The sequence below is a fragment of the Candidatus Competibacter phosphatis genome, from assembly GCF_012939995.1.
In the GTDB taxonomy this organism is placed as follows: domain Bacteria; phylum Pseudomonadota; class Gammaproteobacteria; order Competibacterales; family Competibacteraceae; genus Competibacter; species Competibacter phosphatis.
In genome coordinates this window covers 55,769-169,897 of the sequence record NZ_SPMZ01000016.1, presented here as the reverse complement: position 1 = coordinate 169,897, position 114,129 = coordinate 55,769, and the positions used below count along the sequence as shown (strand labels likewise).

The window sequence follows — 114,129 nt, the reverse complement described above, 5'->3', positions numbered from 1 at the left end:
ATAAAAAATAAGATGCTAGCCCTTCCATTGCCCTAATCAAGTGCGTCTGAATCATTGATCAGCTTCATATTAATGCAAAAAATACAATATCGTGATGATCGTCGATCATATTATCGCAGTGATACCGTTCATCTGCCGTTCAGATAAAAACCCGTAAAGATCGATATACATGATAAGCGCAAACAAACGGTATCGATTGGTCATGTTGAACTAAAAAACAAGTTAATACAGCGAAGAAAAGGCAAAAAAATTTGTCAATAACGCACACGAAAAAATGAGGCGATGGCTAGAATCATATTTTTTCATCATTCAGTCATCAGCCTTAATGGCGCGAGAATTGAATGATTCTTGAGGCCACGATAAAGATTTTTTTCCACCAAGGTAGAGATAAGGAGCAGAACCATCTCGCCATCAAGGATGGCGGTGAATTCGAGGAGAGGCAGTATTTTGGAGAAGTGTCATGAGTACCCGCGTATTCCTGGTTTGTCCTCATTGCCGTTATGAACTGAGGCCCGAGCATCCTGACAATCAGGGACCGACGGCCTACGGTTGGTGCCAGATCTGCGATCGTCATGTGGTCAAAACGCGTTCGGCAATCTGCAACTCCGCACTTCCACAGGGATTTTTTCAACCCGCCGAACACTGCGGTTGGATCGGCTAGCCGGTTGGAAGCGCCTGGTGCGCGTCCAACCCCCACAACCGACCCTTTGAGGATACGAGCCATGTCGAAACTGACCCCTATCATCCAGTGCCTGAGTTGCACCCGGGAATCCGTGCTGGCGCACAGCCAGTGGCCAACCGCCGCCGAGGCGCGCTGCGCGCACTGCGGTTCCTATGGCTGGCGCGCTATCTCGTCGAGCAACGGACCGTTCGCACCGGCATTCAAGGCATTCCGACTGCCGCATGCGTCATTTTGATGCATGAAACTGACAAATAATAACAATCAACGCAACATCAATTGTTCCTGGAATGGTCATTTTTCCATGGTGCAATTTGTGTATGCGATGACTTTTGTAGTACAGACCCATTGAGTTTCATTTGGAAATAGGAGAAATACCATGCCTTATCGCACGCTTCGTAAGATTGTCGAGCACCAGAAAATTCTGACTGCCGCACCGGCCAAAACCACCGTCAGTGAAGCCGCCCGGGTAATGAAACAAACCCGGGTCGGTGCTCTGCTGGTGGTGGAACACGGTCGCTTGGTGGGTATCTTCACCGAGCGCGACGCACTCTTTCGGGTTCTCGCCGAAGGGCTTAATCCCGATGTCACCCCATTGTCCGAGGTGATGACCTCCGACCCATTGACCGTGCATCCGGACAAACCGTTCGCACATGCCCTGCATATGATGTACGAAAACGGTTTCCGTCATGTGCCGGTGGCCGAGAATGGCCGGCCGTTGGGCATGGTGTCGGCTCGCGACGCCTTGGCGCTGGAAGCGGAGGAATTCGAAGTGGCCTTGCACCGCCGCGAACACCTGCGAGAGATTCTGGGTTGATATAGCAGCCGATTTTGTAGGCTTTACGATAGCCCCGGTGGGACGCAACGTCCCACCGGGTTTTTTTGATCGGCGCCGTTCTGAAAAAGACCCGGCAAACAATTCCTTCGTCCGGTCGTGCGAGCTCTTTTCGTCTCTGAGTGCCGATCGGCTCACTTTGAGCCTTGTTGGTTGACTTCGGACCAGAATGGCGCCAGAAGGCTGGCCATGGTGACCCGATCAGTTCGGGCCAGCAGTTGCAACGATCCTTTTAAATTTTTGAAAACAAACGCATGGATATGATGGCATGATTCTTCCTAATGTATTTGGCATTGCCGCGCATCACCTCCGGGAGAATGACCGCCATGACCGCCGCCTACATCCCCCATCGCTTTCTTTCATCGCCATCCTGGTGGCGTACCCTGCCAGCGTTGTTGGGCGGCTTGATGCTGGCGGGCGTCGGATTGACGCCGGTCTCGACCCAGGCGGCGAATACATCGGCCTGCATGGGCATCCGCCCGGCACTCTACGCCGGTTCCGCGCCCACCTTTGTGCGTCCAGGCCAGGAGGTCGTCGTACATGGCATCGGCCTGCGGAACTATCGGGACCCGGTCGTGGTGGTGCGGGACGGGCGGGGGTTGAAGCAGGATCTGCGGATTGCCGCGCGGGTGGAAAGCGACAGTACCTTGGTATTCACTTATCCGGCCGATCTGGCGCCGAACGTGCCGGTCGCCCTACAGGCGCATGTCGAAGACAACACGATCAAAAGTAGTCCGGCTGTGTGTGCCGCACTGCGCGAGGAACGCGGTCGCCAAATCCTCGATCGGCTGTATTCGGTCGCAACCGATGCCGGTTGCCATGACGATCCGGTGGTGTGTCCCGCAGCCGATGATCGTTTGCGGTCGGTGACCGGCATCACCCTGAACCTCGTTCCGTCGGCCATGTCGGCGGGGCGGGTGGCCAGCCTCGAAATCGACAGTCCGCCGGGCATGAGCTCGCCTTTTTGCAACGGGCAACCGATGGTGAGCGATGTGGCCGCCTTTTTCGACACCGGCCCGGACGGTGCGACCAGCGGGTTCTCCAAGGTTGCGATGCACCAGTCTTCTTCCGCCGGGTGGGGACAGCCTCTCGCCAACGAACCAGGCGACGGGACTGCTTCACCCACTGGGGCCAAGCTGGTGGTGGTGGCACGCTTTCAAAGCTGCGCACAGGATGCGCCGCAGTTCGTGGCCGCGCACTTCATGGTGTACGGTTCGGCGGAGGGCTCCATGATCGAACCGGTCAAGCTGATGGCCGGTGATGGTTCCGAAGTCACCGGGTCCGCCAGTGCCCCGCGCCAGGGAGTCGTGCTGAGCGGCGAAATCCAGAACCAGAAGATCCGGCTCGCCAGTGCCGACAGCGTCGAGGGCAGCGTGGCCGGTCTGGTCACCCAAGGCGCGGATTCGACGACTCGCGGCGCCTTGCTACGCTTCAACTTCCGGGTGCCGGTGGAATCGCGCTGAGTGGATCGCGATCTTGCCTCCCTTTCTCCCCAGCGAGAACGAGACTGAGGGTCAGGGGCCTAACCGGCAGTCGAACAACACGTCCTCGCCCATCGCGTAGCGGCGGTGGCGAGGACGCAATCCCTGGGATAAATCCTCGATCGCCGGCAAGGTGATGCCCGGTCGGCCGGAACCGATGATCAATGGCGCCACCGCAATCTGCAAGCGATCCAGCAAACCCGCCTGCAAGAAGGCCGACACGGTCAGGCCGCCGCCTTCGATGAAAATGCCGTACAGGCCACATGCGTGCAGGTACCGCACGATTTCCGAGAGATGCAGGCCCTGGTCAGTGCGAGGCACGCCGATTATCTCGACATGATCCGGTCCTGGTCGATCAGTCAGCGCTTCGTCGCAGACCAGCAGGGTCGGGGCGGCTCGATCTTGGAACAGGCCATGCCCGGCCGCGAGGCGGCGGCGAGGGTCGAGCACCACGCGTACCGGATGCGGGCCGGCAACCCGGCGGGTGGTCAGTTGCGGATCGTCGCATTCCACGGTGCCGGCGCCAACGACGATCGCATCGCACAGCGCGCGCATCCGGTGCAGGTGCGTCAGGTTCTCGGGGCCGTTGATGTGACAGGACGCGCCGTTCGTGGTGGCGATGCGCCCGTCCAGGCTTTGGCCGAGATGCGCCACCGTCAGCGGTCGACTCCGACCCACCAAGGCGACCGGCAGATAAAGATCCAGTAATTCCGCGCCGGTTTCGCTCATCGGCATCCTGGCAATCCAGGAACCGTCAGCGTGCACGATGACCCAGGCGGCGGGATCGTCGGCCGACAAGATGGCTGGCTGTCCGGCATCCAGCCCCAAACCGAAGCAGCCGGGAACCATCGATAGCGTCCGAGCCGTGCGACGCAGTTTCAGCAGCAGCAACCAGACTTGTTCCGGGTCGAGAGGATGTTCGGTACCTTGCCGTTGAGCGATCATGCGTTGTCTGGCTCCCTGTGGTTGCCCGCGACCGGGTCAAGGCGCGCGTAAATATCCCCGGATCGGCCGGTCCGGGCCACGGCGGCGAGCCATTCGAGCAGTGGCGCAGCGTCCAGCCATTCTTCCGACCGCAAGCGCTGCGCCTCTCCGACCGACCCGTTGAATCGGTACGGCCCGAGTCGGGCCAGATAAGTCACGCAATCCCGCGCCAGCTCCAGACAGGCCGGGACGTACTCGAAGGAAAGGGCCGGAATGGGTTGCGACAGCCCCTTCAGTACCTCCAGTTCATATCCCTCGACATCGATCTTGCAGAACGCCGGCAGGCCGTGCTCGGCGATCAGTTGATCCAACGTGGTCACCGTGACCGGAACCCGCTCATCCCAGCGCACGCCAGCAAACCCACGATCCCGCCGGACCGCCGCGATCCAAGCCGGCGACAGGCTGGTCACGGTCGGCGTTCGGGCACTGACCAACAGCTCGGCAACGCCGGGCGCGGCGCCGACTGCCTGCTCGATCAGGGTGATGTGCGCCAAATCGCCGTACCAGCGGCGCAGCAGGGCCATGCACTCCGGTTGCGGTTCCACGGCGAGGATGCGAGCGCCCAGCGGTGTCCAGGCCCGCAATCGGCTGCCGACATGGGCGCCGATGTCGAAGCACAGATCGCCCGACTGGATGAACTGGGCGTAGAACCGGGTCAGCCGGCGCCGGCGCAGCGGGATGGCGTGGTACATCAGCACGGAGCGCCACAGCCCCAGGCGGTGCACGAAACGGATTCTGGAGGTCATGGGTCGGCCGCTAGACGAAGGCGAACAGGAAGGCGACCAGAAAACCGGCGATGGTCGCCAGCCCCACGGCCGGCCCGCCGTCCTCGTAGGCTTCCGGCATCATCACCGACGACACCATGGCCAGAATGCCGCCGCCGGCGATGGCGCCGATCACGGTGAGCAGCACCGGCGACGCCTCGGCGAGAAAGGCGCTGCTCAGTCCTCCCGCCAGCGTTGCCGCCAGCACCAGCAGGCTCCAGAGGGTGAAAATTCGTCGTGTGCCGAAGCCGGCCTGCCGCATGCCCAGCGTGCTGCCGATCGCTTCCGGCACGCTCGACAGGAAAATCGCCACCAGGAAGGTGAAGCGGAAGGCATCCAGCGTTTCGAAGTTGGCGCCGATGACCACCGATGCCGGGATGCCATCCAGCGTGGCGCCGAGAAACAGCGCCAGCGGCGAACCGGTGGCCACCTGTTTGGCCAGCAGCACGTCCTGTTCCTTACGGCTCAGACGCTGCACGTTGGCCAGCGCGATTTTTTGCCAGGCCGCGGCGTCAGGTCGCTCGCGCAGGGTGGCGACGTTTTGCAGCAGGCGTTGCGAGTTCAGGGTTTCGACCGCTTGGCGCAGGCGGGGCGATTCGTCGAGCAGCTCGTCGAAATGCTCCTTGCCGATTTTCAGCAGCGCGACGTCGGTGATGGCGGTAACGGTGGCGGTGCGCGGTTCGCCGGTCAGCAGCGCGGTTTCTCCGAACGACTGGCCGGCCGCCAACCGTGCCAGTGGTACCGCGTTCGGCGCGGTGGATGTATTGGAGGCCGAATCGTTGACCAGCACCGCCACCTCGCCCTGATCGATCAGATACAACGCATCGCCGGTATCGCCCTGCCGAAAGATGGTTTCGCCGGCCGCGACATGCACCGGTTGGACGCACAGCAGCACCTCTTCCATCTCCTCGGGCGGTAGCGAGCACAGCAAATCCACTCGCGCCAACCGGCCCAGCAAATCGGCCGATCGTTCCCGCTTCTGGCGCAGCAGGTACAGCTTGGTCAGCGCCGGATGGCGCAGGGCGGCGCCGTAATCGTCCAGCCAGTGGTTGCCCAGGGAATACAGCACGCCGCCCAGCACGAAGCCGGCCGCGACCCAGCACCAACTGACCAGACCGCTCAGGTGAGCCTCTTCGATCAGGCGCTCCGCGCCCTCGAATGCCAGTTCCAGCGCCAGCGCCTGGATCAGCGCGCCGGTGCCGAAGGCCATGATGATGGCGTTGGTCCGCCGCGACGGCCGGCCGTACAGCCCGATCACCACGCCGATCAGCAACGAGGTCATCGCCAGCGTGGCCAGCAGCGCGGCGCCGAGGATTCTGAACGGATCAAGCAGCATGGGGCGCGCTCACTGGGGCGTGGCTGGAACGGGAGGTTCCGGGTTGGAAGACTCCTGAAGCCAAGCCAGCAGCAGAGTATGGGCGATCGCCACCAGGGTCGGCCCCAGAAATACACCGATCAGGCCAAACGCCAGCAGGCCACCGATCACTCCGGTAAACACGAGGGTCAGCGGCATGCGAATGCCGCGCGTGATGAGTAGGGGACGCAAAATATTGTCCAGCCCACCCACCACCAACAAGCCCCAGCCGGCCATGAACAGCGCCCAACCGGTTTCGCCCTGCCCCCAGTACAACCAGCCCGCCACCACCAGCAATGGCAGCGCCGCGCCGATCTGGGCGATGGCCAGCAGAAAGCAAATGAAGGTGATCAGCACCGCTAGTGGCACACCGATCAGCAACAAGCCCAGCAGCGCCAGGGCTGACTGAATGATGGCGGTCAGTACCACCCCGAGCGCCACCGAGCGAATGGCCTGCCGTGCCTGGTCGCGGGCCTGAAGCGCCTGTGCTCCGCCGATGCGGTGGGCGATCCGTTCGGTGAGCGCATCCAGGGTAGTTCCGTTGACATAGAACACCAGCGAGAACACCACCACCAGCAACAATTGCAGAAACAGCGTGCCTATCGAGCCGATTTGCTGAAGCAGCCAGTGGCTGCCCTTCTGTAGTTTCGGCGCGAGCCGCGTCCGCAGGCTTTGGGTATCGTTGACGGCTTCCCGCCATTGTTTCGCTAGCCCGGAACCGACCAGCGGCAAATCCGCCAACATCGCCGGCGGCTCGTCGGGAATCTTTTCGACGGCGGCCTTAATATCGGTCACCAGCGTTTCGCCATGAGTGACGAGCGCGGTGATGCCGGTCAGCAGCGGCCCGATCAGCACCCCGATCAGCATCGACGCCAACAGCAACGTGCAGGCCAGCCGGTTCCAGCGAAAACGCTGCCGCAACCAAGCCAGCCCCGGCCATACCGAAATCACGATGAACGCGCTCCACAGCAGGCTGGGCAGAAACGGTCGCAGGATGTACAGCACGGCGAGCAGCAGCGAACCGACGATCACCAGCCGCAAGGCGGTTCGCACCGGTTCGGACAGGGCGGGGGACGAATCGACGGTATTCATGCGGCGGGTCTCCGGCGGCAAAACCGGCAAGCACGCGGAGCGGCGGCCGGTTCGCGCGGGTAGCGACGGGTTGGGTGATCGCTTGTAAGTATAAACGCCGTTCCGCGCGACTTCGCCGGTCGGGGTTGTGGCGATGGAGATATCCGTGGCGTGCTGGAGGAGAAACGCCCAAACGCGTTGCCAAGACTCCCAGGCGCTATCGATAGCCTTGCAACTGAGCAGGTTGACCCAAAGGGAGCACGGGGTGGCGCAACGCCTGTTCCAAGAGTTGCTGAAGTGGGCTGGAGAGAAGCAACTCAGGCGTGTCTATCTTGGCACCACGGAGCAGTTCCTTGCCGCACACAGATTCTATGAGAAGAACGGCTTTCTCCAAATCGCGAAATTAGACTTACCTGGCTCGTTCCCGATCATGTCGGTAGACACCAAGTTCTACTGCCTGTCACTGCAAACCGCCGCCTAGATTTTACGCCCTCACAGCTTATCCGCCGCTCCGTTAGGCGCCATGCTTGCGACGTACACTGAGAATTGGCGGTTCACCATGAAGCAGCTTCCCGTGCTCCATCACATGGACAGCCGGAATCTTCGGGTTGTTAATGTCCTTCCCGCCGTCCGCATGCCACTTCTGTTCCCACTTCGTGAAGTAGAACTCAAGGTCAGCCGGTTCGAGCAGGTACACCGCCTGTAACACGATGTGTCGGTAGATGGCAAAAACCCAAGGCACTTGCCGATATTTGGCGATAATGCTCGGGTTCATGTGGTGATGGGTCGAGAATCCTTTGGTCAGTTCGATATTGACCGACTTCAGTTCATACTCTCGCCCGGAGGCGTCCACCGCATCATTACCCTCGCGGCCCGGAAGGATCGTCAGACCCATCAGCAAGAGGACCTGAAGCAGCTTTCCGCCGTTGTCCTGAAAGATGTCATGAATCCCGTGCTTCGTGGCAAGGGCTTGATACTCCTGGACGGCGGGCCAGATTTCGAGAAGGCGCGCGTAATCGTCGTGCGGGGTCAAGGTCACTGCTTCGCTTCCGCCAGTAGGGACGCTGGAGAAACCCCAAGTGCCGCTGCCAACCGCTCAATGTTGTCGATGGAGATATTCCGCTCCCCGCGCTCCACGGAACCCACGTAGGTTCGATGGAGGCCCGCGGCATCGGCCAGCGCCTCTTGAGACAGGCCGAGCCGCTCCCGCGTCTTTCTCAGATTGAGAGCGAAATGCTTTCTTGTGGCTGATGGCTTTAACTTCTTGTTCACGCGCTGGATAATGGGCGCATGATGACAATGAATCTACAGACTTTGAGTAGCACTTTATGCTGATGACGACGAAGACCGCGCCCGCTTACTACACGTCCAAGGGGGCCGCATTTATCGGAGATTCGCGGGAGCTGCTGGAGGAGCTGCCAGACGGAAGCGTGAACCTCGTCATCACCAGTCCGCCCTTCGCCCTACAGCGTCAGAAGGAATACGGGAACCTCGACCAGCACGAGTACATTGACTGGTTCCTGGAGTTTGGGCGGATCGCCCACCGCAAGCTGCGCGATGACGGCAGCTTCGTTGTTGACTTCGGCGGGGCTTACATGAAGGGCCTCCCTACCCGCAGCCTCTACAACTTCCGCGTCCTCATCCGCATGGTCGATGAACTGGGCTTCTTCCTCGCCGAGGATTTTTATTGGTTCAACCCCTCGAAGCTACCAAGCCCGATTGAGTGGGTGAATAAGCGCAAGTTACGCGTGAAGGACTCGATCAACACGGTGTGGTGGTTCGGCAAGACCGAGTGGCCGAAGTCCGATATCACCAAGGTCCTCGCCCCTTACAGCGACCGCATGAAGAAACTAATTGAGGACCCGGACAAGTTCTACACGCCCAAGGTCCGCCCCTCTGGGCACGACATCGGTAAGGGGTTCTCAAAGGACAACGGAGGAGCCATCCCGCCAAACCTGCTCCAGATTTCCAACTCGGAATCCAACGGCCAGTACCTGTCCGGCTGCAAAGCGGTAGGGATCAAGAGCCATCCGGCGCGCTTCCCGGCGAAGTTGCCGGAGTTCTTCATTCGGATGCTCACAGAGCCGGATGACCTCGTTGTGGATATTTTCTGCGGTTCAAACACCACGGGGCAGGTTGCGGAGCAAGAAGGTCGCCGCTGGATGGCATTTGAAGCGTTGCCTGAATATGTCGCCGCTTCGTCATTTCGCCTTCTCAACAAAGACACACCGCTTGATGTGATGAAATCAATCTATGCCAGAATTCTCGCAGGAGAGTCTGTCAATATCGAAGATTATCTTCGGCAGTCACGATTAGATTTGCGCGAGGAGATCGACGCATATGGCTCCTAACAATTCGTTCCAGCGGACGCGCTTCGCGCCCGCGAAACGGGGGCGGCGGATTGCAATCCGCTGGTTGCTTGGCGCGAAGCGCCGCACAACCACGCGGATCAAGCCGACTCCAGGCATCCATCGGCTGACGGAGACGCTGGATTCAGTCAGCGCGACCACTGGCTCAGCGTGAAGACCCGCTAGCGATGGCGCCCGCCGCGCGCGCCCTGCGCCCGCTCTTCGTTCACCTTCAGGCGCTGGCCGCGTAGTTCCTGGCCATTGAGCGCGCTGATCGCGGCGCGCGCCTCGTGGCCTTCCATCTTGACGAAGCCGAAGCCACGGCACAGGCCGGAAAAGACATCCCGCGTCAGCCGAAGTCCGTGAACCCGCCCGTAGGCGGTGAACAGATCAGTGACTTCTTGATCGGTGGTATCCGAGGGTAGATTACCGATGAAGACGGTTTTCATGCACGGTCTCCTGTAGTTGCGACCCTCCGGGTCTGATGGTGAGCTTTATTTCGCCGCCGGGACGCATCGTGCGCCGTCGTTTCCGGGCGGGCGGGCCGGTGAGCGGCCGGCCGTTCTCCGGTCGATGCTCCAGCGGCGCGGTGGGCGTGGTGGTGGCGCGCGCTGGCCGAAGGGGCCGCGACCGGTGCCCGCGCCCGTTTCGCGGGGTTGGGCTCGAATCCTTCGACCACCGACGACGGCAATTTGCGGCCAAGCAGCCGCTGGATAGCGTGCAGACGCGGCATCTCGTCCGCGCTGACCAGCGAGATCGCCAAGCCGGCGCGGCCGGCGCGGCCGGTGCGGCCGATCCGATGGACGTAGTCCTCGGGCACATGCGGCAGTTCGTAATTCACCACCCGTGGCAACTGGACGATATCCAGACCGCGAGCAGCAATATCGGTGGCAACCAGCACCTGAATCCGGCCCTGCTTGAAATCGTCCAGGGCCCGAGTACGGGCCGACTGACTCTTGTTGCCGTGCAGGGCGGCGGTGCGGATGCCTTCGCGTTCGAGCTGGCGGCTCAGCCGGTCGGCACCGTGCTTGGTGCGGGTGAACACCAGGGTCGCATCCCGTTCGCCGGCGCTCAGCAGGCGCCCGAGCAGAGCGGCCTTGTCGGTCTGCTCCACCGGATGCACCTGCTGCTCCACCAGGTCGGCGGGCGCGTTGCGCGGAGCCACGTCGATCACCGCCGGCTCGTGCAGGAAATCGCCGGCCAACTGGCGGATCGGATCGGCGAAGGTGGCCGAGAACAGCAGGGTTTGCCGCCGCCGGGGCAGTAGCGCCAGCAGGCGGCGAATCGCCGGCAGAAAGCCCAGATCCAACATGCGGTCGGCCTCGTCCAGCACCAGAATCTCGACACCGGCCAGGCTGACGGTCTTCTGACTCAGATGGTCCAGCAGACGCCCTGGCGTGGCCACCAGGATATCCACCCCGCGCCGCAGCGCGTCGCACTGCGGCTTCATGCTGACGCCGCCGACCACCAGCGCGGTGCGCGGCGCGACGTGGCGACCGTAGACGCGCACGCTGTCGGCGACCTGGGCGGCCAATTCGCGGGTCGGGGCCAGCACCAGGGCGCGCGGCCGACCGGCCGGCATCCGCGTTTCGGGACGGGTTTGCAGGCGCTGCAACAACGGCAGGGTGAAGGCGGCGGTCTTGCCGGTACCGGTCTGAGCGGCGGCGAGCAGGTCGCGCCCCGCCAGGATGGCGGGAATCGCTTGGGATTGAATGGGGGTTGGCATGGTGTAACCCCGGGCGGCAACGGCGCGCGCCAGGTCATCGACCAGGCCAAGAGAAGCAAACGGCATTGAATACTCCTGAATCCGCCTGCCCATGCGCGGCGCATGGAACCGGTCCAGGCAGAATGATAATGAGATTGAGGGTGATCGAGGCGTACCCAGCCAAGGGGTGGACCACGACAGGTTTGCGGGAGGAACGGGAATCGGAAAACCCGCGGGCGACAATTCCGAGAGGAACGGCTGGAACCTCGGGGCGCGCACCGGACCGCGCCGCGACAAACTTATCTGCGACTTTAACATGATCCACGCGGTTTGACTAATTCGCGCCTCGGTTGGCATTTCCGCCCGCCCTGAGGCATCGTTCAGCCACCCACCAGCACCACATGCAGCCGGAGCGGGCCATGCGCGCCCATCTGCACGGTTTGCTCGATGTCGGCGCTGCGCGAAGGACCGGTAATGAAATTGACCGTGCGCGGCATCCCTAGACCACGCGCGCGCAGCAGGTCCCAGGCATCCTCGTAGGCACCGACGATGCGGTCGGCGCGCAGCACCACGATATGCGTGTCCGGCAGGAAATTCAGCGTGGTCGGACTGTACGGCCCGGACAGCAGCACCAGCGTGCCGGTCTCGGCGATACCGGCAAAGGCGAGCGACACGCTGGTCTGGTCGCCATCCACCGCCGCGCGTCGTTCGATATGCAGGGTTGGCGCCTCCGACCACGGCAGCGCCGCCAATTCCGGGTCCGGCGCCATGACCAGTTCAGCGGGCAAGCCTTCGCAATCCAGGAACGCCGAAACCGCCACCGGCACATCCGCCGGATGGGTCACTGGGTCCACGGTCGCCGCCGCGTTCCGAGCCATCTGTACGAACAAATCCACCTGTTCGAAGTGCGGACGCAAGGCGCGCGCCGGAATCACGTTGCGCGGCGGATGCGCCAGCCGCGCTTCCAACTCCGCCCGCCGCTCGCCCGCCACGGGACCGCGTTGCAAACCCCGCCGAAGCGTATTCAGAATCTGTTCACGCGCGTCGCTCATGACCGTGCTCCCTGGCGTGCCGCCCATTGCTGTTGGAAAGTTCGACCTTGGGGGGCGGGCAGGTCGCGCCAAGCGGTCCAGCCGCCCGCCAGCGGCAGGCGCTCGATCCGTCCCTTTCGGCTGCCCAGTCGCCGCAGCAGCCAAGCACCGACACCGGCGACGATTCGGTAAAGTCTCGGGCGCTTGGCGAAAAAGGCCCATGCGCCCAGACCGAAGCGGACCGCCGCCGGAGACAGATGCCGTTCGAACTCCCGCTCGCGCCAGTGGCGCATCATCTTCGGCAGCGGGATACGCATCGGGCAAACTTCCTCGCAGCGACCGCAGAACGTGGAGGCGTTCGGCAACTGGCCAGCGGCGTCGATGCCGACCAATTGCGGGGTCAGCACCGAACCCATCGGTCCCGGATAGACCCAGCCGTAGGCGTGGCCGCCGATGGCGCCGTACACCGGGCAATGGTTCATGCAGGCCGAACAGCGGATGCAGCGCAACATGTCCTGGAACTCGCCGCCCAACATGCCGCTGCGGCCATTGTCCAGCAGCACCACATGAAACTGTTCCGGGCCATCCAGATCCTCCACGCGGCGCGGTCCGCTGGAAAAGGTGGTGTAGACGGTGATCTCCTGGCCGGTGGCGGAACGGGTCAGAAGCCGGGTCAAGGTGCTGACGTCTTCCAGGGTCGGCACCATCTTTTCGATGCTGGCCAGCGCAATATGGACGCGCGGCAGAATCTGGGTCAGATCGCCGTTGCCCTCGTTGGTGACGATGACCGTGGTGCCGGTCTCGGCGATGCAGAAGTTGGCCCCGGTGATGCCGACATCGGCACTCAGGAATTGCTGGCGCAACACCTGGCGGGCCTCGTTCATCAGCGCGCGCGGGTTCTCGTTGCGTTCGGTGAAGCCGTAGGGGCCGTGATGGGCATGAAAAGCGTCGGCCACCTGATCGCGATTGAGGTGGATGGCCGGAGCGATGATGTGGCTGGGATGCTCGTGGCGCAGTTGAATGATGTACTCGCCCAGATCGGTCTCCACCGGCTGGATGCCGTGGGCTTCGAGAAATTCGTTCAGACCGATTTCCTCGCTGATCATGCTCTTGCCCTTGGTCACCCGCCGGGCGGCGACCGAACGGCAAATGTCGAGCACGATTTGCCGGGCCTCGGCGGCGTCGCGCGCCCAGTGAACCTGGCCGCCCTGCTCGATCACCTTGGCCTCGAACCGTTCCAGATAGAAATCCAGATGCTCCAGCACATGGTTCTTCAGATCGCGGCCCGCGTCGCGCAGTTGATCGAACTCGGGCAGCTTGGCGATGGCGGCGGCCCGCTTGCCGGGAAAACCGGCCTTGAGGTTTTTCAAGGCCCGTTGCAAGGCGGCATCGCGCAGGGCGACGCTGGCGTTGCTTTTGAAGGTTTGGCTGGTCACTTGCATTGGCGTATTTCCTCAGTCGGGTTCGCCGATGGCCGGTATGTCGGTCATCCCGGCCAGTACTTCGGCAATGTGACGAACCTTGATCGCCGCGCCTTCGCGTTGCAGTTTGCCGGCCATGTTCAGCAGGCAACCCAGATCGCCGGCCAGCAAGGTACCGGCTTCGCTGGTCTGGATGTGAGCGGCTTTTTCGCTGACCATGCGATTGGACAATTCGGGATATTTGACGCAGAACGTGCCGCCGAAGCCGCAGCACACCTCACTCTCGGCCATTTCCCGCAAGTCGAGATCCGCGACCGTGGCCAGCAAGCGGCGCGGTTGCGATTTGATGCCCAATTCCCGCAACCCGGAACAGGAGTCGTGATAGGTCACGGTATCGGGATAACGTGCAATCACTCGCTCCACACCGAGCACATCGGTCAGAAACGACACCAGTTCGAAGGTCTTGGCGCTCAGACGTTCGGCGCGGGTTTGCCAAGCGGGATCGCCGTCGAACAGATGCGGGTAGTGTCGTTTGATGGTACCGCCGCAGGAACCGGACGGCACGACCACGTAATCGAAGTCCTCGAACGCGGCGATGACCTGCCGCGCCAAGTCACGAGCGTCGGCGCGGTCGCCGGAATTGTAGGCCGGCTGACCGCAGCAGGTCTGGGCGGCCGGAACCTCGACCGTGCAGCCGGCGTCTTCCAGCAATTTCACGGCGGCGAAACCGACCGTCGGGCGAAATACGTCCACCAGACAGGTGACGAACAGGCCGACGCGCGGCTTGTGGGGACAGGATAACGTTGCGCTCATCGCGGTCCCCTATTCCTGAATGCGCAGGGTAACGACGAACCGTTCGGTCACCGAACCCTCACCTTCCCAGATCCGCCAGTGCTTGAGCTTGAGCACAACCTCGCCCGGCTGGCGTGCGGTGAAGGTGAAGGTGCGCATGCCGCGTGCGCCAATGAAACCCTCCGTCGGGTCTTCGAAGCCGGTGCTGTCCAGCGCCAGCCGTTGCCGGTCGGTTTCATCGATGGCCCAGACATAGCCAGTGCCATGTTTTTCCGGCAAGCGCACTCTGATTTGTTCTCCAACCCGGACTTCGGCGGTGCGCTGATCATCGTCGCGGGTAAGCACCAGCACGCCGTTCTCCCGCGAACCGGCGCTGGATTCACTGTCGGGTTTGGAGGCGCAGCCGACCACCAGCAGCGCGGCCAACGCCAGTAGTGCTGAGGCGAGACGCGCAAGGGGGAAAAGACGCGATTCAGGCGCTAAGGGCATACGATTTCACCGGTTCGTTGGCGGGCGGGGGTTGTCGTCAAGAATGGATGTCGCAAATTGTAGGTGAGGCGCAATCTGGTCGGAAAGTTTCGAGCGATGTTCCGGCCCTCGCCGGTCGTTTCATACCCGCGTCGCCGCCCTCCGGCATGACAGCATTCCGATTCAAAGTCATACTTTGGCCTGAACTCGATGCCAGGACTGTCATAATGCTGAATCTTATCGCGCTATTGGTCACCTTGACCGCTCTTTTCAGTTACATCAACCACCGTTTCATCAAACTCCCCACCACTATCGGGGTCATGGTGCTGGCCCTGGTGCTCAGCCTGATCCTGATGAGCCTGGGCGAACTGGGATACGCACCGGTCGAACAACGGGCCGCAGCCATCATCGGCGGCATCGACTTCAACCAGGTACTGATGCAGGGCATGCTCTCTCTGTTGTTGTTCGCCGGCGCCCTGCACGTCAATCTGGAGGAACTGGCCCAGCAAAAATGGCCGATCGGCATCCTGGCGACCGTCGGCGTGGTGGCATCCACCTTCCTGGTGGGCATCGCTTCCTGGCTCGTTCTCAATGTATTGTTCGGCATCTCGATTTCCCTGCTGTACTGCCTGCTGTTCGGCGCCCTGATTTCGCCCACCGATCCGATCGCCGTGCTCGGCATCCTGAAATCCGCCAAGGCACCCAAAAACCTGGAAATCAAGATCGCCGGGGAATCGTTGTTCAACGACGGCATCGCCGTGGTGGTGTTCGCCATCCTGCTCGGCCTGGCCGTGGGCGGCGAAGAGGTGACGCTCGGCAGCGTCGCCCTGTTGTTCACCGAGGAAGCGCTGGGCGGCATCGTGTTCGGCCTGGCGATCGGTTATGTCGCCTATCTGCTGCTGAAAAGTATCGATAGCTACGATGTCGAGATTCTGATCACCTTGGCGCTGGTGCTGGGCGGCTATGCGCTGGCCATTCACCTGCATGTTTCCGGACCCATCGCCATGGTGGTGGCCGGCCTGATGATCGGCAATCACGGCCGCAGGCTGGCCATGTCGGACACCACGCGGGAGCATCTGGACACCTTCTGGGAACTCATCGACGAGATTCTAAACGCTATGTTGTTCGTGTTGATTGGTTTGGAAATGATCATCCTGACCTTCGAACGCGATCATCTACTGGCCTCCCTGCTGGTAATCCCGATCGTGCTGCTGGCCCGACTGGCGTGCGTGGGCGTGCCTGTGCACATCATGCGGAGCAGGTTCGGTTTCGTGTTTTCACCCCACGCCATCAAGATCATGACCTGGGGCGGGTTGCGCGGCGGCATTTCCGTGGCCCTGGCGCTGTCGCTACCGCTGGGACCGGAACGTCAGATCGTGCTGGCGTTGACCTATATCGTGGTGCTGTTCTCGATTCTGGTGCAGGGCTTGACGGTGGGCAGACTGATCAAAGCGACGGTGGCCCCCGCCGGCTCCGGCGCGGGTGATTCGTAAACCGGCCGGGTTGCCGCCGTACTGTCGTCGGGAGGGTCGAGCATGATGAAACCCACGCTGACGCTCGCCATGGTGCTGGCGCTGGTCCTACCGGCTCGGGCGCAGGTCTATAAGTGGACCGACGCCGACGGGCAGGTCCATTACGGCGGGACTCCGCCCGCCGCGGATCGACCCTCGCAGACCCTGGATATTCAGTCTCAACCCACGCCGGACGGCGAGGTGGATAACGTCAGTTCGATGCGACGGGCCACTCGGGAGCTGCGCGAACTGCGCGCGGTGAATCGGGGCGTCCCGGTGCGCGAACTCGACCGCCCCCGTTCCTCGCGCCGCAAGAAGAACACGCCCACGCATATCGGCTACGAGGATCAAGCCAAGATCGACAATCTCAACAGCGACATTCGGCGTCTGTCTTCCTCGACCCTGGGCAGCGCCAGCAGTCGTGCCCGGGAGATCCGCGCGGCCAAGAGCGAATTGCGGCAGATCTATCGCAAGTACGGCATCAAGCCGCCGTAAATCAAAGCCGGGGGCGATGCATGCGGATCAGCCGCCGCGCCGCCAACCTTGGGTCCGTCGGTGCAACCAGTGGCTCAAGGCCGTGTGCAGCAACCGCACCGCTCCGGCAGTGAGAACGATCAACATCGCCATGGCCGCCGCCGGCGCGGTGTCGCCCGCATCGTCCATGTTCAGCACCGCCACCGAAGCCAGCGTGGTGTTCGGCGAGTAGAGGAAGACCACCGCCGAGACCGTGGTCATGGCGTTGATGAAAAAGTAGATCGCGATATCCAGAATCGCCGGTAGGCACATCGGCGTGGTCACCCGCCACAGGGTCCGATAGAACGGGGTCTTGAGCGAGGCCGACACCGATTCGAACTCCGGGTCGAGCTGCTTGAGCGCGGTTAGCGCGGTGAGATGACTGACCGTGTAGAAATGCGCGATGGTGGCCAGCACCAGGATGGCCATGCTGCCGTACAGAAAATTCAATGGATTGCCGGGTGCATTGAAAAAGAAGATATAGGCCAACCCCAGCACCATGCCCGGCACCGCCATGGGAATCAGCGCCAGCAGATGGGTGGCCGTCCGCAACGGTTGCGCTACCCGAGCCTTCTCCACCAGATAGGCCCCGGCAAAAACAATCATGCTCCCGAAGAACGCCGTATACAGCGCCAGACGGATCGAGTTGCCATAAGATGCCCAACTGCCGCCGTCAGCGGCGCTGAAGTCATAGTGACTCAGGGTCAAACTGAGATTGTAGGGCCACAACTTGGCCAGCGAGGCAAAGGCCGCCATGCCTAGAATGCCCAGGATCATCGCCGCCACAACGCTCACCAGCCCGAGCAGCACCAGGTCACGGGCTGACCGGGGCTTGGGACGATAAGGCACCGCACGGCTGGATACGGCGGAACTCTGCCGGGTCTGCGCCCAGCGTTCCACGAAGAAAGCCACCACCGCCGGCAACAGCAGAACCAAGGAGACGACCGCGCCCATCTGGAAGTTCTGCTGCCCCACCACCTGCTTGTAGATATCGGTGGCCAGCATGTTGAACTGGCCGCCGATCACCTTGGGCACGCCAAAGTCAGTGATGACCAGGGTAAACACCACGAAAGTCGCGCTGATCAGACCATAGCGCGCACCCGGCAGCGTCACGGTGGTGAAGGTCCGCCAGCGACTGGCGCCCAGTGACTCCGATGCTTCGTACAGCCGGGCGTCGGCGGTGGACAGGGCGGTGATCAGGATGATCAGGGCATGGGGAAAGGTCCAGAACACCGAGCCCATGACGATGCCGATCGGTCCATAGATGCTTTCCCCGAACAGCCAGTCTTTCAACGCGCCTTGATTGCCGAACAAATAGATCAGGGCGATGGCCGACAACAAGGACGGGGCCAGCAGCGGGGCCATCGCCACCAGCCGGAAAAAACCCTTGAAGGGAATGCAACCACGGGTCAGGGCATAGGCGTAACCGAAAGCCAGGGCAATGACGATCAGGGTGGCCAGCACCGAGACCCACAGGCTGTTGCCGATGGCGCCGGACAAGGCAGGATTGGTGAAGTAATGGGCAAAGTTGCTCAGACCGACAAACGCGCCTTCGCGATCCTGCACGCTTTTCGCCAGCATGATGACCAGCGGAACCAGCAAGGTGACGGCCAGATACAGCGCCAGCGCCAGCAAGCCGCCGCCCATCAGCCACTCGTCGCGGCCGAGTCGCGGCCGGACGCGCGGCGCGGTCATCACCACCGTGTCAGCCATGGGGATACCCATCGGGGAACAGGCGGATGTGTTCGGCCGGAATGTGAAAGTGCGTGGAATCGCGCGGGTGCAAGTTCAATTCACGCGCCTGCTGACTGGGCAATTGCGCCCGTAGCCGATGCTCGCCCAATTCTCCGCCGCCCAGACTCAACCAGAAGAACGGTCCCATGAACTCAAGATCTTGCACTTCGGCGTGGAAACTGTTGGCGTGGCCATTGGTGCGTCCGGTGCAGACGACATCCTCGGGACGCACGGCGGCCTGTACCGCCGTGCCCGGCGCAAAGCCATTGACCTTGCAGGCCAGTCGCGCTTGCCCCAGTTGAATTTCGCCCTGTTGCACCAGCAGCGCGGGCAATAGATTCATGGCGCCAATGAATTCGGCGACGAACAGGGAAGCCGGTTGGTGATAAATCTCCAAGGGGGTACCGACCTGCTCGATCTTGCCGGCCCGCATGACCACGATGCGATCCGCCATGCTGATGGCTTCTTCCTGATCGTGGGTGATCATGATGGTGGTGATGCCCAGTCGCCGTTGCAGCGCCTTGATCTCATCGCGCAGATAAACTCGCACCTTGGCGTCCAGCGCCGACAGCGGTTCATCCAGCAGCAGCAAACCGGGAGACACGGCCAGCGCTCGGGCCAGCGCCACCCGTTGTTGCTGGCCACCGGAGAGTTGCGAGGGATATTTGTTCCCGCTGTCGGGCAAGCCGATCAGCTCCAGCAATTCCTGGACCCGTTGCCGAATCGCGGCCTTGGGTTGTTTGCGATTCTCCAGGCCATAGGCAATGTTGCGGGCCACCGTGAGGTTCTGGAACAGCGCGTAGGATTGAAACACGATGCCGAAATCGCGTTGCGCCGGCGGCAGCGCGGAAATATCGCGGCCATCCTGTTCCACCGTGCCGTGAGTTTGGATGTCCAACCCGGAAATGGCCCGCAGCAGGGTGGTCTTGCCGCAGCCGGAGGGACCCAGGAAACAGACGAACTCACCCTGGTGAATATCGATACTGACATCGTCCAGCGCGGTGAAATCACCAAAGCGTTTGGTGAGATTGCGGATGCGGAGATAAGGCGTGGTCATGGGCGATATCCTGATGGCATGGATTCCTCTCTCCCGCTGGGAGAGAGGTCAGGAGTGAGGGCGTTCGTGCCGCGAGTCGCGCCCCGACGGTGACGAACCGGCTTATTTCTTCGGCTCCGACTTGCTGTCGTAGCGCTTGCTCCACTCGGCCAGAATCGCCTCACGATGCTTAGCAGCCCACTGGAAGTCGTTCTTGATCATCTTCTTGGCGATATCGGGCGGGAAGTTGGGCACTGGCTTGGCCACGCCGGGCATGGCCACCACCGCGTAGCCTTCGTTGTACATTTCGTTGGCCTTGAGCGTCACCGACCAGTCCGCCAGCTTTTTCGCCGCATCCAGTTTCTTGGTGTTTTTGGTGATGGCGAATGCCTCCAAATCCCAGCCCACGCCTTCGCTGGGGGCGATCACCTCGACCGGCGCGCCTTTGGTTTTCTCCTGGGCGCCGCGATAGGCGAAAGAGATACCGACCGGCACTTCACCGGCGGCGGCCATCTTGCAGGGCTTGGAGCCGGAATGCGTATATTGGGCGATGTTCTCGTGCAGACCATCCATGAACTTCCAACCCTTGTCTTCGCCCCACATTTGCAGCCAGGCCGACACGTCGAGGAAACCGGTACCCGAGGAGTTCGGATTCGGCATGATCACATGGCCCTTGAAGGCCGGTTGGGTCAGATCCTGCCAAGAAGTGGGTTTGGGTAGCTTGAGCTTTTCGGCTTCGACCGTGTTGAAGCACAGGGAGGCGATCCAGGCGCGTTGCCCGACCCAGACCGGTGGCTTGGCGCTATCCACGTACGTGGGATCAAGCTTGTCCACACCCTTCGGTGCATACGGTTGGAAATAGCCTTCGTCGGCCAGCAACTTGAGGCTGGTCGCCGCCAATCCCCAGACCACGTCGGCTTTGGGGTTGGCTTTCTCGGCCAGCAGTTTGGCGGTGATGATGCCGGTGGAATCGCGCACCCATTGGATGTCGAGATCGGGATAGTCGGTTTCGATGGCTTTCTTGAAAGCCGCCAGTTCGTCGGCCTCGACGGCGGTGTAAACCAGTAGTTCGGTCTTGGCTTGGGCCAAGCCGGTCACACCGGCCGCGACGACGGCGCACAACAACAATCGAACGAACTTAGTCTTGTTCACCGGGGCACCTTTGTGTATTGAAATCAAGACAGAAATGACGGACGAGCGTAGACTGGCTCGCATGATTTTTTTCAATTTAACAAGGCGCTATTGCTGTTTGGTGACAAGCCGGATTGGCTGGAGAAACGGTTTGATCGATGCTAACCGGAGGTCTTGCTCGAACGAGCCTGTTCACAGCGCTGACGGAAGGCTGGACTCAACGGATCGACCGGACCGAAACGTTCGATCCGGAACGGCGTCAGATCGAACGGACTGGGGAGTCCGGCGGCCAGCCGGGCCACGCCCAGCCCGACACCGCCAGCGGCGGCGATCCCGGCACCCGAACAGCCGGTGGCGGCCAAAAATCCTTGCAGACCCGATGCGGGTCCCAGCGCGAACAAACCATCCGGGGTATAGGTGGACAAGCCACTGATGTGGCTGGCTATCTTCAGTTGGTCCAGTGCCGGCAGGAACCGGCGCAGTCGCGGCGCTCCTTCTTCCAGCGACGACCAGCCGCCTTCCTCGCCCAGCGCGAAGCCGCTCAATTCGTCGGGCAACTGGCACGGGTCGAAACTGATCGACTGACGTTCCCGCAACCCGAACAACAAACCACCCAGTTCCGGGCGACTGTAGGCGCTGGCGTCCGGCATGATGACCATGGGATGGTCGCGGGGAAACAGCGGATCGGGCGCGGTGATCCAATATTGACTGCGCACTGGCGCCATCGGCAGACCGATGCCGATGCGCGCCGCCAGCACATTGGCCCAGGCACCGGCGGCATCGACCACGCAGCCGGCATAAATCACCCCCTGGTCCGTCACGACCCCGGTAATGCGTTCGCCCTGCTGGCGAAGATCGCGAACGGCGATCCGTTGCCGCAACGACGCCCCATACATCCTGGCGGCACGGGCGTAGGCCATCGCCAAGCGGTATGGATCGACGAAGGCGTCTTCGGCCATGAACGTGGCGGCGGCGACCGCTTCGGGATTCAACCAAGGCACTCGCCGACTCGCTTCGTCCGCTGACACCCACTCCACGCGAAAGCCTGCCTGTTCGGCCACGATAACCAGTTCCCGCAATTCCCGCACGCGCGTTTCGCTGGCCGCCAGATGCAGGCTACCGACCTGGCGCAAGTCCAGCGATTCGCCGAGTTCCATCTCCAGCAAGGCGATATCGGCGTAGGTTTGGGCGATCAGCGGCATCAGCGCGGTCTTGGCGCGAGCCCGTGTCAGCAACGCGGCGGCGCGACTGGTAGCGGCGGTGGCCAAGGCATTGCGTTCCAGCAGCAGCACCCGACCCGCCTCCAGGCGGGCATAGTGATAGGCAATGCTCAGACCGAACACACCGCCGCCGATAATGACCAGATCGGCATGCTGGGTCGGCGGGGAGCTCGTGCTCATGACGGCGGTGGCCAATCCCGCTCGGTTTCGGCGATACAGCTTTCCAGAATATCCAAGGCCGTATCCATCTCGGCGCGGCTAATCACCAGCGGCGGGCTCAAGGTCAACACGTTGCCGAGACTGAGCTTGAAACTCAAGCCGCGCGCCAGCGCCCGATACAGCACCGCTTCGGCGGCCTCGTGGGCGGGCGCCTTGGTGGCGCGATCCGCAACCAGTTCCACACCGAGCAACAAGCCGCGCCCCCGTACGTCGCCGATCGAGGGATGGCGCGTTTGCATGTCCCGCAACCGGTTCAGCGCGTGCTCGCCCTGTCGCCGGGCGTTTTCCACCAGATTTTCTTCTTCGATGATATCCAGCGTGGTCAGCGCCGCCCTGGCCAGCACCGGATTTTTCTCATGGGTATAGTGACCGAAGGCCCAATCCTGTCCCACGTCCAGTTCCGGCCGGCACACGGTCGCGGCCAACGGCAGCACACCGCCGCCCAGCGCCTTGCCCAGCACCAGAATATCCGGCACGACCTCCTCGTGTTCACAGGCGAACAGACGGCCGGTTTTGCCCAACCCGGTGGGAATTTCGTCGAAAATCAGCAGGGTGCCGCAAGCGTCGCAGGCCTCGCGCACGATCCGCCAGAAACCGGGAGGCGGAAGGGTGGGTACGGCGCGGGCCGGTTCGGCGATCACGGCGGCGACATCGCCTTCCCGTTCCAGCACGTAGCGCACCAGCTCGGCGCAGCTCAGCCGACAACGCTCCAGATCGGGTTGTCCCCGCTCGTCGCAGGGATGACCGTAGGGGCAGCGGTAGCAGGTGAATGGCGGCAGATGCTCGGTCCCAGCCAGCAACGGTCCGATCGGGCCGGACCGGAACAGTGCCTCGCCGCCGACGCTGGCCGCGCCGAAACCGGCGCCATGAAAGGCGTCCCAGAATGATAGGGTCTTGAAACGGCCGGTGGCGGCGCGGGCGATCTTCAGGGCAATTTCCACCGCGTCGGAACCGCCGGTGGCGAACAACACTTTTTCCAGGCCCGGCGGGCTGATCTGGCTCAGACGTCGCGCCAGATCGACCGCCGGTTCGCAGGTGAAGCGGCGCGGCGCGAACGAGAGTTCGTCCAGTTGCGCCTTGATGGCCGCCAGCAGGCGGGGATGACCGTAACCGAGGTGGTGAACGCTGTTGCCGTGGAAATCCAGATAACGACGACCGGCGCTGTCTTCGATCCAGCAGCCTTCGGCGCGGCGAATGGCCGTCAGGCAAGGCGTGGATACCGACTGCCGGAGAAAATACCGCGCATCCTCGTCCAGCAAGCGGCGGCCTTCCTCGTCCAGGTAACGTGCTTGCCATGCGGTTCGCTGGGACGTCGTATTGATCTCGCTTTCGCCCGGCGGTGGGGCAACTTGCGAGATTCGTCGGATCACGGTCGCTCGCCGCGCGCCAAGCGCGCTTCGATGATGTCCAGGCAGCTCGGCAGATCGGCGATGGTGTCGATCACGTAATGCGCGCCGCCGCCGAGCAAGCGCTGGCGGGCTCGGGTGCGACGCCGACCCTGCTCAAGCTGCGGTAATGCCCGCCAGTCGGCCAGCGTCAGCCCAATCTCGTTGCCGCTGATGGCGATGCCGACCGTCCACATGCCCGCATTCAAGCCTTCCTCGATACCGGGCACGGTATCATCCACCTTGACGCAGGACTGTACCGCTTCCACGCCCAGCTCGATGACGTTCTTAAGGCTCATGCAGGGATACGGTCGGCCGCGTGGCACTTCGGTGGCGCAGACCGTGCTGTCCGGCATGTACCTCTGTTCGGCGGCGGCGAGCAGCAGCGGTTCCATCATCTCGCGACTGTAACCGGTATTGGCGCCGATGCGGATACCGCGCTCGCGCAGCGCGGCGACGGTTTCGCGGCAACCGGGAATCAACTGCGCATGATCGCGGATGGCGGCCAATTGCAACGGCACGAAGGTTTCGTACAACCGGTCCACGTCGACCGCGTTTGGTTCCCGGCCATGGCGTTCGCGCCAACGAGCCGCGATGGCCGGCGTCTGACACAATTGGCGAATGTGCTCGCGCTTTTCCAAGCCCATCGGTCCGCGCGCCTCGGCGGCGCTGATCGTGACCTCCTGTTCGGCGAACAGGCGCACGAAGGCCGCCACCGGCGCCAAGGAACCATAATCCACCGTGGTGCCGGCCCAATCCAGAATGACGGCCTGAATCGGACCGCGATAGGAGCGCTGATAGTGAAAGTACATGAGGGTGCTTGCTCCGCGATGGCTCAGAATTCCGGCTTATCGAGATCTTCCGGTCGAGGCGCACCGTCCGGGATGTCCAACTCGTCCAACGCGGCGCGCACGGCGGCCAGCACGCCGCGCATCTGCTCTTCGAACAACTGACCGATGCAGCCGATGCGGAAACTATCCACCTGGGTCAGCTTGCCGGGATAGATGATGAAGCCGTGCTGTTTGATCAAGTCATAAAAGCGTCCGAATTCGAAATTCGGATGGCCGGGGGCGTGAAAGGTGACGATGATCGGCGACAGCCAACGGTCGGCCAGCAGGGTATGAAAACCCATCGCGCGCATGCCCGCGACCAGCACCGTTTCGTTATGGACGTAGCGCGCCAGCCGACCGGCGGCCCCGCCTTCGGCCGCATGTTGTTCCAGGGCACTGGCAAAGGCGGCCACCACATGAGTCGGTGGGGTGAAGCGCCACTGGCCGCTGCGCTCCAGGTAGGTCCATTGATCGTACAAATCCAGGCTCAGGGAATGGGCGTTGCCGACACATTGTTCCAGTGCCTTGCGACGCAACAGGGCGAAGCCGAAACCGGGCACGCCCTCGAAGCATTTGTTGGCCGAGGACACCAGCCCGTCGAAGGGCAATTCGCGGGCATCGATCGGTAAGGCGCCGAAGGAACTCATCGCGTCCACGAACAATCGCCGCCCTTGCCGCCAGGTCACTTCGGCGATGGCTTCCAGCGGGTTGAGAATGCCCGAAGAGGTTTCGCAATGCACCGCCGCCACATGGCTGATCTCGGGATCGGCGGCCAGTATCACCTCCACCCGTTCGGGCGGTGGCGGCAGATAGTCGCCCATGTCCAGCGTTTCGAAGTCGCGACCCAGATATTGGAGAATGCGCGCCATGCGCTGACCGTAGGCGCCGTTCATCAACACCAGGGTCTTGCCGTCCCAAGGCAACAGGGTCGCCAAGGCCGCTTCCACCGCGTAAGTGCCGCTACCTTGCAAAGGCACGCAGACGTGGGTTTCCTCGGCGCGCGCCACTTCCAGGAGCCGGCGGCAAACGCCAGCGGTCAGTTCGTTGAAATCGCTGTCCCAGGAGCCCCAATCGCGCAGCATGGCGGACTTGGTGGCCAGTGAGGTGGTCAGTGGACCGGGAGTCAGCAGGTAGGGTTCACGAGATCTGTTCATGGGGATGGGCGTTCGATGGTCGAATCGGTATCATCCCCAATGCCTGTTATGGTTTGATGAAAACCGGCATACCTTTCACGCGAAGGTCCATCCTGCTTCTCAACGCAACCGACAGGGTTTTCACGAACCGCCGGCGGCACGACCCGCCGTGACGATGCCGCGCGCCGCCGCCCATTGAGCGAGATCGCGCCGCGCGACGGCGGCGGCCATCAGATCGGGAAACTGATCCGGCGTACAGGCGAACGCCGGTGCGCCCATTCCGGCCAGCGTGCCGGCAATGCCGTGATCGTAGGCGGGAGCACCCTGGTCGGACAGCGCCAGCAGCACGATCAGATTGACCCCGGCGGCGATCAGACTGGCGGCGCGTTTGAACAGTTGCTGGCGATCCCCACCTTCGTATAGATCGCTGATCAGCACTAGAATGGTGTCGTTGGGCGCGCGCACCAATCCCTGACAGTAACCCAACGCCTGCTGGATATCGGTTCCACCGCCCAATTGGGTGCCGAACAGCACCTCGACCGGATCGGCCAACTGCTCGGTGAGATCCACCACGGCGGTATCGAACACCACCAGCGAAGTGCGTACCGACCGGATCGACGCCATGACCGCCGCCATGATGCCGGCATAAACCACCGAGGCGGCCATCGACCCGCTCTGATCCACACAAAGAATGATGTCGCGCAGGGCGGCGGCACGGCGGCCGAACCCGATCCGGGTAGCGGGGATGACGGTGCGATACGCGGGCTGGTAATGGCGCAGGTTGGCGCGAATGGTGCGATCCCAGTCAATCTCGTTGTGACGGGGCCGGCGGTTGCGGGTGCCGCGGTTGAGGCTACCGGTAATCGCCTGCCGCAAGGGATTGGCCAGCTTGCGCTCCAGCTCGGCGACCACCCGGCGCACCACCAACCGGGCGGTATCGCGGACCTTGGCCGGCATGACGCCGCGCAGCGCCAGCAGGGTGGCGACCAGATGCACGTCCGGCTCGACCGCCGCCAGCATCTCCGGTTCCAGCAGCATGTGTTGTACGCCATGGCGATCCAGGGCGTCTTTCTGCAACACCCGCACCACCGAGCTCGGAAAGTAGCGGCGGATGTCGCCCAGCCAGCGGGCGATCTTGGGCGCGGACCCGCCCAGTCCGCCCGCGCGCTCCTCGTCGTAGAGATTTTCCAGACAGCGATCCATGCCGAGATCGGCCCCCGCCAACGCACAGCCGATGCCATCGGCCGCGCCGCCACCGAGAATCAGCCGCCAGCGGCGCTGGCGCTCGTCACCGGACCCGGATTCACCGGTGGATGAGGCATCGAAAGATAGGGTTTTCATACTGGAAATGGTCAAATAATCTGTTGTCGGAATCAAGAACCCGTTGAGCAAGGAGCCCGTTCCATGAAATTCTGTAGTCAATGCGGCGCCCCGGTCATCCTGCGCGTCCCCTCGGGCGATAACCGGCCCCGGCATATCTGCGATACCTGCGACACCATCCACTATCAGAATCCGAAAATCGTCGCCGGCTGCGTTCCCGAATGGGGCGACCGGATCTTGCTGTGCCGGCGAGCCATCGAACCTCGCTACGGGTTGTGGACCCTGCCGGCGGGGTTCATGGAAAACGGCGAATCGGCGGTGGCGGCGGCGGCGCGCGAGACCTGGGAAGAGGCCAACGCCGTGATCGAAAACCTGACCCTGTACGGTCTATACTCTTTAACTCATGTCAATCAGGTTTATCTGATGTTTCGCGGCCAAATCAAGGACGGCGCGGCCAGTCCCGGCGAGGAAAGTCTGGAGGTCGGATTGTTCGCCGAGGAAGAGATTCCCTGGGAGCAACTCGCTTTTACCGTGGTCCACGAAACCTTGCGTCAGTACTTCACCGAGCGGCGGACCGGCGTGTTTCATTCCCATGTCGGCGACATCATCCGCGAAGCCGACAACCGGTTTCGCGTCCATCGCTACTATTGAATGCCAAGCCCGGAGGAACACTCATGAAACCCTATCTCATCGTCGTGGAAGAACCAAGTTCCGACCAACTGATCGATGTAGCGCTCATCGAGGCCGAGAGCGAACAAGAGGCGGAAACCCAGGCCCAGCGGCTTTTTCCCAACTTGCCCGATCAGGATCTGTGCGTGTACGACGTCCATGAGTTGAACCACGACCATCCCGACGGTTGGACTTATCGGGATTGAACAAGTATCCGCCGCGCCACCGCTCGTTGGTCCGCGCGGTGGATCGAGAAAACCCCTTCGGAGCCCCACCGCGTGGAAACAAGTCGCCCCCCCCCAGCTCGACGAAGCCATGCTCGCCGGCATGTCGCATGTCCTCAAGGAAGAAGATCTGTTGGCGAAAACCTGGAGCGCTCAAGATCGCGCCGAGCATGCACTGAGCGTTCGGGAAAGCGTCGAGCAGACCGGTAACCTGCGCCAACGCCTGGGAAGGCTGCGCGCGCGGACCGACAGCGTCTGGGAGCGGTTCGTCACCCTGACACTGGAGCGGGCGCTGTCCGGGCAACTCCGTCAGTTTCTCGATGAAATCGACCTGGAAACGCAGGAATCGAGCCAGCAATTGGTAGAATTGGATTGCGAGATCGACCGATTGCGGGCTCGCGTGCAGGAACGGCGGCGGTGCTTGGAAGAAAAGATCACGGTGTTGGAACCGCTGGCGCACCGCACGTCCACTCAGAACCATCTCAGCATGATGCTGGCCCGGGTGGAGGGTTTGGAAGCCTATTTATCGGGCAAGCAAGACGCGGCGCCGGAAGCCGGTGAAACCCATGACAAGCGCCAAACCAACGTATCCAGCGATCTGCTGTATCTACGGGTGCGGCTGCTGACGACCCGCATCGCCATTTTCGCGTCCAGCCGCGGCAAGCAGATCAGTGACTGTGATACCGAACTGGTCTCCCTGCTGCCCGAGATCGAACGGCTCAAGGCTGATTTCGCCGTGTTGGCCGCCCGGATCGACAGCATGAACGAGCTGTCCCGTTACTGGCTGGCGTATCTCGATATCGCGGTCCCGGAACGGGAGCCGTAAAACCGGGAGTTCGGGGAACCGGCTGGAAACCCTGTCCCCCGAACCCTGAATCCGCCGAATCCTTTCTACAAGACCCGCACGCTCAACACGCCCTGAACACCGGCGATCTGCGCCATCACCTCGGCCGACACCGTGCTGTCGGTATCCACCAGGGTGCAGGCGATTTCGCCGCGCGACTTGTTGAGCATGTCCATGATGTTGATGCCCGCTCCGGAAATCGCCTTGGAAATGCGCTCGATCATGTGCGGGACGTTGGCATTGACGATCGCCAGGCGTGGGCCGCCGTTGCGCGGCATGGTGACTTCCGGGAAATTCACCGAGTTGTGAATCGTGCCGTTTTCCAGATAGTCGCGCACCTGATCAGCCACCATGATGGCGCAGTTCTCCTCGGCCTCCGCCGTGGAAGCGCCCAGATGGGGCAACATGATGACGCGTGGATGATCCTTCAGTCGGCTGGTGGGGAAATCGCAGACATAGGTCTTGAGCTTGCCGGCTTGCAGCGCCTCGAACAACGCTTCTTCGTCCACCACCCCCTCGCGCGAGAAGTTCAGCACGGTCAATCCCGGCCGGATGTTTTTCAGGAACTGGGCGTTGATCAGGTGGCGGGTGGCATCGTTCAGCGGGACGTGCAGGGTGACGAAATCGGCCTGCGCGGCCATTTCATTGACGCTCAGCACCTGCTCGACCTGCGCGGAGAGCTGCCAGGCGTTGCTAACGGTGATATGTGGGTCGTAACCGATTACCCGCATCCCCAGCGCGCGGGCGGCGTTGGCGACCCTGACGCCGATGGCGCCCAAACCGATCACGCCCAGGGTACGGTTGGGCAGTTCGGTGCCGACGAACTGCTTCTTGCCGGATTCGACCTGCTTGGACAGTTCGGCGTCGTTGCCTTGCAGCTTGCGGGTATAGTCCCAGGCGGTGCAGATGTTGCGCGCCGACAGCAACATACCGGCGATGACCAGTTCCTTGACGGCATTGGCGTTGGCACCGGGCGCATTGAACACGCAAATGCCCTTGGCGGTCATCTGGGGCACGGGGATGTTGTTGACACCGGCGCCGGCCCGGCCCACCGCCTTGAGGCTGGCGGGAATGGTCCAGTCGTGCATCTTGAAGGAACGCAGCAGCACGGCGTCGGGATTTTGGATTTCCGAGGCGATCTCGTAACGGTCGCGCGGGAGGCGTTCCAGGCCGGAAACGCTGATGTTGTTGAGGGTCAGGATTTTGTACATGGACGGGTAACCATTCGCCTGAAAAAAGAACACCCCGGACGCGAGCGTCCGGGGCGGGTTCGCAAAGAAAGTCGTCTAGCCGCGCCGTTTCTGGAAATCGGCCATGAAGTCCACCAGCGCCTTGACGCCTTCCAGCGGCACGGCGTTGTAAATGCTGGCGCGCATTCCGCCGACCGAACGATGGCCAGCCAGGGTCACTAGACCGGCGCTCTTGGCTTCGGCCAGAAATGGTTTGTCCAGCGCTGCGTCGGGCAGGATGAACGGCACGTTCATCCAGGACCGGTAGGCCGGATCGACCGGGTTCCTGTAGAAACCCGATTCGTCGATGGCCTTGTACAGCAACTCGGCCTTGGCCTTATTGCGCTCGCCCATGGCCTTCAGCCCGCCTTGCGCCTTCAGCCACTGGAACACCAGCCCGGCGATGTACCAGGCATAGGTCGGCGGAGTGTTGTACATCGACCCTTCCTTAGCCATCGCGGCGTAGTCGAGCATGGTCGGCGTGCCGGCCACGGTCTGGCCCATCAAATCCTCGCGGACGATGACGATGGTCAGGCCGGCGGGGCCGATGTTCTTCTGCGCGCCTGCGTAGATGACGCCGAATTGGCTCACGTCCAGCGGCCGCGACAGCAGGGTGGAGGAAAAGTCCGCCGCCAGCGGTACGCCGACCTCGGGAACCTGGTGCATCTCGACGCCGCCAATGGTCTCGTTCGGCGTGTAGTGCAGGTAAGCGGCTTCCGGGTCGCACTTCCAGTCGGCGCGGGCCGGAACGGTGGTGAAGTTAACCGCCTCCGAACTGCCGACCACGTTGACCTGACAGAATTTCTTGGCTTCGGAAATCGCCTTCTTCGACCACTGCCCGGTGTTCAGATAGTCGGCCTTGGTCTTGCCGCGCAGCAGGTTCATCGGCACCATGGCGAACTGGCTGGACGCGCCGCCTTGCAGGAACAGCACCTTGTAGCCGGCGGGAATGTTCAACAGCTCGCGCAGATCGGCCTCGGCCTGTTCGGCGATGGAGACGAACTCCTTGCCGCGATGGCTCATTTCCATCACCGACATGCCGGAACCGCGCCAGTCGAGCATTTCGGCCTTGGCCTGTTCCAGAACCGCCTCGGGCAGCATGGCGGGACCTGCGCTAAAGTTGTATGGGCGTGGCATTTTGGACATCCTTCGTGACCGCACTGAAATGTGGCGCATAGTAGCAGAAACGCCCTTTTCGGATAATGGCTAAAGTCGCCACGGCGCAAGCCGCATCGACTCCGGCGCCTTCCAACGACCCGCCACCCGCGAAACCAAAATCTTTCATGAAACGCATCTATCCGTTTCTATTCGTCTTTTTGTGGAGCACCGGCTTTATCGGCGCCCGGTTCGGCTTGCCGTTCTCCGAGCCATTGTCCTTTCTACTGATCCGCTATCTTTGCGTCATCGTCCTGATGACCACGATTGCCGTGCTGAGCCGCGCGCCGTGGCCGCAACAGCCCAGCCAATGGTGGCATATCGGCATATCCGGATTGTTGATTCACGCCATTTATCTGGGGGGCGTATTTCTATCGATCAAGCACGGTTTGCCGGCGGGTATCAGCGCGTTGGTGGTCGGCATGCAGCCGCTGCTGACCGCCGCCAGCGCCGGTTGGCTGCTTGGAGAACGCGTCAACGCGCGGCAGTGGGCCGGGCTGACGCTGGGGTTCATCGGGCTGGCGCTGGTGGTTTCCGGCAAGCTCGGCGTCGGCGCCGAACTCGGGCCGATGCTCATCCCGGCTTTGGTGGCGTTACTGGGGATTACCGCCGGGACGCTGTATCAGAAGCGATTTTGCACCGGCTTCGATCTACGCACCGGCTCGGTCATTCAATTCGGCTCAAGCGCCATCGTCACCGCCGTCGCCATCGCCCTGTTCACGGAATTCCAGATCACTTGGACCGGCCAGTTCGTATTCGCGCTCGGCTGGTTGGTGCTGGTACTGTCCATTGGCGCAATCAGTTTGTTGAACCTGCTCATTCACAGCGGCAGCGCCGTGAATGTCGCCAGCCTGTTTTATCTGACACCTCTGAGTACCGCGCTGATCGCCTGGTTCGCGTTCGGCGAAACGCTCCCCCCACTCTCCCTGGTCGGCATGGTGTTGGCGGTGGGGGGCGTCTATCTGGTCGTCAGGCGGTAGAGAACGCCCATCCATGGATGGGCGGGCGGTCCGCGCCGCGTGGGCATGGGGTTCGAAGCATCGTTCCCCATCACACCATGTTCAGTTCCAGCTTGGCGCGCATGGACATCCGCGCCGGCGTCCACGGCGGCTCCCAGACCAGTTCGACCTTGACCGACTCCAGCCCGGAAGCATGGCGGGCGGCGTTTTCCACCCATTCCGGCATCGAGCCGGCGACCGGACACCCCGGAGCGGTCAGCGTCATCTGAATGTCGGCGTGATTGCCCAGCGGATCGACGTTCAGATCGTAGATCAAACCCAGGTCGTAGACGTTGACCGGAATCTCGGGATCGTAAACGGTCTTCAGCGCCTCGATGATCCGGGCTTCCAGCTCGCCAGCGTCCGGCAGATCCGGGGATGTGGGAATTGCGCTCATGTTCACGCCTCCTGAAAGGGGAAAGGATTACTCGGTCGCCACCGCTTCCTTGCGTTGTTCCAGGGCGGCGCGCACGGCATGCCAAGCGAGGGTGGCGCACTTGACCCGGCTCGGATAGTCGCGCACCCCGGCCAGCACGCCGAGCTTGCCCAACCCGCGCGGACATTCGCAGTCGGTGGTCACCACATTGTGGAAGGCTTCGAACAGATGTTCGATGTCCTTGACCGGCTTGCCCTTGAGCGCTTCGGTCATCAACGAGGCCGAGGCGCTGGAAATGGCGCAGCCGGCACCTTGAAAGGCGATGTCCTTGATCACCCCATCCTCGATATCCAGAAAGACGCTGATCCGATCGCCGCACAAGGGGTTGACGCCGTCGGCCTTATGGGTCGGTTGCGGCAGAACCCGAAAATTGCGAGGCCGCTTGTTGTGATCCAGGATCACTTCCTGGTAGAGATCGCGTAAGTCGCTCATTACTCGAACAACTCCTTGACTTTCCAAAGGGCCGCGACCAGGGCATCCACCTCGTCGCGGGTGTTGTAGACAGCGAACGACGCCCGCGCGGTGGCGGGCACGCCGTAGCGCTGCATGACCGGCTGGGCGCAGTGATGGCCGGCGCGGATGGCGACCCCCTCGCGGTCGAGGATGGTGCCGATATCGTGAGGATGAATCCCCTGCATGGTGAACGCCGCCAACGCCGCCTTGTCGCGGGCCGTGCCCATGATCTTCAGGCCGGGAATCTCGTTCAAACGAGGCGTGGCGTATTCCAGCAGGTCGTGCTCGTGCGCGGCGACCGCGTCCAGGCCAATGGCGTTCAGCCAATCCAGCGCCGCGCCCAGCCCGATCACCCCGGCGATGTTGGGAGTGCCGGCCTCGAACTTGTTGGGCAGATCGGCGTATTCGGTTTTTTCGAAAGTCACCATCTGGATCATGTCGCCGCCACCCTGATACGGCGGCATCGCCTCCAGCAGTGCCTTCTTGCCGTAAAGCACCCCGACCCCGCTCGGCCCGTAGATCTTATGGCTGGAAAAGGCATAGAACTCGCAATCCAGTTCCCGCACGTCCACCGCCAGATGCGGAACCGATTGCGCGCCGTCCACCAGCACCGGGATGCCGCGGGCATGCGCCAATTCGATCAGGGTCTTGACCGGATTGATGGTGCCGAGGGCATTGGACAGGTGCACGAATGCCACCAGCTTGACCCGCCCACTGTCCAGCAGCCGTTCATACTCTTCCAGAATCAACTCGCCGGCATCGGTGAACGGCACGACTTTCAAGGTCGCGCCGCTGCGTTCGCACAGCAGTTGCCAGGGCACGATATTGGAGTGGTGCTCCATGCCGGTGATGACGATTTCGTCGCCGGCCCCGATCCGCTGGCTGCCGAAACTGCTGGCCACCAGGTTGATGCTTTCGGTGGCGTTGCGGGTGAAGATGATCTCTTGGACGCTGGCGGCGTTCAGAAAAGCCCGCACCTTTTCCCGTGCGCCTTCGTAGGCGCTGGTGGAGCGTTCCGACAGCAGATGGACACCGCGATGGATGTTGGCGTAATAGCCGCCGTAACACTCGCCGATGGCGTCGATCACCGCCTTGGGTTTCTGCACCGAAGCGGCGTTGTCCAAATAGACCAGCGGCTTGCCGTGGACCCGTTGGCGCAAAATGGGAAAATCGGCGCGGATGCGGGCAAGATCCAGCTCCGACGCGGCAACCGGGGCGGCGGAAAGCGCGAGCGGGGCATTCATGTCACTGTTCCTCGATGTTGCCCAACGCCAGACAGTCGGCCAGGGAACTGGCCAATCGTTCGCGCAGGGGCGTTAGCTGAATCCGGTTGAGGCTGTCGTTGGCGAAAGCATGCACCAGCAGGGTCCGTGCCTGCTCGGCGGGAATGCCGCGAGCGCGCAGGTAGAACAAGGCATCGGGATTCAGAAAGCCGGTGGTGGAACCATGGCCGCATTTGACATCGTCAGCCAGAATTTCCAAGCGCGGGTTGGCATTGGCCCGAGCCTGCTTGGACAGCAACAGGTTGCGATTGCTCTGGCGGGCATCGGTCTTCTGGGCGTGCGGGCGGACGTGGATCATGCCGTCGAACACCGAACGCGCCTGACCGTCCAGCACGCTCTTGAACAGTTGTTCGCTGCTGCCATGCGGCTGAGCGTGCTCGACCCGGACATGGTAATCGCCCATTTGCCGGTCGTGCGCCAGAATCAGGCCGTTGAGAACGCAACTGGCGCCCTCGCCGTCCAACAACGTATCCAGGTCGGTGCGCGCCAGTTGGCCGCCGAACGACACCAGATGCAGATTTGCCTGACTGTCGCGACCCTGGCGGACCCGGACACCGCCGAGATGAAACGCTTGCGACGCTTCTTCCTGGACCTGGTGGTAGTGCAGCACCGCACCCGCGCCCAGTTGCAATTCGGCGACCGGCGCATTCAGATAGCGGCCCTTGCCGCGATACTCGACCACCACCGTCGCCTGGGCGCCGTCTTCCAGCACCAGCAGCAGACGCGGATAAACGGCGATGTCGTCGCCGGTGGCATGGAAGATCAAATGCAGCGGCGTTTCCGCCACGGTTGTCCGTGGCAGATACACGAACGCGCCGTCTTCCCAGAACGCGGTGTTGAGCGCGGCGAACGGGTGTTGGCTCAGGCCCGGCAGCCGTTCCAAATGCGGCTCGATCCGTTCGGGATGGGTCAGCAGGGCCTGGCCGAGGCTGGCGATCAAGGCTTGGCCGGGCAATTCCCGCAACCGCGACAAACCCGGCGCGAAACGACCGTTGACGAAGGTCAGTCGGTGCACCGGCAGGTCGAGCGTCGGCAAGACTCCGGCATCGACCAGCGCGTCGGCGGGCCGCTGCAAGTCGATCTGGGCGAGCGCGCCCAGATCGGCGAGGCGCCACGCTTCCTGCTGGCGGGTCGGCCAGCCCAGGCTGGCGAACCGGTCGAGCCCCTCGCGGCGCAAGCGGGCGATGGCGTCCGGCTCGCGGCGACCCGCCGCAAACGCGGCGAACTGCTGGCGGAACGGATTCTGAACGACAGGGGCGACGCTACTCATGGCCGACCTCACGCCGCGGCCCGGCGCGCACGGCCGGGTTCTTCGTTGTACAGCGCGTAACCCTGTTCCTCCAATTCCAGCGCCAATTCCTTGCCGCCGGAACGCACGATGCGGCCATTGAACAGCACATGCACATGATCCGGTACGATATAGTCCAACAGGCGCTGATAGTGGGTGATGACCAGGAAACCGCGCTCCGGGCCGCGCAGGGCGTTGACGCCGTCGGCGACGACTCTCAGGGCGTCGATGTCCAAGCCGGAATCGGTTTCGTCCATCACCGCGAAACGGGGTTGCAGAACGGCCATCTGGAATACTTCGTTGCGCTTCTTCTCGCCGCCGGAGAAACCTTCGTTGACCGAGCGCTTGAGCATGGATTCATCCATCTTCACCAGCTCCATGCGCTCCTGCACCAGATCCCAGAAATCCATCGCGTCCACCGACGGTTCGCCGCGATACTTGCGCACCGCGTTGACGGCGGCTTTCAGAAAGTACAGGTTGGCGACGCCGGGGATTTCCACCGGGTATTGGAAGGCCAGGAACAGGCCCTCGCAGGCGCGGACCTCCGGAGCCATTTCCAGCAAATTCTTGCCATCGAACAGGACCTCGCCCTCGGTGACTTCATAGCCTTCGCGGCCAGCGATCACGTTGGCCAAGGTGCTCTTACCGGAGCCGTTCGGCCCCATGATGGCATGGGTCTCACCGGGGTGAATGACAAGGTCGATGCCTTTGAGAATCTCCCGGCCGTCGACGGTGGCGTGCAGGTTGCGAATTTCCAGCATGGTGCGTGTTCTCCTGTAGCCAATAGCCTGTGATGTTTACGTCAGGTAATGATTTTTACCTTGTGAGGAAACTCAGGGATCAAAACTGATGCTTTTAACTGCCCATTTTCATCAAAAAAAGCCATGTTTCCGTTTTCATTGCAAACCCAGAATTCGATGGCACCCGCCGAAATATACAGTGCTCTCTTTTCTTCCATTTCACTACTCGTGTTACTGGAGGAAACCACTTCTATACAAACTTCCGGGGCAATGGAGCACTCCGCTTCTCGTTCGATCCTTGCGAATCTCTCCTCTGAGCACCAGGCAATATCGGCAACCTTGGTTCCTCTTGAAGTCTTGATGGCGCACTCGGCTAGAACGATCCCATGTTTCGGTAATAACCGAGAGATTTTCCCCTGAAAAGCGGAGTGATAGACTTTTACAGGAGACATTAAAATCTGTCCCTTTTCGTTTAGCTCAATCTTAAAGGGCAAATTCCGCAAGCTGGGATGTTCGCAGACCTCTTGCCATTGCATAAGATCATCATTCCTTTCAGATTAAATAGTTAAACTGAAAAGTCGCGGTTGTAGGGTACGCCTTATGCATTTTGCGTCCACCGCACTCAGACGGATATCCCGCTTTTTCATTAACCCACGCTGCCTTCCAGCTTCAGCTCGATCAGTTTCTGCGCCTCGACGGCGAATTCCATCGGCAGTTCCTTGAACACTTCCTTGCAGAAACCGTTGACGATCAGACTAACCGCATCTTCGGCGCTGATCCCGCGCTGTTTGCAGTAAAAAAATCTGATCCTCGCTGATCTTCGAGGTGCTGGCCTCATGTTCCACTTGGGCACTCGGGTTCTGTACTTCGATGTAGGGGAAGGTGTGCGCGCCACATTGATCACCCATCAGCAAGGAATCGCACTGCGAGTAATTGCGGGCGTTCTCGGCGGTCGGCAGCACTTTCACCAATCCTCGGTAGGCGTTCTGGCCGTGGCCGGCGGAAATGCCCTTGGAGACGATGGTGCTGCGGGTGTTCTTGCCGATGTGGATCATCTTGGTGCCGGTGTCGGCCTGCTGCCAGTCGCGGGTCAGGGCCACCGAGTAGAACTCGCCCACCGAATTTTCGCCGCGCAGCACACAGCTTGGATACTTCCAAGTGATGGCCGAACCGGTCTCGACCTGGGTCCAGGAAATCTTGGAATCACGGCCCTTGCACAAGCCGCGCTTGGTCACGAAGTTGTAGATACCGCCCTTGCCCTCGGCATCGCCCGGATACCAGTTCTGCACCGTGGAGTATTTGATGGTGGCGTTGTCCAGCGTCACCAGTTCCACCACCGCCGCGTGCAACTGGTTTTCGTCGCGTTGCGGTGCGGTACAGCCTTCCAGGTAGGAGACGTAAGCCCCCTCGTCGGCAATGATCAGCGTCCGTTCGAACTGGCCGGTGTTGCTGGCGTTGATGCGGAAGTAGGTGGACAGTTCCATCGGGCAGCGCACGCCCGGCGGGATGTAGACGAAGGAACCGTCGGAAAACACCGCCGAATTCAGCGTCGCGTAGTAGTTGTCCCGATATGGCACCACCGTACCCAGATACTTGCGCACCAGCTCGGGATGCTCGCGCACCGCCTCGGAGAACGAGCAGAACACGATGCCCAGTTCGGCCAGCTTGCCCTTGTAGCTGGTCGCCACCGATACCGAATCGAACACCGCGTCCACCGCCACGCCGGCCAGAACGGCTTGTTCCGCCAGCGGAATACCAAGCTTTTCGTAGGTACGAAGCAACTCCGGATCAACTTCATCCAGACTTTTAGGGCCGTCGCCTTTCTGCTTGGGCGCGGCATAGTAGGAAAGCGCCTGATAGTCGATGGGCGGATAATCAACCCGCGCCCACTCGGGCTGTTTCTGGGTCAGCCAATGACGATAAGCCTGTAGCCGCCACTCCAGCAGCCAATCCGGTTCCTGCTTTTTAGCCGAAATCAGCCGGATGACATCCTCGTTCAAGCCCGGCGGCACGGTGTCCTGTTCGATGTCGGTGACGAAACCGTACTTGTAATCACTGGTGGCGAGTCGTTCGAGGGTTTGGGTGCTATCGGTCATGATGGGGATTCCTCTTCCAGAAATGCGGGCAACTCAAACGGGTCGGCCGGCGATACCGGCGATCGCGGTCCGCTGCGACGAATGGAAGTGCAGCGGTCGCGGCGAATCGGGATGACTCATTTCCTCCAGGCTGATGCTCTGCAACGCGGTATAAATGGCTTGATTGATGCGTGGCCAGTGGCTACTGACCTCGCAATGATCCTGACGCGAACAACCGTCGTGCATATCGGTGCTACATTCGGTGATGGCGAGGGGACCCTCCAGCGCACCGATGATGTCAGCCGCGGAAATATGCACCGCGGGCCGCGCCAGGTGATAACCACCCTGCGCGCCGCGCTGCGAGTTCAGCAAACCGGCCCGTGCCAAGGCCTTGAGAATCTTGCTGACCATGGGCAATGGCAACCGGCGTTGCCGCGCCAGGGCGGCGGCGCTGCACGGCTGGCCATCGGCGCGGGCCAGACAGGTCATGAGCACGATGCCGTAATCGGCTTCCCGGGTAATACGAATCATGAACGCTCCGCAAGACTCGTCTAATCAGTACTGTATTGGTTCTATTTGTGGGTAGCATAATTCCAAACGCGGCGCTTGCCAAGAGGAAAGCGCCGCGAGCCGGACAGAGGCTGGGAATTTGAGGTTGGGGGGTGAAAACCGGATGACGAGGGCGCGATCGCGCCTTCGCCGGAGATCTCAGGTCGCGAGCCGGGCCGGCAGCACGCCCTTCAGCTTGGCATGGGCCTCGCGCAGCATGGTTTCCGTGGTCGCCCAATCCACGCAGGCATCGGTGACCGACACACCATATTTGAGCTGGCTCCGATCGGCGGGGATGGACTGGTTGCCCGCGCCCAGATTGCTTTCGATCATCACCCCGACGATGGAACGATTGCCTTCCATGATCTGATGCACGCAATCCCGCATCACCAGCGGTTGCATGGCTGGGTCCTTGAAGGAGTTGGCATGACTGCAATCGACCACGATGTTGACCGGCAATTTCTTGTCGCGCAGCGCTTTCTCGCACAGGGCGATGGACACCGAATCATAATTCGGCCGGTCGCCGCCGCGCAGCACCATGTGGCCGTAGCGGTTGCCCAAGGTGCGGATCACCGCCGATTGGCCGAATTGATTGATGCCGAGAAAACTGTGAGGACTGGCCACCGATTGCAAGGCATTGATCGCCACTTCCAGACTGCCGTTGGTGCCGTTCTTGAAACCGACCGGAGTGGACAGGCCACTGGCGATTTCACGGTGGGTTTGCGATTCGGTGGTGCGGGCGCCGATCGCGGTCCAGGCGATCAAGTCGTGGATGTACTGCGGAATGATCGGGTCCAACGCCTCGGTACCGGCCGGCAGGCCCAGTTCGGCCAGTTCCAGCAGCAAATCGCGAGCGACCTGCAAGCCTTCGTCGATACGGAAGGTGTCGTCCATGCGCGGATCGTTGATCAGTCCCTTCCAACCGACGGTGGTGCGCGGTTTCTCGAAATACACCCGCATGACCAGGAACAAAGTGTCCTGAACCTCATCGGCCAAGGCTTTCAAGCGCCGGGCGTAGTCGCGGGCCGCCACGACATCGTGGATGGAGCAGGGGCCGACCACCGCAAATAGCCGAGGGTCCTGGCGGTCGAGGATGCGCTTGATCGTTTCCCGCGCCTGGAATACGGCATTCGCCGCCGTTTCGCTCAGCGGCAAACGCTGCTTGATCTCCTCCGGCGTGGGCAGAACTTCCAGGGCGGCGACATTGATATTGTATAAGTTGGGCATGGGCATGGCACCGACGGTGATAAATGGAATGGATTGAGTTCAGTCCCGTAGACTGATGATCGGCCAGCCGCGCTCGCGCGCGTGTTGGGCCAGGGTGACGTCCGGGTCCACCGCCACCGGATGGGCGACCCGGCCAAGCAACGGCAGATCGTTGTGCGAGTCGCTGTAAAACCAACTATCGGCGCCATCGTGACCGGTTTCCGCCAGCCAAGCCTCCAGCCGTTCGACCTTGCCGTGCTGGAAACAGGGAATCCCGCTCGGCCGGCCGGTGTAGCGCCCGTCGGCGAACTCGACTTCGGTGGCCAGCAGATGCGGCACGCCCAGCCGTTCGGCGATGGGTTCGGTGACGAAGCGATTGGTGGCGGTGATGATCAGCAGAGTATCGCCGGTCCCACGGTGCCGCTCCAGCAGATCCGCCGCCTTCGGCAACAAAATTGGTTCGATCTTTTCCACCAAAAACCGTTCCCGCCACGCCAGCAACTCGGCCAGCGGCTTTTCCGCCAGCGGCCGCAAGCCGAAGGCCAGAAACTCCTGGATGTCCAGCGTACCGGCTCGATACTCGTCGTAGAAACGCTGGTTCTCGCGTTCGAAGGTTTGATCGTCGACCAGTCCCCGTTCAACCAGGAACCGGCCCCATAGATAATCGCTGTCGCCGTCCAGCAGGGTGTTGTCGAGATCGAAGATCGCTAGGCTGCTCATGTCATCGTCATCCGCCGAAAGCTCAACCCAGACCGTACCGCCGGAGCTTCTTGCGCAGAGTGCCGCGGTTGATGCCGAGCAGATCGGCCGCCTTGGTTTGATTGCCGCGAGTACGCTGCATCACGATCTCCAACAGCGGCGGCTCCACTTCCCGCAACACCAGATCGTACAGATTGCTGGGTTGCTGGTCGCCGAGATTGTGAAAATAAATGCGCAAGGCCTCATAGACCTGATCGCGCAGCGGGGTGGCGGGTAACAGCTCGACGGGGGGTTCAATGTCAGTGATCATGCGGCCAGAGGCTCCTCATTGGCCAAGCGCTCGAAAAAATCGCGGACCAGCAGCAGTTGCGCGCGGCCGCTTTCAGCCGCGTTCGCCCTCGCTCGGAACCCCGCGCTCTCGGGCCAATGCTGGCTGTACCAGATCAAATGTTTGCGGGCGATGCGAACACCGGCGGTTTCGCCGTAAAACTCGTACAGTTGGGTCAGATGCGCCGTAACCCAGCGGCCGATTTGCAGCGGGGACGGCGGCGCCAGCCGCTCGCCGCTCGTCAGAAAGTGAGCGATTTCACGGAAGATCCACGGCCGGCCCTGGGCACCGCGACCGATCATCACTGCGTCCGCGCCGGTGTAATCCAGTACGCGACGGGCTCGTTCCGGGCTGTCGATGTCGCCGTTGGCGATCACCGGAATGGTCACCGCTTGCTTGATGGCGCGGATGGCGGCGTAGTCCACCGGCCCGCTGTAGCCGCAGGCGCGGGTGCGCCCATGCACGGCCAGTGCCTGGATGCCAGCCTGTTCGGCGATGCGAGCGACGGCGATTCCGTTGCGGCGCGTCAGGTCCCAGCCGGTGCGGATTTTCAGGGTGACCGGAACGGCAACCGCCCCGACCACCGCTTCCAGGATACGCCCGACCAGCGTCTCGTCGCGCAGCAGCGCCGCGCCGGCTTGCGCGCCGCAGACCTTTTTGGCCGGACAACCCATGTTGATGTCGATGATGCGGGCACCCCGCTCGACGTTGCAGCGCGCCGCCTCGGCCATGGCGCGCGGGTCGGTGCCGAGAATTTGCACGCTGCGCGGGTCGGGTTCGCCGGTGTGATCCAACCGCAGCCGGGTCTTGCGGCTATCCCACAGTCGTCGGTCGGCGCTGACCATCTCCGAAACCGTCAGCCCCGCGCCCAGCCGCCGGCACAATTGCCGGAACGGCCGATCGCTGACGCCGGCCATCGGCGCCAGCACGACGGGCGGAGAAACCAGATGGGGACCGATATGCATGGATGGGAACTGTATGGGTAAAAAGGGCGGTTATGATACCGGAATGTGGCAGTTGGATGAAGTGCCATGATGATTTGCACGGATTTTAAGGCGAGATGTTTCCGCCTGTTCCGGCCCCGCGGTGCCGTGGATTCGAGCTGGCCCGCGCCGATCCCGCTATTCCGCTGCAAAGACGAGGCGCGACGGGGGGAAATCGTTCAATCCGGTCGGCGCACGCCTTCCAGCAACATCCAGTCTTCTCGCTGCCTGGAAGGCTCGAAGCTGAAGTCGGCACTGAAGGCGGTTTGTACCGCCTCGGCGTGCGGTTCGAGAATGCCGGACAGCACCAGCCGACCGCCGGGTCGGACCCGCCGGCCGAATTCCGGCGCCAACCGCACCAGCACGCCGGCCAGAATGTTGGCCAACACGATATCCACGTTCAGCTCCGTCGGCAGTTCGGCGGGTATGGCCAGTTCGATGCGATCCTCGACGCCGTTTCGATCGGCGTTGTCGTCGCTGGCCAGCAGCGCTTGTGGATCGATATCCACCGCCCAGACTTTACGCGCGCCCAATTTGGCGGCGGCCACCGCCAAAATCCCCGACCCGCAACCGTAGTCCAGCACGGTCCGACCGTTCAGATCCACGCCGTCCAGCCATTCCAGGCACAGCGCCGTGGTCGGGTGGGTGCCGGTGCCGAAGGCCAGCCCCGGGTCCAGGCGGATGTTGACGCCGGCCGGATCGGGTGGGGTCCGCGCGGTCGGACAGACCCACAACCGCTGGCCAAAGCGCATGGGGTGGAAATTCTCCATCCAGGCCCGTACCCAATCGCGCTCTTCCAATTCGGTCAGCCGGCATTCCGGCAGGATGGGCGCGTGCAGGCACCGCCGCAACTGCCCCTTGATCACTTCGATATCGGTCTGGGCGTCGAACAACCCGGTGACGCGGGTATGGACCCACAGCGGGGTTTCGCCGGGCGCCGGCTCCAGCACCGGCTGATCGCCGGCGTCCTCCAGCGTGACCGCCAGCGCGCCGGACAGCAGCAGGGCGTCTTCCAGTTGTTCGGGGCTGTGATCGATAGCTTCCAGGGTCAGTTGCAGCCAGGGAGCGGTCGCGGCGTCGCTCATGGGATGGATGTCCTTGCGCGGTCGGCGGAGATAATTGAACAGCCTAGCGCATCCGCCGCCGGACCGCCAACGACCTGCTGGGATCGCTCGCCGTCAGCGGGTACCAAGCAACTGTTTTTCCAGATAATGAATGTCGGTACCGCCGTCCAGGAAGCGGGCGTCGCCGAGAATGCGCCGGTGCAGGGGCGCATTGGTTTTGATGCCGTCCACCACCAATTCGGCCAGTGCCCCACGCATGCGGGCAATGGCGGCTTCGCGGGTTTCGCCGTGGGCAATCAGCTTGCCGATCATGGAATCGTAGTTGGGAGGCACCCGGTAACCGTTATAGATATGCGAATCCACCCGGATGCCCGGCCCGCCCGGCGCATGATACTGGGTGATAGCACCTGGCGATGGAGCAAAAGTGTCTGGGTCCTCGGCGTTGAGCCGGCATTCCAGGGCGTGTCCTCGAACGTGGATGTCGTCCTGACGGTAGCCCAGCGGCGCGCCGGCAGCGATACGCAACTGTTCCTTGACGATGTCCACTCCGGTGATCAGTTCGGTGATCGGGTGCTCGACCTGGATGCGGGTATTCATCTCGATGAAGTAGAACTCGCCATCCTGATAGAGAAACTCGAAGGTACCGGCGCCGCGATAGCCGATACGCTGGCAAGCGTCCACGCAGGCTTGCCCGATCCGGCGACGCTGCGCCGGCGTGATGCCGGGCGCGGGGGCTTCCTCGATGACTTTCTGGTGGCGGCGCTGCATGGAGCAGTCGCGCTCGCCCAGATGAATGGCGTGGCCGTGGGTATCGGCCAGCACCTGGATCTCGATATGGCGGGGATGATCCAGATACTTTTCCATGTACACCGTCGGATTGCCGAACGCCGCATTCGCCTCGCTGCGAGTCAGATCCAGGGTAGTGAGTAGCGCGGCCTCGCTATGGACCACCCGCATGCCGCGACCGCCGCCACCGCCGGCCGCCTTGATGATGATGGGGTAGCCGATGTCGCGGGCGATTCGCAGGATCTCCGGCTGGTCGTCGCCCAGCGGGCCATCCGAACCGGGCACGCAGGGCACGCCGGCTTCCTTCATCGCCCGGATGGCCGACACCTTGTCGCCCATCAAGCGGATGGTTTCCGGCTTGGGACCGATGAAGATGAACCCGCTCTGCTCGACCCGTTCGGCGAAATCGGCGTTTTCGGACAGGAAGCCATAACCGGGATGGATCGCCACCGCGTCGGTCACCTCGGCGGCGCTGATGATCGCCGGCATGTTCAGGTAGCTTCCGGCGGCGGGCGACGGACCGATGCAAACGGTTTCGTCGGCCAAGCGGACATGCTTGAGGTCGCGGTCCACGGTGGAATGCGCGGCCACGGTGCGGATGCCCAGCTCCCGGCAGGCGCGCAGAATGCGTAGGGCGATTTCCCCGCGATTGGCGATGACGACTTTTTCGAGCATGGCGGGGATTATTCGATGACCAGCAGCGGTTGGTCGAACTCGACCGGTTGACCGTTCTCGACCAGGATGCGGGTAACGGCGCCGGCGTGATCGGCCTCGATCTGATTGAACATCTTCATCGCCTCGATGATGCAGACCGGGTCGCCGGCGTTGACGCGCTGGCCGATCTCGACGAACGGCTTGGAGCCGGGCGCGGCCGAGCGGTAGAAGGTGCCGACCATCGGCGAGCGCAGCACATGGCCCGGCGTTTCCGCCTCGGCGGCGGGCGCGGGCGGCGTGGCGGGTGGCGCGGCGGACATCGGTCCGGCTAACGAGGGACCGTAGCCGGGCGCGGCCCAGATCGGCGGCATGGTCAGCGGCGCGGCGCCGTGCGCGTGGCGGCTGATTCGTACCGAATCCTCGCCTTCCTTGATTTCGATTTCGGCGATGCCCGAGGTTTCGAGCAGCTCGATGAGTTTCTTGATCTTGCGGATGTCCGTGGGCATGACGGTGACTACCGGCGTGGGGTGGCGAGGTGGCGATCGGCGGCGCGCAGCGCCAGTTCGTAGCCCTGTGGTCCCAGTCCGCTGACGACCCCGACGGCAATGTCGGACAGATAGGAATGGTGGCGGAACGGCTCGCGGGCGAACACGTTGGACAGATGCACCTCGATGAACGGAATGCCGACGCCGAGCAGGGCGTCGCGCAGCGCCACGCTGGTGTGGGTGAAGGCGGCGGGATTGATGACGATGAAGGCGACGCCTTCCAGACCGGCGGCATGGATGCGATCGATCAGGGCGTGTTCGGCGTTGCTTTGAAAGCAGGCCAAGTCGTGCGGCCCCAGTTCCATGGCCAGCGCCGCGCAGCGCCGTTCGATGGCGGCCAAGGTGTCGGCGCCGTAGATTCCCGGTTCGCGGGTACCGAGCAGGTTCAGATTCGGTCCGTTGAGTAACAGCAATTTTGCCATGATTCAGGCAGGGTCCTCATAAAGGGCGCGATTTTGCGTGAAGGTCCATCGGTTGTCTAGCCAGAAATACCCTTGTTCTATCACTGATAGGGTGCGTGGACCACGAATTGCGGGTACATCGCGTCAACCCCGTGCGGCCAGCAGCGTCCGCAGATGCGCATCGAAGGCTTCGGCGCTCAGGAATCCCACCAGCCGGTATTCGCGGCGTTCCCGCCCATCCGGGCCGAAAAACAGGATGGCCGGCGGACCGATGATGCCGAATTTTTCCATCAGCGCCCGATCGTCGTCGTCGTTGGCGGTCACATCGGCCCGCAGCGTCACCATCCCGGCCAGCGCCGCCCGCACCGTGGAGTCGGCGAAGGTTTCGCGCTCCAGTTCCTTGCAGCTCACGCACCAGTCGGCGTAAAAATCCAACAGCACCGGCCGCCCGGCCGCCCGACGCAGCGCCTGGTCGACATCGGCCAAGGTCTTGACCGGGCGAAACAGCGGGCTTTGCGCCGCGTTGGCCGACTGAGCGACGAACCCGACCCCACGCAACGGTTGCCAGGGATCGCGACCGCCGGCGGCGACGCCGATCAGCAACAGCACGCCGTAAATCAACAGCACCATGCCCAGGCCCTTGACCAGGGTGCGCCAGGCCGGAGCGCCGTGCGCCACCGCTTGCAGGGCACCCATGTAAGTGGCGGTGACGATGAACAATGTCGCCCACAGCACCATGACGGCCGCCGCCGGTAGAATCCGCTCCAGCAGCCACAGCGCCACCGCCAGCAACAGCACGCCGAACACCGTCTTGATCCGCTCCATCCAATGCCCGGCGCGCGGCAGCCAATGCCCAGTGGAAGCACCGATCACCAGCAGCGGCACACCCATGCCCAGGCTCAGCGCGAACAGCGCCGCAGCGCCCAATACCAGGTCGCCGGTCACGGCGATGAAGGTCAGTGCGCCGATCAGCGGCGGAGCCACGCAGGGTCCGACGATCAGCGCCGACAGGAAGCCCATGATCGCCACCCCAGCGAACTGACCTCCGCGTTGGCGGTTGCTCAACTCCGCCAAGCGGTGTTGCAGGTAGGCGGGCAACTGCAAGTCGTACAGGCCGAACATGGACAAGGCCAGCAGCACGAACATGCCACTGAACACGGCGATGACCCAGGGATTTTGGAACCATGCTTGGATGTTCTGCCCCAGCAGCGCCGCCAGCACGCCGGCCACGGTGTAGGTCAATGCCATCGCCAGCACGTAAACCAGCGACAGCAGGATCGCCCGTCGGCGGGTCAGTTTCGCGCCTTGTCCGGCAATCAGGCTGGACAGAATCGGCACCATCGGGAACACGCAGGGGGTGAATGCCAGCAACAGGCCGAAACCGAAGAAGGCGGGAATCGCCAGAAACCGCTGCTCGCCCAGCAGGCGCGCCAGCCGGTCCTGCTCCGGCTCCGGTTCGTTGAGGGCGGGAACCGGCGTTGCCAGCGTCTCCGAAACCCGCTCTCCAGCCGGGGTCGGCGGAGTGGGCGCGGGCTGGTCGGCGGTCTCCGCAAGCGAGCCCGGCGCCGGCAAAGCGACGGTCACGGTCTGGCTCAGCGGTGGATAGCAGACCCCGACTTCGGCGCAGCCCTGGTAATCAGCCTTGATCCGCAGGGTTTGCGCGCCGCCCGGTTCGCGCCGCAGGTGGGCGACCAGCACCGCTTCGTGGTGAAACACCGCCTGGCGACCGAAATACGGGTCTTCCTTGGGTTCGCCGGGTGGGATGTCGATCCGGGAGATGGTCGTTTCCTCGTCATCCACCAAAACGAGCTTGAATTTATCGCGATAGAGGTAGTAGCCGGGCGCAATGATCCACCGAGCCTCCAGGGTGACCGGATCGACGGCGCTGACGGTCAGTTGGAACGCTTGGTCGGCGTCGAGAATCCGCTCTTGCGAAGCACCGCCGAAGCGATCGAACAGCCCGGCGACGACCGGGCCAGTCAGCAGCGCCAGCAACAATATCAGCCCAAACCCGGCCCATCGGCGCTGCCTCATGCCGATGCTCCCGTGTTGGCCGCGATCCAGTCCAGATATGCCGATGATCCCATTCGCACCGGCAAGGCGATGATTTCCGGCACATCGTAAGGATGCAGCTCGCGGATGCGCGCCTCCAGCAGCGGATAGACCGCACCCTGGGTTTTGGCCAGCAGCAACAGTTCGGTATCCCGTTGTATTTGTTCCCGCCAGCGGTAGACCGACGTCAGCCCCGGCAGCATATTGACGCAGGCGGCCAGCCGCTCCTCGACCACGGTCGCGGCGATGCGCTCGGCGCTGGCTTGATCCGGGCAGGTGCAAAAAACCACCAGCGGTTGGCTATCCATGAGGGCTCCTATTCGAAAAAACGGAAGGCGGGGAAGCTTGCGCCACAAGGGCGATTCGGACCCAGCTTGCTCCAGCGAGCGTAACGATAGACTCCGGTCGCGGCAATTTTCTTCCCGCCGTGCCCTTGAAATTTTCCCACGCCTCCCCACTTCAGCGCCAAGCCCTTGACAGAGTGTTTTCGCTGACTATGATTAGCACTCACTAAAGCCGAGTGCTAACAAACCAGCGTTAGCCTCAAGTCCCCGAACCTCAAAATCCCCAGGAGATTTCATCAATGAACATTCGTCCGCTGCACGATCGGGTGCTGATCAAACGTGTTGAAGAGGAAACCAAGAGTCCGGGCGGCATCGTCCTGCCGGGCAGCGCCGCCGAAAAACCCTCGCGCGGCACGGTGATGGCGGTGGGTCGGGGCAAGCTGCTGGAAAACGGCGATGTACGGCCGCTGGACGTCAAGGCCGGTGATCTGGTCCTGTTCGGCAAGTATTCGGGCAGCGAAGTGAAGGTGGACGGCGAAGATCTGATCGTCATGCGCGAAGACGAAATCATGGCGATCATCGAGAAGTAAGCGTCTCCCTTCCCGAATTTCCGCATTCGAATCTCTCAAAACGGTTTCAGAGGAATTAGAAAATGGCTGCAAAAGAAGTCAAGTTCGGTGACGACGCCCGCTCGCGCATGGTGCGCGGTATCAATGTGCTGGCCAACGCCGTCAAGGTCACCCTGGGTCCCAAGGGCCGCAACGTGCTGCTGGACAAGTCCTTCGGTGCCCCCACCGTCACCAAGGACGGCGTGTCGGTCGCCAAGGAAGTCGAACTGGACGACAAGTTCGAGAACATGGGCGCGCAGATGGTGAAAGAGGTCGCGTCCAAGACTTCCGACGTGGCCGGCGACGGCACCACCACCGCCACCGTGCTGGCCCAGGCCATCGTTCGCGAAGGCATGAAGGCGGTCGCCGCCGGCATGAATCCGATGGATCTCAAGCGCGGCATCGACAAGGCGGTCGGCGCCACGGTCGAGGAACTGAAGAAGTTTTCCAAGCCCTGCACCGACGACAAGGCCATCGCCCAGGTGGGCACCATTTCCGCCAACTCCGACGAAGCCATTGGCCGGATCATCGCCGACGCCATGAAGAAGGTCGGCAAGGAAGGCGTCATTACCGTCGAGGAAGGCAAGAGCCTGGACAACGAACTGGATGTCGTGGAAGGCATGCAGTTCGACCGCGGCTATATCTCCCCCTATTTCATCAATAACCAGCAGAGCATGAGCGCGGAGCTGGAAGCCCCGTACATCCTGCTGTACGACAAGAAGGTTTCCAACGTCCGTGACCTGCTGCCGCTGCTGGAAGGCGTGGCCAAGGCCAGCAAGCCGCTGTTGATCATCGCCGAGGATGTGGAAGGCGAGGCCCTGGCGACCTTGGTGGTCAACACCATTCGCGGCATCGTCAAGGTCGCGGCCGTCAAGGCCCCCGGCTTCGGCGACCGTCGCAAGGCCATGTTGCAGGATATCGCCATCCTGACCGGTGGCCAGGTCATTTCCGAGGAAGTCGGGCTGACTCTGGAGAAAGCCACCCTGTCCGATCTGGGCACGGCCCGCAAGATCGTGGTCGGCAAGGAAAACACCACCATCATCGACGGCGCCGGCAAGGCCGACGAGATCCAGAGCCGAGTCGAGCAGATTCGCCGCCAGATCGAGGAAGCCACTTCCGATTATGACAAGGAGAAGTTGCAGGAGCGGGTGGCCAAGCTGGCTGGCGGTGTGGCGGTGATCAAGGTCGGCGCGGCCACCGAAATCGAAATGAAGGAGAAGAAAGCCCGCGTCGAAGACGCGCTACACGCCACCCGCGCGGCGGTCGAGGAAGGCGTGGTGGCCGGCGGCGGCGTGGCGTTGATTCGCGCCCTGCAGACCATCAAGGGCCTGAAAGGCGACAATGCCGATCAGGACGTGGGCATCTCCATCGCGTTGCGCGCCATGGAAGAACCCGCGCGCCAGATCGTCGGCAATGCCGGCGACGAGCCTTCGGTGGTTCTGGACAAGATCCTGCAACAGTCCGGCAACTACGGCTATAACGCCGCGACCGGCGAATATGGCGACATGGTCGAGATGGGCATTCTGGACCCGACCAAGGTGACCCGCTCGGCGTTGCAGAACGCGGCCTCCGTGGCGGCGCTGCTGATCACCACCGAGGCGATGATCGCCGAACTGCCGAAGAAGGACNNCGGNGGCGGCATGGGCGGCATGGGCGACATGGGCGGCATGGGCGGCATGGGCGGCATGGGCGGCATGATGTAAGTCAGCGTCTCACGCTTCCATCTGCAAAAAAAGCCCCGCTTCGGCGGGGCTTTTTCATGCGCGAACCGGCGACAGGACGACCGTTATCCCTTACGGCCGAAATAGGCGCGAAACAGGTCGAATTCCACATCGCAGCCCGCTTCGGCGAAACCGGCGTCGCGGATGGCCTGGACGATGGTGTCCGGGGGAACGCAATTCTCGATGGTGTCCCAGTAATAGCGCATCAAGGTCTGCATCTCCCGCTGGCCGGTGCTCAAGCGGCCGAGCAGCGGAATCACCCGGCCCAGATAGAATTTGAGGGCCGTGCGCTTCAACGGCGTGGTGGGCTGGGCGATTTCCAGGATGAGCAGCACGCCGCCCGGCTTCAGCACCCGCTGAAATTCGCGAAAGGTGGCATTGAGATCGACGACATGGCGCAGCGCATAGCCCATGCTGACGAAATCGAAACGCTCATCGGCGACCGGCAATTGCTCCATTTGCCCCTGCACCAGCGGAATATCCAGCAGGCGGCGCACCTCGTCCAGCATTCCCGCGCTGACATCGAGCCCGACCACCGCCCGCCGGTCCTGGGTGATCGCCAACGCCTGCCGAGCCACCAGACCGGTGCCAATGGCGACATCCAGCACGCTCATACCGGGCCGCAGACCGGCGCGGACCAGCGCGTGGCGCCGATACCAACTGCCCGATCCCCACGACAGTAAGAGGTTGACCCGATCGTAATAGCCGGCGGTACGGTCGAACAGTCCGCGCACAAAAGCAGGGCGCTGGGCCAAATCCGGATAGTACTCGGGCAGCACCGGATGGGGTTTCAACGGTTGGTCGGATTTCACGAGCAGGCATCCTGAGGGTGATTTTACGAAGCGGAACCAACCGCCAGACCCTCGATTTCGATCAGCAGTTCCCGACGGCAAATGTCGGCTTGCAGGAACAAGGTCGGCGGATCGGCGTCGAGCGCCTGGGCGATCCGCTGTCGCAATGCCGCCAAGTCGAGATCCGACCGGCAGTAGACCTTCAGCAAGGCCGGGCGCAGCGGTTCCGGCATCAGACGGTTGGCCTGGGCAAGCAGCGCCCGCAGATTGAACAGCGTCTCGTCCAGTTGCGCCATCAGATCGACATGTTGGCTGGCGTGGCCGACGATGCTGGCCGTGCCGGATATATAAAGATGGTGATGTCGCTCTCCCCAGGCTTTCAGCACGGCGCGCGAGAACGAGGGACTGCGCGGCCCGTACTGGCGCGGGTAGTGAAAGGCGCTGGTTTGCCGCGGATTTTCAATCTGGATTCCCGCTGTCCGACCGGCCAGCGCGTACAGCCGCAATCCTGGCTCGTCGGTGCCGATGGCGCAAGCGGCCGGCAGGTGCGTCTCGAACTCCGTCAGTTCCGCCACCAACGCCTGATGCCGACCGGCGCAAAACGCCCGATAGCGTTCCAGCCCACCGCATTCCCGGTTGATGGCGGGGAAATAATTCCAGACCCGCAGCAGGTGCGGGTAGCCCAGTTCGCGCGCCGCCGCGAACAAGCGCCGATAGGCCATGGCGGTCAGGGGTTGCAAGGCATCGGGCGCATACTCGTCCAAACGGCACTGGAGAAAAAGCACGGTATCGTTGCCGGCGTGACTCACGCCGTGGGTAACCCCGACGCGCACCGGCTGAGCGCTGAGCCAGACCTCGACGGTCGAACTTCCACCCAGTTCGGGCAAGGGAATGACGCCGGATCGCGGATCTATCAGGGGGGCGGCCGGCTTCCGAAATCGAATCAGCGCCAACAAGCGCTCGTCGTCCAGCGCGCGGGCGGCTTGCGTTTCGTCGCGATAGACGACCTGGAAAGGAAACATGCGCGTCGTCTTACAATCGCTATGAATAGAAAGGATTATCGCTGCTCATGAATGCGAGAGACCGTGCCGGGTTCGAGCCGTTCGGGTTGGGGAATCGTGCTCCCGGGCATTCGATGAGGCCGGGCGATGAGAAGTTTTTCGGATAAGCCATGGTATAGTTTATGCTCGAATTCACAAGCGTCGATAGCGTTGTTGCGCCCACATCCCCCATCCTGACGAGGTCACCCATGGATGTTCTCTCGCCGTTCGAGTTGGAGGTGGCTCGACTGTTGGTCGAGACCCTGCACCTGGAAGATATCAGCCCGGAAGAAATCATTCCCGAAGAACCGTTGTTCGGCGAAGGGCTCGGCCTGGATTCCATCGATGCCCTGGAACTGGCGCTGGCGATTTCGAAAACCTATGGCTTTCAATTGCGTTCCGACGACAAGGAAAACCGGCGCGTGTTCGCCTCGCTGCGCGCCCTGAGCGCGCATATCGCGCAATGCCGTGCCCGTTAGGCATCGATCGCCGCGAGGAATGCTGTTTCCGCGCCCGTGGCCCGAGCCGATGGGCAAGTAAAATCATCCGGTTGTTGCTGATCTGATCGGTACCGATGAGTCGATTTGCGTGGAGTACCACCTGGGTCATGAGCGCGTTTGGCCTGACCCTGGCCTTGGTGGACGCCAGTCCGGGCCGAACCTGGTTGCTGACCGGGTTGGCGGGGTTCTACATCGTGCTGCTGGCAATCGGCGCGTTGGTGCCGCGCCTGGATTTCTATCTGCGGGCGGTATGTCGCGGTCCGGCCGACCAACCCTGGGTGGCATTGACCTTCGACGACGGCCCCGATCCCGCCATCACCCCATTGCTGCTCGAACTGCTGCGACGCGAACGAATCCGCGCCGTATTTTTCTTCGTGGGCGAGGCGGCCCGGCAATATCCGGCCCTGGTGGCGCAAGCCGCCGCCGACGCTCACTTGATCGGCAATCATTCCAACCAGCATGGCCATGGTTGGGCGTTTTCATCCACCCAGGGGATCGTCGCCGAATTCGAGGCGGCCAACCGCACCTTCACCGAAATTCTGGGCCATGCCCCACGCTTCGCGCGGACGCCGGTCGGGGCATCGTGTCCGGGTTTGGCCAAGGCGTTGGCCTGTCTGCGCCTTGGCAACATCGCCTGGGACGTGCGCGGTCTGGAAGGGCTGTACCGCGACCCGACGCGCATTTCGGCTCGTGTCGTCCGCCGGGCGCGCAACGGTTCGATCATTCTGTTGCATGAACTCTATTATGGCGTGGCGCGCTTCGAACCCCAGCAGGTGCTGGAGACCGCGCAACTGACGATCGACGGGCTGCGCGCGCGCGGTTTTCGCTTCGTTCGTCTGGATCGGTTACTGGCGCAACCGGAGAGCGCGCCTTGGCCGGACGGCTGGGAGTCGTCACCCGAAACCGGCGCGCTCCTGGCCAAAGGCCGCACGGGCGAATCGATAATGAGCGACCACATCGCATCCACCACATCGAGAGCAGGTCGTGCATGAGCCAGCAGTGGGCACGGTTGCCGGAGCGAGGCAATCCGCTGGCACTGCGATTGATCTGCTGGATCGCCCTGCATGTCGGCCGACCTGCGGGCCGTGTTCTACTCTATCCCATCACCCTGTATTTTCTGATAACCGCCACGGCGGCACGGCGTAGCTCCCGACGCTATCTGCGGCGGGCACTGGGCCGCGAGCCGGGCTGGCGGGATCTGTTTCGCCATATCCACTGCTTCGCCGCCACCATTCTGGATCGGGTCTATTTTCTGACGGGGCGACTGGAGCAATTCGAGATCGAGATTTTCGGCGGCCAACGTATTCTGGATCAGGCGGCATCCGGTCGAGGCTGCATTCTGTTGGGGTCGCATTTGGGCAGTTTCGACGCCTTGCGGGCGCTCGGCGTGAGCTTGCGCCACCTGCCCATCAAAATCTTGATGAACACCACCCACAATCGGGCCATGACCCAATTGCTGGATGCCTTGAATCCGACACTGGCGCAAACCATCATCCCCATCGGCACGCCAGATACCCTGTTGAAAGTCCAGGAAAGCCTGGAGCAGGGCGACATGATCGGCGCACTGGGGGATCGAGTAGCGCGGGGCGAGAAGGCGGTTCCCTGCCGCTTTCTCGACCAGGAAACCGCCTTGCCGATCGGCCCCATGCTGCTGGCGGCGCTCATGAACTGCCCGGTGATTCTGTGCTTCGGCCTGTACCGAGGCGGCAACCGCTACGACATCCATTTCGAGCCACTGGCCGAGCATATCGTTCTGGACCGGCACCAGCGCCGGGAGCAACTCGGTGTTTGGGTGCAGCGCTACGCCGACCGGCTGGCGCATTACGCGCGTCTCGCACCCTATAACTGGTTCAATTTTTACGACTACTGGGAAGAAGACGGATCATGAAACCGGCCACGACACCCGCCAAGCGCTTCGTCCGCCAGCGCGGCATGGGTTGGGACGGCCTGACCACCTTGCTGCTATCCAATCTGCTGCTGCTGGCAACCTTGGGCCTGAGCGGGCTGTGGTGGTTGCGTCGCGTCTGGCGCATCGCCCGCGACACACCGTACGCCGGCGTCGAAGGCGACTGGGTGGTGGTGCTGGGCGCCCGCCTGCAAGACGACCAAGTGGCGCCCGGCCATGCCCGCCGACTGCGCCGCGCCGCCGCGTTGTACCAGGCCGATCCCCGGCAACGCATCCTACTGGTCGGCGGTCGCACCGGCGGTCGCGTCAGTGAAGCCGAACGCGGCCGGGAATGGCTCCTCGAACTCGGCATTCCCGCCTCCCGCCTGGCGATCGAGGATCAATCCCTGAACACACTCGACAATCTGCGCAACGCTCGGCAATTGCTGGCCGATCTGCGTGAGCGTCCCTTCGTGCTGGTCAGCAGCCGTTATCACCTGGCCCGCGGTCAGGCATTGGCGCGCGGCCTGGGTCTGCAACCGGTATTGTGCGCCGCCGAGGAGCGTTTGCGCCGCGATCCCTGGACCTGTTGGCGACTGGCCTTGGAAGCGTACTACCTGCATTGGTACGCAGTGGGCAAAACCTGGTCGCGCTGGACCGGCAACCGCCACAGTCTGGCCCGAATCACCTGAGGCATCTGGAACCCCCCCGTTGATCGACAAGAACCAAATTCAGGCGCTGATTCCGCACGCCGGCGCCATGTGCCTGCTGGAGGAGGTGACCGCCTGGGACGGGCAATCCATCGCCTGCGTGACCGAAACCCATCGCGATCCCGCCAATCCGCTGCGGCGACAGGGTCGACTGCCGGCCGTGATGGCTTTCGAGTACGGCGGCCAGGCGGCGGCGATTCACGGTGGTTTGCGCGCCCGCGCCGCCGGCCAAACGGCGCCGCCCGGTTATCTGGCCGCGCTGCGCGACGCCCGCTGGTTCGTCACCGATCTGGATGGCATCGCCGAGCCCCTGGAAGTCGCCGCCCAACTGTTGCTGGGCGATCAGGCCCATTGCCTCTACGCGATTCAGGTCAGCGCCGCCGGCCGCCTACTGGCGGAAGCCCGCATCGCCATCGCGCCGCAAGCGACGGCGGAAACAGCATCATGAAGCGTTGGGGCTGGTTGTTGTTGTTACTGGGAGGCTGGCCGCTGGGGCTGTCGGCCGCCGATGAGGCGTTGGATCAGGTCATGCGGGCGCTGGCGGCGGTACCGGCGGTGCAAGCGGCCTTTCGCGAGGAAAAGACGCTCGCCATCTTGCAAGAGCCACTGGTGAGCAGTGGGGTGTTGTACTACCGCGCCCCGGCCTATCTGCGCAAACAGACCTTGCAACCACAGCCGGAGGAATACGAAGCCGACGACCATTGGTTGACGGTCGAAACACCGACCGACGGCCGCCGGCAATTCGATCTGAACGGTTACCCGCAACTGCGGCCCTTCGTCGAAGCGATTCGCGCCACCCAGGCCGGCGACCGGACCACGCTGGAGCGCTACTATCGGCTGGATTTTCAGGGAACGCCCGCCGACTGGAGCCTGCGCCTTATCCCGCGCGAACCGGAATTCGCCCAGTATCTGACCGCCATCGTCATCCGGGGCCACGCGGCCTGGATCGACAGCGTGGAAACGCTGGAAGCCGACGGTGACCGTAGCCTGATGACGGTGAGCCCACGGTGAAGCCTCACTCCCCCGGTTCCATTCCCACGCAGCCAGCGGAGCGCCGCCGCCGCTGGTGGATTCCACTGCTCTGGCTGCTGGCCGCGCTGGGCTGCGGTTGGATCGTGGCGACCACTCCGGTAACCGCCGATCTGAGCGTATTCGTGCCGCGTGGCGATCCGGTCGCGGATCTGCTGCTGGAACAATTGCGCAACGGCCCGACCACCCGCCTGATTCCGATCGGCCTGACGGGCGACTCCGAAGCGGCGCGCGCCACTGTCAGTCGCCGTTTGGCCGAACGGCTGCGGGACAGTGGCCAGTTCGCGCGGGTCGCCAACGGCGCGGATGCGCTACCCGAGGCGGAATTGCAGGCGCTGTTCGAGCATCGCTATCCGCTCAGCCCGACCGTCACGCCGGAACGCTTCACCGCCGAGGGTTTGCACGCCGCGCTGGAACAACGATTACGGGAATTGCAATCGCCGCTGGCGGTACTTCAGAAACGTTGGTTGCCGGCGGACCCGACCGGTGAACTGCTCACCCTGCTGAGGGTGTGGCGGAGCGGGGTCAACGAACCGGCCAAACGGCTGGGCGTGTGGTTCTCGCCCGATGGCGCGCGCGCCCTGTTGCTGGCCGAAACCCACGCCTCCGGCTACGACCTGGCCGGCCAGCACGCGGCGGTGGCGGCGATTCGCGCGGGCTTGGCCGCCGCCGGCGCGGGGACCCATGTGGAATTGGCCATGAGCGGCCCCGGCGTGCTGGCGACACTGGCCAAGGACCAGATTCGCGCCGAGGCGGAACTGCGCAGCACGCTGGCCATGGCGGCGATGATCTTGCTCCTGATCGGAGTTTACCGGTCACCGCGCACGGTCTGGGCCGGCGCGCTGCCGATGCTGGCCGCCCTGCTGGCCGGCGCGGCGGCGGTGGATCTGCTGTTCGGCAAGATGTACATGATCACGCTGGCCTTCAGCATGACCCTGCTGGGCGAAACGCTGGATTATCCCACCTATCTGTTCAGCCACCGAGGCGCTGGGGAAACCGTCGAAGGAACCTTGCGCCAACTGTGGCCGACCCTGCGGCTGTGCGCGGTGACCACTTTGCTCGGCTGTCTGGCGATGATCACCCCGAATTTTCCCGGCCTGAGTCAGTTGGGCGTCTTCACCATCGCCGGCATCGCCGCCGCCGTGGCGACCGCGCGCTGGTTGTTGCCGGCGCTGCTGCCGCCGGACTGGATTCCGCCGCGTCCCGGCGAGGTCGGCGCCTGGGCGGATTGGCTGCTCGAACCGCGCCCGAAACTGGCGCTGGCGTTCGGCGCCGTGGGCTTGCTGCTGCTGGCGGTGTTGATCGTTCGGGCGCCGCCGCTGTGGGAAAACGATATCGCCGCGCTCAGTCCGGTGCCGCGCGCGCTGCTGCGGCTGGATCAGGAATTGCGCGCCGCGCTGGGTGCGCCGGAAGTCGGCCGCCTGATCGTCATCACCGCGCCCGACGCGGAAACAGCGCTGCGCCACGGCGAACGCATCGCCGCCTGGCTCGACGCCCGCCAAGCGGAAGGCGCGCTCGACGGCCATGACGGCCCCATGCGCTATCTACCCAGTCAGCAGACCCAACGGCAACGGCTGGCCCGGTTGCCGACACCGGAAATGCTGGAAGCCAATCTGGCCATCGCCACGGCGGGATTGCCGTTCAGGCCGGGCTTGTTTCAACCCTTTCTCGATGCCGTCGCCGCCGCGCGCGCCGCGCCGCCGTTGCGCCCCGAGGATCTGCGCGGCACCCTGCTGGGCATGCGGCTCGATGCCCTGCTGTTGGCCGGCGAACGCGGCTGGACCGCGCTGCTGCCGCTGAGCAGGGTGCGGGACGCACGCGCCCTGATCGCCGACCTGCCGCAAGCCACCGACAGCCAGGCGCATTACCTGGATCTGCGGATCGAAACCAACCGGCTGGTGGCGGATTTCCGCGATACCGCCCTGATCCGGTTCGGCTGGGGCGCCGCGCTGATCGTGGCGGTGGTCTGGGTCGGGCTACGATCCTGGCGGCGGGTCGCCGCCGCGCTGCTGCCGGTGCTGCTGGCGCTGGTCGTGGTGGTGGCGGCGCTGCTGGCGCTGGGCGAACGGCTGTCGCTGTTCCATCTGGTTTCGCTGCTGCTGGTATTGGGCATCGGCGTCGATTATGGTTTGTTCTTCAGCCGGCCCGGCACCGATCCGGCCGCGCGCCGCCGCACCCTGCACGCGCTGCTGGTGTGCTGCGGTTCGGCCTTGACCGTGTTCATTCTATTGTCCACGTCCACGCTGCCGGCGCTGCATGCCATCGGCCTGACGGTCAGTCTGGGCGTGGTGGCCAGTTTCGTCGCCGCCCTGACGCTGGCGCGACCGTTGCTAACCCGGATGAGTTGAAGTCGAACCATGGCCATCAAGCCGCTGGCGGTCACCGCCTATACCGTGACCAATGCCTTGGGACGAGGCATTGCCGCTTCGCTGACGGCACTACGTCGCGGGGAAAGTGGGTTGCGCCCCTGCGATTTCGAGGACGCCGCCCTGTCCACCTGGATCGGGCGGGTCGCCGGTCTGGAAGAAGACCCGCTGACAGGAGAGTTCGCGCCGTTCGATTGCCGCAACAACCGGCTGGCGCGACTGGGCCTGGAGCAGGACCGGTTCGGCGCGGCGGTGCGCGCGGCCCGCGAACGCCATGGCGCCGACCGGATCGGCGTTTTCATCGGCACCAGCACCTCCGGCATCGGCGCCACCGAACACGCCTACCGCCAGCGCGATCCCGCCACCGGCCGCCTGCCGGCTGGCTTCGACTACCGACACACCCATAATCTGTTTTCGGCGGCGGATTTCACCCGGCGCTGGTTGGCGCTGCGCGGCGTGGTGCTGACGGTCTCCACCGCCTGCTCGTCCAGTGCCAAGGCCTTCGCCTCCGCCTACCGACACATGCAAGTAGGGTTCTGCGACGCGGCTGTGGTCGGTGGGGTGGACAGCCTGTGCCTGACTACACTGTACGGCTTCAACGCTCTGGAATTGGCCTCTTCCCAACCCTGCCGACCGTGGGATGTCGACCGCGACGGCTTGAACATCGGCGAGGCGGCCGGGTTCGCGCTGCTGGAATGGGCCGAGCCGGACGATGCGCGCCCCCTGTTGCTGGGTTATGGAGAAAGCAGCGACGCCCATCACATGAGCGCCGCCCATCCCGAGGGCGCCGGCGCGGTCCTGGCGATGCAACAGGCACTGGCGCGGGCGGAACTCCGCCCTGGGCAGGTGGATTACATCAACCTGCACGGCACCGCCACGCCGTCGAACGACGCCGCCGAGGATCGAGCGGTGCTGCGAGTGTTCGGCCCGGACACGCCGTGCAGTTCCACCAAGGGCTGGACCGGACATACCTTGGGCGCGGCCGGCATCACCGAAGCGGCATTCGTCTGGCTGTGCCTAGAGCACGCGCTGATTCCCGGCATGCTCAACACCCGCCGGATCGATCCGAATCTGGGCGCGGGCGTCGTGCTGGACAATCGAGAACAGCCGCTGCGCGTGGCGCTCAGCAATTCCTTCGGTTTCGGCGGCACCAATTGCAGCCTGTTGTTCGGACGGAGGGCCGCGTGAACACACTTCAAGTGGAAGGCGTGGGCCTGATGGCGCCGGGACTGGCGGGCTGGCCGAACGGTCGGGCGGTGCTGAGCGACGCGCGGCCTTATGTCGCCGAAGCGATGCCCACCGCCATCGCCGCGCTGCTGCCGGCCAACGAACGGCGTCGCACCACCGCCACCGTCAAACTGGCGCTGCAAGTCGCTCAGGAAGCGGCCCTGCATGCGGATATCGATCCAAGCACCACGCCAACGGTGCTGGCCTCCTCGGGCGGCGACAGCGAAGTATTGGACAAGATCTGCGCGGCGCTGACCCTGCCCGACCGGCCGGTCTCGCCGACTCACTTCCACCACTCGGTGCACAACACGCCCGCCGGTTACTGGTCGATCGCCACCCGCTGCGCCGCCGCTTCACTGAGCCTCTCCGCCTACGACGACAGCTTTGCCGCCGGCCTGATGGAAGCGGCGGCGCTGGCCTGGACGGATCGGACGCGGGTACTACTGGTCGCCTACGATCTGCCCCCGCCGTTTCCGTTGTCCGAACGCCGGGAGATCGTTGCCCCGTTCGCCGTGGCGCTGGTGCTGAATCCGACGCCGACCGGGCGGCGACTGGCGACACTGCGTCTGACACGAAACGCGGAACGACCGGCAAGCTGCTTGGACGATCCCCAGCTCGAAGCCTTGCGGCTGGGCAATCCGGCCGCTCGGAGTCTGCCGCTATTGCGGGCCATCGCTCACTCGATCGCAAGCCGGGTGACCTTGTCCACCGGCGAGAGCGGAGGGCTGGAACTGGAGATCGAGCCATGAAACGAGCGCTGGTGACCGGCGGCAGCGGTGATCTCGGTCGGGCGATCTGCCAGCGCCTCGGGCGTGACGGTCTGCACGTCATCGTCCATGCCCACCAACATCCCGAACGGGCGGCGGCGGTGGTCGATGCCATTCGAACGGCGGGCGGTTCGGCGGAAGCGGTCGCCTTCGACGTCGCCGACGAGGATCAGGCCCGCCAGGCGCTGGCGTCGCTGTTGCAGGCTGGGCCGATTCAGGTGCTGGTCAACAACGCCGGCGTGCATGCCGACGCGCCCATGGCCGGCATGTCGGGAACGCAGTGGCGACAACCGATCGAGGTGTGTCTGCACGGCTTCTTCAACGTGACCCAACCGCTGCTGCTGCCAATGCTCGGCACGCGCTGGGGCCGCATCGTCAACATCTCCTCGCTGACCGGCGTCATCGGCAATCGCGGCCAGACCAATTACGCCGCCGCCAAGGCCGGACTGCACGGAGCGACCCGAACGCTGGCGCTGGAGCTGGCCTCGCGCGGGATCACCGTCAACGCCATCGCGCCGGGCATCATCGCAGGTCAGGCCACCGAAACGGTGTTCGACGCGGCGACCATCCGGCGGTTGGTACCGATGCAACGGGCGGGGACGCCGGACGAAGTGGCCGCCCTGGTCGGTTTCCTGGCTTCCGAGGAAGCGGGCTATCTGACCGGGCAAATCATCGGTCTCAACGGCGGGATCGCTTGAGCGCCGATCATGCCGGTCGCCGTTGTCATTCCCGCCTATAACGAAGCCGCCACCATCGCCGGCATCGTCCATCGTGCCCGACGACAAGTGGAGACGGTGATCGTGGTGGACGACGGCTCCGGCGACGATACCGCCGCCCAGGCCGAAGCGGCGGGGGCGCAACTGTTGCGCCAGCCGGCCAACCAGGGCAAGGGTGCGGCGCTGTGGCGCGGGATGGGGGCGGCGCTGGCGCAAGGCGCGGACGCGGTCATTACCCTGGACGCGGACGGCCAGCATTGCCCCGAGGATATGCCGAAGCTACTGACCGCCGCTCGACGCCAGCCCGGACGGCTGATCGTCGCCGCCCGGCTGGAACGCCGCGAGCGTGCGCCCGGCTTGCGTCGTTTCGCCAACGGCATGGCCGACTTCTGGATTTCCTGGGCGGCCGGCTATCCGATCCGCGATACCCAATCCGGATTTCGGCTGTATCCGGCCGCGTTCTTGCGCGCCGCCTCCGCGCCCCACAACGGGCGGCGCGGCTTCGCCTTCGAGAGCGCGCTGCTGATTCAGGCCACCCGGCTGGGCTGCTATCCGGCGACGGTGGCCATCGAGACGATCTATCACCCGCAAGGTCGGCCCAGTCATTACCAACCGTGGCGGGACACCCTGCGCATCGTCGCCACGGTGGCGTGGGAACTGCTCGGACGCGGCCTGTATCCGATAGGTTTACTCCGGTCGCTGCGGCTACTACCCTTACCGGTATCCGATCATGAAGCTTTGGTTAAACAACAAGATACAGGGGGTAAGGCATGATTCCGAGAACATGGGTCCCGTTGGCGTTCCTGCTGGCCTTGGTCTTGGTGGGCTGCCGCAGCAATCCGGTCTACAACATCGAGAACATGCCGGTGACGACCGACACTCGCGGCTATTCGCTGGGCGACGTGCGCGGCGCCATCCTGCGGGCGGGAGCGGCGCAGGGTTGGCAGATGAAAGTCGTCCGGCCCGGCCTGATCATCGGCACGCTCTATCTGCGCAGTCACATGGCTCAGGTCGAAATTCCCTATGACCGGGTGACCTACAGCATCCTGTACCGGGACAGCAACAACCTGGATTACGACGGCGTCAACATTCACAGCAACTACAACGGTTGGGTGCAGCGCCTAAGCGCCGAGATCAATGCGCAACTCAGTAAGCTGTGACGCCGAATGACGCTCCGCGCGGGTCGGGTCGAACGCTGCCCTGGCCCCGCGAAATCCCGAGCCAGGCAACCGCCGTACCGCTATACTCCGCGCGAGTTTTGCTTGCGATCGCGTCGGGCGACCGCAACACTCTTCAGGTAAGCGATTAGTCCGTTTCGATTTCCCAACCGTGTTTATTCGAGGGAACCAACCCCTCGCCAAGGAGAAAAGTATCATGAAAGAACGTATCGTGGCCGTTCTGGGCATGGTGAGTCTGCTAACGACCGTGGCTGCGCCAACATGATGGGCCAGGACAAAAACAAGGCGGCAATGGAAAAAGCGCCCGCTCCCCAGCAGGAAATGGCGCCGGCACCGAAAATCGCCGACAGCGAAACCATTACCGTGACCGCAACGGTGCGGGCGGTCGATCTGAAAAGCCGGACGGTGACACTCAAGCAGAAAGGCGGCCAGCCCTTTACCGTTCATGTCGGCGACGAGGTGCGCAATCTGCCCCAGGTTCGAGTGGGTGACCAAGTGGTGATGAGATACACCGAGGCCGTGGCGGTACGGATCAATCAGAATACCACCGGTGGAATCACCTCGCGCCGGGAAACCCTGAGCGGCGACCGTGCCGCGCTAGGGCAAAGGCCGGCGGGCAGCGTACGCAACACCGTCGAAATCATCGCCAATATCCTGGCGATCGACCCCAAGACCCGCAAGATTATCTTCCAGGTCCGCAAAACGCCTTGACCGTAAAAGCGCCAGCCGATGTCAACATCGGTCGGCTCAATGTCGGCGACCAGGTGCTGCTCACCTACGTCGAGGAACTGGCGATCTCCGTGGAACCGGCGGCGACCAAGAAATCCGCCAAGAAAAAATAGACGCCGCTCGTTGGGTCGTTCCTTGAAAAACCCGCCGGCCGGCGGGTTTTTCTTTGCCGCCGGGCGCGGGCTTCACCGCCAGCAAGCTGGGTTATACTGCGTTTCCTACAATCCTTATCATGCCGTGATTCCGAACGATCATAGGCCGCCGATCCTCCAGACTATTGATAATCGCCATGGACAAGACCTACGAACCGCACGCGATCGAGTCGCGCTGGTACGCCTTTTGGGAGGAACGGAGCTATTTCGCCCCCAGCGGCCAGGGCACGCCCTACTGCATCATGATCCCGCCGCCGAACGTCACCGGTACCCTGCACATGGGCCACGCTTTCCAGGACACCATCATGGACGCGCTGACCCGCTATCATCGGATGAAGGGTCATGACAGCTTGTGGCAACCCGGCACCGATCACGCCGGCATCGCCACCCAGATGGTGGTCGAACGGCAACTGGCCGGCGAGGGCCGAACCCGCCACGATCTGGGTCGCGACGCGTTCATCGAACGGGTCTGGACCTGGAAGGCGGAATCCGGTGGCACCATCACCCGCCAGTTGCGGCGGATGGGCGCCTCGGTGGACTGGACACGAGAGCGCTTCACCATGGACGATGGCTTGTCCGCCGCCGTGCGCGAGGTGTTCGTCCGCCTGTACGAGGAGGGGCTGATCTATCGCGGCCAGCGGCTGGTCAACTGGGACCCGGTGCTGCACACCGCCGTCTCGGATCTGGAAGTGGTCAGCGCCGAGGAAAGCGGATTCATGTGGCACATCCGCTACCCGCTAGCCGAAGGCGGCGGCGATCTGATCGTCGCCACCACCCGCCCGGAAACCATGCTGGGCGATACCGCCGTGGCGGTGCATCCCGACGACGAGCGCTACAAGCATCTGATCGGTCTGCATGCCGTTCTACCGCTGACCGGACGTAATATCCCCATCATCGCCGACGAGTACGTGGACCCGACCTTCGGCACCGGCTGCGTCAAGATCACCCCGGCCCACGATTTCAACGACTACGCGGTTGGCCAGCGTCATCGCCTGCCGCTGATCAACATCTTCACGCCCAGCGCCCGCATCAACGACAACGCCCCCGAAGCCTATCGCGGTCTGGATCGCTTCGAGGCCCGCCGGCACATCATCGGCGATCTGGAGGAACAGGGACTGCTGGAAGAGACCCGGCCGCATAAACTGATGGTGCCGCGCGGCGACCGCAGCCATGCCGTGATCGAGCCGTTGCTGACCGATCAATGGTATGTGAAAACCGGACCGCTGGCCGGTCCCGCCATCGCCGCGGTCAAGACCGGCAAGATCAAGTTCATCCCGGAAAACTGGGAAAAGACCTATTTCGACTGGCTGAACCGCATCGAGGATTGGTGCATCAGTCGGCAAATCTGGTGGGGTCACCGCATCCCGGCCTGGTACGACGCCGAAGGCAAGGTTTACGTCGGCCGCGATGAGGCGGAGGTCCGCGCCAAGCACCGACTAAGTCCGGAAGTGACGCTGGAGCAGGATGCCGACGTGCTGGACACCTGGTTCTCCTCGGCGCTGTGGCCATTCTCGACCCTCGGTTGGCCGGAGAACACCGAGGCGCTCAAGACCTTTTATCCCACCAGCGTGCTGGTCACCGGCTTCGACATCATCTTCTTCTGGGTGGCGCGGATGATCATGATGGGCCTGAAGTTCATGGGCGACGTGCCGTTTCGCGAGGTCTACATCCACGGCCTGGTGCGCGACCAGGACGGCAACAAGATGTCGAAATCCAAGGGCAACGTGCTGGACCCGCTGGACATCATCGACGGCGTCAACCTAAACGATCTGGTAGCCAAGCGCACCAGCGGACTGATGCAGCCGCAGATGGCGCCCAAGATCGAGAAGGACACCCGCAAGCAATTTCCGGCCGGCATCCACGCCCACGGCACCGACGCGTTGCGCTTCACCTTCGCCGCGCTGGCGACCACCGGACGCGACATCGTGTTCGACATGGGCCGGGTCGAGGGTTACCGCAACTTCTGCAACAAGCTGTGGAACGCCGCCCGCTACGTGCTGATGAACACCGAGGGGAAGGACACCGGACTGAACGGCGGCGCGATCGAGCTCAGTCAGGCCGACCGCTGGATTCTGGCCCGCCTGCAACGCACCATCGACGAGGTCAACGCGGCGGTGCAAGGCTACCGTCTCGACCAGATGGCGCAGGCGATCTACGAGTTCACCTGGAACGAATTTTGCGATTGGTATCTGGAACTATCCAAGCCGGTGCTGACCGACCCCGCCAGTTCCGAAGCGGCGCAACGCGGCGCCCGGCGGACCCTGGTTCGGACGCTAGAAACCCTGCTGCGCCTGCTGCACCCGCTGATGCCGTTCATCACCGAGGAAATCTGGCAACGCGTCGCGCCGCTGGCCGGCGTGGCGGGCGACTCCATCATGCTCCAGTCCTATCCCGAAGCGGACAGGACGCTGGTCGATGACGCGGCGGTCGCCGACATCGAGTGGCTCCAGCAATTCCTACTGGGCGTGCGCCGCATTCGCGCCGAAATGAATATCGCGCCGGGCAAGCCACTGCCGGTGCTGCTGCGACACGGTTCGAGCGACGATCGCCAGCGGCTGGAACGGCAGCGTCGGGCGCTGATCACCCTGGGCCGGCTGGAAACGATCGACTGGCTGGACGATCACGCGCCGGTTCCCGAGGCCGCCACCGCGCTGGTCGGCGGCATGAACATTCTGATTCCGATGGCCGGCTTGATCGACAAAACGGCGGAGATCGCCCGCCTCGACAAGGAAATCGCCAAATTGCGCAAGGAAGAGGAACGTGGCGCGGCCAAACTGGGCAACGCCGATTTTCTCGGCCGCGCTCCGGCCACCGTGGTCGAAAAGGAACGCACCCGCCTAGCGGAACTCCAAACGGCTATTGTCAAGCTGGAAGAGCAACGGACCCGAATCCGGCAGATGTGAACTCCTGGAACCCATTCCGACTAGCGAACCAAGGAATACGAAATGGACCCGCAAGACTCCGCATCCGCGAAAAAATCGAACTTGGGCAACAAAGTCACCAAAGTGGCGACGTACTACCATCCGCGCACCTGGAAAGAAAAAGGGCTATGGTGGACCCTCGGTCTGTTTCTGACCACCTACGTCATCGTCGTCATCGTGCTGGGCTTCATCTGGTCACGCTCGCCCGGTGAGTTCGACGTGCACAAAAATGCCCTGGAAAAAGCCCATAACGAACCGAAAAAACTGGTGCCGGGTTATGTAACCACCGCCACGGCGATTCGCATCGCCGAAACCCTGCTGGATAAACCGGGCGGCTATCTCAGCAACGATGTCACGCCGCCCGGCGTCTACCTGGATAACATCCCCAATTGGGAATTCGGGGCGCTGACCGAACTGCGCGACCTGACCCGGGCCATGCGCAACGATTTCAGCCGTGCCCAGACCCAGTCAGTCGAGGACAAGGATTTGCAGACCGCCGAACCGAAGTTCAATTACGACTCGAACCATTGGATTTTTCCGGCGACCGAATCGGAATACCGCGACGGCATCAAGGCGCTGTATCACTATCTGGACCGACTCGCGGACGAAAAAAGCCTATGACGGGCAATTCTTCACCCGCGCCGATAATATGAATGCCTATCTGGCGGTGGTCGAAAAAACGACTGGGCAGTTTGGCGCAACGACTGGCAGCCAGCGTCGGACAGACGCGCATCAATACCGATCTGGCCGGCGATATTCATGCCCACCAGTCGACGCCTACGCCGAATGAAGTCGAAGTCAAAACTCCGTGGTTGCAGATCGATGATATCTTCTTCGAGGCGCGCGGCTATTCCTGGGCGCTGCTGCACACCTTGAAGGCGCTGGAAATCGATTTCCGCGACGTGCTCGAAAAGAAGAACGCCTTGACGTCCTTTCAGCAAATCATTCGCGAGTTGGAAAACACCCAGAGTTTTATCTGGAGCCCGATCATTCTCAACGGCACCGGATTCGGACCCATGGCGAATCACTCTTTGATCATGGGCTCGTACATCTCGCGCGCCAACGCCTCGATCATCGATCTGCGCAATCTGCTGGAGCAAGGCTAAGAACGCGAGGGGTAAGACGTAGGGATGGCGAATTTCAACACCCATCTGATGGGCGCGATGGCGGTCAGCGGCGTAACCGCCACCGCGCTGGTGATGACCGGGATGTTCCCTCATCAGGCGGTGATCGGCTATTTCGTGCTGGGGGTGATCGGCGGCCTGCTGCCCGACATCGATTCGCCGAACTCGATCCCGGTCCGCATTGCCTTCGCGGCACTAGCGGTGGTGGCGGGATTCCTGCTGGTCTTCACTTTCGGACAGCGCTATTCGCTGGTGGAACTGCTGGTGCTGTGGTTGGGCTGTTTCCTGCTGCTTCGTTACGGCATATTCGCTCTGCTCGATCGCCTCACCGTCCATCGCGGCTTGATTCATTCGATTCCGGCGGGTATCGGTTTCGGTCTGGCCACCACCCTCATCGCCTACCATGCCTTCAATGCGTCCGTGATCCATGCCTGGCTTTGCGGCGCCTTCGTCACCCTGGGATTTATCGTCCATCTGCTGCTGGATGAGTTCTACAGCGTCGATCTGCTCGGCAAGAAACTACTGAAAAGTTCCTTTGGCACCGCGCTCAGCCTGGGCAGCCTCAACCAGCCCATCGGCACGGTGCTGCTCTATCTGACCGTTGTCGGACTGTTCCTGCTCTGCCCATCGCCTCGACCCTTCGTCGAACTGATCCAGGATGGCGCCACCTACCGAGGCGTGACCCAGCGTCTGCTACCCGGCGAGGTGTGGTTCCCCGATTTGTCGCGCCGCTTGCCATCACCGAGTCCGCCCGGCCGTTAAGCTAAGCTTCTCGGACCGGGTTCGGAGGCTCCTTGCCCGCTCCACGCGCTGTCATCGGATGATCATCCCGGCTTCATAAAAATTTTGCGCGAACCGGCCATAGTACCGGCATGATCGCTATCCCTTCCCCGCTGTTTCCCAACGCCGGTTTGCGTCGGCTGCGGGTCGGCATAGTCACGGAAACCTATGGCCCCGAGGTCAATGGGGTGGCCATGACCGTCGGCCGGCTGGTCGATGGCCTGCTCGCTCGCGGCCATGCCGTGCAGTTGATCCGGCCGCGCCAGCATCCGCGCGACGATCCCCGCCGCGACGGAGCGTTGGACGTGTGGCCGGTGGCCGGCGCCGCCATCCCGTTCTACCGGGAAATGCGCATCGGTTTTCCCGCTGGCCGCCTGCTGCTGGAGCGCTGGCGTCAGGCTCCGCCGGATGTGGTGCATATCGTGACCGAGGGTCCGCTGGGTCATTCGGCGCTGGCGGTGGCCCGCCGTCTGCGCCTACGGGTCTTTTCCGGCTTTCACACCAACTTTCACGCCTACAGCCGGCATTACGGCATGGGCTTGCTGGCGCGCTCCATCGTCGCCTACCTGCGCCGTTTCCATAACCGCACCGACTGCACGCTGGTACCGACCGAGGAACTGGCGACGGAACTGCGAACCTTGGGCTTTCATCGACTGCGGGTGCTGGCGCGCGGCGTGGACACCCGACTGTTCGATCCTGCCCATCGCGATCCGGCGCTGCGCCGGAGCTGGGGAGCGAGCCCAAGCGATCCGGTGGCCTTGTACGTGGGCCGGCTGGCGGCGGAAAAAAACCTGCAATTGGTATTGACGGCATACCGAGCCTTGCGCGCGATCCGTCCCGCGACCCGCCTGGTATTGGTCGGTGACGGCCCCCTGGCGGCGCGGCTGCAAGCTCGCCATCCCGAAATCGTGTTCCCGGGGATGCGTATCGGCGCGGATCTGGCGGCGCATTACGCGTCGGCCGATCTCTTCCTATTCCCCAGCCTGACCGAAACCTTCGGCAACGTCACCCTGGAAGCGATGGCCAGCGGGCTGGCGGTGGTGGCCTTCGACTACGCCGCCGCCCACCGCCACATCGTCCACGACCAAAGCGGTCTGCTGGCGCCGTGCGACGATCCGGCCGCGTTCATCGAGTCGGCGAGTCGGCTGGCCGGCGACTCCGCGCTCCGTTGGACCCTGGGGCAGGCGGCCCGCCAAGCGGTGCTGGCGTTCGATTGGGAGCGCATTTATCAACGGTTGGAGCAATGGTATTTGGAGTCGGTCCACGAGGAGCAAACCCCATGAACAGAGTCCATGAAGCAATGCCGCTGCGACGGTTGGCGGAACTGGATCTGGCCTGGTGCCTACGGTTCAACCGGGCCAGCCAGCGCCGTGGGTTGGAACGGCTGTTCGCTGTGGTCAGTCGTCTGGGCGACGGCGTGTTCTGGTACACCTTGATGCTGGCATTGCTGTTCGTTCTGGGCGAAACGGCCTTGCCGGTGGTGGCACGGATGCTGGTGGCTGGGACATTGGCGCTGGCGCTGTACAAGTGGCTGAAATCCCGCACCACCCGCTTGCGGCCCTGCGCTCGCCACGATCATATCCGGGCTTCGGTGGCGCCACTGGACGAGTACAGCTTCCCCTCGGGTCACACTCTGCACGCGGTGTCGTTCAGCATCGTGGCGGTTTGCGCCTACCCCGCGCTGGCCTGGCTGGTGGTGCCGTTCACCGTGCTGGTAGCGTTGTCGCGGGTGGTGCTCGGTCTACACTATCCCAGCGATGTGCTGGCCGGGGCGCTGCTGGGCAGCGGCCTGGCGACGCTGGTCTTGCAGTTCTAGCCGGTTAGCGGCAGGGCAGCGATCATCACGCCGGGATCGTCGGGACAGGCCCGGACGGTGAAACCCATCGCCCGGCACAGTTTCAGCATCGACTCGTTGTCACGCAGGACTTCCCCGAACAACTCGCGGATGCCCTGACGGCGGGCATGGTCGATCAACCGGCGCAACAACAGGCTACCGAGACCGATGCCGGTGGCGTCGCGCAACAGCACGATGGCGAATTCCGCCCGCGCGCGATCGAAGCCGTGGCCGAACCGCGCCACGCCACAGAGCCCGGGCGCCTGCCCGACTCGCTGACGCAGCGCCACCAGCGCCATTTCCCGATCGTAGTCGATCCGGGTCAAGCGGGCGGCATCGGCATGCGTCAATTCCTTGACCACGTACATGAACCGCATCCGTACCTCTTCGCGCGACAACTGGGCGAAGCCGGCGATAAAGCCTGGTTCATCCTCCGGTCGCACCGGACGAATCCACAGCGTGGAACCGTCCGGCAGCGACAGGGTTTCCTCCAATTCCCGAGGATAGGGCCGAATCGCCAGCCGGCCGTGAGCAGGCGCCATGGCGGTCGCGACGCGGACCCTGGCGGTGCCCATCGCCACGCCGGTGGCGGTGACCGCGATCGGGTTCAGTGCCAATTCGACGATCTCAGCCAGATCGACGATCAGCCGCGCCACCTTGACCAGCAATAGGACCGCATCGTCCAGCAAATCCTTGCCTGCGTCGGCGCTTTGCAACAATCGCTGGATTCGAGTTTGCGCGAGCGCTGCCCGCGCCAATACCGGATCGAGCGGCGGCAACACGGCGACGACTTCGTCGGACAAAACGGCGGCGCCTCCGCCCAGCCCCAGCAGCAGCACGGGTCCGAACACCGGATCGACGACCATACGAATCGCCAGATCCAGCAGTACCGGCGCGGTGGGCTGGGCGGTCGAAGCCGATGCCGCCGTTTGCGGCGAGATACCGTACATCGTCAGCAACGCCGAAGTTTCCGAAGCGCTCAGGAGCTCGCGACCTTCCGCCAGCGCTCGCCGAAGAATCCGGCGCGCGACGGTGGGGTCGGCGTCGAACCGATCTGACCGATCCGGCGGCGTCTCCAGCAACGCGATCCGGTTCCGCTGCTGACGCCAGCGCTGCATGAAAGCCCGGATCGCGTCGTTCGGCGTGTCGTAGGCGGGAATGCGCGCCGCCAGCAGGCGCCGCCGAACAGCGCGGGCATTGTCGATATCCAAGTAGCAGGTCAACATGCCCAGTCGTTGGCCACCGTGCGCGCGATACCGTTCGATGGCTTCGATCGCGGCGGCGGCACCATCGGCGACCGCAACCAGCGCGTTTGGCGCGTGCAGCATCAACACACCGTCGGTTTCCGGCGCTTCCAGCAGGATATCCAGGACGGCGGCGAACCGGGAACGGCCCGCGTCGCGGCCCAGATCGAGCGGGTTGTCGGGCGTGGCGCCCGGCACAATCGGGCGTAACGCCGCTTCGGTCGCGCCCGAGAACCGAGCCAGCCGCCCGCCTTCCGCCAGCAGGGTATCGGTGGCCAGCAGACCCAGTTCTCGGCTATTGCCGACGATGGCCAACCGGTCGCCGTTTACCGGCAGGTCGAGCGCCAGCGTCTCGGCGGCCCAGCACAGCTCGCGCAGCGATTGCACCCGCAGCATGCCGGCCCGGCGAAAAGCGGCGTCGTATACGGCGTCACTCTGATGCGAGACCGGATCGCCGCCACGACCGGCGCGCACCACCAGCACCGGTTTGACCCGTGCCGCCGCCCGCGCCGCCGACAGGAAGGATCGGGCGATTTCGACACTCGTTCCCGCCGCGCCCACGGGGAGCGCCTCCAGACACAGCAAGATGGCCTGGGTGTTGGGGTCGTCAGCGAATTCGTCCAACAATTCGGCGAAACCGATATCGATGCCGGTGCCCAGCGCGACCATGCCGGAGATGCCAATGCCCCGGCTGGCCATCCATTCCAGCACCGGCGTCAACATCATCCCCGACTGGGCAATCAGCGCCAGATGGCCGGGCGGCGGGAAACGATGGCCGAGCGAGGCGTTGAGACCGGCGCGCGGCGCCATGAGGCCGAGACTGTCTGGGCCGAGCACACGCAGCCCGTGCGGTTTGGCCGCCGCGAGCAGGGCGGGATACGGGTCCGCCGTCCTATTGGTTTTACCCGAATTGGCGGCGCTGACGACCACCGCAACCTCGGTGCCGCGCCGACCCAGCTCGGCCAGCAGCGCCGGGAGGGTGGTGGCGGGTGTGGCGAGGATCGCCAATTCCGGGGTACGCGGCAGTTCGGACAGATGCCGGAAGGCTGGCACCCCCTGCACGCGTCGATGCCGGCGGTTGACCAGGAACAGATCACCCTTGAAGCCGCCGGCCAGCACATTGCGGGTCAGCACCGCGCCTGGCGAGCCGGGTCGCTCGCTGGCGCCGACCAGCGCGACGGAGTCGGGTTCGAACAAATACCGTGAAAGATGGGTCGGCATCGTCGTTGCTCCTGGCCTGGATGGTTCTGGATATACGGCGCGGCCGCGCGGAATGCAACGCTTGCGGATGCCTATCCCGGCGAGCGGCCGGACGGCGGTGGAAACCCCATGCAATCCCGTAAGGTGAACGAGGGTTTCATCCGGGGGATAATCGTTGCCGACAGGCATGAGCCTGTCATGACTTTTTATCCAAAATCATTCGATGAGGAGGCATGGATGAAAGCTTTACAAAATCTGCTGGTCGTCGTGGCGCTGCTGGTCGGCGGCATCATCGCGCCGGCGTTCGCCGGTGACACGGACCCGCTGTTCGTGAACATGACCACCGACGACGCTCATCGCGCCAACATGGCGATCACTTTCGGCAAGGCGCAAATGGAGCGGGGGCACCCGCTGACGGTTTTTCTGAACGATAAGGGCGTCTTCGTCGGCGCCAAGGCCAACGCCACGAAATACGGCGAACCGCAAAAGAAACTGGGTGAAATCCTGAGCAAAGGCGGTGTGGTCATCGCTTGTCCGATGTGCATGAAACATTACGGCGTCGCGGAAGCCGACCTGCTGCCGGGAATTCAGGTGGGCAAACCCGAGCTGACCGGCAGCGCCCTGTTCAAGGATGGCACGAAAACATTGACCTGGTAATTCCGACGGACGCTTGCCATCGCAAGCCGCGCGGAAGGGCCGGACGGCTTCGCCCAGTCCTTCCGCTCCATCTGCGAATCTTTGGCTGGCGGACGCCGCTTCATGGCACGCAGTCCCGCAGGGCGGCAAGCAACCGGGCATTGTCGGCGGGACGACGCACCGCCAGCCGGAAGAAGCGACCCGGCGTCAGCCCGTGAAACGAATCGCAGCTCCGGATCAAGATGCGCCGCGCGGCCAGCCGTTCCGACAGTTCGCCGGTCGAGAGTCCACCCAGCAGTTCGACCAGAATGAAGTTAGCGGCGCTGGGATATGGCCGCAAACCACCGATCGCACCGAGGCCGGCGAGCAAGTGTGCCCGCGCCCGCGCCAGTCGATGTAGACCCTCTTCCAAGGCCGTCCGCGCCTCGGCGGCCAGCACAATCTCAGCCCAGCTCTGGACCAAGCTGCTCACGCTCCAGGGCGGTTGCAGATCCGCCAGGCGCTCCAACCAAGCGCGCGAGGCCGTGGCGAGAAAGCCGATCCGCAAGCCCGGCACGGCGAAGCTCTTGGTCAGGGAGTGGGCGATCAGCAGACGAGGTAACTCGGCCAGGCGCGGCAACAAAGAATGCGGCGGGTCCACGCCAGCGAACTCGCTGAAGGCTTCATCCACGATCCAGGCGCAGTCGTGGGCATGGATGAGTGCGCCCAATTCGCGGGCCGGAATGCCGTGACCGGTCGGGTTATTGGGGTTGCCCAACAGCACGCAGGCGGGTCGATGAGCGGCGATGGCGCGGTCGAGCCGGGCGAGAATGGCTGCGGGAGTGCCGCTGAAGTGCAGGTGGAAGATCTCATGACGAATGGCTATCCCACCACCCGCCGCCACCGCCCGAGCGTAATCGCCAAACCCAGGCTCGGCCACCAGCACGGTTTTGCCCGCGAACAATCGTGTCGCCAGATATAGCGCCTCGCTCCCACCGGCCGTGGGCAGCAGGCATGGCGGGGGCACCGCATAATACTGGCTCAAGCGATCCTGCAGTCCGCGCGCCGCGGGATCGCCGTAGCAACCGGCGGCGGCACCGATCCGTCGCCAGATTGTCGCACTCAGCAGCGGCGCGTAGGGATTGAGATTGACGCTGAAATCGAGCCAGTCCCGCGCCTCGCCGCCGTAAGTCAGGCACGCCAAGTCAATTCTGCCGCCGTGCATGGCCTGGCTCACCCCGCGCCTCCCACGAACGGTGCCCGTTCGCTCACCACGGCATGAGTACCCGGAGCGGGATCAGCGTCAGGCCGACGGCCACCGCCAACAGATCGCAGACCAGGATCAGACGCAAGGCTCGCCGCAGATCGGCGCCGTCCAGATCGGCGGGCCAATCAGCATCGCCCATGAACGCTTCGGTGACCAGTTGACCGCCGTAACGAATCGGCCCAAGCAGCCGTACCCGCAGCGCGCCGGCGCAGGCGGCTTCGCTCCAACCCGAGTTGGGGCTGGGCAGCAGGGCGTGATCGCGCCACGCGGCCCGGAACGCCGATCCTGGATGCAGGCGCAGCAGGGCTGCCGCCGCCGCGACCAGCGGCACGGACAGGCGTGCCGGCAGCCAGTGCACCAGATCGTCGGACCGTGCCCCGGCCCAGCCAAAGCGCTGGTAACGGGCATTTTTATGCCCGACCATGGAATCGAGACTGGACACCGCCTTGACCACGATCAGCCCCGGCAGGCCGAACAGGCACAAGGCCCACAGCGGGGTCAACACGCCGTCGGTGAGGTTCTCCGATAGGCTTTCGATGGTGGCGCGCACGATGCCGTCGCGCGGCAGCGCCGCCGTGTCCCGACCCACCAACAGGCTCAAGCGGCGGCGGGCGGTGGGAAGATCGTCCAGGGCATCGAGCACGCGTCGGCCATGGGCCAGCAAATCGCGCATGCACAACAGACTGTAGGCCAGGAACACATCCCAGGCCCAGGCCAGCCAGGGATGAAACCAGCCCAGACCGCACCGCACCGCCCACCAAGCCGCCAGGACACCGCCGACCACCAACAGCCAATGCAGCAGACCGCCCAGATAACCGTTCAGGCCGGCGGCGAACAGCCACCGTTCCCACGCCAAGCTCCAGGCTCCCAGCAGCCGGATCGGATGCTGCGGGTAAACCGGATCGCCAAACGCGGCATCGAGCAGGCAAGCGATCAGGACGAGCGCGAAGTGAGCGCCTAGTTCCATTTTCGCGCGAATCCTCGCACCACCGCCAACGCCGCCAACACACCCGGCTCGGCGTCCCGTCGCCCGCGCAGTACCTCGCGAAACTCGGCGAATCGCTCCGGCTTCACCGCCACTGTCGCGGCTAATAGCGCGGCCTGATTGAGAATCGCTTCCCGCGCCACTTCCAAGTGCAGCACGCCGGCTCGCGCCAAATCCACGCTTTCGGCCAGACCATACGCGGCGGCGGCGCTCTGCGGGTCATGCAGCAATGCCGGAAGGTTGTCGGCGAACAGTTGCGCCAAGCCGGCGTCGAGTTCGGTCGCGGCACAAGCGCGCAGGGTGGCTTCGTCGCAACCGTGGCGGCTCAGGGCGCCGCAGATCGTGCGTCGCAATTCCGGGCACAGCCCGTTCTGCAACAACAGGCAGCGGGTGACCGCGTCGTGAGTGGCTCGCCCCAGCAATTCGCCCAAGGTATTGTGGCTGCTGGCCCAGTGCCGCTCCCATTCGCCGGCCCGCGCCAGCGGCGCGGCGATGGCCAACTGGTCGGTACCCGTTCCGGTGGCCAGTCCCGACGATTGCAGGCTGGGCAGGCGCAGATCCAGCAGCGCCGTGCTCTTGCCTTCGGTGATCACGGCCACCGCCTTGACCAGACAAGCCGGCGTACAGGGCCGATTGATGAAAACCAGGGTGACGATGGTGCCGGAACCGGCCTCGACAGGCGGCGGCTTGGCGGCGACCTGCCTCACCCGCTCGCTGCCGTCCGGGCGTTCGTGCCAACCGGCCGGGTCGCCGGCGCGGGTGGCGTTGCCGAGCACGCCGGCGGTGGCGGCGACATGCACCGCCAGTTCCGCGTGGGCGGCGCGCGCCACCACCGCGCATTGCATGTTGGCGGCGGTGGTCATCAGCGCCGTGGTGGCGGGAGGCAAATCGGCTTCGGCGCAGGCGAAGTCATGATAAGCATCCGGCCCCAGGCGAAATACCGAGGCATGGCGGGCGATGTGGGCGACGGCTTCGCAGCTTTGGTGATTGGCGATGTGGGTCAGGTCTTCGCGAAACCCGCCGTTGATCCGGCAGGTGCTCAGCACCCGATGCGGCTGCTTGAAAGCGGCGAAAAGGAAACGGCCTTGCCGGCGTAGGGCATGGCGGTCAGTGTCATCAAGCAGCATTCCGGGTCTCAAACGCAAAGGCGGGGCGGAAAGCGATCACCCTGAGGCGATCGGATTACCGGTGCCTGTCAGGCCCGGCGAGCTCTTATGTTCGCCGATACACGGAAGGAAATGCCAGCGAGAAAGCCACGCTCAAGGCAATTTCGGCGCCGGTGGCCGAAGCGAAGCTTTTCGGCTGATCGAGTTCGGTGATCCAGTTCGCTTGACTCGTCACCCAAATACATGCGGCTGGCTTGATCCGTCAGACATGCTCGTGAAGACCGCATTCGCGCTTGAGGCCGAAGAAGCGGGTTTCTTCCTCACTCATGCCGTCCAGCAAGCGTCGGGTGGTATGGGTGTCGCCGATGGAGACATAGCCCTGATGCCATAATGGGTGATACGGCAAATTGTGCTGGCTCAGGTAGCGGTAGACATCGCGATCGGTCCAATCGATCAAGGGGTGAACCTTGCAGCGGCCGTTGCGCCATAACAGCACGTCGAGATGCTGGCGGCTCTTGGCCTGCTGCCGGCGCAGGCCGGAAATCCAGGCCGCCGCCTCCAGCTCCCTGAGCGCCCGTTGCATCGGCTCGACCTTGTTGAGCCCGTTATAGCGTTCGATCCCCTCCAAACCCTGCTCCCACAGCTTGCCATAGCGGGCTTCCTGCCAGGCCGCGCTGAGTTCGGCGCGATAGATCTGGAGATTCAACGACAACCGTTCGGACAATTCATCGATAAATTGGTAGGTTTCCGGGAACAGGTAACCGGTATCGACCAACACGACCGGAATATCGGGTTGCTGGCAGGTGACCATGTGCAGGCAGACGGCCGACTGGGCGCCAAAGCTGGAGGTCAACACGACGCGACCGGGGAAATGCTCTAGCACCCAAGCAACCCGTTGCTCGGCGGGCGCCACGGCCAGTTCGCGATTCATTTCCGCTAGATCGAACCACGGGTGCGCGACCGTTCCCTGAACATGAACGTTCGCCTGCTCCTGTGCCTGATTCATCGCGTGTTTCCTTGTTCGTTCCGACGAAAGATGGGGGAAGCGGTTGCTCGCATGCCCGACTTTTCATCGATAAATTAGCAACAAACTCCATAAATCCAAAAGGAATTAATATCTATATATTTATTTCCTTTTCTTATGATGAGTGGCGATGGCGATCGCGCCACAGCAAAGATTCCCCGTACCCGACCGCATACCTTGACCGCCTTACAAAACAAGTTGAAGAATGACCGGTCCGCGCCGTGGCCGTATCTTGTAAGCCTTCCGAAATGCTGGAATCGATCGATGACTGGATGGGATGAATGACATGTCGAAAGCTGTTCGCGCCTTGCTGTTATTGCTTGGATTGACCGTTCTCGCGCTGGCCGCCCGCGCCGAGGACCCGCCCAGCGCCGCCAAGAACAAGCTCACCGTGATGCTCGATCAGTTCGTGAATCCCGACCATGCCGCACTGGTGGTGGCACTGGAAAAAGGTTTTTTCACCGCTCAAAATCTGGAGGTCGAACTACAAACTCCGATCGACCCCAACGACCCGTCCAAAATGGTCGCTACCAACAAGGCGGATCTGGCGGTGAGTTCCCAACCGCAGTTGCACATCCACGTCAACGCCGGCCTGCCGCTCAAGCGCATCGGCACGCTGGTGGCCACGCCGCTGAACGCGCTGGTCGTGTTGCAAAAGGGTCCGATCAAAACCCTGGCCGACCTCAAGGGCCGCAAGCTCGGCTATTCGGCAACGGGATTCGAGAAAGCACTGCTCAAGGCCTTGCTGGCGCAAGCCAACCTCCAACCGGAGGAGGTGACCTTGGTCGATGTCGGCGCCTCGCCGTCGTCGGCGCTGCTGTCGGGACAGGTGGATGCGGCGATCGGCGTGTTCCGCAATGTCATATTGAACCAAATGGACTTGGCCAAAAAGCCGGGCCGGATCTTCTATCCGGAGGAAGAGGGTGTCCCTCCCTACGACGAACGGGTGCTGGTGGCGGCGCGCGACCGTCTCAACGATCCTCGGTTGCGGCGTTTTCTAACCGCGCTGGAGCAGGCGACGCTCTACATCGTCAATCACCCGGACGACGCTTGGAACGCATTCATCGCCAACCACAAGGACTTGGACAACGAATTGAATCGACGCATCTGGCGCGATACCGTGCCGCGCCTGGCGCGTCGGCCGGCGGCGCTGGACGAAGTCCGTTACAAGCGCTTTGCTCACTTTCTCGCCAAGGACGGCGCGATCACCGTGGCATTGCCGGTGTCCAATTACGCGGTGCAATTGCCCTTGCCGGAGTGACCGCCATGCATTACCCCGAACCCTTCGACGTCATCGTGATCGGCGGCGGTCACGCCGGTACCGAGGCGTGCCTGGCTGCGGCGCGCATGGGGCTGCGTACCTTGTTGCTGACCCACACCATTGAAACCGTGGGCGCGATGAGCTGCAACCCGGCCATCGGCGGCATCGGCAAAGGCCATCTGGTCCGGGAGATCGACGCTCTCGGCGGCATCATGGCCCGCGCCGCCGACCGGGCCGGCATTCAGTTCCGCATCCTCAACAGCCGCAAGGGGCCGGCGGTGCGCGCCACCCGCTGCCAAGCCGACCGGGCGCTGTACCGGGCGGCGGTGCGAACCTTGATCGAGAACCAGTCGAACCTGCATGTATTCCAGCAGGCCGCCGCCGACCTGACGCTCGAAGGCGATCGGGTGACCGGCGTGGTGACGCAAACCGGCATCCGCTTCGCCGCCGGCGCGGTGGTGCTGACCGCCGGCACCTTTCTGGCCGGGCGCATCCACGTCGGACTGACCCACTACGAAGGCGGCCGCGCCGGCGATCCGCCGGCCAACGCCCTGGCGGCGCGGCTGCGCGAACTGCCGTTGCGGGTCAGTCGGCTCAAGACCGGGACCCCGCCGCGCCTGGATGGACGAAGCATCGATTTTTCGCAATTGACCGAGCAGCCGGGCGATGAGCCCTGTCCGGTGTTTTCCCATCTCGGCTCGGTGGACGAACACCCGCCGCAGATCTCGTGCTGGATCACCCAGACCAACCCGCGCACCCACGACATCATCCGTGGCGGCCTGGATCGCTCGCCGATGTACACCGGCGTGATCGAAGGGGTCGGGCCGCGTTACTGTCCGTCGATCGAAGACAAGATCCACCGCTTCGCCGACAAGGATTCACACCAGATCTTCCTGGAGCCGGAAGGCTTGCAGACCCACGAAGTCTATCCCAACGGCATTTCCACCAGCCTGCCGTTCGATATCCAGCATGCCCTGGTCCGCTCGATCCGAGGACTGGAACACGTCCACCTCACCCGACCCGGCTACGCCATCGAGTACGATTTCTTCGACCCGCGCGATCTCGACTATTCGTTGCAGACTCGCGCCATTCAAGGCTTGTTCTTCGCCGGCCAGATCAACGGCACCACCGGTTACGAGGAAGCCGCCGCGCAGGGATTGCTCGCCGGCCTCAACGCCGGCCTGTTCGTGCGCGGCGAAACGCCGTGGTGGCCGAATCGCGACGAAGCCTACCTGGGCGTGCTGATCGACGATCTGATCACTCGCGGCGCCAGCGAACCGTACCGGATGTTCACCAGCCGCGCCGAACACCGTCTACTGCTGCGCGAGGACAACGCCGATCTACGCCTGACCGCGACTGGCCGCCGCTTGGGCTTGGTGGACGACGAGCGTTGGCGGGCCTTCGAAAGCAAACGCGAAGCGATCGAACGGGAAAGTCAGCGGCTACGCGAGTGCTGGGTACGACCGGGCCAGTTGATCGAAACCGATGCCGAATGGCTGCTGGGCGGACCGCTGGCTCGGGAAAGCCGCGCCGCCGAACTGTTGCGCCGACCCGAAGTCACCTATGAAAAGCTGATGCGTCTGCCCGGTATCGGTCCCGGCGAGTCCGATCCTCAAGTCGCCGAGCAGGTGGAGATCCAAGCCAAATACGCCGGTTATATCGAGCGGCAACGCGAGGAGATCGAACGCCAGCGCCGCCAGGAGCACCTGAGCTTGCCACCGACGCTCGATTACGCCGAGGTGCGCGGCCTGTCGCGGGAGGTGCGGGAGAAACTGGAGCGCCATCGGCCTCACACCTTGGGCCAGGCTGGCCGGATTCCGGGCATGACCCCCGCCGCCATTTCCCTGCTGCTGGTGCATCTTAAGCGTGGCCGGCCCGCCAAAACAGCCCTCGGCGACGGCTGAGGCATCGCCCTCGCCCGGCGGGACCCCGTGGAAAGTTGCACGCGCCCCGCACGATCGGAAGACCGAGGACGCTATTCCTGCTATTCTTTTTCAGAATTCGGCGGTTTGACCCCATACCTTAGCCTCCGGCGGTGAGGCCCGCAATCCCGATGCATGAGGAAGCCTTTCGATGAAAGTCAATGTCAGCGTTGAAGCCACCGCTCAGGAAATGCGCGAGTTTCTGGGTCTGCCCAACGTGCAACCCCTACACGACGAGATGATGAAGGTCCTGCGCGACAACGTGCAGCGTGGCGTGATCAACTTCGAGTCCCTCGGCCTGCTAAAACCGCTGTTGCCCGCCCAGTTCCACTCGATGGAAATAGTGCAGAAATTCTGGGAAGCGGTTGCCAAGGCCAGCGCCATTCCAAGCAAGGACGGACCCGACAAGAAGAGCGACCCGTCGCCGGAGACCCGAGAGAGCGGCACGGCGCGCGGCGGTTCGGAAAAGTCATGAATTTGGCGATGACGAGCTGAAAAAATCCTGGTTGCTCAGGGGAGCGGATATGGCGAACAAGATTTTGGTGGTGGACGATGAGCCAAACATCGTCCTCTCTTTGGAATTCCTGATGAAACAGGCAGGGTTCCAGGTACGAACCGCCGCGGATGGCGAGGCCGCGCTAGCCGCCATCGCCGCCGAGCAACCCGACCTGGTGTTGCTCGATGTGATGATGCCGCGCAAAAATGGCTATGAAGTCTGCCAGGCCATTCGCGCCAATCCTGACTGGCAGAGCGTTCGCATCATCATGCTGACCGCCAAGGGCCGCGAGGTCGAACGGGAAAAAGGGCTGGCACTCGGCGCGGACGACTACATCACCAAGCCCTTCTCGACCCAGGAAGTGGTGGAACGCGTTCGCGAGTTGCTGGCGGAAGCAGGCTAAGCATCATCATGCGCTATCGGACCAAGCTCTGGCTGTTGTGGCTGGTTCCGGTCATCCTGACGCTGGCCTCCTTGACTTGGCTGGGCTGGAAAATTCATCAAGTCGTGCCGGATCCCAGTCAGCGCGACCAGACCCTGCTGTGGTTGATGCTGGCCGTCTTCGCCATTGTCGGCGTGATCACGACGGTTTGGGCGATGCTTGACTGGTATTGCTTCATTCCCCTCGGCGCCCTGGCCCGCGGCGCCCGGATCATCGCCCGTAGCAATCCCGGCTATGTGCTGGAACTGCCGCGCCAACATTGGTTGGGCTTTTTTCCGAGCATGCTGCTGGAACTGGGCGAGGCGCTGCACAAGGCCCGGCGCGAGGTCGCCGCCGCCACCGCCATCGGCACTCAGGAAATCGAAGAACAAAAAGCCCGGCTGGAAACCGTGCTACGGGAATTGTCCGAAGGCGTGCTGGTCTGCGACGGCGAGGCGCGCATCCTGCTCTACAATCCGGCGGCGGTGAAACTGCTGCCCAACCGCGAGGCGCTGGGACTGGGCCGGTCGCTGTACGACCTCTGGACCCGCGCGCCGCTCGAAAGCACCCTGCAACTGCTGCGCTTTCGCCAACAGAACAGCAGCGACGGCAAGCCGCCCGGCGACGCCGAATTCGTGTGCGCCACCGTCAACGACGAGACCTTGTTCCACTGCCGGATGAGCCTGCTGCCGGGCGCCGGCGATCGGGGCGCCGCCTTCGTCATCACCTTCCGCGACATCACCCAGCAGATGGACCGCTCGCTGCTCAAGACCCGCACCGAGGACCTGCGCCAGCCACTGGCCAACCTGCGAGCGGCGGCGGAAAATGTCATGAATTTCGGCGACATGACCACGGTGCAACGCGAAGCCTTCCAACGGGTGATCGTCGAGGAGAGCGAACGCCTCAGCCAGCGGCTACAGGAATTGACCCTGGAAGTGCGCAACCTGTACGCCAGCCGCTGGCCGATGAACGATGTCTATTCCGCCGATCTGATCGGCGCCGTCGTCCATCATCTGGAACAGCGCGCCGGCCCGCGAGCGAAGATGGTGGGCATGCCGCTCTGGCTGAACGTGGACAACCAATCGATCATGCTGCTGCTCGAACATCTACTCGAACAGTTGCGCGCCCACGAGCTCGGCGATAATTTCGAGATCGAATGTCTGCTGGGCAACCGCCGCGTCTATCTGGACATCATCTGGCCGGGTCAGCCGGTGCCCACCGATCGACTGGAAGAGTGGCTGAGCGAGCACGTTCAGGATCTGGTGGGTGAAACCACGGTCGGCGAAGTGCTGCGGCGACACAACAGCGACCTGTGGAGCCAGTCCCACCGCCGGGCCGGCCACGCCCTACTGCGGATGCCGCTGCCGGCGTCCTCGCGCCAGTGGCGGGAACCGGCCGAAGCCCTGCCGGACCGGCCGGAGTTCTACGATTTCTCCCTGGCCGAAAATCTGGAGGAATGGGGCGACTTGGTCAATTATCCGCTGGCGGCCTTGACCTACGTGGTCTTCGACACCGAAACCACCGGGCTGTCGCCCTCCAAGGGCGACGAGATCATCCAGATTGCCGGGGTGCGCATCGTCAACCGCCGGGTGCTGGCGGGCGAACACTTCGACCAGTTGGTCAATCCCGGCCGGACGATTCCCAAGGCCTCCATCCGCTTCCACGGCATCACCGACGACATGATCGCGGACAAGCCCGGCATCGAGGTCGTGCTGCCCCAGTTCCGCTCCTTCGTCGGTGACGACCGCACCGTGCTGGTGGCGCACAACGCCGCCTTCGACATGCGGTTCCTCAAACTGAAGGAACGGAAAACCGGCGTGCGCTTCGGCAACCCGGTGCTGGACACTTTGCTGCTGTCCGGCTACCTGCACGATTACACCGACGATCACAATCTGGACGCCATCGCCGACCGGCTGGGGGTGGACATACACGACCGTCATACCGCGCTGGGCGATTCGCTGGTGACCGCCCAGGTGTTTCTCAAACTGCTCGATCTCCTGGAAGCGCAGGGCGTCCAAACCCTGGGCCAAGCGCTGGAAGCCTCCGACAAGATGGTGGAGATCCGCAAGACCCAGGCGAATTTTTAACAGTCACCGGGGACGGGCATGGGACGCGAAACCGCCATCCTCCAACGCCCGCCTCCAACCCCCAGAACCCTGAAACCCTGTCCCCTTACCATGCGACAACAATCCAGGGAACACATCGTGATCCTGTTCGTCGGCGGAGTGCTGGCACTCAACTATCCGCTGTTGGATCTGTTCGATCGAGCGTGGGCGCCGTTCGGCATTCCGCTGTTGTATTGCTATCTGTATCTGGCGTGGCTGATCATCATCGTCCTGCTGATCGTGGTGGTGGAACATTCGGAAATCCGCGAACCGGGCGAACCGCCCAAGCCCCTATCCGCCCCGCCGAAAGACACGCCGTCGTCGAATGCCGCCGCTCATGCGCGGGATTCCGGTGGCGGCGAAATGAAGGGGCCACCCTGATATGCTGGGCGACGGAATCATCATCGCCAGTGCGCTGGCCTATATGGGCATCCTGTTCGGGGTCGCCTACTACGGCGACCAGCGCGCCGACGCCGGCCGTTCGATCATCGCCAACCCCTACATCTACACCCTGTCCTTGGCGATTTACTGCACGGCCTGGACTTTCTACGGCAGCGTCGGCCTAGCGGCCACCAGCGGCGTGGATTTTCTGCCGGTTTATCTGGGTCCCACCCTGATGGCGGTGCTGTTCTGGTTCGTGCTGCGGCGCATCGTGCGCATCACCAAAGTCCATCGCATCACTTCCATCGCCGATTTCATCGGCTCCCGCTATGGCAAGAGCGGTCTGCTGGCCGGCATGGTGACGGTGATCGTCATACTCGGCATCCTGCCGTACATCTCCATCCAGTTGAAAGCCATCGCCGCCAGCTTCAGCCTGTTGCGCCAATATCCGGAAGTCACCCGGCTGGCCGCCTCGGCCCAGCATCCGGCCTGGATGGATACCACGCTGTACGTGGCACTGGTGCTGATCGTGTTCAGCATCCTGTTCGGCACCCGGCATATCGACAACACCGAACGCCACGAGGGAATGGTGGCAGCGGTGGCGTTCGAATCCTTGCTGAAACTGTTGGCCTTCATGCTGGTCGGCGTGGTGGTGACTTTCGTCATCTTCAGCGGCCCCGGCGATCTGTTCCAGCAAGCGGCGGCGCAACCGGATTTGGCGGCGTTGCTGCGCTTCGAGGTGGTGCCGGGCGGCTACGGCGGCTGGCTGTCGCTGACTTTTCTATCGATGATGGCGTTTCTGTTCCTGCCCCGGCAGTTCCAGGTGCTGGTGGTGGAAAACGTCAACGAAGCGCACATCCGCAAGGCAATCTGGCTGTTTCCGCTCTATCTGTTCGCCATCAATCTGTTCGTGCTGCCGATCGCCCTGGGGGGACGACTGATTTTCAACCATGGTGGCGTGGACGCCGACACCTTCGTGCTGGCGCTGCCGATGGCCGAACACATGCCGACCCTGGCGCTGCTGGTGTTTCTCGGCGGGCTGTCGGCCGCCGCCAGCATGATCATGTTCGAAACGGTCACCCTGTCCACCATGGTCTGCAACGATCTGGTGATGCCGATCCTGCTGCGCGCCAATCCCCGCTGGCTGGCCGGCCGCACCGATCTATCCGGCTTGCTGCTCGGCATCCGCCGCGTCGGCATTGCCGTGATCATCCTGCTCGGCTACCTGTATTTCCGCTTTATCGGCGAGAGCTATGCGCTGGTCGCCAGCGGGCTGGTGTCCTTCGCCGCCGCCGCCCAGTTCGCGCCGCCGATTCTGATCGGCTTGTACTGGAAGCGCGCCAACCGGCTGGGGGCGCTCATCGGGTTGAGCGGTGGTTTTCTGATCTGGGCCTACACCCTGCTGTTGCCTTCCATGGCCCGCTCCGGCTGGATCGATATCGGCTTCATCGAGGCCGGACCGTTCGGCATTGAGCTGCTCAAGCCTTATGCGCTATTTGGCCTCGAAGGCTTGGATCAGTACATGCATTCGGTATTCTGGAGCATGCTGGTCAACATCGGCGGGCTGGTGTTCGGCTCGCTGCTGAGCCGGCCGGACCCGCTCGAACAGGTCCAAGGCAGCCAGTTCGTCGACGTGTTCAAGCGCGAGCGCCACGACGGCGACGCCCTGTTGTGGCGAGGCGTGGTGGAAACCGCCGAGCTGTACGATCTGCTGGCCCGCTTCCTGGGTCCCGCGCGCGCCAGCGAAGTCTTCGACCGTTACGCCCGCGATCGCGGCGGCTATCCGCTGCAAGCGGATTCCCGGCTGATTCACTACACCGAACGCTTGCTGGCCGGTGCGATCGGCGCGGCGTCGGCCCGGGTGATGATCTCTTCGATCGTCATGGGCGAGGTGCTCAGCATCGAGGAGGTGATGACCATCCTCGACGAAAGCACCCAGGTCATCGAATACAGCCGCCGGCTGGAACAGCAATCGCGGGAGTTGGAAGCGGCCTCGGCCGAACTGCGGGAAGCCAACAACCGGCTGCGGGAACTCGACCGGCTGAAAGACGAGTTCATTTCCACCGTCACCCACGAACTGCGCACGCCGCTGACCTCGATTCGCGCCTTCTCGGAGATCCTGCTGGCGAACCCCGGCATGGAGGTGGAACAGCGCAGCAAATTCCTCAGCATCATCGTCAAGGAGAGCGAGCGCCTGACCCGCTTGATCAACCAGGTGCTGGACATGGCCAAAATCGATTCCGGCCGAATCGACTGGTCCATCGGCGAAGTCGATCTACGTGGCCTGATCCATGACGCCATCAACTCCACCAGCCAACTGTTCAACGACAAGGGCGCCACCCTGCACGAGGACCTGGGTGATGGGGAAGTCATCATCGCCGGCGATCATGACCGGCTCACCCAGGTATTGATCAACCTGCTGTCGAACGCCGTCAAGTTCTGTCCGGAACAAGGTGGCGAGGTCGCCATCCGTCTACGGGCGGTGGCGGACCGCTGGCGCATCGAAGTGATCGATAACGGTCCCGGCATCGCGCGCGACCAGCACAAGCTGATTTTCGAGAAATTCCACCAAGTTAACGACGCGCACGCCGGCAAGCCGAAAGGCACCGGCCTGGGGTTGCCGATCAGCCAGAAGATCGTCGAGCATCACGGCGGCCATATCTGGGTGGAAAGCGAGCTCGGCCAAGGCACGACGTTTATCGTGGAATTGCCGGGGCAGGCGTAAAGCGAAACAAGGCAAGCGCGGTCCGGCCGCGGCGGTTGCCTCAACCCAGCGAGCTGGCCTGGAACAGCGTTTGCCCGGCTTCGATGCAGGCGACGGGCGGCGGGCAATGACCCAAGCGGGCGGAAATTTCGGCGGCGGCTTGCAGGACCCAGGGAATCCAGGCATCCCGACGACGCTCGATGGGCGCGGACACCGACAGCCCCGCCACCAAACGGCCGCTGGCGTCGCGGATCGGCGTGCCGATGCAACCGACCCCCAGCTCGGCCTCCTGGTCGTCCAGCGCAAAACCCTGATGGGAGATGTCACGCACCGATTGGCACAGCCGATCCGGATCGGCGATGGAGTAGGGGGTACGGGCCGGTAGCCCGGTGCGCTCGATGTAATCGCGACAGGCCTCGACACCGTCGTCAGCCAGGAAAAGCTTGCCGGCGGCGGTGACATGCAGCGGCGCCCGGCCGCCGATGACCTGTTCGACCCGCATGATTCGCGGCGTGGTCACCCGTTCCACGTAAACCACCTCGTCGCCCTCGCGCACGCTCAAATTGACGGCCTCGCCGGTCCGATCGCGTAACCGTTCCATGACCGAGCGAGCTTCGCGGCGCAGGTCGAGCTGACCGCGCACCCGGTTGCCCAACCGCAACAGCTTGGCTCCCAGCCAGTAGTGACCGGCCGTGCTGCGCTCGACGAAGCCATGCTCGATCAGGGACGCCAGAATGCGGAACGCAGTCGAGGGATGCAAGCCGGTGGCGTCGGCCAGTGCCTTGAGATTGAGCGGTCCGTCATGAGCGGCCAAGCTGTCCAGCAATCTGGATACTCGGGCAATTACTTGAATCGAAGAGGTCGCTTTGGCGGCCATTTGTTATCCTGATATGTGCTAACTCATTCATACAACATGAAATTGAGTCTACTATATTGCATTGCACAATAAATTTCCATCCTTTTAGCGTGGGATCGGACCTGGGGGCACGCCGACGATGAGAACCTACCTCGACTTATTGCAACGCGTATTGGGCGAGGGAACGCGCAAGCAGGACCGTACCGGCGTCGGCACCTTGAGCCTCTTCGGTGCGCAACTGCGCTTCGATTTGCGGGCCGGGTTTCCGCTGGTGACCACCAAGAAGCTGCATCTGCGCTCGATCGTGCATGAATTGCTATGGTTCTTGCGCGGCGACACTCACCTGCGCTACCTGCACGAACAGGGCGTGACCATCTGGGATGAATGGGCCGATACCAACGGTGATTTGGGACCCATTTACGGCCAGCAGTGGCGAAGCTGGGAAGCGACTGACGGCCGTCGCATCGACCAGCTCGCCAACGCCGTCGAGCTGTTGCGGCGCGACCCGGATTCCCGACGGATCGTGGTATCGGCGTGGAACGTCGGCGAGCTGGAGCGAATGCGGTTGTTACCCTGCCATGTGCTGTTCCAGTTCTACGTGGCCGATGGCGAGCTGTCCTGCCAGCTTTACCAGCGCAGCGCCGATCTGTTTCTCGGAGTCCCGTTCAACATCGCCAGCTATGCCTTGCTGACCCATCTGGTCGCTCAACAGACCGATCTGGCGGTGGGCGAGTTCATCTGGACCGGCGGCGACTGCCATCTGTATCTGAACCACCTGGAGCAGGCTCGCACGCAGCTCGACCGTGAACCGCATCCGCCGCCACAACTGGCGATCCGACGCCGGCCGAAAACCTTGTTCGAGTACCGTTACGAGGATTTCGAGATCATCGGCTACCAAGCGCACCCGGCCATCCGGGCTCCGGTGGCGATTTAACCAGTTGCCCCCCGTCGTGCGGCCAAGACACCGAATATGCGTGTGGCGGCACGACTTTCCATAATCTCAACCGGCTTGACGGACTACCTAAATTGTGTTGCGATGCACAATCATAAGGTTTGGCGTGGGGGTTTTCGACATGAACATCAACGAGGTCATCGAGCGGAATCAAGCGGTGGGTTTGCTAGCATGGCAGTGCATGCTACGCGCGAGCGGGTTGATGAGCCTTGGCGCCATCAGTTCGGCGCGCAAGGCGATGGATACCTATCTGTTGTGTTTGCGGCACGGTACGGAGTATGCCGAACAAGCTCGGCTGACCGATCCCCCCCGAGAAGCTAGTGGTGGTTTACGTGGACGCCCTCAGCGATTTCGTCGAGAAGTCCTGGCAGGATTTTCGCAACCATCTGCAAATCCTGCTGCTCACTCAGGACGAGGTGTTGATCTGGGTGGCCCGGATCGACAGGACGCTGGACGAACGGGGTAGGAAGCAATAACGGACCGGCGTTCACGGCTTCGCCGCCGCCCGATCATGTGGCCATGGGTTACAACACCCAGGCCGGTAGATATGCCCGCGCATTGCGGAGCGCCGCGCTGATCTCCCGGGCCCGCGGTTCGAAGCGCTGGACCAGATCCCAGAACCGGGGAGAGTGGTTCAGTTCGACGGTGTGGCACAACTCGTGGACCAATACGTAGCGCACCCACTCGCGCGGCAGAAACAATAGCTTGTAGTTCAAGTTGATGCCACCCCTGGCCGAACAACTGCCCCAGCGGGTCCGCTGCCCCTTGATGGAAACGCCGCCATACTGTAGCCCGGTTTCGCCGGACATTCGCTCCAGCCACGGCGTCAGCGTGTCCCGTCCCCGGCGAGCCAGCCAGCGGTGCAGGGCAACGTGACAGGCCGCCACATTCTCCACCTGGTCAGCGACGACAATCCGACCGGGGCCAGCGGTGCAGGCGCCGCCCGTCTTGACCGACAGGGTCCGATACTCGACTCGCCAGATTTCCGCTAGTGCCAGCAGTCTGAACTCCCGAGGGGGTGTAAGGGTAGCCGGCGGTGGGTTGGCCGCCTCGAACAGCTCAAGATGATGGAGCACCCAATCCCGCTTGCCGTCGATGATCACGCCCAAGCGGGACCGATCAAAGCCGCGCGGGATAGTCACCACCAGACCACCCAGCGCGCTCAGCCGGAATCGAATGGCATGGCCGCGCGGCGACACGGTGACACGGTAGGGAATCCGCCGTCCGTCGGCCAGTTCGAGCACCGCGACGGCCATGTTCAATCCTTGCCGGTTCCCGACACCGCCGGCGCCGGTTCCGCAACCATCGCTTCCCGCGCCGGTTCCATCCATGTCCGAAATCGGGTCAGCAGCCACAAGCCGGGCACGGTGGCCACCATGCAGAACAGGAAGAAACCTTCCCAGCCCAACCACTCGGCCAGATAGCCGGTCGGCGTGTTGACGATCACTCGCGGAATGCCCATCAGGCTGCTGAGCAGCGCGTACTGGGTAGCGGTGAATTTTCGGTTGGTGAGGGTGGCCATGAAGGCCACGTAGGCGGTGGTCGCCATGCCGCTGAACAGATTTTCGCTGGCGATGGCCAGCGCCAGACCGGGCAAACTGTGTCCCAACCGGGCCAGGATGACGAAACCCAGTAGTCCAATCGCTTGCAGCACCCCAAACATCCACAACGCGCGGTACAAACCTAGCCGCAGGATCAGCACGCCGCCCATCAGACCGCCGATCACCGTTGCCCAGAAACCGAACAACTTGACGACGGTGCCAATCTCGCTTTTGCTGAAACCAAGATCCAGATAAAAAGGCGTGGTCATCTGGCTGGCCATCATCTCGCCGACCTTGTAAAGCAGCACGAACAGCAGAATCAAACCGGCGTCCTGGCGCGAGAAATATTCCACGAACGGCTGCACCACCGCCTCGCGTAGAGTGCGGGGCGTCCCGGTCGCCACCTGCGGTTCGACACAGAACAGGGTGGTGATCAGACCGGGCAGCATCGCCGCCGCCATCACCCCGTACACGGCGGAAAAGGGAATGAGATCGGCGAGGATCAAGCCGCCGCCGGAAGAAATCAGCAAACCCACCCGGTAACCGTTGACGTAGAGCGAAGCACCCAGGCCCTGTTCGTCGTCGGACAGCGACTCGCGTCGATAAGCATCGATCACGATGTCCTGTGAGGCGGAGAAAAACGAGACCAGGAACGCCGCCAGCGTGACCAGCGACAGACTCCGCGTCGGATCGGTCAACCCCAATCCGGCAATTGCCGCGATCAGTGTGGTCTGAATCAGTAGCAGCCAACCGCGTCGCCGGCCCATGCCGGCGATGGGTGCAAAACGATCCAATAGCGGCGCCCACAGAAATTTCAGGGTGTAGGGCAGGCCGACCAGGGCGAACAGGCCGATGGTGCCGAGATCAACGCCGGCCTCGGTCAACCAGGCTTGCAGCACCGAACCGGTGGCTAGCAGCAGCGGCAGGCCGGAGGAAAAACCCATCAACAGCGCCGTCAGCATCCGGCCGCTGAGGAAAACGCGCAGGATGTCCCGAGCGGAGCGGTGGATGGCATCAGAAGACATAATCGTAATCCAGGGTCAGGGGCGCGTGATCGGAAAAGCGCTGCTCACGGTAGATGGCGGCGGCGCGCGCCTGCTTCGCCAAACCGGGGGTGACCACCTGATAATCGATCCGCCAACCGACATTCTTGTCCCAGGCCCGGCCGCGATTGGACCACCAGGTGTATTGATCGGGATTTGGATTCACCGCCCTGAAAGCGTCCACCCAGCCCAGCGGTCCGAACAGCTCATCTAGCCAGGCTCGTTCCTCGGGCAGAAAGCCGGAATGGTCGCGATTGGCACGCCAGTTTTTCAGATCGATTTCCCTATGCGCGATGTTCCAGTCGCCGCACAAGATGAAGTCACGACTACTGGCGCGCATCGCCCGCAGCGGTTCCGCCAGTCGGGCCATGAAATCGAATTTCACCTGCTGTCGTTCCGGCTTGGCGGAGCCGGAGGGCAGGTACAGCGACACCACGCTGAGCGGACCGAAGCGCGCCTCCAGCCAGCGGCCCTCGTGGTCGCATTCCGGCCAGCCCAGCCCGGTTCGCACCTCGTCCGGCTGGCGACGCGCGTACAACGCCACGCCACTGTAACCTTTGCGTTCGGCGTCGTGATAATGGCAATGGTAGCCGACCGGACGATAGACCTCGGGCGACAACTGATGCTCCTGGGCCTTGGTTTCCTGAATGCAGACCACATCGGCGTTCTGTTCGGCCAGCCAGGCGAAAAAGCCCTTGCTGGCGGCGGAACGGATGCCGTTGGCGTTGAAGGTGATGACACGCATGGTCGGGAACAAGTCTCCGGCGGTCGATGGATCGTGAAGCGCGCTATGATACCGGCATTCGTCTTTCTCACAGCCGGAATCTCGAACCATGCGGGACTATCAACGGGAATTTCTCGATTTCGCCATCGGCCGGGGCGTGCTGCGCTTCGGCGAGTTCACCCTCAAATCCGGGCGCGTCAGCCCGTACTTCTTCAACGCCGGACTGTTCGACAGCGGCGCGGCCCTGGCTCGCTTGGGCCGCTGTTACGCCGCCGCGATCCTGGCCGCCGGACTGGAATTCGATACCCTGTTCGGGCCAGCCTACAAAGGCATTCCACTGGTGGCGACGGTCGCCGTGGCCCTGGCCGAACAACACGGCCGTGATGTTCCCTGGTGCTTCAATCGCAAGGAAGCCAAGGACCACGGCGAGGGTGGGGCGATCGTCGGCGCGCCGCTCACGGGCCGGGTGCTGATCGTGGACGATGTCATCACCGCCGGCACCGCCATTCGCGAGACGATGGCCATTCTGGCCGCGCATGGCGCGACGCCCGCCGGCGTACTGATCGCCCTGGATCGGCGGGAGCGTGGGCAGGGCGAGCTGTCGGCGGTGCAGGAAGTGGAACGTGCCCACGGCATCACCGTAACCAGCATCGTCGCCCTGGACGACGTAGTGACCTACCTGGCGGAGCGACCCGAGTATGCGGTGCACCTGGAGGCGATGTGGGCTTATCGGGGGCGGTATGGGGTTGATGCCACGCCTGCGGTTTGATCTGATCAACGACGCGAATGAATCAGGCTCGTGATTTGGCGGCGCCGTCCGGGTCGATGCCGCTGTCCTGAAGCGCAACAGCCACAATTCGCGCAGCCGATTCTAAATCTCCGCCCGCCGCTAAGTTCCGTGCCAGGTAGAGCATTGCGCTCGCACGGGCTTCAGGGTCTTTAAGTTTTACAACTCGATCGAGCGCAGCGGCGAATTCTGCTCGGGCACTCAATATGTCTCCACTTTTCGCAAGGTTGCGGGCAATGGCGCTTTGGGTATCAGCTTGGTGGCGGTCGCACTCCAAGCGGGAACCAATTTTCTTGGATTGGCTGGCAATCTGTTCCAGCAATGTTCTAGCAACAGTGTTGTCACCTGCTTCGGCGCGATATTTGGCAATGATACACTGTGTAGTCATCCGCATTTTAGAATCCGCGATGGTGACGATCGCAGCCGTAACTTGGGCGAATAAATCTTCAGCTTGCTGGAACTGACCGCTGTCAGTTAGATCACGGGCGATGGCGCCCAAGGTTATCGCGCGAGCGACAGAGTCGTTGAGAATACGAGCGCTGTCAACGGCCCGATTGAAATAGCTGCCAGCGGTGGCGGGAGCTGAGCCCTGCAAGGTGCGGGCGATATTGGCGAATGCTTGGGCACGCTCGCTAGGTGCGACGATGGTGTTGGCCAAATTCATCGCTTGATACCATTCGGATTGTGCAAGGGAAAGTGCTTGCCGCTGGTGGTGCTGATAGGCGATAGTCGCTAGGATCTCAGTACGGTTGCGGCTGACGGCATCCGGTAAAATAGCAGTGGGATTGTCGTGTTTGATTTTCTCGAGCAATTCACTGGCGCGTTCGAGACTCTGGCCGGCGGCAGACAGGTCACCAGTTTCAGCCTGGTAGCGCGCCAAGTCGATCAACAGTTGCGAGTTGCTGATTTTAGCTGCGATTGCAGAAGGCTTGGCAGTCTTCGAGGGGACGGACAGGGCCAGAGCAACTTTATCGAGATCGAGCAGATGCACCGTGATGGTCGTCCCGGTTCCGGGCACTGAAGTGGTGGTACTTCCAGTCTTGGTGGCGTTTAAAGCGGCTCCCGTATCCACATTAGCAATAGTGGAGTCGCTTGTCGCCATGGGGGGAACATTCTCCTCCTGCTGGTTGACGGTTTTTTTGGTTTCTTCCCGTTGTGATAATGTCTCAGCAAGGGTGGAACCAGCATTGTCGCTGTTAGCTTGCATCGACTGTGCAGGCGCACCTTCGACTTTGAACACAGCATTGGGCGAAGGAGCGATTTGAATTTTAAATCCAGCGGGATGGTCGGCTGTGGCATTAGAGGCGTCGGGAATTCCCAGTTGCCACACCAACAGGCCAACTCCAATCACGGCGACGGTCGTACTACCAAGAATCGGTATTAGAATTCGAGGCTTGAAAAGTTGCTTGATTTTGTAGCGCAGATCGATATTCAGTTCTTTTTTCGGCTTGGCGCCGAGCTTGGTCGAGCATCTCCTGCTGAAGTTTTTCCCGTTGCTTTTCGACCCATTCTCTACCTTTTTTAGCTTGCTCGGTTTTTTCCCGATCCAGCATTGACCGCAGGCGCTGACGCTCTGCTTCAAGAGCTATCTTGTATTCGTTAACACCCTGGTAATTACGACCGACCACACCACAACGCTCGCAAATGTCGGAGCCATCGGGGGTAGGGGGCTGTTTGTGGCCACAGGCTGGGCATCGATAGGGCGGTGTATTTTCTTCCATGGTGTCGATGGGCATCAACGTGAGCTGCATTGGATCAAGGCGACACGCCAGACCGCCATCACTCAACTTTTTTTAACAGGTTGCTGGCACGTTCCTGGGGGAGATTTTCAGCGAGTACCACCGGTTGTTGAGTCAAAATGCGCTGGAGTGATTTTTCGATCTCAGCCGAATTGCCTTTGATCCATTCCCGAAAGCGAGCTTGGACGATTTGATGATCTTGACCAGGTTGTATCCCGGTAACAGTTAGCTTGAAGGTCGATTCCATGAGCAGGGGCACCCTGAAGTATGAATTGTTGAGCGCGCTGGCTATACGATATATAACTTATTGATTTATATTAATATATAATTCAATTACTATCAAGGTAAACGATCCGCTGGCACAGCACACCCGCCGGGTTCTGGCTCAATTCCGCCAGCACTTGCGGCAGCTCGGTGAACGCACGTTCACCGCTGATAAGATAGTCCAACATCGGATCGTCCAATAGATCCATCGCTGTGGACAAGCGTCGCCGATGATCCCAACGCCCGCGCTGCGCGGTAGCCACCGCGCCAACCTGGGAACTCTGGATACGCAAGCGCTTGGCATGGAAATCCTCGCCCAGCGGCAGACTGACCGGCCGCGCGCCGAACCAGCTCGCTTCCACCACCGTTGCCTCGAACCCGGCCAAGCTCAACGCCACCGCCAATCCGGCGGGCGCGCCGCTGGCGTGAATCACCACATCCTGTTCGGCCGCCGCCTGATCCGGGGTAGCGAAGCGCACCCCGAGTGATGCCGCGACCGTCGCCTTGCCCGCGTCCACGTCCAGCAGTTGCACCGCGCAGCCCGGCAAGCGTCCGGCCAACCGGGCGATCAGACAGCCGACCGTGCCGGCGCCGATCACCGTGATCCGATCGCCCAAGCGGGGCGCGGCGTCCCAGAGCACGTTGAGCGCCGTTTCCAGATTGGCGGCCAGCACCGCCCGACCAGGCGGAACGTGCTCCGGTACCGGCGTCATCGCCGCCGCTGGAACCACGTAGCGATCCTGATGCGGGTAGAGACAAAACACGATCCGATCCCGCAATGCCGCCGGGCCGGCCTCGACCACCCCGACGTTGCAGTAGCCATACTTCACTGGCGCGGGAAAGTCGCCCTGTTGGAATGGCGCGCGCATGGCTCGATGCTGGCTGGGCGGCACCTCGCCACGAAAGACCAGGCTTTCGGTACCGCGACTGATGCCGGTATAGAGCGTGCGCACCCGCACTTCGCCCGGACCGGGAGGCGGCAGGAATTCATCGAGAATTTTGCCGTGGCCGGGCGTTGTTACCCAGAAGGCACGCGCCACGAGGGCTTGATCGACTTGCATGAGCTTGGAAGAAAGGAGGATGGGTGGATGCAAGCGCTCCAACTTGAAACCCATGGTGGGGATCGCATTTTCGCCAAGAGCTAGTGTAGCGCCGTTTCGAGCAGCATGGCGTTTTCACGAGGATTGGCCTTAAATAACCATGATGAAAGATTCAATGTGCGTAACCCATTGAGGAAGCTATTATGGCAACCGCCCCGACAACGGTGCCCGCCTTGCTGCACGAATTGAGCTCTCCGCTGACCGTGTTGATCAGCACCGGCGATCTGCTGCGCGATAAAGTGCCCGACACGATAGAGCCCTTCGTTCGCCGCTTGGGTGACACGAGCCATCGATTTGGGCGGGAGGTGGTGGAGCTGCGCGCCAGCCTGGAGGAGAAAATCGACCTGCGATCATCCGCCAAGGCAGCGGCGCAAATCCGGCAATTGGCGGCGGACTGGCGATGTTATCAAGCAGAGTTGTCCGATTTGGTCGTTGCGATTCAGGCGGCGCGGGTCAAATTGGAAGATCCGCTGTTGGATCGGATTCTGAACCAGAACCTGCCGAACGGTCTGAGCGGACTCACCCGAAACATTGACCGCCTGGAAGCCATCCGGCCCGAAGATCTGGCCCTTCCGGAACAGGGATAAGCGCACGGTTGGGAGCTACCGCTTTTTCACGATGCGGCGATGGCCCGTCATGACCGATACCGCCGAATCTCCGCTCCAGCCGCTGCTGGTCAGCACCTTGCGCAGCCTCATCCCGGCGCTGTTATTGGTGACGGGGTTGGCGCTGCTCGCCGCCGGCACGCTTCGTCTCCCCAACGGTTATATCGTCCAGTGTCTCGCCGTGTTCGCTGGACTACTGCTCGCCCTGAGCCCATTTTTACCCCAACATTTGCCGCTCGTCATTTTCGGCGCGGCCAACCAAGTCACCTTGTCGCGCGCCGGCATGGCGGCGCTGGCGGCAGGCCTGATCGGCCAGCCCGAGATGACGCCGGCCCAGAGCTGGTTCGTCGCTGCGCTGGCCGGGTTCGTTCTGGCGCTCGATGGCATCGATGGCTGGCTGGCGCGGCGCAATGGCCTGCAAAGTTCCTTCGGTGCCCGCTTCGACATGGAAGTGGACGCTTTTTTCATTTTGATTCTGGCTGTTCTGGTCTTCCAATCGGGCAAGGCCGGCGCCTGGGTACTGCTATCGGGTTTCCTGCGCTACGGTTTCGTCGCGCTGGGCTACGCCCTACCTTGGCTGAATCGGCCACTACCGCCACGCAAGCGTCGACAGACCGTCTGCGTGCTCCAGACCGCCGTGCTGGCGCTGTGCCTCGCGCCGCCACTGATTCCGCCCTGGGCAACGGTGCTGGCCGCCGCCGCGCTGGGGTTGCTGATGCTCTCGTTTGCGGTGGACGTCCGTTGGCTTTGGCGAGCCCGTCGCTCCACCCCGCGGGAGAACGCCCGATGAAGCATCATCGAATTTGGGGCGCGGTGGCAGTGAGCGGCGTTGGTTGTGGCGCGTTTGGCCGCCGGCTATCCAGCGTCCGCAGCAGCAGCGGTCCCAGCATCTCGATGCCACCCAGCGCGGCCGGACCCGGCATAATGCCTGGCTGAAACCCCGCCTGCTCGAACGCTTCGATCAGCGCCGGGTCGCGCGAGAACAGATGAACCGGCACCTGCCAGGGAATATCCCGACCCCCAACCACCGCCGGTGGCTGATGATCGCCCAACACCAGCAGCAACGCGTTCGCCAGTGCGTACCGGCGCAGATAGCCTCCCAGCACCGCCAGGTTGTAGCGGACGCTTTGCAGGTAAGCCGAGGCCAGCTCGCGGCCATCCAGCCGCTGGTTCAGTTCCACCGCTTCCGCAACCACCGCAGCGGTGGGCGGTGCGTCGAAAACGCTCCAGTCCGGTCGATAGGGCGGTAGCGGCGCGAACGGCGCATGGCTGTTGATGGTCGGGTAAAACACCAACAGCGGTGCCCGACCCGAGGGCGCCACTTCGGCTTGGTGAATGTGGTACAGGCTGTATTGATCGGGAATGACCCACCAGCCGTAAGCGGGACCGGGGTACTGCAAGCCCTCGGCGTTGTAAATCCGATCGAAGCGATAGAATTGCCCTTCCGGCCAGGCATACTTGAGGCCGGGCATCACCGAGATCGTGCGATAACCAACGGTGGCCAAGCGACTGGTGAGCGTGGCCCGATCGGAGGCCAGCAAATCCTGGTAGTCCCCCTGATCGGCGATGCGCAACCCGGACAACAGACTGGAATGCGCCAGCCAGGACGATCCGCCGAAGGTGCTGGATTCCACCCGCGCCGAGACCACTCGCCAACCGAAAGCCGCCAGCGAGTGCTCGAAAGTGGCAAAATCGCCGGCGAGCGGGACGGCGAAACAGGGATCGTCGAACACCAACGCGCCGTAGGACTCGAAAAAGATCACGAACAGATCGCCCCCGCCCAGGCGGCCCAGATCCGACACGGGCAGTGGCGGCTGAGCGGCGATCCGACCATGATCCCTGAACACCGTGGCGTCCAGTATCAGCTTGGCTTGCTCGACCAACATCCCGGTCACCGGCAGCGCAAACCAATGTTCCGTCGGCGAGCGCGGGCTCAAGCGGCCGGCGCCATACATCATCAGCAGCACCAGCGTCAGTGCGCCGATCCCGCGACGGCCCACCGGCCGCGCCAGCGTGGCCATGATCGTGCTGAAGGCCCAGCGCAGCACGGCGGCCAGGGCAAATAACAGCGCCAACAGCGCCAACAGCGCCAGCAGCCATTGCCAACCGGCCACGTTGTCCATAAACATGGCGACTATCCGAGGCAGATGCTGGCTGTCCCAGTACAGATTGATGGATCGCCCCATCAGCGCCGGCACGGTAACATCCAGATAACGCCCCAATACCAGCACCAGGAGGCACCCGAACAGGACATTTCGCGTCGCTCGCCCCGGCACGCCCCGCCAAGCGGCGAGCAACGCCAGCGCCAACAGCAGGACCGCCAGTTCCAGGGACAGCTCCGGTACCCAGCGCACACCGATCGTGGGCCAGCGGTTCTGAAAGGTCAGCGCCGAGTTCAACAGCAGCAGCGCGAGGCATATTCTTGGCAAGTTCGGCATCAACGATTCCTAAACCGTCAAACAAGACCGCCCGTCGCGATCTCCAACGCGAATGGCGCGGAACGACCATGGACCACACGTCTCCCATGCATACTCAATCCCACGCGCATTCTCACTCTCATCGTCACTGCGAAACCGCCGGTCGCATGCTGTGGATCGCGGCCGCCATCACGCTGGCGTATGCCGGGGTGGAGGCTGGGGTGGGTTGGTGGGCGGGATCGCTGGCGTTGGTGGCCGATGCGGGCCACATGGTCAACGACGCCGGCGCGCTCACGCTGGCCGCCGCCGCCGCCTGGCTGGCCCGGCGACCAGTCTCGACCCGACACAGCTATGGGTTTGGTCGCGCCGAATTTCTGGCGGCCTTGGTCAATAGCGGCGCCATGCTGGCACTAGTGACCTGGCTGGCCATCTCCGCGATGCAACGGCTGCGCGACCCTCAGGCCGTCGTCGGCGAGGCCGTATCGCTGGCCGCCGCCGTCGGGCTGGCGATCAACCTGCTAGTGGCCTGGCTGCTCAGTCGCGGGGAGCGGAATCTCAATACCCGCGCGGCGTTGCTGCACGTCCTGGGAGATGTGCTGGGCTCGATGGCTGCCCTGCTGTCCGGCATCGTGATCGCCCTCACCGGCTGGACACCCATCGATCCGCTGCTCTCGCTGGGCATCGGCGCGCTAGTTCTGTTCTCCAGTCTGCGCCTACTGCGCGAAGCCCTGCACGGACTGATGGAAGGCACGCCGCTTGATCTGGCACTGGAAGAAGTGGGCCAGTCCCTGGCCTGCCTGCCTGGCGTGATATCGGTGCACGACCTGCATATCTGGAGCGTGGCCCCGGAAAAGGTCATGCTCTCGGCTCATCTGCTGGTGCGGGATCTACGCCAATGGGAAACGGTGCTCGATGCTTGCCTCGCCCTGCTCGACGAACGATTCGGCATCCACCACGTCACCCTGCAACCGGAACCCATGGCGCGGACGGTGCACTGGCTGGACGTGCGGGGCGGGCAAGCCATCGCCACCGGCGGTCCGGGAAAAAGCCACCATGTCTCCCAGCCACCCGCCAACACCGGTTAGATGTCCAGATTGAGCACGTCCAAGGCGTTCTGTTCGATAAAATCCCGTCGCGGTTCGACCTGATCGCCCATCAGCGTGGTGAACACTTCGTCGGCGGCGATGGCATCCTCGATACGTACTTGCAACAGGCGACGGGTGTCTGGATTCATGGTGGTTTCCCACAACTGATCCGGGTTCATCTCGCCCAAGCCTTTGTAGCGTTGGATGTGCTGACCGCGCTTGGCTTCTTCCAGCAGCCACACCATGGCCTGGTTGAAACTCCGTACTGACTGGCCGCGCTCGCCGCGCCGCACTTCCGCGCCCCGGTCGAACCCCCCCGCCAGCTTGGCGCCAAACCGGGCGAGACTGGCGTACTCGTGGGAAGTGAAGAATTCCGCAGTCAGCGGGATTCGCCGCGCCAGACTATGGGTGCGGCGGGTGATGGTCACACTATGAGTCCCGTCCTCTTCCGGCGGTTCGATGGCGGCCTCGTAAACCGAACGGACTCCCGACCCGTCGTTCAGCCGCGCCACCAGCCTTTCGGCCCATCCTCGCAAGGCATCGCCGTCGCGCAGTCGTTCGCCGTCCAGCGCCGGTTGATAAACCAGTTGTTCCAGCAGTGCGCCGTCGTAGCGCCGAGACAAACGCTGGATCAGCGCCATGACCCGCATGTGCTCGCGGGCCAATTCTTCCAATGCGGCGCCGCTCAGCGGCGGGGCATCCGACCCGACCGTCAGCGCCGCGCCGTCCAGCGCCGTTTGCAGCAGGCTGGTCGAGAGTTCCCCTTCGTCCTTGACGTACTGCTCCTGCTTGCCCTTCTTGATCTTGTACAGCGGCGGCTGGGCGATGTAGATATGCCCGCGCTCGATCAATTCGGGCATCTGCCGATAGAAAAAACGTCAACAACAGGGTACGGATGTGAGAGCCGTCGACATCGGCATCGGTCATCAAAATGACCCGGTAATAGCGTAGCTTGTCTGGATTGAACTCCTCGCGGCCGATGCCGCAGCCCAGCGCGGTGATCAGCGTGCCGACCTCCACCGAAGCCAGCATCTTGTCGAAACGGGCCTTTTCCACGTTCAGGATCTTGCCCTTCAGCGGCAGGATCGCCTGGAAACGCCGATCGCGGCCCTGCTTGGCGGAACCGCCGGCGGAATCACCCTCGACCAGAAACAGCTCCGACAACGCCGGGTCCTTTTCCTGGCAGTCGGCCAATTTCCCCGGCAGGCCGGCGATGTCCAGCGCGCCCTTGCGCCGGGTCATCTCGCGGGCGCGGCGGGCGGCCTCGCGGGCGCGGGCGGCATCGATGATCTTGCTGGTGATGGCCCGGGCCTCGCTGGGATTCTCCAACAGAAATTCCTGCAGCTTTTCCGTGACCACCGCCTCGATTGCCGGCTTGACCTCGGACGACACCAGCTTGTCCTTGGTCTGCGACGAGAACTTGGGATCGTGCAGCTTGACCGACAGCACCGCGGTCAGACCCTCGCGGGCATCGTCGCCACTGGTCTCGACCTTGGCCTTCTTGAGAATCCCTTCCGCGTCCATGTACTGGTTCAGGGTGCGGGTCAACCCGCCGCGCAGGCCCGCCAGATGAGCGCCGCCATCGCGCTGTGGAATGTTGTTGGTGAAGCAGAACACGTTTTCCTGGTAGGAATCGTTCCATTGCATCGCCAATTCGATCTGGATATCGTCGCGGGTGGTGTTCAGATAAAACACATCGTCGTGCAGCGGTGTCTTATTGCGATTCAGGTGTTCAACGAAGGCTTTGATGCCCCCCTGATACTCGAAGCTGTCTTCCTTGCCGGTGCGCTCGTCGCGCAGCCGAATGCGGACGCCGGAGTTCAGAAACGACAGCTCACGCAACCGCTTGGCCAGGACGTCGTAGTGGAAGTCGATGTTGCTGAAGATGGCGCCGGGCTTGAAGCGGATTTCGGTGCCGGTCTGGTCGGTCTCGCCGATCACCCGCAGCGGCGCCAGCGGTGTGCCGAGGTGGTAATCCTGCTGGTGGACCTTGCCGTCGCGGCGGATGGTCAGACGCAGCGAGTCGGACAGGGCGTTGACCACCGACACGCCGACCCCGTGCAGGCCGCCGGAAACCTTGTAGGAGCGATCGTCGAACTTGCCGCCGGCGTGCAGCACGGTCATGATCACCTCGGCGGCGGAACGACCCTTGGAATGCTCGTCGGTGGGAATGCCACGGCCGTTGTCCGTCACCGTCACCGCCTCGTCGGCGTGAACCGTCACACTGATCTCGGTGCAATAACCGGCCAGCGCCTCGTCGATCGCGTTGTCCACCACCTCGAACACCATGTGGTGCAAACCGGTGCCGTCATCGGTATCGCCGATGTACATGCCGGGCCGCTTGCGGACCGCGTCCAGCCCTTCCAGGACCGTGATGCTCGATGAGGTGTACGACTGGTTCATGACTCCCGCTTCCTGAATGCCGCAAAAGACGCGGGATTATATCATTTCGCGTACATCGCCGCCCGTCAGACCGAAGGTCTTCGCCGCGCGCCAGGGCGCAATATCCAGCAATCCCGGCTCGATAGCGGTGACAAACAACTGCGCGTCCAGTTCCGCCAGGGTCCGCGACACCCGAGCCCGGTTTCCGGGATCCAGTTCCGCCGGCAGATCGTCGATCAGCAGAATGCAGGCATCGCCGAGGTGGCGGTGGTACAACTCCGCCTGCGCCAGCAACAGCGCGATCGTCAGCAGCTTCTGCTGACCGCGAGAGAGTGCCGCGCCGGGCGGCTGGCTGGCGACCCGGAGCGTGAAATCGGCCCGATGCGGCCCCGACCGGGTATGGCCCTGCTGACGATCCGAACCGCGACCGGCGCGCAACCACACCGCGAAATCCCGTTCTGACGGCTCCAGAGGCCAGCCACGGCGATAATCGACGCCGACCCTTTCCTTGCCCAGGGTACGGGCCGCCAATGGCTCCAAGACGCCTTCCAGGGCCGTACAGAAGGCATCGCGCAGCCGGTCGAGGATCGCGGCCGCCGCCGCCAGCTCGCCATCCCAGGCATCCACCGCCCGGTCGGCGGCTCCGGCCCGCAAGGCGGCGTTACGATGGCGCAGGGCCGTCTCGTAGCGCCGCCAAGCGTCGATGAAGGTCGGTTCGGCGTGAAACAGACCCCAGTCCATGAAGCGCCGCCGCTGACGCGGCCCGTCTTCCAGCAGTCGGTGGCTGTCGGGATTGAGCAGCAGTACCGGCACCTGCCGAGCCAACTCCGCCAGCGAGCGGGTTGGTGCGCCGTCGATGCGGATGGCCAGCTCCTGCGGGCCGCGTTCGATGCCGACCGGTCGCCGCCGACCGTCGCCGCCGTCCAGCATCGCCACCACCCGAAACCAGGGCGCATCGGTCTGAATCAACTCTCGCTGCTGGCGGGCGCGGAACGAACGGCCGCGACCCAGAACGTACAACGCCTCCAGCAGGCTGGTCTTGCCGGAGGCGTTGGGACCGACCAGCAGGTTCAGGCCGGGCGAACAGTCGATCCGAACCGGCCGCAGGTTGCGAAACCCGGTAATATCAAGGCTAGCGACCCGCATGGCGGCCCTAGCGCGCCGCCCCTGGAGCGCCGCTCACCGGCCCCTGACCCCGCTGTCCTGCATCAGAGCCGCATCGGCATGATGACATGCTTGCCGCCGCTGCCATCGGCTTCCTCGATCAGACAACTGCTGGCGGAGTCGGAAAAGGACAGCTTGGCCAGCTCGCCGCCCAGCGCGCCCAGCGCGTCGAGCAAATACGTCACGTTGAAACCAACCTCCAGCGGGCCGCCGCTGTAGTTGATCTCGACTTCCTCCTCGGCCTCTTCCTGCTCGGAATTTTGCGCCTGCGCCCGCAGGATCCAGTCTTCCAGTTGCAGGCGCACGCCCTGGGTCTTGTCGCTGAGTACGATGCCGGCCCGCGCCAGCGCGCCGCGCAGCACCAGCCGGTCGGCGATCACCACCCGGTCGCCTTCGCTGGGGATCACGCGCTGGTAATCGGGGAACTTGCCCTCGATCAGCTTGGAGGTCAGGCAGACGTCACCCAGCACCAGTCGGATATGGTTGGCGCCGATCCGGATCGTCGCTTCAACCTCGTTGTCGCCCAGCAAGCGCAGCAATTCCAGCACACCCTTGCGCGGCACGATCACCTGGCGGGTTTCCGCCACGTCGACTTCGGCATGTAGTTCCTGGAACGCCAGCCGGTGGCCGTCAGTGGCGACCAGTCGTAGCACGCCGGGACTGACTTCCAGCAGCAGACCGTTGAGGTAGTAGCGCACGTCCTGTTGGGCCATGGCGAAATGGGTACGCTCGATCAGGCTGCGCAGAATGCCTTGCGGCAGGCGGATATCACCTTCGAACGGTAAGTCCTCCAGGGTGGGGAAATCGCCGGCCGGCAGGGTGGATCAGGGTAAAACGGCTGCGGCCGCAGCGCACGGTGGCCTTGTCACCCTCGACGCTCAGCGTCACGCTGGCATCGTCCGGTAGGGCGCGCAGGATGTCGTGCAGCCTACGGGCCGGGAGGGTGGTCTCGCCCGGCGTCTCCACTTGCAGTTCGACCCGAACGGACAGTTCCATTTCCAGATCGGTGGTGGTCAGGGTCAGTTCCCGCTCCCGCGCTGACACCAGCACGTTGGTCAGGATCGGCAGCGTCTGCCGACGTTCGACCGCGCCGATCACATGTTGCAGCGGTTTGAGCAGTTGCTCGCGCTTGGCTTCCAGTTTCATCGAAGTTCTCCGGTATGCCTGTTCGTTCGGTCTCCACCGTGTTCGAGCGGGTAGACCCTATTTCCTACTTGGCCATAGGGTAAATAAAATTTTGCCTGTCCGCACGACCTGATTTTCGCGGCGCTCCAACAATAGAGAAGATCTTATATATATTTAAAAGATTATTATTATTAGGGAGAGCATTTTCTGTGGATAACTTTTTTTTTGTTATTAAAAATAAATCACATACATTGATTTTTCCTGTGGATAAGTCTGTGGATGAAATGTGGATAAGTCGATTCTCCTGTGGATAACTTTTTTTTGGGCAAAAAGTTATCCACAAAGTTATCCACAGATTTTGCCGACTTATCCACAGAAACGGCCGACTTATCCACAAAGTTATCCACAGGGTATTTTTGGTTTATATAGAAAGTTCACGAAAAAAATTGTCAATTTCATGGATTTTATCCAATAAATGATATTTATTATTTTGATTTTGATGGAATTATTATAAATAAAAATTGAGTTTAAAAGCTAATTAACGGGTCTTGGAAAGTTATTCAACTTATCCACAGAGCTTATCCACAGGGATTTTCTAGTTAGTCAGCGTCGATAGCAAATTAGTGTAATCGTCATGGATCTGCGGGTCACTGTGCTGGAGTTCCCGCACCCTCCGGCAGGCGTGCAGGACGGTGGTGTGATCCCGCCCGCCGAACGCCTCGCCGATCTCCGGCAGGCTGAGCGCGGTCAGTTCCTTGGTCAGCGCCATCGCGATCTGCCGGGGGCGGGACAGGACACGCAACCGGCTGTTGGACAGCAGCTCGCCGATGGTGATTTTGTAATAATCCGCCACGGTTCGTTGGATGTTTTCGATGGTGACCAGCTTGTCTTGCAGCGTCAGCAGATCGCTCAAAACTTCCTTGGCGAAAGCAGGGTAATGGGCCTGCCGGTGAACTGGGCGTTGGCGTAGACCCGTCGCAGCGCGCCTTCCAGTTCGCGGACGTTGGAGCGGATACGCTGAGCGATGAAGAAGGCGACTTCGTCGGGCAGCCCAAGTTGAATCTGTTCGGCCTTGCTCTTGAGGATCGCTACCCGGGTTTCCAGTTCCGGCGGCTCGACCGCCACGGTCAGACCGGAACCGAAGCGCGACTTGAGTCGGTCTTCCAGGCCGGCGACTTCCTTGGGGTAGCGATCGCAGGTCAGGATCACCTGCTGGCGGCTTTCCAGCAGGCTGTTGAAGGTGTAGAAGAACTCTTCCTGGGAGCGCTCCTTGCCGGCCAGAAACTGCACGTCGTCGATCAGCAAGGCATCCAATACCCGATAGCGGCGCTTGAACTCGTTGATCGCGTTATGTTGCAGGGAGCGCACCATGTCGGCGACGAAATACTCGCAATTTTGGTAGACCACCTGGGCGCTGGCATCGCGTGCGCGCAGCATGTTGCCGACGGCGTGGATGAGGTGGGTCTTGCCCAAACCGGTGCCACCGTAAATAAACAACGGATTATAAGCCTTGCCGGGATTTTGCGTGACTTGCAGGCAGGCGGCTCGGGCAATCTGGTTGGAATTACCCTCGACGAAAGTGGTAAAGGTGAAATCCGGGTTGAGCGCCCCGCTCTTGAGCAGCTCGTTGGCGTCGATGGTCGGCCCGGCGGACGGCTCGGCCGGAGGCGCTTCCTCATCTTGAGTCGCCGCCGGCTCGACTTGGGCGGCGCCGCTGCCGATTTCCAGCAGCACTTCCGGCGATTGTTCGGGGCGCAACTGTTCCAGTACGGTCTTGATCTGTGTCAGATGGTGTTTCTTGACCCAGTCGAGCACAAAGCGATTCGGCGCGAGCAGGTGCAGGCCGCTGTTGTCCTCTCGGGCATGCAGCGGTCGAATCCAGGTATTCAACTGAGGTTCCGATAATTCGCGTTCCAGACATTTCAGGCACGCTTTCCACAACTCGTGGTCCACAGGCAGTCCTCCTGGCGGCACCTTAGGCGGAATTGCTCAGTCTAGTGAGTCGCCGATGGCTTATCCACCACTTATCCACAGGCGCGACGTCGATCGCAGGCTGCGTAGTGCTTGACAAATTTATCTCTTGATCAGTAAGTTTCGCGTTTGCGGTAAAAACCGCAAACCGGTTTGCCTCGCAAGTATCTTTAAGGAACCACGACATGAAGCGGACTTTCCAGCCTAGCAACATCCACCGCAAGCGTACCCACGGGTTTCGCGCCCGCATGGCCACCCGGGGTGGCCGCTTGGTTATCAAGGCGCGTCGCGCCAAGGGCCGCGCCCGGCTGGCGCCCTGACTCCATGGCCGGTGGCGCGCGCTTTTCGCGCCGCGCCCGGTTGACCGGCCGGAAAGCCTTTACCGGCGTGTTCGCCCGGCCGGTCAAATCCAGCGACCGCTATTTCACCGTGCTTGCCCGCCCCAACGATTTGCCTTATCCCCGCCTGGGCCTGGCCATCTCCCGCAAGGTCGCGAAATCCGCCGTGGCGCGCAACCGCCTCAAGCGATTGGTGCGCGAAAGTTTCCGACACCACCAGCCAGGGATCGGCGGGTGGGACTGCGTGGTCATGGGCCGCGTCGGCGCGGCGGAGCAGGGCAACGCGATCCTGTTTGCCTCGCTGCAACGGCACTGGCGGAGGTTCGCGCGGCCATGCGCACTATCCTGATCGTCCTGATTCGCGGCTACCAACTTCTGCTCAGTCCATTGTTGGGCAACCACTGCCGTTTTTATCCGAGCTGTTCCCAGTATGCCCGCGAGGCCATCGAGCGCCATGGCGCCCTGCGCGGCGGTTGGCTGGCGATCCGGCGCGTGCTGCGCTGCCATCCCTGGCATCCGGGTGGCGTCGATCCTGTTCCCGAACCTGTCCAGAAGGACCGATGATGGAAAACCAACGTTTGTTGCTGGGCGCCGCCATGGCGTTCGTGCTGTTTCTGCTGTGGCAGAATTGGCTGGAATTCCAGGCCAAGAAGCATCCGCCGCCGGCGCCACCGGTGGCCACCACGCCAGCCGGTGCGACCGGTCTCACCGACCCCACGGGATCCACCCTGCCGGCGCTGAAGCCCGGCGAGGACGTACCGGTCGCCGGGCCGGCGGTGAGCGCGGGACCTCAAGCCCTCGGCGGCGGCCAGCGGGTGCGGGTCGTCACCGACATGTTCGAGGCCGAAATCGATACCCTGGGCGGCGACCTACGCCGGGTCGGGCTGCGCACCTATCCGGAATCGGTGCAGCAGCCGGACCAACCCTTTCAGTTGCTCAAGGATAGCGGAGCGGACATTTTCATCGCCCAGTCCGGTTTGCTGGCGCTGAACGACGCGCCCGCGCCCAATCATTACGCGCAGTTTAGCGCCGAACAGGACGAATACCGGCTGGCGGACGGTCAGGATACGCTGGAAGTGCGGCTGAACTGGTCGGACCCGTCCGGTTTGAAGGTGGTCAAGACTTACACGTTCCGCCGCGGCAGTTTCCTGGTGGAACTGAACCATCGGGTGGAAAACAACAGCGCCGACGATTGGCAGGGTAGTCAGTACCGCCAGTTGCAGCGCACGCCGCCACACAAGGCCAACAGCTACTTTGGCGGCGGCGTGGTGACCTATACCGGCGCGGTGATTTCCACACCCGAACAGCGCTACGAGAAGATTTCCTTCAGCGACATGGACAAAAAGGAGCTGAACCAGTCGGTCAAGGATGGTTGGGTCGCCATGATCCAGCATTACTTTCTCGGTGCGTGGCTGCCGAATCCGGGCGAGACCGACGATTTCTACACTCGGGTGGTCGGCGGCAACCGCTATGTGGTGGGGATGCGCGGCGCGGTGCAGGCCGTGCCAGCCGGCGCGACCGGCGATTTCCACACCCGCCTGTACGTGGGTCCCAAGTTGCCGAGCGTGCTGGAGGAAATCGCGCCCAACCTGCAACTGACCGTGGACTACGGGAAGTTGACCATCATCGCCGAGCCGTTGTTCTGGCTGCTGAAATGGATTCACGCCATCGTCGGCAATTGGGGTTGGGCGATCATCTTTCTTACCATCCTGATCAAACTGGCGTTCTACAAGCTGTCGGAGACCAGCTATCGCTCAATGGCCAACATGCGCCGGTTGGCACCGGAACTGACCCGGCTCAAGGAGCTGTACGGCGACGACAAGCAGAAGATGAACGAAGCGATGATGGGCCTGTACAAAAAGGAGAAGGTCAATCCGCTGGGGGGCTGCCTGCCGATTCTGGTACAGATTCCGGTGTTCATCGCCCTGTACTGGGTGTTGGTGGAAAGCGTGCAGTTGCGTCAGGCGCCGTTCATGTTCTGGATCAGGGACATGTCGATTCCAGACCCGTACTACGTGCTGCCACTGATCATGGGCGTCACCATGTTCGCCCAACAGAAACTGAGTCCGGCGCCACCCGATCCGATTCAAGCCAAGGTGATGATGGCGCTGCCGATCGTGTTCACTTTCATGTTCCTGTGGTTCCCGTCCGGGCTGGTGTTGTACTGGGTGGTGAACAACATGCTGTCCATTGCCCAACAGTGGGTCATTACCAAGCGGGTGGAATCGGGTGCCGACGCTGCGGCGCTCAAGGCCAAGTCCGGATCGGGGCTCGGCGAGCAGGCCAAGAAACTGTTGACGCTCGCCAAGCAGGCCTTGCCCGATTCGAAGAATCCCGGTAAGCGCAAGAAATAATGGTGTCACAAGCCGCTACCCACCCCAACCCTCCTCGGCAGGGAGGGAAGGAGTGTCGTTTCCGCTCTCCTTGAGGGAGAGGGAGCATGACCGCCACCATCGCCGCCATCGCCACCCCGCCTGGTCGGGGCGGCATTGGCGTGATTCGGGTGTCCGGGCCGGCGGTTCCCGCCATTGCCGCAGCGGTATGCGGCGACTTGCCCCCGCCGCGACAAGCCATGTTCCGCCGGTTTCGCGCGGGCGATGGTACGGTGCTCGACGAAGGTATTGTCCTTTATTTCCCCGCGCCACGTTCCTTCACCGGCGAGGACGTGCTGGAACTTCAGGGTCACGGCGGGCCGGTGGTTATGGATTTACTGTTGGCGCGGCTGTTGGAACTCGGTGCGTGGCCAGCTCGACCCGGTGAATTTTCCGAACGAGCCTTTCTCAACGATAAACTCGACTTGGCTCAAGCCGAGGCGGTTGCCGATCTGATCGCCAGCGATACCGCCGCCGCCGCTCGCGCCGCCTTGCGTTCCTTGCAAGGCGAGTTCTCCCGGCAAGTGCGAAGTCTGGTCGAGGGTTTGATCGAGTTGCGCATCTATGTCGAAGCGGCGATCGACTTCCCCGAGGAGGAGATCGACTTTCTCGCCGACGGGGTTGTCGCCGGGCGCTTGCAGGATCTGCGGGAGCGCCTGGGCGAGCTGCAAGCCGCTGCCGGCCAGGGTCGCTTGTTGCGCGACGGCATGACCGTGGTGATCGCTGGCCGGCCGAATGCCGGCAAATCCAGCCTGCTGAACCATCTGGCCGGGCGCGAGGCGGCCATCGTCACCGCCGTGCCCGGCACCACCCGCGACGTGCTGCGCGAACAGATCAGCATCGACGGCATGCCGTTGCATGTGATCGATACGGCTGGTTTACGCGACAGTGACGACCCGATCGAACGAGAGGGTATCCGCCGCGCCTGGCACGAGATCGCCGCCGCCGATCGGATTCTGATGGTGGTGGATGATCGCCTGGGATTGACGGTTGAAGAGCGCAAGTTGCGAGAGCGGTTGCCGGCGGACACACCAGTGACGGTGATTTACAACAAGATCGATCTGACCGGCCGGACGCCCGTGGTTCGAGACGGTGAGTGGGGCGGCGAAATTCCATTGTCGGCCAAGACCGAGGCAGGCTTGGATCTGCTGCGCGAACACCTCAGGACTTGCATGGGGTATCACGGTGGTGGGGAGGGAACCTTCATGGCTCGCCGCCGCCATCTGGAGGCATTGGCGCGAGCGGCGGCGGCATTGGCGCGGGCGGCGGATCAATTGGAGATTTATCGCGCCGGCGAACTGATCGCCGAGGAATTGCGCGAGGCTCAGAATGCACTTTCGGAAATTACCGGGGAGTTTACGTCCGAGGATCTGCTATCACGGATTTTTAGCAGTTTTTTGCATCGGAAAATAGCGAGGCTTCCGGTATGTTCCGAAGCGTTCCGCAAAACACCCCATAAGCCCGCTTAAATACGGGCTTTTTTTGTTATGCACAATGCTTGTATGTTCCGCAGCAATCCGCTTATATGTGTGCCCATATTTGTGCCCAAGATGAAAAGCGGTGTGCCCAAGGCAAGGCGGTGATGTGCCCAAGGCGAAATGGTGTGCCCAAGATGAAGCCGTTTTTCACGGGTACACGCCACGGCGGAAGGGGGAATGATGGCGCTGTCGGATACCAAGCTGCGGAAGCTGAAACCTGCTGACAAGGCCTATCAGGAAGCCGATGAGGGCGGGCTGTTCGTGGAAGTCATGCCCGGCGGCGCGAAGGTATGGCGGCTGCGCTACCGGCTGGCGGGCAAGCAGGAAAAAATCACGCTCGGGGATTACCCGGCCTATTCGTTGGCCGAAGCCCGAACATGGCGGGACGATGGCAAGGCGCTGATCGGTCGTGGCCTGTCCCCGATGGCCTTGCGGCGCGGCGATGCAATCCCCCGAGGATGCCGCCCCCGCCGTCAAGGAACTGGCGCAAGCCTTTATCCGTGAATGGTGTTTGAAAACCCGCGAGAAAGCGAAGATCAAGGAGAAGACGGCAAGGGAAGCCGACACGGTGGAAGCCTTCGCCCGGCGTTGGTATGCCGAAATCGCCGAACCGAACAACAGCAATCCCCGCAACATCAAGCGCGTGCTGGAAAAGGATGTGATTCCGGCCATCGGCGCGAAGCAGATTGCCGATGTGACCGTGACCGATGTGCTGGCGATTACCGACCGCATCAAGGCGCGAGGCGCCGATCAAATGGCCCTCCAAACCCGCAACGTGCTGAAACGGCTGTTTGCTTATGCGATTGCGCGCGAGAAGGTGACGTTTAACCCGGCGGCGGCCATTGAGGCGAAATTTATTGCAACCGCCAAAAGTCGGGACGTGGCTTTAACACCCGATGAAATTGGGAAGCTGCTACGGGCAATCTATCAGTCCAGCATGAAGCGGGCGCACAAGCTGGCGCTGCATCTATTGATTTTGTGCATGGTGCGTAAATCGGAATTGATCGAAGCCCGATGGGAAGAAATCGACTTCGATAAAGCCGAATGGGCGATTCCCGGCGAACGCATGAAAAAAGACAAGCCGCATCTAGTTCCATTGTCTCGGCAAGCCGTGGCGATGTACGAGGAATTGAAGGGATTGGCGAGCGATTCCGAATGGGTGTTTCCCAGCCGAGGAAGTCTCAAAAAACCGATAGCCCATAGCACACTGAATGTTGCCGTGCGGGCCTTGGAATTCGATGCGCGGAATTTTGTAATCCATGATTTCCGGCGGACAGCGTCAACGCACTTGCATGAAGCCGGGTTTAATTCGGATTGGATCGAAAAGGCGCTGGCTCACGAAATGAAGGGAATCCGGGGTGTTTATAACCGGGCGCAGTATGCTGAACAGCGGCGGGAAATGTTGCAATGGTGGGCTGACTTTGTGGATAGCCAGATTGAGGAAGGGCGAAAGGTGATTATTGGTCGCTTTGGTAAAGCGTACCGGGCGGTATAATTGATTTGCCGCGCCTAGCCCGACGGGGCGAAAACCGGGTTCCCTTGCCCGGCTGGCGCGGCTTCTGATTCAAGGGCCGCGCAAAAGGGGCGCCATGAAAAAAAACTTGGGAAAATGATCGTTGCGACAATGCTCTATCTTACTACTCCATCTATCCGGTTCCAGTAGCGGCGGCGCTTTGGTGCGGCATTCCGCCGGATGAGGTTCAGGAGTATTTGAGCCAATCATCCGAAGTATTTCCTGCCGTCTATCGGCATCCCTTCATTAAATGCCTTGAGCCGCGATGCCGGGCGCTACACGAAGCTATTGAAAGTGGTGCATTACCAGTAAACCGCGAAAATGGCGGTTCCCTCAATGGATCAAAAGAGCATGTCGCACCAGGGCGGCGGCATGTAACTCGAACAAACCTCAAAGAATGGATCGCCAGAGAATTTCCGTCAGACAAGCCGGAATTTCTGTTTGATGAAATCGAGCGCAAGACTCATTCGGCGATCAATACTGACGCCTTCCTGGCCTTGCAGGCTGATTGTGACGCGGCGCGGGCGGAACTGAAAGAAGCGGCGAAATGGGCGGAGGAAATCACCCGCGAAATGGATGCTATGCGCGGTGAGCGTGATTCATTACGGGCGATGGTGGAAAAGCAGAATGCACCCGGCGAGCGAGCCGAGACAACCTATCTGAACATTATCGGCGCAATGCTCACGTTGATGCTGGGCAAGACACCAACGGGCGAACCACAATCCATTTTCGATAATCAATCGGTGATCATTGCCGCGCTACTCGAACACTTTGATAAGAAGCCGGGCATATCGGCGCGGACCCTGGAGGATAAGTTTGCAGCGGCAAAGCGCAGCTTGACCGCGACTTGAGTCTTACCGCAATTGCGGAAACCGCAACCGCAGTTGCGGTGATTTAGGAAAGTATGCCGCTTACTGTGCAGCCATGCCGGCATGTTCCGGCGAATGCTACAGAGTAACGAGCATGGCCGCGCAACTTAAAGAGGCGCTAGCGCGCCTAACCATCCTTCGACGTAAGCAAGTCGAAGCTCGCACCGGGCTTACCCGTTCGACCATCTACGCCAAGCTGAGGCGTAACCCCAAACGGCCAAGCGACTACGATCCGAGTTTCCCAAGACCGGTATCGATCGGAACGAAGGCCGTCGGCTGGATCGAGGCCGAGGTTGAAGCCTGGATTGGCGCCCAAATCGAGAAAAGCCGCCGTCAAGGGGAGGCCGCGTGAACGCCTCTTGCACCGCGCTCCGTCCCGGCCTATCCTTCCAGTCGGCGCCTAGGAAACGCCAGATAGAGCGGTCAACCGTCCCCGAAAGCGATGGTATTTTTATGCCTGGAATCCGCCCGGATTTCGGCTGTTGTAGTCAGCCAGTCTCCGCAATGCTGGGGCTGGCGGGATGCGCGTTCCGTAAGGCCGCGCGCCGCTCTCTATCGCGGTTTCCTAGCCCCGCCAGTTCCCGGCACCACGCCGGTTCGTTCTTGAACTGCTTGGAGACTGATCATGTCTGGTAACACCATTTCCGTAGATCCCCGCATCGTCACCCCATTGGCTTGTTTCCCCGGCGATCTTTCCCGCTACCCCAAAGACACCCTTCATCGAGTAGCGATCACGCTCGACCTCTTGAGCGAGCTTCTCGGTAATTACAACGGCGAAGCGACTTGCTTGGATCGGATGACCACCGGTTTGCCCTATCCGCGCAGCTATCCAACGTGGCTGGAGTATTGGAAGCACTGGGCGAGGTTTTGCAAATCCGCACGCCGATGAAGCGCGAGAACGAGGTCATCATCGAATTCGCTTCGGATGAGCTTGAAAAGCTCACGATTCTGGCCGCGCGGAAACAAAAATCGATCCACGACACCATTCAAGGAATCGTCATCGAATCGCTACGGGCATGCGATCCAGGCCGGCGGAACGGGGAGGGCGCGAAATGACCGCGACCCCCTTCGAGGAATTTCTGACG

107 protein-coding genes and 8 pseudogenes (1 of these 115 running past the window's edge) are annotated in these 114,129 nt (G+C 62.6%); 56 read left to right on the top strand and 59 right to left on the bottom strand.

Translation table 11 applies throughout. The features are described from left to right. The first annotated feature begins 722 nt into the window (after nt 1-722). The 3 genes from E4P82_RS06275 to E4P82_RS06265 all read left to right on the top strand — a co-directional run bounded on the left by E4P82_RS06275 (nt 723) and on the right by E4P82_RS06265 (nt 2,977). Nucleotides 723-917 (top strand): hypothetical protein, encoded by a 195-nt coding sequence (locus E4P82_RS06275; protein ID WP_169248096.1) that lies wholly within the window; start codon nt 723-725, stop codon nt 915-917. 141 nt (nt 918-1,058) lie between these two features. After that, the gene (locus tag E4P82_RS06270; RefSeq protein WP_169248095.1) at nt 1,059-1,496 is read left to right on the top strand and encodes a CBS domain-containing protein; all 438 of its coding nucleotides are present in this window, start codon (nt 1,059-1,061) and stop codon (nt 1,494-1,496) included. Between the two features lie 344 nt (nt 1,497-1,840). Further along, nucleotides 1,841-2,977 (top strand): hypothetical protein, encoded by a 1,137-nt coding sequence (locus tag E4P82_RS06265; RefSeq protein ID WP_169248094.1) that lies wholly within the window; start codon nt 1,841-1,843, stop codon nt 2,975-2,977. Between the two features lie 51 nt (nt 2,978-3,028). Here the strand turns inward: E4P82_RS06265 and E4P82_RS06260 are convergent, their stop codons facing one another. The 4 genes from E4P82_RS06260 to E4P82_RS06245 are packed head-to-tail and all read right to left on the bottom strand — an operon-like array spanning nt 3,029 to nt 7,189. Next, nucleotides 3,029-3,940, bottom strand: a complete 912-nt coding sequence (locus E4P82_RS06260) for a RibD family protein (RefSeq protein ID WP_169248093.1) — start codon at nt 3,938-3,940, stop codon at nt 3,029-3,031. Next, complete coding sequence (locus E4P82_RS06255) at nt 3,937-4,725, bottom strand: FkbM family methyltransferase (protein ID WP_169248092.1); 789 nt, start codon at nt 4,723-4,725, stop codon at nt 3,937-3,939. The genes E4P82_RS06260 and E4P82_RS06255 overlap by 4 nt, the downstream gene beginning before the upstream one ends. Nucleotides 4,726-4,735: 10 nt before the next feature. Continuing rightward, on the bottom strand, nt 4,736-6,079 hold the full coding sequence (locus E4P82_RS06250) for a cyclic nucleotide-binding domain-containing protein (protein ID WP_169248091.1): 1,344 nt from the start codon (nt 6,077-6,079) through the stop codon (nt 4,736-4,738). Between the two features lie 9 nt (nt 6,080-6,088). After that, a complete protein-coding gene (locus E4P82_RS06245) occupies nt 6,089-7,189 on the bottom strand; it encodes an AI-2E family transporter (protein WP_169248090.1) in 1,101 nt (366 codons plus the stop codon). A 244-nt stretch (nt 7,190-7,433) separates the two neighbouring features. Here E4P82_RS06245 and E4P82_RS06240 point away from each other — a divergent pair, with 244 nt between their 5' ends. Then, nucleotides 7,434-7,649: a GNAT family N-acetyltransferase gene (locus tag E4P82_RS06240; RefSeq protein WP_312914253.1), complete on the top strand. Its 216-nt coding sequence runs from the start codon at nt 7,434-7,436 to the stop codon at nt 7,647-7,649. Nucleotides 7,650-7,682: 33 nt separating this feature from the next. Here the strand turns inward: E4P82_RS06240 and E4P82_RS06235 are convergent, their stop codons facing one another. After that, nucleotides 7,683-8,201: a PDDEXK family nuclease gene (locus tag E4P82_RS06235; protein ID WP_169248159.1), complete on the bottom strand. Its 519-nt coding sequence runs from the start codon at nt 8,199-8,201 to the stop codon at nt 7,683-7,685. Between the two features lie 2 nt (nt 8,202-8,203). Continuing rightward, nucleotides 8,204-8,440: a helix-turn-helix domain-containing protein gene (locus E4P82_RS06230; protein ID WP_169248088.1), complete on the bottom strand. Its 237-nt coding sequence runs from the start codon at nt 8,438-8,440 to the stop codon at nt 8,204-8,206. 56 nt (nt 8,441-8,496) lie between these two features. Between E4P82_RS06230 and E4P82_RS06225 the strand changes: the two genes are divergently transcribed. Next, nucleotides 8,497-9,519 (top strand): DNA-methyltransferase, encoded by a 1,023-nt coding sequence (locus E4P82_RS06225; protein WP_169248087.1) that lies wholly within the window; start codon nt 8,497-8,499, stop codon nt 9,517-9,519. 179 nt (nt 9,520-9,698) lie between these two features. On the opposite strand, the gene E4P82_RS06220 is transcribed toward E4P82_RS06225, so the two are convergent. The 6 genes from E4P82_RS06220 to E4P82_RS06195 form a co-directional block, all read right to left on the bottom strand. Beyond that, nucleotides 9,699-9,965 carry an RNA recognition motif domain-containing protein gene (locus E4P82_RS06220; protein WP_169248086.1) on the bottom strand — a complete coding sequence of 89 codons (267 nt, stop codon included), beginning with the start codon at nt 9,963-9,965 and terminating at the stop codon, nt 9,699-9,701. Continuing rightward, nucleotides 9,962-11,308, bottom strand: coding sequence for a DEAD/DEAH box helicase (locus E4P82_RS06215; protein ID WP_169248085.1), 1,347 nt, complete (start codon nt 11,306-11,308; stop codon nt 9,962-9,964). The genes E4P82_RS06220 and E4P82_RS06215 overlap by 4 nt, the downstream gene beginning before the upstream one ends. A gap of 293 nt (nt 11,309-11,601) precedes the next feature. Beyond that, nucleotides 11,602-12,273, bottom strand: coding sequence for a LutC/YkgG family protein (locus tag E4P82_RS06210; RefSeq protein WP_169248084.1), 672 nt, complete (start codon nt 12,271-12,273; stop codon nt 11,602-11,604). After that, complete coding sequence (locus E4P82_RS06205; protein WP_169248083.1) at nt 12,270-13,694, bottom strand: LutB/LldF family L-lactate oxidation iron-sulfur protein; 1,425 nt, start codon at nt 13,692-13,694, stop codon at nt 12,270-12,272. The genes E4P82_RS06210 and E4P82_RS06205 overlap by 4 nt, the downstream gene beginning before the upstream one ends. A gap of 12 nt (nt 13,695-13,706) precedes the next feature. After that, complete coding sequence (locus E4P82_RS06200; protein ID WP_169248082.1) at nt 13,707-14,486, bottom strand: (Fe-S)-binding protein; 780 nt, start codon at nt 14,484-14,486, stop codon at nt 13,707-13,709. 9 nt (nt 14,487-14,495) lie between these two features. Further along, nucleotides 14,496-14,954, bottom strand: coding sequence for a protease inhibitor I42 family protein (locus E4P82_RS06195; RefSeq protein WP_169248081.1), 459 nt, complete (start codon nt 14,952-14,954; stop codon nt 14,496-14,498). A 206-nt stretch (nt 14,955-15,160) separates the two neighbouring features. Between E4P82_RS06195 and E4P82_RS06190 the strand changes: the two genes are divergently transcribed. Then, nucleotides 15,161-16,426: a cation:proton antiporter gene (locus E4P82_RS06190; RefSeq protein ID WP_169248080.1), complete on the top strand. Its 1,266-nt coding sequence runs from the start codon at nt 15,161-15,163 to the stop codon at nt 16,424-16,426. A gap of 42 nt (nt 16,427-16,468) precedes the next feature. Beyond that, nucleotides 16,469-16,939 (top strand): DUF4124 domain-containing protein, encoded by a 471-nt coding sequence (locus tag E4P82_RS06185; RefSeq protein ID WP_169248079.1) that lies wholly within the window; start codon nt 16,469-16,471, stop codon nt 16,937-16,939. Nucleotides 16,940-16,966: 27 nt separating this feature from the next. On the opposite strand, the gene E4P82_RS06180 is transcribed toward E4P82_RS06185, so the two are convergent. From E4P82_RS06180 to E4P82_RS06145, 8 genes are all read right to left on the bottom strand, one after another. Beyond that, on the bottom strand, nt 16,967-18,670 hold the full coding sequence (locus E4P82_RS06180; protein WP_169248078.1) for a putative 2-aminoethylphosphonate ABC transporter permease subunit: 1,704 nt from the start codon (nt 18,668-18,670) through the stop codon (nt 16,967-16,969). Then, a complete protein-coding gene (locus E4P82_RS06175; RefSeq protein WP_169248077.1) occupies nt 18,663-19,748 on the bottom strand; it encodes a putative 2-aminoethylphosphonate ABC transporter ATP-binding protein in 1,086 nt (361 codons plus the stop codon). The genes E4P82_RS06180 and E4P82_RS06175 overlap by 8 nt, the downstream gene beginning before the upstream one ends. A 102-nt stretch (nt 19,749-19,850) precedes the next feature. Further along, complete coding sequence (locus E4P82_RS06170; protein ID WP_246327403.1) at nt 19,851-20,855, bottom strand: putative 2-aminoethylphosphonate ABC transporter substrate-binding protein; 1,005 nt, start codon at nt 20,853-20,855, stop codon at nt 19,851-19,853. A gap of 164 nt (nt 20,856-21,019) precedes the next feature. Then, complete coding sequence (locus E4P82_RS06165) at nt 21,020-22,258, bottom strand: NAD(P)/FAD-dependent oxidoreductase (RefSeq protein ID WP_169248075.1); 1,239 nt, start codon at nt 22,256-22,258, stop codon at nt 21,020-21,022. Continuing rightward, nucleotides 22,255-23,664 (bottom strand): (R)-1-hydroxy-2-aminoethylphosphonate ammonia-lyase, encoded by a 1,410-nt coding sequence (pbfA, locus tag E4P82_RS06160; RefSeq protein ID WP_420887067.1) that lies wholly within the window; start codon nt 23,662-23,664, stop codon nt 22,255-22,257. The genes E4P82_RS06165 and pbfA overlap by 4 nt, the downstream gene beginning before the upstream one ends. After that, on the bottom strand, nt 23,664-24,494 hold the full coding sequence (gene phnX / locus E4P82_RS06155) for a phosphonoacetaldehyde hydrolase (RefSeq protein ID WP_169248074.1): 831 nt from the start codon (nt 24,492-24,494) through the stop codon (nt 23,664-23,666). Before phnX ends, pbfA begins: the two co-directional genes overlap by 1 nt. Nucleotides 24,495-24,517: 23 nt before the next feature. After that, a complete protein-coding gene (locus E4P82_RS06150) occupies nt 24,518-25,666 on the bottom strand; it encodes a 2-aminoethylphosphonate--pyruvate transaminase (RefSeq protein WP_169248073.1) in 1,149 nt (382 codons plus the stop codon). A gap of 120 nt (nt 25,667-25,786) precedes the next feature. Continuing rightward, entirely contained in the window at nt 25,787-26,986 is a 1,200-nt protein-coding gene (locus E4P82_RS06145) for a VWA domain-containing protein (protein ID WP_169248072.1), read from the bottom strand. Nucleotides 26,987-27,049: 63 nt separating this feature from the next. On the opposite strand from E4P82_RS06145, the gene E4P82_RS06140 reads away from it, so the two are divergent. The 3 genes from E4P82_RS06140 to E4P82_RS06130 all read left to right on the top strand — a co-directional run bounded on the left by E4P82_RS06140 (nt 27,050) and on the right by E4P82_RS06130 (nt 28,684). Next, nucleotides 27,050-27,616 carry an NUDIX hydrolase gene (locus tag E4P82_RS06140; RefSeq protein ID WP_169248071.1) on the top strand — a complete coding sequence of 189 codons (567 nt, stop codon included), beginning with the start codon at nt 27,050-27,052 and terminating at the stop codon, nt 27,614-27,616. Nucleotides 27,617-27,639: 23 nt separating this feature from the next. Continuing rightward, entirely contained in the window at nt 27,640-27,840 is a 201-nt protein-coding gene (locus E4P82_RS06135) for a hypothetical protein (protein WP_169248070.1), read from the top strand. A gap of 109 nt (nt 27,841-27,949) precedes the next feature. Further along, nucleotides 27,950-28,684, top strand: coding sequence for a hypothetical protein (locus E4P82_RS06130; protein ID WP_169248069.1), 735 nt, complete (start codon nt 27,950-27,952; stop codon nt 28,682-28,684). A gap of 65 nt (nt 28,685-28,749) precedes the next feature. Here E4P82_RS06130 and E4P82_RS06125 read toward each other — a convergent pair whose 3' ends face one another. Together E4P82_RS06125 and serC are read right to left on the bottom strand one after the other, a co-directional pair. Further along, on the bottom strand, nt 28,750-29,913 hold the full coding sequence (locus E4P82_RS06125; protein ID WP_169248068.1) for a 3-phosphoglycerate dehydrogenase family protein: 1,164 nt from the start codon (nt 29,911-29,913) through the stop codon (nt 28,750-28,752). Nucleotides 29,914-29,988: 75 nt separating this feature from the next. Next, nucleotides 29,989-31,068, bottom strand: coding sequence for a 3-phosphoserine/phosphohydroxythreonine transaminase (gene serC / locus E4P82_RS06120; protein ID WP_169248067.1), 1,080 nt, complete (start codon nt 31,066-31,068; stop codon nt 29,989-29,991). 146 nt (nt 31,069-31,214) lie between these two features. Here serC and E4P82_RS06115 point away from each other — a divergent pair, with 146 nt between their 5' ends. Beyond that, on the top strand, nt 31,215-32,066 hold the full coding sequence (locus E4P82_RS06115; RefSeq protein ID WP_169248066.1) for a DMT family transporter: 852 nt from the start codon (nt 31,215-31,217) through the stop codon (nt 32,064-32,066). A 70-nt stretch (nt 32,067-32,136) separates the two neighbouring features. On the opposite strand, the gene E4P82_RS06110 is transcribed toward E4P82_RS06115, so the two are convergent. From E4P82_RS06110 to cutA, 18 genes and pseudogenes are all read right to left on the bottom strand, one after another. Beyond that, entirely contained in the window at nt 32,137-32,481 is a 345-nt protein-coding gene (locus E4P82_RS06110) for an SUF system Fe-S cluster assembly protein (protein ID WP_169248065.1), read from the bottom strand. 27 nt (nt 32,482-32,508) lie between these two features. Beyond that, the gene (gene sufU / locus E4P82_RS06105; protein WP_169248064.1) at nt 32,509-32,952 is read right to left on the bottom strand and encodes a Fe-S cluster assembly sulfur transfer protein SufU; all 444 of its coding nucleotides are present in this window, start codon (nt 32,950-32,952) and stop codon (nt 32,509-32,511) included. After that, entirely contained in the window at nt 32,952-34,217 is a 1,266-nt protein-coding gene (locus tag E4P82_RS06100) for a SufS family cysteine desulfurase (protein ID WP_169248063.1), read from the bottom strand. The genes sufU and E4P82_RS06100 overlap by 1 nt, the downstream gene beginning before the upstream one ends. Before the next feature lies 1 nt (nt 34,218). After that, complete coding sequence (gene sufD / locus E4P82_RS06095; protein ID WP_169248062.1) at nt 34,219-35,526, bottom strand: Fe-S cluster assembly protein SufD; 1,308 nt, start codon at nt 35,524-35,526, stop codon at nt 34,219-34,221. Between the two features lie 8 nt (nt 35,527-35,534). Next, complete coding sequence (gene sufC, locus E4P82_RS06090) at nt 35,535-36,305, bottom strand: Fe-S cluster assembly ATPase SufC (RefSeq protein ID WP_169248061.1); 771 nt, start codon at nt 36,303-36,305, stop codon at nt 35,535-35,537. Nucleotides 36,306-36,346: 41 nt separating this feature from the next. Continuing rightward, entirely contained in the window at nt 36,347-36,820 is a 474-nt protein-coding gene (locus tag E4P82_RS06085; protein WP_169248060.1) for a Uma2 family endonuclease, read from the bottom strand. A 110-nt stretch (nt 36,821-36,930) separates the two neighbouring features. Further along, a pseudogene (gene sufB, locus E4P82_RS06080) lies at nt 36,931-38,380 on the bottom strand (Fe-S cluster assembly protein SufB). A 33-nt stretch (nt 38,381-38,413) separates the two neighbouring features. Continuing rightward, nucleotides 38,414-38,890 (bottom strand): SUF system Fe-S cluster assembly regulator, encoded by a 477-nt coding sequence (locus tag E4P82_RS06075; RefSeq protein WP_169248059.1) that lies wholly within the window; start codon nt 38,888-38,890, stop codon nt 38,414-38,416. A gap of 177 nt (nt 38,891-39,067) precedes the next feature. Continuing rightward, nucleotides 39,068-40,141 carry a 3-deoxy-7-phosphoheptulonate synthase gene (locus E4P82_RS06070; RefSeq protein WP_169248058.1) on the bottom strand — a complete coding sequence of 358 codons (1,074 nt, stop codon included), beginning with the start codon at nt 40,139-40,141 and terminating at the stop codon, nt 39,068-39,070. Between the two features lie 33 nt (nt 40,142-40,174). Continuing rightward, entirely contained in the window at nt 40,175-40,834 is a 660-nt protein-coding gene (locus E4P82_RS06065; RefSeq protein ID WP_169248057.1) for a histidinol-phosphatase, read from the bottom strand. A 22-nt stretch (nt 40,835-40,856) separates the two neighbouring features. Continuing rightward, a pseudogene (fis, locus tag E4P82_RS06060) lies at nt 40,857-41,078 on the bottom strand (DNA-binding transcriptional regulator Fis); the annotation flags it as partial. 41 nt (nt 41,079-41,119) lie between these two features. Next, complete coding sequence (dusB, locus tag E4P82_RS06055) at nt 41,120-42,106, bottom strand: tRNA dihydrouridine synthase DusB (RefSeq protein ID WP_169248055.1); 987 nt, start codon at nt 42,104-42,106, stop codon at nt 41,120-41,122. 197 nt (nt 42,107-42,303) lie between these two features. Beyond that, nucleotides 42,304-43,209: a 50S ribosomal protein L11 methyltransferase gene (prmA, locus tag E4P82_RS06050; RefSeq protein ID WP_169248054.1), complete on the bottom strand. Its 906-nt coding sequence runs from the start codon at nt 43,207-43,209 to the stop codon at nt 42,304-42,306. A 93-nt stretch (nt 43,210-43,302) separates the two neighbouring features. Further along, nucleotides 43,303-44,649 (bottom strand): acetyl-CoA carboxylase biotin carboxylase subunit, encoded by a 1,347-nt coding sequence (accC, locus tag E4P82_RS06045; RefSeq protein WP_169248053.1) that lies wholly within the window; start codon nt 44,647-44,649, stop codon nt 43,303-43,305. Nucleotides 44,650-44,657: 8 nt separating this feature from the next. Then, a complete protein-coding gene (gene accB, locus E4P82_RS06040) occupies nt 44,658-45,134 on the bottom strand; it encodes an acetyl-CoA carboxylase biotin carboxyl carrier protein (protein ID WP_169248052.1) in 477 nt (158 codons plus the stop codon). Nucleotides 45,135-45,142: 8 nt separating this feature from the next. Further along, nucleotides 45,143-45,595, bottom strand: coding sequence for a type II 3-dehydroquinate dehydratase (gene aroQ, locus E4P82_RS06035; protein ID WP_169248051.1), 453 nt, complete (start codon nt 45,593-45,595; stop codon nt 45,143-45,145). 123 nt (nt 45,596-45,718) lie between these two features. Continuing rightward, nucleotides 45,719-47,608: a protein-disulfide reductase DsbD gene (gene dsbD, locus E4P82_RS06030; protein WP_169248050.1), complete on the bottom strand. Its 1,890-nt coding sequence runs from the start codon at nt 47,606-47,608 to the stop codon at nt 45,719-45,721. Continuing rightward, the gene (cutA, locus tag E4P82_RS06025; RefSeq protein ID WP_169248049.1) at nt 47,605-47,934 is read right to left on the bottom strand and encodes a divalent-cation tolerance protein CutA; all 330 of its coding nucleotides are present in this window, start codon (nt 47,932-47,934) and stop codon (nt 47,605-47,607) included. Before cutA ends, dsbD begins: the two co-directional genes overlap by 4 nt. 275 nt (nt 47,935-48,209) lie before the next feature. On the opposite strand from cutA, the gene E4P82_RS06020 reads away from it, so the two are divergent. Together E4P82_RS06020 and groL are read left to right on the top strand one after the other, a co-directional pair. Further along, nucleotides 48,210-48,500, top strand: a complete 291-nt coding sequence (locus tag E4P82_RS06020) for a co-chaperone GroES (protein ID WP_169248048.1) — start codon at nt 48,210-48,212, stop codon at nt 48,498-48,500. Between the two features lie 62 nt (nt 48,501-48,562). After that, nucleotides 48,563-50,221 (top strand): chaperonin GroEL, encoded by a 1,659-nt coding sequence (groL, locus tag E4P82_RS06015; protein ID WP_169248047.1) that lies wholly within the window; start codon nt 48,563-48,565, stop codon nt 50,219-50,221. A gap of 83 nt (nt 50,222-50,304) precedes the next feature. Here the strand turns inward: groL and E4P82_RS06010 are convergent, their stop codons facing one another. Together E4P82_RS06010 and E4P82_RS06005 are read right to left on the bottom strand one after the other, a co-directional pair. Continuing rightward, complete coding sequence (locus E4P82_RS06010; RefSeq protein WP_312914238.1) at nt 50,305-51,051, bottom strand: class I SAM-dependent methyltransferase; 747 nt, start codon at nt 51,049-51,051, stop codon at nt 50,305-50,307. Between the two features lie 23 nt (nt 51,052-51,074). After that, on the bottom strand, nt 51,075-52,052 hold the full coding sequence (locus E4P82_RS06005; protein WP_169248046.1) for a chorismate transformation FkbO/Hyg5 family protein: 978 nt from the start codon (nt 52,050-52,052) through the stop codon (nt 51,075-51,077). Between the two features lie 227 nt (nt 52,053-52,279). Here E4P82_RS06005 and E4P82_RS06000 point away from each other — a divergent pair, with 227 nt between their 5' ends. From E4P82_RS06000 to E4P82_RS05915, 19 genes and pseudogenes are all read left to right on the top strand, one after another. Next, nucleotides 52,280-52,549 carry a phosphopantetheine-binding protein gene (locus E4P82_RS06000; RefSeq protein WP_169248045.1) on the top strand — a complete coding sequence of 90 codons (270 nt, stop codon included), beginning with the start codon at nt 52,280-52,282 and terminating at the stop codon, nt 52,547-52,549. Between the two features lie 128 nt (nt 52,550-52,677). Then, nucleotides 52,678-53,562, top strand: a complete 885-nt coding sequence (locus tag E4P82_RS05995; protein WP_169248044.1) for a polysaccharide deacetylase family protein — start codon at nt 52,678-52,680, stop codon at nt 53,560-53,562. Next, a complete protein-coding gene (locus tag E4P82_RS05990; protein WP_169248043.1) occupies nt 53,559-54,458 on the top strand; it encodes an LpxL/LpxP family acyltransferase in 900 nt (299 codons plus the stop codon). The genes E4P82_RS05995 and E4P82_RS05990 overlap by 4 nt, the downstream gene beginning before the upstream one ends. Beyond that, on the top strand, nt 54,455-55,147 hold the full coding sequence (locus tag E4P82_RS05985; protein ID WP_169248042.1) for a YdcF family protein: 693 nt from the start codon (nt 54,455-54,457) through the stop codon (nt 55,145-55,147). Before E4P82_RS05990 ends, E4P82_RS05985 begins: the two co-directional genes overlap by 4 nt. Before the next feature lie 19 nt (nt 55,148-55,166). Then, on the top strand, nt 55,167-55,613 hold the full coding sequence (locus E4P82_RS05980; RefSeq protein ID WP_246327388.1) for a hotdog family protein: 447 nt from the start codon (nt 55,167-55,169) through the stop codon (nt 55,611-55,613). Next, on the top strand, nt 55,610-56,176 hold the full coding sequence (locus E4P82_RS05975; protein WP_169248041.1) for a LolA-related protein: 567 nt from the start codon (nt 55,610-55,612) through the stop codon (nt 56,174-56,176). Before E4P82_RS05980 ends, E4P82_RS05975 begins: the two co-directional genes overlap by 4 nt. Beyond that, nucleotides 56,173-58,542 carry an MMPL family transporter gene (locus tag E4P82_RS23090; protein WP_169248040.1) on the top strand — a complete coding sequence of 790 codons (2,370 nt, stop codon included), beginning with the start codon at nt 56,173-56,175 and terminating at the stop codon, nt 58,540-58,542. Before E4P82_RS05975 ends, E4P82_RS23090 begins: the two co-directional genes overlap by 4 nt. A gap of 15 nt (nt 58,543-58,557) precedes the next feature. Further along, nucleotides 58,558-59,748, top strand: a complete 1,191-nt coding sequence (locus E4P82_RS05965) for a beta-ketoacyl-[acyl-carrier-protein] synthase family protein (protein WP_169248155.1) — start codon at nt 58,558-58,560, stop codon at nt 59,746-59,748. Continuing rightward, nucleotides 59,745-60,536 carry a beta-ketoacyl synthase chain length factor gene (locus tag E4P82_RS05960; protein ID WP_169248039.1) on the top strand — a complete coding sequence of 264 codons (792 nt, stop codon included), beginning with the start codon at nt 59,745-59,747 and terminating at the stop codon, nt 60,534-60,536. Before E4P82_RS05965 ends, E4P82_RS05960 begins: the two co-directional genes overlap by 4 nt. Further along, on the top strand, nt 60,533-61,252 hold the full coding sequence (gene fabG, locus E4P82_RS05955) for a 3-oxoacyl-ACP reductase FabG (RefSeq protein ID WP_169248038.1): 720 nt from the start codon (nt 60,533-60,535) through the stop codon (nt 61,250-61,252). Before E4P82_RS05960 ends, fabG begins: the two co-directional genes overlap by 4 nt. 9 nt (nt 61,253-61,261) lie before the next feature. After that, complete coding sequence (locus tag E4P82_RS05950; protein ID WP_169248037.1) at nt 61,262-62,044, top strand: glycosyltransferase family 2 protein; 783 nt, start codon at nt 61,262-61,264, stop codon at nt 62,042-62,044. Beyond that, complete coding sequence (locus E4P82_RS05945) at nt 62,041-62,430, top strand: hypothetical protein (RefSeq protein ID WP_169248036.1); 390 nt, start codon at nt 62,041-62,043, stop codon at nt 62,428-62,430. The genes E4P82_RS05950 and E4P82_RS05945 overlap by 4 nt, the downstream gene beginning before the upstream one ends. Nucleotides 62,431-62,709: 279 nt before the next feature. After that, nucleotides 62,710-63,159 carry a hypothetical protein gene (locus E4P82_RS05940; protein ID WP_169248035.1) on the top strand — a complete coding sequence of 150 codons (450 nt, stop codon included), beginning with the start codon at nt 62,710-62,712 and terminating at the stop codon, nt 63,157-63,159. Then, nucleotides 63,156-63,290, top strand: a complete 135-nt coding sequence (locus tag E4P82_RS22765; RefSeq protein ID WP_281383654.1) for a hypothetical protein — start codon at nt 63,156-63,158, stop codon at nt 63,288-63,290. Before E4P82_RS05940 ends, E4P82_RS22765 begins: the two co-directional genes overlap by 4 nt. A 176-nt stretch (nt 63,291-63,466) precedes the next feature. Beyond that, nucleotides 63,467-66,232, top strand: coding sequence for a valine--tRNA ligase (locus E4P82_RS05935; RefSeq protein ID WP_169248034.1), 2,766 nt, complete (start codon nt 63,467-63,469; stop codon nt 66,230-66,232). 42 nt (nt 66,233-66,274) lie between these two features. Then, nucleotides 66,275-67,356 (top strand): annotated as a pseudogene (locus E4P82_RS05930) (DUF2333 family protein). A gap of 24 nt (nt 67,357-67,380) precedes the next feature. Continuing rightward, nucleotides 67,381-68,136, top strand: a complete 756-nt coding sequence (locus E4P82_RS05925) for a metal-dependent hydrolase (RefSeq protein WP_169248033.1) — start codon at nt 67,381-67,383, stop codon at nt 68,134-68,136. Nucleotides 68,137-68,246: 110 nt separating this feature from the next. Beyond that, entirely contained in the window at nt 68,247-69,437 is a 1,191-nt protein-coding gene (locus E4P82_RS05920) for a glycosyltransferase family 4 protein (protein ID WP_169248032.1), read from the top strand. After that, the gene (locus tag E4P82_RS05915; protein ID WP_246327387.1) at nt 69,434-69,970 is read left to right on the top strand and encodes a phosphatase PAP2 family protein; all 537 of its coding nucleotides are present in this window, start codon (nt 69,434-69,436) and stop codon (nt 69,968-69,970) included. Before E4P82_RS05920 ends, E4P82_RS05915 begins: the two co-directional genes overlap by 4 nt. Here the strand turns inward: E4P82_RS05915 and E4P82_RS05910 are convergent. Further along, nucleotides 69,967-72,453: a bifunctional acetate--CoA ligase family protein/GNAT family N-acetyltransferase gene (locus E4P82_RS05910; RefSeq protein ID WP_169248031.1), complete on the bottom strand. Its 2,487-nt coding sequence runs from the start codon at nt 72,451-72,453 to the stop codon at nt 69,967-69,969. The genes E4P82_RS05915 and E4P82_RS05910 overlap by 4 nt on opposite strands. A 216-nt stretch (nt 72,454-72,669) precedes the next feature. On the opposite strand from E4P82_RS05910, the gene E4P82_RS05905 reads away from it, so the two are divergent. Then, entirely contained in the window at nt 72,670-73,089 is a 420-nt protein-coding gene (locus E4P82_RS05905; protein WP_169248030.1) for a DsrE family protein, read from the top strand. A 100-nt stretch (nt 73,090-73,189) separates the two neighbouring features. Here the strand turns inward: E4P82_RS05905 and E4P82_RS05900 are convergent, their stop codons facing one another. The 4 genes from E4P82_RS05900 to E4P82_RS05885 form a co-directional block, all read right to left on the bottom strand. Next, on the bottom strand, nt 73,190-74,272 hold the full coding sequence (locus E4P82_RS05900; protein ID WP_169248029.1) for an aminotransferase class I/II-fold pyridoxal phosphate-dependent enzyme: 1,083 nt from the start codon (nt 74,270-74,272) through the stop codon (nt 73,190-73,192). Between the two features lie 43 nt (nt 74,273-74,315). Further along, entirely contained in the window at nt 74,316-75,281 is a 966-nt protein-coding gene (gene cbiB, locus E4P82_RS05895) for an adenosylcobinamide-phosphate synthase CbiB (RefSeq protein WP_169248028.1), read from the bottom strand. Further along, nucleotides 75,272-76,426 carry an adenosylcobinamide amidohydrolase gene (locus E4P82_RS05890; protein WP_169248027.1) on the bottom strand — a complete coding sequence of 385 codons (1,155 nt, stop codon included), beginning with the start codon at nt 76,424-76,426 and terminating at the stop codon, nt 75,272-75,274. Before E4P82_RS05890 ends, cbiB begins: the two co-directional genes overlap by 10 nt. Before the next feature lie 241 nt (nt 76,427-76,667). Further along, a complete protein-coding gene (locus E4P82_RS05885) occupies nt 76,668-77,411 on the bottom strand; it encodes a phosphoadenylyl-sulfate reductase (RefSeq protein WP_169248026.1) in 744 nt (247 codons plus the stop codon). Between the two features lie 304 nt (nt 77,412-77,715). On the opposite strand from E4P82_RS05885, the gene E4P82_RS05880 reads away from it, so the two are divergent. The 7 genes from E4P82_RS05880 (at nt 77,716) to E4P82_RS05850 (ending at nt 86,740) form a co-directional block, all read left to right on the top strand. Further along, nucleotides 77,716-78,690 carry an ABC transporter substrate-binding protein gene (locus E4P82_RS05880; RefSeq protein WP_169248025.1) on the top strand — a complete coding sequence of 325 codons (975 nt, stop codon included), beginning with the start codon at nt 77,716-77,718 and terminating at the stop codon, nt 78,688-78,690. Nucleotides 78,691-78,695: 5 nt separating this feature from the next. Then, nucleotides 78,696-80,594: a tRNA uridine-5-carboxymethylaminomethyl(34) synthesis enzyme MnmG gene (mnmG, locus tag E4P82_RS05875; RefSeq protein WP_169248024.1), complete on the top strand. Its 1,899-nt coding sequence runs from the start codon at nt 78,696-78,698 to the stop codon at nt 80,592-80,594. Between the two features lie 169 nt (nt 80,595-80,763). After that, nucleotides 80,764-81,087 carry a hypothetical protein gene (locus E4P82_RS05870; RefSeq protein ID WP_169248023.1) on the top strand — a complete coding sequence of 108 codons (324 nt, stop codon included), beginning with the start codon at nt 80,764-80,766 and terminating at the stop codon, nt 81,085-81,087. 49 nt (nt 81,088-81,136) lie between these two features. Continuing rightward, nucleotides 81,137-81,511, top strand: coding sequence for a response regulator transcription factor (locus E4P82_RS05865; RefSeq protein WP_169248022.1), 375 nt, complete (start codon nt 81,137-81,139; stop codon nt 81,509-81,511). Between the two features lie 8 nt (nt 81,512-81,519). Beyond that, entirely contained in the window at nt 81,520-83,616 is a 2,097-nt protein-coding gene (locus tag E4P82_RS05860) for a 3'-5' exonuclease (RefSeq protein WP_169248021.1), read from the top strand. Between the two features lie 18 nt (nt 83,617-83,634). Beyond that, nucleotides 83,635-84,015: a hypothetical protein gene (locus E4P82_RS05855; RefSeq protein ID WP_169247942.1), complete on the top strand. Its 381-nt coding sequence runs from the start codon at nt 83,635-83,637 to the stop codon at nt 84,013-84,015. Between the two features lies 1 nt (nt 84,016). Continuing rightward, nucleotides 84,017-86,740 (top strand): sensor histidine kinase, encoded by a 2,724-nt coding sequence (locus E4P82_RS05850; RefSeq protein WP_169248020.1) that lies wholly within the window; start codon nt 84,017-84,019, stop codon nt 86,738-86,740. A 40-nt stretch (nt 86,741-86,780) separates the two neighbouring features. Here E4P82_RS05850 and E4P82_RS05845 read toward each other — a convergent pair whose 3' ends face one another. Then, nucleotides 86,781-87,596 (bottom strand): IclR family transcriptional regulator, encoded by an 816-nt coding sequence (locus E4P82_RS05845; protein ID WP_169248019.1) that lies wholly within the window; start codon nt 87,594-87,596, stop codon nt 86,781-86,783. A gap of 118 nt (nt 87,597-87,714) precedes the next feature. Here E4P82_RS05845 and thyA point away from each other — a divergent pair, with 118 nt between their 5' ends. Both thyA and E4P82_RS05835 read left to right on the top strand, forming a co-directional pair. Beyond that, nucleotides 87,715-88,509, top strand: a complete 795-nt coding sequence (gene thyA / locus E4P82_RS05840) for a thymidylate synthase (RefSeq protein WP_169248018.1) — start codon at nt 87,715-87,717, stop codon at nt 88,507-88,509. 350 nt (nt 88,510-88,859) lie between these two features. After that, a complete protein-coding gene (locus E4P82_RS05835) occupies nt 88,860-89,003 on the top strand; it encodes a hypothetical protein (RefSeq protein WP_169248017.1) in 144 nt (47 codons plus the stop codon). A 48-nt stretch (nt 89,004-89,051) separates the two neighbouring features. Here E4P82_RS05835 and E4P82_RS05830 read toward each other — a convergent pair whose 3' ends face one another. The 3 genes from E4P82_RS05830 to E4P82_RS05820 are packed head-to-tail and all read right to left on the bottom strand — an operon-like array spanning nt 89,052 to nt 91,856. After that, nucleotides 89,052-89,783 (bottom strand): M48 family metallopeptidase, encoded by a 732-nt coding sequence (locus E4P82_RS05830; protein ID WP_169248016.1) that lies wholly within the window; start codon nt 89,781-89,783, stop codon nt 89,052-89,054. Between the two features lie 2 nt (nt 89,784-89,785). After that, nucleotides 89,786-91,093 (bottom strand): AmpG family muropeptide MFS transporter, encoded by a 1,308-nt coding sequence (locus E4P82_RS05825; RefSeq protein WP_169248015.1) that lies wholly within the window; start codon nt 91,091-91,093, stop codon nt 89,786-89,788. Beyond that, nucleotides 91,083-91,856: an exodeoxyribonuclease III gene (locus E4P82_RS05820; RefSeq protein WP_169248014.1), complete on the bottom strand. Its 774-nt coding sequence runs from the start codon at nt 91,854-91,856 to the stop codon at nt 91,083-91,085. The genes E4P82_RS05825 and E4P82_RS05820 overlap by 11 nt, the downstream gene beginning before the upstream one ends. Before the next feature lie 88 nt (nt 91,857-91,944). On the opposite strand from E4P82_RS05820, the gene pyrE reads away from it, so the two are divergent. Beyond that, entirely contained in the window at nt 91,945-92,604 is a 660-nt protein-coding gene (gene pyrE / locus E4P82_RS05815; RefSeq protein ID WP_169248013.1) for an orotate phosphoribosyltransferase, read from the top strand. 22 nt (nt 92,605-92,626) lie between these two features. Here pyrE and E4P82_RS05810 read toward each other — a convergent pair whose 3' ends face one another. The 3 genes from E4P82_RS05810 to E4P82_RS05800 form a co-directional block, all read right to left on the bottom strand. Continuing rightward, on the bottom strand, nt 92,627-94,204 hold the full coding sequence (locus E4P82_RS05810; RefSeq protein WP_169248012.1) for an ATP-binding protein: 1,578 nt from the start codon (nt 94,202-94,204) through the stop codon (nt 92,627-92,629). Nucleotides 94,205-94,401: 197 nt separating this feature from the next. Further along, nucleotides 94,402-94,608, bottom strand: a complete 207-nt coding sequence (locus E4P82_RS05805; RefSeq protein WP_169248011.1) for a hypothetical protein — start codon at nt 94,606-94,608, stop codon at nt 94,402-94,404. 82 nt (nt 94,609-94,690) lie between these two features. Then, nucleotides 94,691-95,686 (bottom strand): zinc-dependent alcohol dehydrogenase, encoded by a 996-nt coding sequence (locus E4P82_RS05800; protein WP_169248153.1) that lies wholly within the window; start codon nt 95,684-95,686, stop codon nt 94,691-94,693. A 182-nt stretch (nt 95,687-95,868) separates the two neighbouring features. Between E4P82_RS05800 and E4P82_RS05795 the strand changes: the two genes are divergently transcribed. Together E4P82_RS05795 and E4P82_RS05790 are read left to right on the top strand one after the other, a co-directional pair. After that, nucleotides 95,869-96,312, top strand: coding sequence for a hypothetical protein (locus tag E4P82_RS05795; RefSeq protein ID WP_169248010.1), 444 nt, complete (start codon nt 95,869-95,871; stop codon nt 96,310-96,312). A 49-nt stretch (nt 96,313-96,361) separates the two neighbouring features. Further along, a complete protein-coding gene (locus E4P82_RS05790) occupies nt 96,362-97,120 on the top strand; it encodes a CDP-alcohol phosphatidyltransferase family protein (protein WP_169248009.1) in 759 nt (252 codons plus the stop codon). A gap of 4 nt (nt 97,121-97,124) precedes the next feature. On the opposite strand, the gene E4P82_RS05785 is transcribed toward E4P82_RS05790, so the two are convergent. Next, nucleotides 97,125-98,768 carry an alkaline phosphatase family protein gene (locus tag E4P82_RS05785; protein WP_169248008.1) on the bottom strand — a complete coding sequence of 548 codons (1,644 nt, stop codon included), beginning with the start codon at nt 98,766-98,768 and terminating at the stop codon, nt 97,125-97,127. Between the two features lie 86 nt (nt 98,769-98,854). Between E4P82_RS05785 and E4P82_RS05780 the strand changes: the two genes are divergently transcribed. Continuing rightward, on the top strand, nt 98,855-99,832 hold the full coding sequence (locus E4P82_RS05780; protein ID WP_169248007.1) for a cation diffusion facilitator family transporter: 978 nt from the start codon (nt 98,855-98,857) through the stop codon (nt 99,830-99,832). Here the strand turns inward: E4P82_RS05780 and gyrB are convergent. From gyrB to dnaA, 4 genes and pseudogenes are all read right to left on the bottom strand, one after another. Further along, a pseudogene (gene gyrB / locus E4P82_RS05775) lies at nt 99,829-102,235 on the bottom strand (DNA topoisomerase (ATP-hydrolyzing) subunit B). The gene E4P82_RS05780 and the pseudogene gyrB overlap by 4 nt on opposite strands. A gap of 36 nt (nt 102,236-102,271) precedes the next feature. Next, nucleotides 102,272-103,360: a DNA replication/repair protein RecF gene (gene recF, locus E4P82_RS05770; RefSeq protein ID WP_169248006.1), complete on the bottom strand. Its 1,089-nt coding sequence runs from the start codon at nt 103,358-103,360 to the stop codon at nt 102,272-102,274. 62 nt (nt 103,361-103,422) lie between these two features. Next, nucleotides 103,423-104,524: pseudogene (dnaN, locus tag E4P82_RS05765) on the bottom strand (DNA polymerase III subunit beta). 574 nt (nt 104,525-105,098) lie between these two features. Beyond that, a pseudogene (gene dnaA / locus E4P82_RS05760) lies at nt 105,099-106,456 on the bottom strand (chromosomal replication initiator protein DnaA). Between the two features lie 203 nt (nt 106,457-106,659). Here dnaA and rpmH point away from each other — a divergent pair. The 10 genes and pseudogenes from rpmH to E4P82_RS05705 form a co-directional block, all read left to right on the top strand. Next, nucleotides 106,660-106,794, top strand: coding sequence for a 50S ribosomal protein L34 (gene rpmH, locus E4P82_RS05755; protein ID WP_169248005.1), 135 nt, complete (start codon nt 106,660-106,662; stop codon nt 106,792-106,794). A 4-nt stretch (nt 106,795-106,798) separates the two neighbouring features. Beyond that, nucleotides 106,799-107,161, top strand: coding sequence for a ribonuclease P protein component (gene rnpA / locus E4P82_RS05750; RefSeq protein ID WP_169248004.1), 363 nt, complete (start codon nt 106,799-106,801; stop codon nt 107,159-107,161). Continuing rightward, the gene (gene yidD / locus E4P82_RS05745) at nt 107,146-107,376 is read left to right on the top strand and encodes a membrane protein insertion efficiency factor YidD (protein WP_169248003.1); all 231 of its coding nucleotides are present in this window, start codon (nt 107,146-107,148) and stop codon (nt 107,374-107,376) included. Before rnpA ends, yidD begins: the two co-directional genes overlap by 16 nt. Further along, entirely contained in the window at nt 107,373-109,166 is a 1,794-nt protein-coding gene (yidC, locus tag E4P82_RS05740) for a membrane protein insertase YidC (protein ID WP_312914221.1), read from the top strand. The genes yidD and yidC overlap by 4 nt, the downstream gene beginning before the upstream one ends. An 86-nt stretch (nt 109,167-109,252) precedes the next feature. Further along, nucleotides 109,253-110,597: pseudogene (gene mnmE / locus E4P82_RS05735) on the top strand (tRNA uridine-5-carboxymethylaminomethyl(34) synthesis GTPase MnmE). Nucleotides 110,598-110,842: 245 nt separating this feature from the next. Next, nucleotides 110,843-112,157 (top strand): annotated as a pseudogene (locus E4P82_RS05725) (tyrosine-type recombinase/integrase). Nucleotides 112,158-112,372: 215 nt separating this feature from the next. Continuing rightward, nucleotides 112,373-113,026 (top strand): protein kinase, encoded by a 654-nt coding sequence (locus tag E4P82_RS05720; protein WP_169247999.1) that lies wholly within the window; start codon nt 112,373-112,375, stop codon nt 113,024-113,026. Between the two features lie 112 nt (nt 113,027-113,138). Next, on the top strand, nt 113,139-113,396 hold the full coding sequence (locus E4P82_RS05715) for a helix-turn-helix transcriptional regulator (RefSeq protein WP_169247998.1): 258 nt from the start codon (nt 113,139-113,141) through the stop codon (nt 113,394-113,396). A gap of 494 nt (nt 113,397-113,890) precedes the next feature. Continuing rightward, nucleotides 113,891-114,100 carry a hypothetical protein gene (locus tag E4P82_RS05710; protein ID WP_169247997.1) on the top strand — a complete coding sequence of 70 codons (210 nt, stop codon included), beginning with the start codon at nt 113,891-113,893 and terminating at the stop codon, nt 114,098-114,100. After that, nucleotides 114,097-114,129, top strand: the 5' portion of a protein-coding gene (locus E4P82_RS05705) for a hypothetical protein (RefSeq protein WP_169247996.1). Its footprint extends 195 nt past the window's final position; only the first 33 of its 228 coding nucleotides appear in the window; the start codon lies at nt 114,097-114,099; the stop codon falls past the right edge of the window. The genes E4P82_RS05710 and E4P82_RS05705 overlap by 4 nt, the downstream gene beginning before the upstream one ends.

Coding starts and splice junctions, on each gene's coding strand:
- yidD (WP_169248003.1), top strand. CDS start 107,146: ATGCGCACTATCCTGATCGTCCTGATTCGCGGCTACCAACTTCTGCTC.
- E4P82_RS06140 (WP_169248071.1), top strand. CDS start 27,050: ATGAAATTCTGTAGTCAATGCGGCGCCCCGGTCATCCTGCGCGTCCCC.
- E4P82_RS06115 (WP_169248066.1), top strand. CDS start 31,215: ATGAAACGCATCTATCCGTTTCTATTCGTCTTTTTGTGGAGCACCGGC.
- mnmG (WP_169248024.1), top strand. CDS start 78,696: ATGCATTACCCCGAACCCTTCGACGTCATCGTGATCGGCGGCGGTCAC.
- E4P82_RS06135 (WP_169248070.1), top strand. CDS start 27,640: ATGAAACCCTATCTCATCGTCGTGGAAGAACCAAGTTCCGACCAACTG.
- E4P82_RS05945 (WP_169248036.1), top strand. CDS start 62,041: ATGATTCCGAGAACATGGGTCCCGTTGGCGTTCCTGCTGGCCTTGGTC.
- E4P82_RS06255 (WP_169248092.1), bottom strand. CDS start 4,725: ATGACCTCCAGAATCCGTTTCGTGCACCGCCTGGGGCTGTGGCGCTCC.
- dsbD (WP_169248050.1), bottom strand. CDS start 47,608: ATGAGGCAGCGCCGATGGGCCGGGTTTGGGCTGATATTGTTGCTGGCG.
- sufC (WP_169248061.1), bottom strand. CDS start 36,305: ATGCTGGAAATTCGCAACCTGCACGCCACCGTCGACGGCCGGGAGATT.
- sufD (WP_169248062.1), bottom strand. CDS start 35,526: ATGAGTAGCGTCGCCCCTGTCGTTCAGAATCCGTTCCGCCAGCAGTTC.
- E4P82_RS05830 (WP_169248016.1), bottom strand. CDS start 89,783: ATGGCCGTCGCGGTGCTCGAACTGGCCGACGGACGGCGGATTCCCTAC.
- E4P82_RS05790 (WP_169248009.1), top strand. CDS start 96,362: ATGACCGATACCGCCGAATCTCCGCTCCAGCCGCTGCTGGTCAGCACC.
- E4P82_RS06205 (WP_169248083.1), bottom strand. CDS start 13,694: ATGCAAGTGACCAGCCAAACCTTCAAAAGCAACGCCAGCGTCGCCCTG.
- E4P82_RS05850 (WP_169248020.1), top strand. CDS start 84,017: ATGCTGGGCGACGGAATCATCATCGCCAGTGCGCTGGCCTATATGGGC.
- dusB (WP_169248055.1), bottom strand. CDS start 42,106: ATGCATATCGGTCCCCATCTGGTTTCTCCGCCCGTCGTGCTGGCGCCG.
- E4P82_RS05785 (WP_169248008.1), bottom strand. CDS start 98,768: ATGCCGAACTTGCCAAGAATATGCCTCGCGCTGCTGCTGTTGAACTCG.
- E4P82_RS06220 (WP_169248086.1), bottom strand. CDS start 9,965: ATGAAAACCGTCTTCATCGGTAATCTACCCTCGGATACCACCGATCAA.
- E4P82_RS05915 (WP_246327387.1), top strand. CDS start 69,434: ATGAACAGAGTCCATGAAGCAATGCCGCTGCGACGGTTGGCGGAACTG.
- E4P82_RS06020 (WP_169248048.1), top strand. CDS start 48,210: ATGAACATTCGTCCGCTGCACGATCGGGTGCTGATCAAACGTGTTGAA.
- E4P82_RS05855 (WP_169247942.1), top strand. CDS start 83,635: ATGGGACGCGAAACCGCCATCCTCCAACGCCCGCCTCCAACCCCCAGA.
- thyA (WP_169248018.1), top strand. CDS start 87,715: ATGAGAACCTACCTCGACTTATTGCAACGCGTATTGGGCGAGGGAACG.
- E4P82_RS05950 (WP_169248037.1), top strand. CDS start 61,262: ATGCCGGTCGCCGTTGTCATTCCCGCCTATAACGAAGCCGCCACCATC.
- prmA (WP_169248054.1), bottom strand. CDS start 43,209: ATGAGCGACGCCGCGACCGCTCCCTGGCTGCAACTGACCCTGGAAGCT.
- E4P82_RS05910 (WP_169248031.1), bottom strand. CDS start 72,453: ATGCCGACCCATCTTTCACGGTATTTGTTCGAACCCGACTCCGTCGCG.
- E4P82_RS05800 (WP_169248153.1), bottom strand. CDS start 95,686: ATGCAAGTCGATCAAGCCCTCGTGGCGCGTGCCTTCTGGGTAACAACG.
- E4P82_RS05780 (WP_169248007.1), top strand. CDS start 98,855: ATGCATACTCAATCCCACGCGCATTCTCACTCTCATCGTCACTGCGAA.
- sufU (WP_169248064.1), bottom strand. CDS start 32,952: ATGAGCGACTTACGCGATCTCTACCAGGAAGTGATCCTGGATCACAAC.
- E4P82_RS06185 (WP_169248079.1), top strand. CDS start 16,469: ATGATGAAACCCACGCTGACGCTCGCCATGGTGCTGGCGCTGGTCCTA.
- E4P82_RS06265 (WP_169248094.1), top strand. CDS start 1,841: ATGACCGCCGCCTACATCCCCCATCGCTTTCTTTCATCGCCATCCTGG.
- E4P82_RS05995 (WP_169248044.1), top strand. CDS start 52,678: ATGAGCGCGTTTGGCCTGACCCTGGCCTTGGTGGACGCCAGTCCGGGC.
- E4P82_RS05825 (WP_169248015.1), bottom strand. CDS start 91,093: ATGTCTTCTGATGCCATCCACCGCTCCGCTCGGGACATCCTGCGCGTT.
- E4P82_RS06000 (WP_169248045.1), top strand. CDS start 52,280: ATGGATGTTCTCTCGCCGTTCGAGTTGGAGGTGGCTCGACTGTTGGTC.
- E4P82_RS05975 (WP_169248041.1), top strand. CDS start 55,610: ATGAAGCGTTGGGGCTGGTTGTTGTTGTTACTGGGAGGCTGGCCGCTG.
- E4P82_RS06125 (WP_169248068.1), bottom strand. CDS start 29,913: ATGTACAAAATCCTGACCCTCAACAACATCAGCGTTTCCGGCCTGGAA.
- E4P82_RS06190 (WP_169248080.1), top strand. CDS start 15,161: ATGCTGAATCTTATCGCGCTATTGGTCACCTTGACCGCTCTTTTCAGT.
- pyrE (WP_169248013.1), top strand. CDS start 91,945: ATGCGGGACTATCAACGGGAATTTCTCGATTTCGCCATCGGCCGGGGC.
- E4P82_RS06195 (WP_169248081.1), bottom strand. CDS start 14,954: ATGCCCTTAGCGCCTGAATCGCGTCTTTTCCCCCTTGCGCGTCTCGCC.
- E4P82_RS06110 (WP_169248065.1), bottom strand. CDS start 32,481: ATGAGCGCAATTCCCACATCCCCGGATCTGCCGGACGCTGGCGAGCTG.
- E4P82_RS05820 (WP_169248014.1), bottom strand. CDS start 91,856: ATGCGTGTCATCACCTTCAACGCCAACGGCATCCGTTCCGCCGCCAGC.
- E4P82_RS05715 (WP_169247998.1), top strand. CDS start 113,139: ATGGCCGCGCAACTTAAAGAGGCGCTAGCGCGCCTAACCATCCTTCGA.
- E4P82_RS05865 (WP_169248022.1), top strand. CDS start 81,137: ATGGCGAACAAGATTTTGGTGGTGGACGATGAGCCAAACATCGTCCTC.
- yidC (WP_312914221.1), top strand. CDS start 107,373: ATGATGGAAAACCAACGTTTGTTGCTGGGCGCCGCCATGGCGTTCGTG.
- E4P82_RS05890 (WP_169248027.1), bottom strand. CDS start 76,426: ATGCTGCTTGATGACACTGACCGCCATGCCCTACGCCGGCAAGGCCGT.
- E4P82_RS06270 (WP_169248095.1), top strand. CDS start 1,059: ATGCCTTATCGCACGCTTCGTAAGATTGTCGAGCACCAGAAAATTCTG.
- accC (WP_169248053.1), bottom strand. CDS start 44,649: ATGCTCGAAAAAGTCGTCATCGCCAATCGCGGGGAAATCGCCCTACGC.
- E4P82_RS06100 (WP_169248063.1), bottom strand. CDS start 34,217: ATGAATGCCCCGCTCGCGCTTTCCGCCGCCCCGGTTGCCGCGTCGGAG.
- rnpA (WP_169248004.1), top strand. CDS start 106,799: ATGGCCGGTGGCGCGCGCTTTTCGCGCCGCGCCCGGTTGACCGGCCGG.
- E4P82_RS06225 (WP_169248087.1), top strand. CDS start 8,497: ATGCTGATGACGACGAAGACCGCGCCCGCTTACTACACGTCCAAGGGG.
- E4P82_RS06075 (WP_169248059.1), bottom strand. CDS start 38,890: ATGATTCGTATTACCCGGGAAGCCGATTACGGCATCGTGCTCATGACC.
- E4P82_RS06130 (WP_169248069.1), top strand. CDS start 27,950: ATGCTCGCCGGCATGTCGCATGTCCTCAAGGAAGAAGATCTGTTGGCG.
- E4P82_RS06065 (WP_169248057.1), bottom strand. CDS start 40,834: ATGAGCAGCCTAGCGATCTTCGATCTCGACAACACCCTGCTGGACGGC.
- E4P82_RS06070 (WP_169248058.1), bottom strand. CDS start 40,141: ATGCCCATGCCCAACTTATACAATATCAATGTCGCCGCCCTGGAAGTT.
- E4P82_RS06005 (WP_169248046.1), bottom strand. CDS start 52,052: ATGTTTCCTTTCCAGGTCGTCTATCGCGACGAAACGCAAGCCGCCCGC.
- E4P82_RS06085 (WP_169248060.1), bottom strand. CDS start 36,820: ATGCAATGGCAAGAGGTCTGCGAACATCCCAGCTTGCGGAATTTGCCC.
- E4P82_RS05920 (WP_169248032.1), top strand. CDS start 68,247: ATGATCGCTATCCCTTCCCCGCTGTTTCCCAACGCCGGTTTGCGTCGG.
- E4P82_RS05940 (WP_169248035.1), top strand. CDS start 62,710: ATGATGGGCCAGGACAAAAACAAGGCGGCAATGGAAAAAGCGCCCGCT.
- E4P82_RS06275 (WP_169248096.1), top strand. CDS start 723: ATGTCGAAACTGACCCCTATCATCCAGTGCCTGAGTTGCACCCGGGAA.
- E4P82_RS06165 (WP_169248075.1), bottom strand. CDS start 22,258: ATGAGCACGAGCTCCCCGCCGACCCAGCATGCCGATCTGGTCATTATC.
- E4P82_RS06175 (WP_169248077.1), bottom strand. CDS start 19,748: ATGACCACGCCTTATCTCCGCATCCGCAATCTCACCAAACGCTTTGGT.
- E4P82_RS05905 (WP_169248030.1), top strand. CDS start 72,670: ATGAAAGCTTTACAAAATCTGCTGGTCGTCGTGGCGCTGCTGGTCGGC.
- E4P82_RS05935 (WP_169248034.1), top strand. CDS start 63,467: ATGGACAAGACCTACGAACCGCACGCGATCGAGTCGCGCTGGTACGCC.
- phnX (WP_169248074.1), bottom strand. CDS start 24,494: ATGTACTTTCACTATCAGCGCTCCTATCGCGGTCCGATTCAGGCCGTC.
- E4P82_RS06250 (WP_169248091.1), bottom strand. CDS start 6,079: ATGCTGCTTGATCCGTTCAGAATCCTCGGCGCCGCGCTGCTGGCCACG.
- fabG (WP_169248038.1), top strand. CDS start 60,533: ATGAAACGAGCGCTGGTGACCGGCGGCAGCGGTGATCTCGGTCGGGCG.
- E4P82_RS06150 (WP_169248073.1), bottom strand. CDS start 25,666: ATGAACAGATCTCGTGAACCCTACCTGCTGACTCCCGGTCCACTGACC.
- serC (WP_169248067.1), bottom strand. CDS start 31,068: ATGCCACGCCCATACAACTTTAGCGCAGGTCCCGCCATGCTGCCCGAG.
- E4P82_RS06180 (WP_169248078.1), bottom strand. CDS start 18,670: ATGGCTGACACGGTGGTGATGACCGCGCCGCGCGTCCGGCCGCGACTC.
- aroQ (WP_169248051.1), bottom strand. CDS start 45,595: ATGGCAAAATTGCTGTTACTCAACGGACCGAATCTGAACCTGCTCGGT.
- recF (WP_169248006.1), bottom strand. CDS start 103,360: ATGCGGGTCGCTAGCCTTGATATTACCGGGTTTCGCAACCTGCGGCCG.
- E4P82_RS06245 (WP_169248090.1), bottom strand. CDS start 7,189: ATGAATACCGTCGATTCGTCCCCCGCCCTGTCCGAACCGGTGCGAACC.
- E4P82_RS06200 (WP_169248082.1), bottom strand. CDS start 14,486: ATGAGCGCAACGTTATCCTGTCCCCACAAGCCGCGCGTCGGCCTGTTC.
- cutA (WP_169248049.1), bottom strand. CDS start 47,934: ATGGATAGCCAACCGCTGGTGGTTTTTTGCACCTGCCCGGATCAAGCC.
- E4P82_RS05860 (WP_169248021.1), top strand. CDS start 81,520: ATGCGCTATCGGACCAAGCTCTGGCTGTTGTGGCTGGTTCCGGTCATC.
- cbiB (WP_169248028.1), bottom strand. CDS start 75,281: ATGGAACTAGGCGCTCACTTCGCGCTCGTCCTGATCGCTTGCCTGCTC.
- E4P82_RS06145 (WP_169248072.1), bottom strand. CDS start 26,986: ATGAAAACCCTATCTTTCGATGCCTCATCCACCGGTGAATCCGGGTCC.
- rpmH (WP_169248005.1), top strand. CDS start 106,660: ATGAAGCGGACTTTCCAGCCTAGCAACATCCACCGCAAGCGTACCCAC.
- E4P82_RS05845 (WP_169248019.1), bottom strand. CDS start 87,596: ATGGCCGCCAAAGCGACCTCTTCGATTCAAGTAATTGCCCGAGTATCC.
- E4P82_RS06260 (WP_169248093.1), bottom strand. CDS start 3,940: ATGATCGCTCAACGGCAAGGTACCGAACATCCTCTCGACCCGGAACAA.
- E4P82_RS05880 (WP_169248025.1), top strand. CDS start 77,716: ATGTCGAAAGCTGTTCGCGCCTTGCTGTTATTGCTTGGATTGACCGTT.
- E4P82_RS05985 (WP_169248042.1), top strand. CDS start 54,455: ATGAAACCGGCCACGACACCCGCCAAGCGCTTCGTCCGCCAGCGCGGC.
- E4P82_RS05900 (WP_169248029.1), bottom strand. CDS start 74,272: ATGCACGGCGGCAGAATTGACTTGGCGTGCCTGACTTACGGCGGCGAG.
- E4P82_RS05990 (WP_169248043.1), top strand. CDS start 53,559: ATGAGCCAGCAGTGGGCACGGTTGCCGGAGCGAGGCAATCCGCTGGCA.
- E4P82_RS05795 (WP_169248010.1), top strand. CDS start 95,869: ATGGCAACCGCCCCGACAACGGTGCCCGCCTTGCTGCACGAATTGAGC.
- E4P82_RS05870 (WP_169248023.1), top strand. CDS start 80,764: ATGAAAGTCAATGTCAGCGTTGAAGCCACCGCTCAGGAAATGCGCGAG.
- accB (WP_169248052.1), bottom strand. CDS start 45,134: ATGCCCACGGACATCCGCAAGATCAAGAAACTCATCGAGCTGCTCGAA.
- E4P82_RS06210 (WP_169248084.1), bottom strand. CDS start 12,273: ATGAGCGACGCGCGTGAACAGATTCTGAATACGCTTCGGCGGGGTTTG.
- E4P82_RS05805 (WP_169248011.1), bottom strand. CDS start 94,608: ATGGAATCGACCTTCAAGCTAACTGTTACCGGGATACAACCTGGTCAA.
- E4P82_RS05925 (WP_169248033.1), top strand. CDS start 67,381: ATGGCGAATTTCAACACCCATCTGATGGGCGCGATGGCGGTCAGCGGC.
- E4P82_RS06215 (WP_169248085.1), bottom strand. CDS start 11,308: ATGCCGTTTGCTTCTCTTGGCCTGGTCGATGACCTGGCGCGCGCCGTT.
- E4P82_RS05885 (WP_169248026.1), bottom strand. CDS start 77,411: ATGAATCAGGCACAGGAGCAGGCGAACGTTCATGTTCAGGGAACGGTC.